General features: G+C 34.2%; 108 protein-coding genes and 1 pseudogene (1 of these 109 running past the window's edge). 64 read left to right on the forward strand and 45 right to left on the reverse strand.

The features are described 5' to 3' along the window. The 6 genes from F0460_RS05015 to F0460_RS16145 all read right to left on the reverse strand — a co-directional run. The coding region (locus F0460_RS05015) for a hypothetical protein (protein ID WP_190304098.1) at positions 1-2108 on the reverse strand (2108 nt) is incomplete at its 3' end. Positions 2109-2377: 269 nt separating this feature from the next. Then, the gene (locus F0460_RS05020; protein ID WP_150010902.1) at positions 2378-3133 is read right to left on the reverse strand and encodes an SDR family oxidoreductase; all 756 of its coding nucleotides are present in this window, start codon (positions 3131-3133) and stop codon (positions 2378-2380) included. Positions 3134-4339: 1206 nt separating this feature from the next. Continuing rightward, entirely contained in the window at positions 4340-4531 is a 192-nt protein-coding gene (locus tag F0460_RS05025) for a cold-shock protein (protein ID WP_150010904.1), read from the reverse strand. Positions 4532-4560: 29 nt separating this feature from the next. After that, the gene (locus F0460_RS05030) at positions 4561-4986 is read right to left on the reverse strand and encodes a cold-shock protein (protein WP_150010906.1); all 426 of its coding nucleotides are present in this window, start codon (positions 4984-4986) and stop codon (positions 4561-4563) included. A gap of 29 nt (positions 4987-5015) precedes the next feature. After that, on the reverse strand, positions 5016-6128 hold the full coding sequence (locus F0460_RS05035) for a DEAD/DEAH box helicase (protein ID WP_150011412.1): 1113 nt from the start codon (positions 6126-6128) through the stop codon (positions 5016-5018). Positions 6129-6202: 74 nt separating this feature from the next. After that, positions 6203-6340 carry a hypothetical protein gene (locus F0460_RS16145; protein ID WP_190304099.1) on the reverse strand — a complete coding sequence of 46 codons (138 nt, stop codon included), beginning with the start codon at positions 6338-6340 and terminating at the stop codon, positions 6203-6205. 502 nt (positions 6341-6842) lie between these two features. On the opposite strand from F0460_RS16145, the gene F0460_RS16355 reads away from it, so the two are divergent. Continuing rightward, positions 6843-6971, forward strand: a complete 129-nt coding sequence (locus tag F0460_RS16355) for a hypothetical protein (RefSeq protein WP_262714205.1) — start codon at positions 6843-6845, stop codon at positions 6969-6971. A gap of 181 nt (positions 6972-7152) precedes the next feature. Here the strand turns inward: F0460_RS16355 and F0460_RS16150 are convergent, their stop codons facing one another. The 3 genes from F0460_RS16150 to F0460_RS05045 form a co-directional block, all read right to left on the reverse strand. After that, entirely contained in the window at positions 7153-7314 is a 162-nt protein-coding gene (locus F0460_RS16150; protein ID WP_190304100.1) for a hypothetical protein, read from the reverse strand. Then, positions 7307-7513 carry a hypothetical protein gene (locus F0460_RS05040; protein ID WP_150010908.1) on the reverse strand — a complete coding sequence of 69 codons (207 nt, stop codon included), beginning with the start codon at positions 7511-7513 and terminating at the stop codon, positions 7307-7309. Before F0460_RS05040 ends, F0460_RS16150 begins: the two co-directional genes overlap by 8 nt. Positions 7514-7797: 284 nt before the next feature. Continuing rightward, positions 7798-8004: a CsbD family protein gene (locus tag F0460_RS05045; RefSeq protein ID WP_150010910.1), complete on the reverse strand. Its 207-nt coding sequence runs from the start codon at positions 8002-8004 to the stop codon at positions 7798-7800. A gap of 470 nt (positions 8005-8474) precedes the next feature. On the opposite strand from F0460_RS05045, the gene F0460_RS05050 reads away from it, so the two are divergent. Genes F0460_RS05050 through F0460_RS05060 form a run of 3 tightly spaced genes read left to right on the forward strand, consistent with a single transcriptional unit; the run spans position 8475 to position 11628 of the window. Next, complete coding sequence (locus F0460_RS05050) at positions 8475-8897, forward strand: Fur family transcriptional regulator (protein WP_150010912.1); 423 nt, start codon at positions 8475-8477, stop codon at positions 8895-8897. Positions 8898-8955: 58 nt separating this feature from the next. Further along, positions 8956-9657, forward strand: a complete 702-nt coding sequence (locus F0460_RS05055) for a transglutaminase-like domain-containing protein (protein ID WP_150010914.1) — start codon at positions 8956-8958, stop codon at positions 9655-9657. A gap of 21 nt (positions 9658-9678) precedes the next feature. Beyond that, positions 9679-11628, forward strand: a complete 1950-nt coding sequence (locus tag F0460_RS05060) for a heavy metal translocating P-type ATPase (RefSeq protein WP_150010916.1) — start codon at positions 9679-9681, stop codon at positions 11626-11628. 435 nt (positions 11629-12063) lie between these two features. Here the strand turns inward: F0460_RS05060 and dnaN are convergent, their stop codons facing one another. The 5 genes from dnaN to F0460_RS05085 all read right to left on the reverse strand — a co-directional run bounded on the left by dnaN (position 12064) and on the right by F0460_RS05085 (position 16807). Then, entirely contained in the window at positions 12064-13182 is a 1119-nt protein-coding gene (gene dnaN, locus F0460_RS05065) for a DNA polymerase III subunit beta (RefSeq protein WP_150010918.1), read from the reverse strand. A gap of 84 nt (positions 13183-13266) precedes the next feature. Next, positions 13267-14946, reverse strand: a complete 1680-nt coding sequence (gene gldG / locus F0460_RS05070; protein ID WP_150010920.1) for a gliding motility-associated ABC transporter substrate-binding protein GldG — start codon at positions 14944-14946, stop codon at positions 13267-13269. Continuing rightward, on the reverse strand, positions 14946-15671 hold the full coding sequence (gene gldF / locus F0460_RS05075; RefSeq protein WP_150010922.1) for a gliding motility-associated ABC transporter permease subunit GldF: 726 nt from the start codon (positions 15669-15671) through the stop codon (positions 14946-14948). Before gldF ends, gldG begins: the two co-directional genes overlap by 1 nt. Before the next feature lies 1 nt (position 15672). Further along, entirely contained in the window at positions 15673-15969 is a 297-nt protein-coding gene (locus F0460_RS05080) for a putative quinol monooxygenase (RefSeq protein ID WP_150010924.1), read from the reverse strand. Between the two features lie 13 nt (positions 15970-15982). Continuing rightward, on the reverse strand, positions 15983-16807 hold the full coding sequence (locus tag F0460_RS05085; RefSeq protein WP_150010926.1) for an SAM hydrolase/SAM-dependent halogenase family protein: 825 nt from the start codon (positions 16805-16807) through the stop codon (positions 15983-15985). Between the two features lie 87 nt (positions 16808-16894). On the opposite strand from F0460_RS05085, the gene F0460_RS05090 reads away from it, so the two are divergent. Then, positions 16895-17902 (forward strand): PhoH family protein, encoded by a 1008-nt coding sequence (locus tag F0460_RS05090; protein ID WP_150010928.1) that lies wholly within the window; start codon positions 16895-16897, stop codon positions 17900-17902. Here the strand turns inward: F0460_RS05090 and F0460_RS05095 are convergent. Both F0460_RS05095 and ytxJ read right to left on the reverse strand, forming a co-directional pair. Beyond that, on the reverse strand, positions 17899-18219 hold the full coding sequence (locus F0460_RS05095; protein WP_150010930.1) for a hypothetical protein: 321 nt from the start codon (positions 18217-18219) through the stop codon (positions 17899-17901). The two genes, F0460_RS05090 and F0460_RS05095, sit on opposite strands and share 4 nt — an antisense overlap. A 38-nt stretch (positions 18220-18257) precedes the next feature. Next, positions 18258-18608: a bacillithiol system redox-active protein YtxJ gene (ytxJ, locus tag F0460_RS05100; RefSeq protein ID WP_397361830.1), complete on the reverse strand. Its 351-nt coding sequence runs from the start codon at positions 18606-18608 to the stop codon at positions 18258-18260. A gap of 183 nt (positions 18609-18791) precedes the next feature. On the opposite strand from ytxJ, the gene clpB reads away from it, so the two are divergent. Both clpB and F0460_RS05110 read left to right on the forward strand, forming a co-directional pair. Continuing rightward, the gene (gene clpB, locus F0460_RS05105; protein WP_150010934.1) at positions 18792-21377 is read left to right on the forward strand and encodes an ATP-dependent chaperone ClpB; all 2586 of its coding nucleotides are present in this window, start codon (positions 18792-18794) and stop codon (positions 21375-21377) included. Between the two features lie 91 nt (positions 21378-21468). Beyond that, positions 21469-21732 carry a putative signal transducing protein gene (locus F0460_RS05110; protein WP_150010936.1) on the forward strand — a complete coding sequence of 88 codons (264 nt, stop codon included), beginning with the start codon at positions 21469-21471 and terminating at the stop codon, positions 21730-21732. A 37-nt stretch (positions 21733-21769) separates the two neighbouring features. Here F0460_RS05110 and ettA read toward each other — a convergent pair whose 3' ends face one another. Next, positions 21770-23458: an energy-dependent translational throttle protein EttA gene (gene ettA / locus F0460_RS05115; protein ID WP_150010938.1), complete on the reverse strand. Its 1689-nt coding sequence runs from the start codon at positions 23456-23458 to the stop codon at positions 21770-21772. Between the two features lie 119 nt (positions 23459-23577). Between ettA and F0460_RS05120 the strand changes: the two genes are divergently transcribed. The 4 genes from F0460_RS05120 (at position 23578) to F0460_RS05135 (ending at position 26708) form a co-directional block, all read left to right on the forward strand. Further along, entirely contained in the window at positions 23578-23790 is a 213-nt protein-coding gene (locus tag F0460_RS05120) for a hypothetical protein (protein WP_150010940.1), read from the forward strand. Between the two features lie 127 nt (positions 23791-23917). Continuing rightward, positions 23918-24883, forward strand: a complete 966-nt coding sequence (locus F0460_RS05125) for a glycosyltransferase family 2 protein (protein ID WP_150010942.1) — start codon at positions 23918-23920, stop codon at positions 24881-24883. Positions 24884-24885: 2 nt separating this feature from the next. Next, entirely contained in the window at positions 24886-25950 is a 1065-nt protein-coding gene (locus tag F0460_RS05130; RefSeq protein WP_223810766.1) for a glycosyltransferase family 9 protein, read from the forward strand. A 5-nt stretch (positions 25951-25955) separates the two neighbouring features. Further along, positions 25956-26708 carry a glycosyltransferase family 2 protein gene (locus F0460_RS05135; RefSeq protein ID WP_150010944.1) on the forward strand — a complete coding sequence of 251 codons (753 nt, stop codon included), beginning with the start codon at positions 25956-25958 and terminating at the stop codon, positions 26706-26708. Positions 26709-26715: 7 nt separating this feature from the next. Here the strand turns inward: F0460_RS05135 and F0460_RS05140 are convergent, their stop codons facing one another. Both F0460_RS05140 and F0460_RS05145 read right to left on the reverse strand, forming a co-directional pair. Beyond that, entirely contained in the window at positions 26716-27480 is a 765-nt protein-coding gene (locus F0460_RS05140; protein ID WP_150010946.1) for a lipopolysaccharide kinase InaA family protein, read from the reverse strand. Between the two features lies 1 nt (position 27481). After that, positions 27482-28267, reverse strand: a complete 786-nt coding sequence (locus F0460_RS05145; protein ID WP_150010948.1) for a glycosyltransferase family 2 protein — start codon at positions 28265-28267, stop codon at positions 27482-27484. Positions 28268-28361: 94 nt separating this feature from the next. Between F0460_RS05145 and F0460_RS05150 the strand changes: the two genes are divergently transcribed. From F0460_RS05150 to F0460_RS05175, 6 genes are all read left to right on the forward strand, one after another. After that, the gene (locus F0460_RS05150; protein ID WP_150010950.1) at positions 28362-29288 is read left to right on the forward strand and encodes a glycosyltransferase family 2 protein; all 927 of its coding nucleotides are present in this window, start codon (positions 28362-28364) and stop codon (positions 29286-29288) included. 5 nt (positions 29289-29293) lie between these two features. Further along, complete coding sequence (locus F0460_RS05155) at positions 29294-30265, forward strand: hypothetical protein (RefSeq protein WP_150010952.1); 972 nt, start codon at positions 29294-29296, stop codon at positions 30263-30265. Next, entirely contained in the window at positions 30258-31307 is a 1050-nt protein-coding gene (locus tag F0460_RS05160) for a glycosyltransferase (protein WP_150010954.1), read from the forward strand. Before F0460_RS05155 ends, F0460_RS05160 begins: the two co-directional genes overlap by 8 nt. After that, entirely contained in the window at positions 31291-32808 is a 1518-nt protein-coding gene (locus F0460_RS05165) for a hypothetical protein (protein ID WP_150010956.1), read from the forward strand. The genes F0460_RS05160 and F0460_RS05165 overlap by 17 nt, the downstream gene beginning before the upstream one ends. Before the next feature lie 74 nt (positions 32809-32882). Next, positions 32883-36554 (forward strand): phosphoribosylformylglycinamidine synthase, encoded by a 3672-nt coding sequence (gene purL / locus F0460_RS05170; protein WP_150010958.1) that lies wholly within the window; start codon positions 32883-32885, stop codon positions 36552-36554. 49 nt (positions 36555-36603) lie between these two features. Beyond that, positions 36604-37638 carry a hypothetical protein gene (locus tag F0460_RS05175; RefSeq protein ID WP_150010960.1) on the forward strand — a complete coding sequence of 345 codons (1035 nt, stop codon included), beginning with the start codon at positions 36604-36606 and terminating at the stop codon, positions 37636-37638. 34 nt (positions 37639-37672) lie between these two features. Here the strand turns inward: F0460_RS05175 and F0460_RS05180 are convergent, their stop codons facing one another. After that, positions 37673-38302 carry a peroxiredoxin gene (locus F0460_RS05180; protein ID WP_150010962.1) on the reverse strand — a complete coding sequence of 210 codons (630 nt, stop codon included), beginning with the start codon at positions 38300-38302 and terminating at the stop codon, positions 37673-37675. Between the two features lie 114 nt (positions 38303-38416). On the opposite strand from F0460_RS05180, the gene F0460_RS05185 reads away from it, so the two are divergent. After that, complete coding sequence (locus F0460_RS05185) at positions 38417-38836, forward strand: RrF2 family transcriptional regulator (protein ID WP_150010964.1); 420 nt, start codon at positions 38417-38419, stop codon at positions 38834-38836. 32 nt (positions 38837-38868) lie between these two features. Here F0460_RS05185 and F0460_RS05190 read toward each other — a convergent pair whose 3' ends face one another. Beyond that, a complete protein-coding gene (locus F0460_RS05190; RefSeq protein WP_223810767.1) occupies positions 38869-40098 on the reverse strand; it encodes a PQQ-dependent sugar dehydrogenase in 1230 nt (409 codons plus the stop codon). Between the two features lie 226 nt (positions 40099-40324). Here F0460_RS05190 and fabV point away from each other — a divergent pair, with 226 nt between their 5' ends. Together fabV and F0460_RS05200 are read left to right on the forward strand one after the other, a co-directional pair. Next, the gene (gene fabV / locus F0460_RS05195) at positions 40325-41521 is read left to right on the forward strand and encodes an enoyl-ACP reductase FabV (RefSeq protein WP_150010966.1); all 1197 of its coding nucleotides are present in this window, start codon (positions 40325-40327) and stop codon (positions 41519-41521) included. A 458-nt stretch (positions 41522-41979) separates the two neighbouring features. Continuing rightward, complete coding sequence (locus F0460_RS05200) at positions 41980-43179, forward strand: DUF445 domain-containing protein (RefSeq protein ID WP_223810768.1); 1200 nt, start codon at positions 41980-41982, stop codon at positions 43177-43179. Between the two features lie 105 nt (positions 43180-43284). Here the strand turns inward: F0460_RS05200 and F0460_RS05205 are convergent. The 7 genes and pseudogenes from F0460_RS05205 to F0460_RS05235 form a co-directional block, all read right to left on the reverse strand. Next, positions 43285-44662 (reverse strand): annotated as a pseudogene (locus F0460_RS05205) (nucleoside permease). A gap of 60 nt (positions 44663-44722) precedes the next feature. Then, positions 44723-45415, reverse strand: coding sequence for a (d)CMP kinase (gene cmk / locus F0460_RS05210; protein ID WP_150010970.1), 693 nt, complete (start codon positions 45413-45415; stop codon positions 44723-44725). Between the two features lie 26 nt (positions 45416-45441). Further along, a complete protein-coding gene (gene porQ, locus F0460_RS05215) occupies positions 45442-46452 on the reverse strand; it encodes a type IX secretion system protein PorQ (RefSeq protein ID WP_150010972.1) in 1011 nt (336 codons plus the stop codon). Between the two features lie 659 nt (positions 46453-47111). Next, positions 47112-49577 carry an endopeptidase La gene (gene lon, locus F0460_RS05220; RefSeq protein WP_150010974.1) on the reverse strand — a complete coding sequence of 822 codons (2466 nt, stop codon included), beginning with the start codon at positions 49575-49577 and terminating at the stop codon, positions 47112-47114. Between the two features lie 143 nt (positions 49578-49720). Next, positions 49721-50293 carry a hypothetical protein gene (locus F0460_RS05225; RefSeq protein ID WP_150010976.1) on the reverse strand — a complete coding sequence of 191 codons (573 nt, stop codon included), beginning with the start codon at positions 50291-50293 and terminating at the stop codon, positions 49721-49723. A 105-nt stretch (positions 50294-50398) separates the two neighbouring features. Beyond that, positions 50399-51706: an MFS transporter gene (locus tag F0460_RS05230; RefSeq protein ID WP_150010978.1), complete on the reverse strand. Its 1308-nt coding sequence runs from the start codon at positions 51704-51706 to the stop codon at positions 50399-50401. A 46-nt stretch (positions 51707-51752) separates the two neighbouring features. Then, positions 51753-52559, reverse strand: coding sequence for a M48 family metallopeptidase (locus F0460_RS05235; RefSeq protein WP_150010980.1), 807 nt, complete (start codon positions 52557-52559; stop codon positions 51753-51755). An 87-nt stretch (positions 52560-52646) separates the two neighbouring features. On the opposite strand from F0460_RS05235, the gene F0460_RS05240 reads away from it, so the two are divergent. Beyond that, complete coding sequence (locus tag F0460_RS05240) at positions 52647-53501, forward strand: alpha/beta hydrolase (RefSeq protein WP_150010982.1); 855 nt, start codon at positions 52647-52649, stop codon at positions 53499-53501. 82 nt (positions 53502-53583) lie between these two features. Continuing rightward, positions 53584-53967, forward strand: coding sequence for a peptide-methionine (R)-S-oxide reductase MsrB (gene msrB / locus F0460_RS05245; RefSeq protein WP_223810778.1), 384 nt, complete (start codon positions 53584-53586; stop codon positions 53965-53967). Here the strand turns inward: msrB and F0460_RS05250 are convergent. Further along, a complete protein-coding gene (locus F0460_RS05250; protein WP_150010986.1) occupies positions 53964-54692 on the reverse strand; it encodes a biotin--[acetyl-CoA-carboxylase] ligase in 729 nt (242 codons plus the stop codon). The genes msrB and F0460_RS05250 overlap by 4 nt on opposite strands. A gap of 85 nt (positions 54693-54777) precedes the next feature. On the opposite strand from F0460_RS05250, the gene rsfS reads away from it, so the two are divergent. The 7 genes from rsfS to F0460_RS05285 all read left to right on the forward strand — a co-directional run bounded on the left by rsfS (position 54778) and on the right by F0460_RS05285 (position 60296). Beyond that, on the forward strand, positions 54778-55158 hold the full coding sequence (rsfS, locus tag F0460_RS05255; RefSeq protein WP_091520163.1) for a ribosome silencing factor: 381 nt from the start codon (positions 54778-54780) through the stop codon (positions 55156-55158). 7 nt (positions 55159-55165) lie between these two features. Continuing rightward, complete coding sequence (gene ftsH / locus F0460_RS05260) at positions 55166-57109, forward strand: ATP-dependent zinc metalloprotease FtsH (protein WP_150010988.1); 1944 nt, start codon at positions 55166-55168, stop codon at positions 57107-57109. Positions 57110-57217: 108 nt separating this feature from the next. Continuing rightward, positions 57218-57817 (forward strand): LUD domain-containing protein, encoded by a 600-nt coding sequence (locus F0460_RS05265; RefSeq protein ID WP_150010990.1) that lies wholly within the window; start codon positions 57218-57220, stop codon positions 57815-57817. 3 nt (positions 57818-57820) lie between these two features. Then, complete coding sequence (locus F0460_RS05270; protein ID WP_150010992.1) at positions 57821-58615, forward strand: phosphatidate cytidylyltransferase; 795 nt, start codon at positions 57821-57823, stop codon at positions 58613-58615. Beyond that, positions 58615-59268, forward strand: coding sequence for a phosphatidylserine decarboxylase family protein (locus F0460_RS05275; RefSeq protein ID WP_150010994.1), 654 nt, complete (start codon positions 58615-58617; stop codon positions 59266-59268). Before F0460_RS05270 ends, F0460_RS05275 begins: the two co-directional genes overlap by 1 nt. Further along, positions 59269-59526 (forward strand): acyl-CoA-binding protein, encoded by a 258-nt coding sequence (locus tag F0460_RS05280; RefSeq protein WP_150010996.1) that lies wholly within the window; start codon positions 59269-59271, stop codon positions 59524-59526. A 5-nt stretch (positions 59527-59531) separates the two neighbouring features. Then, positions 59532-60296 (forward strand): superoxide dismutase, encoded by a 765-nt coding sequence (locus F0460_RS05285; protein WP_150010998.1) that lies wholly within the window; start codon positions 59532-59534, stop codon positions 60294-60296. A 36-nt stretch (positions 60297-60332) separates the two neighbouring features. Here F0460_RS05285 and F0460_RS05290 read toward each other — a convergent pair whose 3' ends face one another. The 7 genes from F0460_RS05290 to ccoS all read right to left on the reverse strand — a co-directional run bounded on the left by F0460_RS05290 (position 60333) and on the right by ccoS (position 66559). Beyond that, positions 60333-61031, reverse strand: coding sequence for a sulfite exporter TauE/SafE family protein (locus F0460_RS05290; RefSeq protein WP_223810769.1), 699 nt, complete (start codon positions 61029-61031; stop codon positions 60333-60335). After that, positions 61031-61477 carry a FixH family protein gene (locus F0460_RS05295; RefSeq protein WP_150011002.1) on the reverse strand — a complete coding sequence of 149 codons (447 nt, stop codon included), beginning with the start codon at positions 61475-61477 and terminating at the stop codon, positions 61031-61033. The genes F0460_RS05290 and F0460_RS05295 overlap by 1 nt, the downstream gene beginning before the upstream one ends. 33 nt (positions 61478-61510) lie before the next feature. Next, on the reverse strand, positions 61511-62929 hold the full coding sequence (ccoG, locus tag F0460_RS05300) for a cytochrome c oxidase accessory protein CcoG (RefSeq protein ID WP_150011004.1): 1419 nt from the start codon (positions 62927-62929) through the stop codon (positions 61511-61513). A gap of 104 nt (positions 62930-63033) precedes the next feature. Continuing rightward, positions 63034-63975: a cbb3-type cytochrome c oxidase N-terminal domain-containing protein gene (locus F0460_RS05305; protein ID WP_150011006.1), complete on the reverse strand. Its 942-nt coding sequence runs from the start codon at positions 63973-63975 to the stop codon at positions 63034-63036. Positions 63976-63977: 2 nt separating this feature from the next. After that, the gene (locus F0460_RS05310) at positions 63978-64181 is read right to left on the reverse strand and encodes a CcoQ/FixQ family Cbb3-type cytochrome c oxidase assembly chaperone (RefSeq protein WP_150011008.1); all 204 of its coding nucleotides are present in this window, start codon (positions 64179-64181) and stop codon (positions 63978-63980) included. A 5-nt stretch (positions 64182-64186) separates the two neighbouring features. Further along, positions 64187-66370, reverse strand: coding sequence for a cytochrome-c oxidase, cbb3-type subunit I (gene ccoN / locus F0460_RS05315; RefSeq protein WP_150011010.1), 2184 nt, complete (start codon positions 66368-66370; stop codon positions 64187-64189). Positions 66371-66379: 9 nt separating this feature from the next. Continuing rightward, a complete protein-coding gene (gene ccoS / locus F0460_RS05320) occupies positions 66380-66559 on the reverse strand; it encodes a cbb3-type cytochrome oxidase assembly protein CcoS (RefSeq protein WP_091520213.1) in 180 nt (59 codons plus the stop codon). A gap of 569 nt (positions 66560-67128) precedes the next feature. Here ccoS and F0460_RS05325 point away from each other — a divergent pair. From F0460_RS05325 to F0460_RS05460, 28 genes are all read left to right on the forward strand, one after another. Continuing rightward, positions 67129-68076: an alpha/beta fold hydrolase gene (locus F0460_RS05325; RefSeq protein ID WP_150011012.1), complete on the forward strand. Its 948-nt coding sequence runs from the start codon at positions 67129-67131 to the stop codon at positions 68074-68076. After that, complete coding sequence (gene thrA, locus F0460_RS05330) at positions 68073-70478, forward strand: bifunctional aspartate kinase/homoserine dehydrogenase I (protein WP_150011014.1); 2406 nt, start codon at positions 68073-68075, stop codon at positions 70476-70478. The genes F0460_RS05325 and thrA overlap by 4 nt, the downstream gene beginning before the upstream one ends. Before the next feature lie 2 nt (positions 70479-70480). Continuing rightward, positions 70481-71638 (forward strand): trans-sulfuration enzyme family protein, encoded by a 1158-nt coding sequence (locus F0460_RS05335; protein ID WP_150011016.1) that lies wholly within the window; start codon positions 70481-70483, stop codon positions 71636-71638. Next, positions 71638-75345, forward strand: coding sequence for a methionine synthase (gene metH / locus F0460_RS05340; RefSeq protein ID WP_150011017.1), 3708 nt, complete (start codon positions 71638-71640; stop codon positions 75343-75345). Before F0460_RS05335 ends, metH begins: the two co-directional genes overlap by 1 nt. A 122-nt stretch (positions 75346-75467) precedes the next feature. Next, complete coding sequence (gene metF, locus F0460_RS05345; protein ID WP_150011019.1) at positions 75468-76424, forward strand: methylenetetrahydrofolate reductase [NAD(P)H]; 957 nt, start codon at positions 75468-75470, stop codon at positions 76422-76424. Between the two features lie 76 nt (positions 76425-76500). Next, complete coding sequence (locus tag F0460_RS05350) at positions 76501-77064, forward strand: Crp/Fnr family transcriptional regulator (protein WP_150011021.1); 564 nt, start codon at positions 76501-76503, stop codon at positions 77062-77064. Between the two features lie 87 nt (positions 77065-77151). Next, a complete protein-coding gene (locus F0460_RS05355; protein WP_150011023.1) occupies positions 77152-77406 on the forward strand; it encodes a SemiSWEET transporter in 255 nt (84 codons plus the stop codon). A 77-nt stretch (positions 77407-77483) separates the two neighbouring features. Then, on the forward strand, positions 77484-77654 hold the full coding sequence (locus F0460_RS05360; protein WP_091520241.1) for a phosphatidate cytidylyltransferase: 171 nt from the start codon (positions 77484-77486) through the stop codon (positions 77652-77654). A gap of 122 nt (positions 77655-77776) precedes the next feature. After that, positions 77777-78787, forward strand: a complete 1011-nt coding sequence (locus tag F0460_RS05365; protein ID WP_150011025.1) for a ligase-associated DNA damage response exonuclease — start codon at positions 77777-77779, stop codon at positions 78785-78787. Then, on the forward strand, positions 78784-80364 hold the full coding sequence (locus tag F0460_RS05370; RefSeq protein WP_150011027.1) for an ATP-dependent DNA ligase: 1581 nt from the start codon (positions 78784-78786) through the stop codon (positions 80362-80364). Before F0460_RS05365 ends, F0460_RS05370 begins: the two co-directional genes overlap by 4 nt. Positions 80365-80366: 2 nt before the next feature. Continuing rightward, entirely contained in the window at positions 80367-82820 is a 2454-nt protein-coding gene (locus F0460_RS05375) for a ligase-associated DNA damage response DEXH box helicase (protein WP_150011029.1), read from the forward strand. Then, complete coding sequence (pdeM, locus tag F0460_RS05380) at positions 82817-83470, forward strand: ligase-associated DNA damage response endonuclease PdeM (RefSeq protein WP_150011031.1); 654 nt, start codon at positions 82817-82819, stop codon at positions 83468-83470. The genes F0460_RS05375 and pdeM overlap by 4 nt, the downstream gene beginning before the upstream one ends. Before the next feature lie 114 nt (positions 83471-83584). Continuing rightward, on the forward strand, positions 83585-84310 hold the full coding sequence (locus F0460_RS05385) for a carboxypeptidase-like regulatory domain-containing protein (RefSeq protein ID WP_190304101.1): 726 nt from the start codon (positions 83585-83587) through the stop codon (positions 84308-84310). Between the two features lie 16 nt (positions 84311-84326). Next, complete coding sequence (locus F0460_RS05390) at positions 84327-85070, forward strand: hypothetical protein (RefSeq protein WP_150011035.1); 744 nt, start codon at positions 84327-84329, stop codon at positions 85068-85070. Positions 85071-85097: 27 nt separating this feature from the next. After that, positions 85098-86021: a hypothetical protein gene (locus F0460_RS05395; protein WP_150011037.1), complete on the forward strand. Its 924-nt coding sequence runs from the start codon at positions 85098-85100 to the stop codon at positions 86019-86021. A gap of 3 nt (positions 86022-86024) precedes the next feature. Beyond that, positions 86025-86570, forward strand: coding sequence for a hypothetical protein (locus tag F0460_RS05400; RefSeq protein WP_150011039.1), 546 nt, complete (start codon positions 86025-86027; stop codon positions 86568-86570). Positions 86571-86575: 5 nt separating this feature from the next. After that, a complete protein-coding gene (locus F0460_RS05405) occupies positions 86576-87223 on the forward strand; it encodes a hypothetical protein (protein ID WP_150011041.1) in 648 nt (215 codons plus the stop codon). Then, positions 87220-88299: a hypothetical protein gene (locus tag F0460_RS05410; protein ID WP_150011043.1), complete on the forward strand. Its 1080-nt coding sequence runs from the start codon at positions 87220-87222 to the stop codon at positions 88297-88299. The genes F0460_RS05405 and F0460_RS05410 overlap by 4 nt, the downstream gene beginning before the upstream one ends. A 26-nt stretch (positions 88300-88325) precedes the next feature. Next, the gene (locus F0460_RS05415) at positions 88326-89072 is read left to right on the forward strand and encodes a hypothetical protein (RefSeq protein ID WP_150011045.1); all 747 of its coding nucleotides are present in this window, start codon (positions 88326-88328) and stop codon (positions 89070-89072) included. A gap of 32 nt (positions 89073-89104) precedes the next feature. Beyond that, positions 89105-89788, forward strand: coding sequence for a hypothetical protein (locus tag F0460_RS05420; protein WP_150011047.1), 684 nt, complete (start codon positions 89105-89107; stop codon positions 89786-89788). 17 nt (positions 89789-89805) lie between these two features. Further along, complete coding sequence (locus F0460_RS05425; RefSeq protein WP_150011049.1) at positions 89806-90402, forward strand: hypothetical protein; 597 nt, start codon at positions 89806-89808, stop codon at positions 90400-90402. 3 nt (positions 90403-90405) lie between these two features. Next, complete coding sequence (locus F0460_RS05430; RefSeq protein ID WP_150011051.1) at positions 90406-91851, forward strand: hypothetical protein; 1446 nt, start codon at positions 90406-90408, stop codon at positions 91849-91851. 7 nt (positions 91852-91858) lie between these two features. Then, positions 91859-92152: a hypothetical protein gene (locus F0460_RS05435; RefSeq protein ID WP_150011053.1), complete on the forward strand. Its 294-nt coding sequence runs from the start codon at positions 91859-91861 to the stop codon at positions 92150-92152. A gap of 454 nt (positions 92153-92606) precedes the next feature. Beyond that, positions 92607-93098: a hypothetical protein gene (locus F0460_RS05440; protein WP_150011055.1), complete on the forward strand. Its 492-nt coding sequence runs from the start codon at positions 92607-92609 to the stop codon at positions 93096-93098. A gap of 1 nt (position 93099) precedes the next feature. After that, positions 93100-93432, forward strand: coding sequence for a hypothetical protein (locus F0460_RS05445; RefSeq protein ID WP_150011057.1), 333 nt, complete (start codon positions 93100-93102; stop codon positions 93430-93432). A gap of 18 nt (positions 93433-93450) precedes the next feature. Beyond that, the gene (locus F0460_RS05450) at positions 93451-94719 is read left to right on the forward strand and encodes a hypothetical protein (protein ID WP_150011059.1); all 1269 of its coding nucleotides are present in this window, start codon (positions 93451-93453) and stop codon (positions 94717-94719) included. 20 nt (positions 94720-94739) lie between these two features. Beyond that, entirely contained in the window at positions 94740-95702 is a 963-nt protein-coding gene (locus tag F0460_RS05455) for a hypothetical protein (protein WP_150011061.1), read from the forward strand. Beyond that, the gene (locus tag F0460_RS05460; RefSeq protein ID WP_150011063.1) at positions 95692-96288 is read left to right on the forward strand and encodes a hypothetical protein; all 597 of its coding nucleotides are present in this window, start codon (positions 95692-95694) and stop codon (positions 96286-96288) included. Before F0460_RS05455 ends, F0460_RS05460 begins: the two co-directional genes overlap by 11 nt. A 72-nt stretch (positions 96289-96360) precedes the next feature. Here the strand turns inward: F0460_RS05460 and F0460_RS05465 are convergent, their stop codons facing one another. The 4 genes from F0460_RS05465 to F0460_RS05480 form a co-directional block, all read right to left on the reverse strand. After that, positions 96361-97791, reverse strand: coding sequence for a sigma-54-dependent transcriptional regulator (locus F0460_RS05465; protein ID WP_150011065.1), 1431 nt, complete (start codon positions 97789-97791; stop codon positions 96361-96363). A gap of 201 nt (positions 97792-97992) precedes the next feature. Next, on the reverse strand, positions 97993-100326 hold the full coding sequence (gene tamL / locus F0460_RS05470) for a translocation and assembly module lipoprotein TamL (RefSeq protein WP_150011067.1): 2334 nt from the start codon (positions 100324-100326) through the stop codon (positions 97993-97995). After that, a complete protein-coding gene (locus F0460_RS05475) occupies positions 100298-105328 on the reverse strand; it encodes a translocation/assembly module TamB domain-containing protein (protein WP_223810770.1) in 5031 nt (1676 codons plus the stop codon). Before F0460_RS05475 ends, tamL begins: the two co-directional genes overlap by 29 nt. A 185-nt stretch (positions 105329-105513) precedes the next feature. Further along, positions 105514-106710, reverse strand: a complete 1197-nt coding sequence (locus F0460_RS05480) for an aminotransferase class I/II-fold pyridoxal phosphate-dependent enzyme (RefSeq protein WP_150011069.1) — start codon at positions 106708-106710, stop codon at positions 105514-105516. A 152-nt stretch (positions 106711-106862) separates the two neighbouring features. Between F0460_RS05480 and F0460_RS05485 the strand changes: the two genes are divergently transcribed. After that, positions 106863-107324 carry an Lrp/AsnC family transcriptional regulator gene (locus F0460_RS05485; RefSeq protein ID WP_150011071.1) on the forward strand — a complete coding sequence of 154 codons (462 nt, stop codon included), beginning with the start codon at positions 106863-106865 and terminating at the stop codon, positions 107322-107324. A 9-nt stretch (positions 107325-107333) separates the two neighbouring features. Here the strand turns inward: F0460_RS05485 and F0460_RS05490 are convergent, their stop codons facing one another. The 4 genes from F0460_RS05490 to F0460_RS05505 all read right to left on the reverse strand — a co-directional run bounded on the left by F0460_RS05490 (position 107334) and on the right by F0460_RS05505 (position 110468). After that, the gene (locus F0460_RS05490) at positions 107334-108275 is read right to left on the reverse strand and encodes a site-specific tyrosine recombinase (protein WP_397361833.1); all 942 of its coding nucleotides are present in this window, start codon (positions 108273-108275) and stop codon (positions 107334-107336) included. Then, a complete protein-coding gene (locus F0460_RS05495) occupies positions 108268-108867 on the reverse strand; it encodes a porin family protein (RefSeq protein ID WP_150011075.1) in 600 nt (199 codons plus the stop codon). Before F0460_RS05495 ends, F0460_RS05490 begins: the two co-directional genes overlap by 8 nt. 45 nt (positions 108868-108912) lie before the next feature. Beyond that, positions 108913-109716, reverse strand: a complete 804-nt coding sequence (locus tag F0460_RS05500; protein WP_150011077.1) for a porin family protein — start codon at positions 109714-109716, stop codon at positions 108913-108915. Between the two features lie 98 nt (positions 109717-109814). Then, on the reverse strand, positions 109815-110468 hold the full coding sequence (locus F0460_RS05505; RefSeq protein ID WP_150011079.1) for an outer membrane beta-barrel protein: 654 nt from the start codon (positions 110466-110468) through the stop codon (positions 109815-109817). A 219-nt stretch (positions 110469-110687) separates the two neighbouring features. Here F0460_RS05505 and aroQ point away from each other — a divergent pair, with 219 nt between their 5' ends. The 4 genes from aroQ (at position 110688) to F0460_RS05525 (ending at position 112414) form a co-directional block, all read left to right on the forward strand. Further along, on the forward strand, positions 110688-111107 hold the full coding sequence (gene aroQ / locus F0460_RS05510) for a type II 3-dehydroquinate dehydratase (RefSeq protein WP_150011081.1): 420 nt from the start codon (positions 110688-110690) through the stop codon (positions 111105-111107). A 122-nt stretch (positions 111108-111229) separates the two neighbouring features. Beyond that, positions 111230-111580, forward strand: coding sequence for a TM2 domain-containing protein (locus F0460_RS05515; protein ID WP_150011083.1), 351 nt, complete (start codon positions 111230-111232; stop codon positions 111578-111580). Then, on the forward strand, positions 111570-111986 hold the full coding sequence (locus tag F0460_RS05520) for a DUF2752 domain-containing protein (protein WP_223810771.1): 417 nt from the start codon (positions 111570-111572) through the stop codon (positions 111984-111986). The genes F0460_RS05515 and F0460_RS05520 overlap by 11 nt, the downstream gene beginning before the upstream one ends. Beyond that, positions 111983-112414, forward strand: a complete 432-nt coding sequence (locus F0460_RS05525) for a hypothetical protein (protein WP_150011085.1) — start codon at positions 111983-111985, stop codon at positions 112412-112414. The genes F0460_RS05520 and F0460_RS05525 overlap by 4 nt, the downstream gene beginning before the upstream one ends. A 43-nt stretch (positions 112415-112457) precedes the next feature. Here F0460_RS05525 and proS read toward each other — a convergent pair whose 3' ends face one another. Beyond that, positions 112458-113936 carry a proline--tRNA ligase gene (gene proS / locus F0460_RS05530; RefSeq protein ID WP_150011087.1) on the reverse strand — a complete coding sequence of 493 codons (1479 nt, stop codon included), beginning with the start codon at positions 113934-113936 and terminating at the stop codon, positions 112458-112460. A gap of 99 nt (positions 113937-114035) precedes the next feature. Between proS and F0460_RS05535 the strand changes: the two genes are divergently transcribed. Together F0460_RS05535 and F0460_RS05540 are read left to right on the forward strand one after the other, a co-directional pair. Continuing rightward, complete coding sequence (locus F0460_RS05535; RefSeq protein ID WP_150011089.1) at positions 114036-114932, forward strand: hypothetical protein; 897 nt, start codon at positions 114036-114038, stop codon at positions 114930-114932. Between the two features lie 36 nt (positions 114933-114968). Continuing rightward, positions 114969-115343, forward strand: the beginning of a protein-coding gene (locus tag F0460_RS05540; protein WP_150011091.1) for an OmpP1/FadL family transporter. It continues 1155 nt past the right edge of the window; 375 of the gene's 1530 nt are visible here — the first part of the coding sequence; the start codon lies at positions 114969-114971; the stop codon falls past the right edge of the window.

The raw sequence follows: 115343 nt of genomic DNA on the forward strand, positions 1-115343 counted from the left end.
CCTGCTGCATTGGTGATCAACATAGAGTTGGCTGCGCCTTCTTTGATCGATACTTGGTATGGATCGATTGCTGTGCCGCTTCCTGTTACATCGATAAAGTCACTGCCGCCAATGGTGATCGCTTCGTTTGCTACATTGGTTAAGTATTCTTCAAAGCTTGAGTAAGTGTCTCCGTTTACTGTGATCGCTTCGTTTACAATATCGTTATAGATGCTCTCGAACTGGTTTACTACCGCTGCCGGTACGTCAATGATTGTTGGTACGCCTGCTTCGTTTGTATAGGTATAGGTTCCGTCTCCGTTGTTAACCAACGTGGTTACAGTCTCATTTGCTTTTACAATCGTTGATAAGCTTGCCCATTCTACATCGCCTGCTGCATTGGTGATCAGCATTGAATTCGCTGCACCTTCTGCTATTGATACTACATATGGACTTGCTGCTGTTCCTGCTCCCGTTACCGTGATGAACTCGCTGCCACCAATGGTGATCGCTTCGTTTGCTACATGAGTTAAGTATTCTTCAAAGCTTGTGTAAGTGTCGCCGTTGATGGTGATCGCTTCGTTTACAATATCGTTATAGATGCTCTCGAACTGGTTTACTACTGCTGCTGGTACGTCAATGATTGTCGGTACGCCTGCTTCGTTTGTATAGGTATAGGTTCCGTCGTTGTTGTTAACCAAAGTGGTTACCGTTTCGTTTGCTTTTACAATGGTTGATAAGCTTGCCCATTCTACATCGCCTGCTGCATTGGTGATCAACATAGAGTTGGCTGCGCCTTCTTTGATCGATACTTGGTATGGATCGATTGCTGTGCCGCTTCCCGTTACATCGATAAAGTCACTGCCGCCAATGGTGATCGCTTCGTTTGCTACATTGGTTAAGTATTCTTCAAAGCTTGTGTAAGTGTCTCCGTTTACTGTGATCGCTTCGTTTACAATATCGTTATAGATGCTCTCGAACTGGTTTACTACCGCTGCCGGTACGTCAATGATTGTTGGTACGCCTGCTTCGTTTGTATAGGTATAGGTTCCGTCTCCGTTGTTAACCAACGTGGTTACAGTCTCATTTGCTTTTACAATCGTTGATAAGCTTGCCCATTCTACATCGCCTGCTGCATTGGTGATCAGCATTGAATTCGCTGCACCTTCTGCTATTGATACTTGGTATGGATCGGCTGCTGTGCCGCTTCCCGTTACATCGATGAAGTCACTGCCGCCAATGGTGATCGCTTCGTTTGCTACATGAGTTAAGTATTCTTCAAAGCTTGTGTAAGTATCACCGTTTACTGTGATCGCTTCGTTTACAATATCGTTGTAGATGCTCTCGAACTGGTTCACTACTGATGCTGGTACATCGATATTGGTGATCGTTCCGTCTTCGCTGGTATACGTATAAGTTCCGTTGCCGTTGTCTGCAAGGGTCGTTACCGTTTCGTTCGCTTTTACAATATCCTGCATGTTGATTACATGTGTAGCTCCTGATTGGTCTACATACGTAAATTGTGTTCCATCGTAATAAACATTCCCGCCCACATAAGTATCGCCCAATACCTCGATCAACTCGTTTAATACGTTGACATCACCTAAAATAGTTTCTATATTATTAATGACATTATCGGTAGCATCAATTATAATAGTATCTCCGGCTTCGTTTGTGAAAGTATAAGTCCCGTCAGGGTTTTTAACTACCGATGTCGGGATATTTATTGACGACAAAGGTATAGAAACGGTATTACCATCACTGTCTGTCAGTACTAAATCTGTTCCAACTACTGTTAAACTTTGATTGGTTGTGTTTTTATCTAATGCTACAACATCGGCATCGTTAACAATACGCATCCATCTGTCATCATACCAATAGTAATAACCTGGTGTAACATCGTTTTGAGTATTTGTGTTAAATACTAACAAACTGTTAACGTTACCATTCTGGATGGTTGACGCGTCTACTGAACTGGTTAACCCCACTCGTGGAATTAAAATACCTTTATTGTTGGATACAACATCCAATTGTGTTGACTGGTTTGGAGTTAAAGTTCCTATACCAACCTGACTATAAGACTGTAAGCCTACTAATAATAAAGATACCGAAAGTAATTTTTTATTCATAGCATTATTCCATTTAGTTAATTATTATCATTTTCTAAAATGTTAAATTAATCTAAAATCAAGAGGTACAAATAGCAAGAATTTGCTATTTTTTTGATCTATTCTATAAAATAGATATAAACGAAGAATACTAAGTTTTATAAAATGTTATCATCCTGAAATTTAATGAAAGATCTATTTTTTTAAGTCCAATTTTTATAACTAAAAAGCTGGTTGGATCAAATCCAACCAGCTTTTACAACTTTTAACTACATTAAACCTAATAAAAATTATCTTGTTGTATACCCGCCATTAGCAAAGATTGTCTGACCAGTAATCCACCAACCATCTGTCACCAAAAATTCTACTAATGGAGCTATATCCTTAATATCGGTCAGTCCACCCAAAGCCGAAGCTGATTTATGATAAGCTACAGCATCATCTGATTCCTGTCCATAAAAAAATGGTGTATCCATAGGACCCGGAGCTACTGCTGTTACAGAGATACCTCTTTCTCCAAATTCCTTTGAAGCTGCTCTTGTGAAGTGCTCTACAGGTGCTTTCATACCAGCATATGTTGAATACAATCCGGTGTACGCAGCCAATAGTGAGGTTAAAATTGTGCAGATTTTACCATTTTTATTAACTTTTTTACCTGCTTCCTGAAGAAAGAAATAAGCCGCTTTTGAGTTTACATCTGACATAGTATCATATTCTTCTTCTGTAGTATCAACAAAAGGTTTTTTCAATACCATACCAACAGTATTTATAGCAATATCAATTCCACCAAATTTAGATATAGTCATATCAAAAAACTTTGACACATTAGCTACTTTTGTTAGATCGCCCTGAAACAAAAATGCCTCTGCTCCCATTGCTTGAACATCTGCCAAAGTTTTTTCACTTTCTGCTTTTGAACCTTCACTGTTATAATGAATAGCTAATTTGGCACCTTTAGCAGCAAAATTTCTGCTTAATAGCGCTCCCAAATTCTTACCACCTCCAGCAATAAGAACTACTTTACCTTTTAAATCGTTGTTTCTCATAATAAATTTCTTTCTAAATATGTGTTTACTAAAAAAATGTAAACAGTTGTTATAAAGTAAATTTATCAAACAATTACTCTTAATCAATAGCAACATTTTGCTATATTTAATGCTTAAATATTATATCTATAACTTACACTAATTCCAGCAACATGCAATAAAAGTTCCTCTTTAATAGCATTTTGTACGTCTTTCTGTGATTCTGCATTACTTTTCATAATGAAAGATATTTCTAAGAAAACTAAATTGTTATTTACACATAAAGTTTGAGTCTTATTTTATCAAAACTGGTATATAGTAGTAAAATAAATTACAAAATTATATCAGTATCAATTTATATTAAAAATAAACTTACTATCATTTTGCTAATTCTTTTTCAGGTTAAACAGAAACTATCAACATTTTGCTTACGATTAATAATTTCCATTAAAGTTTAAATACGAATCAATCGCAATAAAACCATAATACAGGCTTCTTTTTTGGATAAGAGCTTGAAATTCTGTATCTTTGACAAAATGCTTCATTGAACATGAATTTCAAGCAAATTATTTAAATCTTTACCCCACTCTATTTTTATATTAGAGCATATTACGTTTAGATTTTCATCATTATACCATCATTTGTTTTGTTTAATCTCAACAAGAATAAGAGATAACATCAGAACAAGATATAATCAAAAGTCTTTATTAAGAAAAAACTTATCGAAAGCAGGTCTGTGTTTAATTTTTACGCAGAATCCTGATATTACTTAGGATAAGTTTTATACTATCCAGAAAGCAGTTCAATGATTTGCATAACTAATTCAATTAAATATTAATTTAAAAACAAACGTTATGACAGACAGAAAAAAAATAAATGATCGGTTATTAGCTGTATTATTAATTATCATAGGTGGCGCATCGATAATAATTTATACCAACAGCTTTTTAATCAGTTAAAAAATCTATTAAATATATTGTGCCCATACTTTCAAAGAAAGTTAAAATATAGCATACAACAGTAAATGCACTCGTTTTTATTTAGATAAGGTGGCTACAGAAAGGTCTGTTCCACCTTATTTTTTTATTCTTAAAAACCATTAAGTTATCCACACGATATTTCATAGTTAGTGGATCTTTGTAATTAAAAAAACAACTATATTTTTAGCAATAAAAAAAGGTATACAATTACTTGTATACCCCTATTTTTTTAACAAACAGATTGTTGTTATTTTCTTTTAACGTTAACCGCCATAAGACCTTTTTGTCCGCGTTCGATATCAAATGTTACTTCGTCATTCTCACGTACTTCATCCAATAATCCTGAATTATGTACAAATACATCTTCGTTACCATTTGTTTGCGAAATAAAACCAAATCCTTTAGTTTCATTGAAAAATTTAACTGTGCCTTCTTGCATCTTGTTATTTATTTAAATTAATTATTCTGTTATTTTTTAACTTCAATTGCCTGATATCCTCTCGGTGTCAGTTCTTTTTTATAGCTCACTTTATTGTGCTTTTCAATCGTTTGGCTAAGCTGTCCTACATGGAAAAAAACATTTTCTCCACTTCCGTCTTCTGTAATAAAACCAAAGCCTTTTTCGCTAAGATAGGTTACTATTCCGGTAAAATCATCATTATGACGTGCTGCCGATTCCTGTGCCTTTTTTGCTCTAGCCAAATCTGCATCTCTGTTTTGAAGATGCGGTGGCACTTCTGTAAAGTGTCCGTTTACATCAACATAAACAATCATATCGTCAAGGGTTTTGCCTTTATTGTTATTGTCTTTTCGATCTTCCCTTCTTAACTGCTTGTCCTTTAATTTCTTTATTTTTTTCTTGGTATATTCTTTCTTTGTAAAAGATTCTGCCATGTTGTATCGTTTAAATTAATAATTGAGCTTTATTGTACTGCAACCGACATATTAAAGCCTATAAGTTTCTGTATATTGATCAGTTCCTTTTTTTCTTCGTGGTCGCAAAATGAAACTGCGGTTCCTTCATAACCTGCACGTCCGGTTCTACCTATTCTGTGCACGTACGTTTCGGGTACGTTAGGCAGTTCATAGTTTACCACATGTGGCAGTTCGTCTATATCGATTCCCCTTGCGGCAATATCAGTAGCTATAAGAACCCGTATTTTTGAATTTTTAAAATCGTCCAACGCCCTTTGTCTGGCATTTTGTGATTTATTACCATGTATTGCAGCAGCATGAATACCTGATTTAAGCAGGTTTTTTACGAGCTTGTCTGCACCGTGTTTTGTTCTTGCAAAAACCAATGACCGATTAATGGTCTGATCATCTAGAATATGAACAAGCAGATCGAACTTATCATTCTTTTCAACAAAATATACCGATTGTTTTACCGTTTCTGCTGTTGATGATACCGGTGTAACGTTTATTTCTTTCGGGTTGTTAAGTATTGAATGTGCAAACTTTCTTATTTCCTGTGGCATAGTAGCCGAGAAAAACAGTGTTTGTCTTTTTGCTGGAACTTTAGCAAGGATTTTTTTAACATCGTTTACAAAGCCCATATCCAACATACGGTCGGCTTCGTCAAGTACCAATATTTCAATATGTGACAATTTAATACAGCCTTGTGACACTAGATCTAAAAGTCTGCCCGGAGTTGCTATCAATATATCCACACCTCTGTTTAGTGCAGCTACCTGTTTTCCCTGCGGCACACCGCCAAAAATTGCCAGATGTTTTAGGTTTAGAAACATTCCGTAGGTCTTGAAATTTTCGCTTATCTGTACTGCCAGTTCCCTAGTTGGTGTAAGTATCAAGGTACGGATACCTTTCACTGTTTCTTTATTTTTATCTAACAACTGTAAAACTGGTATGGCAAACGATGCCGTTTTTCCTGTTCCGGTCTGTGCGCAACCAATTACATCGTTTCCGTTAAGTATGTGTGGTATGGTTTGATGCTGTATTTCGGTTGCCTTTGTATATCCGGCTTCTGTAACTGCCTTCATAATAGGCGGTATAATGTTTAATTCTTTAAAATTCATAATGATATGTACCGGAATACCGGTTTCATTTCGATTTTCCCAACTGCCGTATGCGGTCAAAATTATCGGATTTGCTAAAAAAGCAGTTCCTCTTTTACAACAGTAAACAGCGGTTTACGGTTAAGTACATACTTTTTTAATGCGTCACTACTATAATGACTGCTGTTGGTTTGCAAATTCCTTATATGAAGCGCACCGCTACGTGTCTGCATTTTTTAAATCCCGTAAAGCTTTTTTTAATCAGCTTAATGGATAACAGGAAATGTGCAATGATTTTACTGTTGATATTTTACCTGTGGGAAAACTATAAATCTTGTATGTGCTTTCTTAAAGACACATTTCAGATTTGCCAATGAAATCTTTTTAAAAATAAAAGTGGCAACTGAGGAAAGTCAAGACTGAGAGAGAAAAATTGATGGTTAAACTTTTTCAGAAGAGGCAAAAACAAAAGCCTGTTAATAAATTCTTTACAAAGATATAAAAATATTTTAATATTTATACTTTTTTTAATTAAAATTATTAAATATTTATTTTCAAAAACTATATTTTTTGATTTTATTATAACAACATCACTCACATACTCTGATATCGCAAGTAATCTTACATGCTTTTTTAATAAGTAGCAACGATATAGTTTAAACGATATCAAGCATTAAATAAAAAAGAACCTGCAAAACGCGTAATTTCCATTTAATAATGGGTATCTTTACAAATATGACCGATTTAATTAAATATACACTGCTTTTTGCAGGCACCGCTGTTGGAGTTATTGTACTTGCAATAACTGTACAAGAGTTTATAGGATTTTACTACACTGCAAAAGCGAACACTCGCAAAAAATAAATTTTTAAAAGCAGCCTAAAGCTAAACGCTATCATCTACACCTCAATTGTTTTATGTAGCGATGCTACAAAATTTCTGGCTGAACTATTTTCAATAACCTTTTCTTTGAGGAGATTTTGTTTTCTTAAAATTGCAGATAACAAAAAACACCATTTTTCAGGTGCTTTATTTTAAGTTCCGATTAAAGAACTTCGGGACTTAACTGTTCTGTAAGTACGTTGTCGTACACACTTTTTACGTTTCTGTTCAAGAAATGTATCATTGCTATGATTAAAAGCGGTGCTAAAATCGCTATAACCACAAGAATAAATCTGTCTGTTTTACCTATATGCACGCTAAACATATCTAACCTTAAAAGGATTGAATGCACTGACCCACTCTATATTACTCTCTCGATCGTTAGAGTCGTACCATTGGCTGGTAACGATATCAAAATAAGACAAAACGGTCAAATACATATTATTTAATTTTCTGTTTACCATGTACAGACCCGATTCCTGTGGCCGGCATTCGGGATAGGTAAGCCATCTTACTACTTTCATAATTTTATCATTTAAAGATTTAAAAAACTTTTTAAGTAGTTTCTATTGCATTTTATAAGTTATACAAGGTAGTGATAATAAACCGCTTTAGATGCAAAAACACCAAATGATTAAAAATAAAACACCTACCCAACCGGGCAGGTGAAATTTAAATAAAACAAAGATGTTTTTAAAGGTACGCTATTAAATCTGATAATACTCTTTTTTAAAGTTTATAAAAAAAGCGGACAGTTGTCCGCTTTTAATCAATTATTCATAATATTCTTTTAATAGTAAACCAAACTCTATTTCTGATGTTTGTTAATTATATCAATAACTTCTGATCTTTTTTTGTTGATACGTGTTTCAATACGGTTCAACAATTCGTTTCCTTTACCTGCTTCAAATTTTAAATCGTCGTCTGTCAATTGTGAAAACTGTTCTTTTAACTTTTTTGACGATGCATCCCAATTTGTAGTTTTGAAACCTTCTTGCTTTGGATTGTTTTCCATGGTAAATTATTTTGTCACAGCTTAAATGCTGATATGTAAATGTAGGCATACATAAGTGCAATAATCACAATAGCGAATTAATTGAAAATCATTAAAATACAAATTTAATATATATCATTAACAGCTGTTGTACCTTTTCAAAGTTTGACAGTGTTTTTCAAAAATATGAACTAATGTACAGTATCCATCTCGTGCATATTAAAGAATGAAAGTCCCAAATAAATGTTCCATGTGTAAATAATTAATGAATTTAAGATAATAAAAGCGAAAATCGAGAGTTATCTCCATATTAAAAATAAGTCATCAATCATTTTACAACAACATAGTAATTAAATGAAAAATCTAAACCAACAATAAAGTCACTTAACGAGATTCCGCATGATACCCATGTGGTAATAAAAGGAGCCTTTTTTATAAATGCCAAACTTACCAATTCGGGTGACGGGCATGCACACTAAAATTGTTTCAACATGAAAAAAGATACAGAAAAAAAACTTCTAGATAAAAAAACCACACCTACAAGCATGCGTATTCTGGTTTTTGACTTTTTAGAACAACAGCAGACCGCAATGTCCTTATCTGAAATAGAACATCATTTTTACAAGGCTGACAGGGTTACCATTTACAGAACCTTAAAAACTTTTGAAGAAAATGGAATTGTTCACAGTATTCAGGAAAACAACACTACAAAATACATGTTGTGCCACGATGGATGCGATCAGGAGACACACAAAGACAGACATCTGCATTTTTATTGTAAGATGTGTAAAAAAACGACCTGTAAGGAGGATTTTATAATTCCGAAAAGTGAGAGACTGGAATACCGTATCGATGAAATACGTTTTTTTGCAAAAGGCATTTGTGAAAACTGTATGAAAGAAAGTTTGCAATAGCATTGCACGTACGTCCTGCTTAAATTTGTTGTAATAATAAAATTAAGTAACAACTGTCATGAAAAACTATCTGAAAGAAACACAGCTACTAGATTACAGCGACAAAAGCATACAGAAACTTATTGAACAAAAACAATGGAAAAAATTGGAAGTTGTCGATCGAATTAAAAGTATTTACAATTTTGTAAGAGACGAAATTAAGTTTGGATACAATACGGCTGATGATATTGCTGCTTCCGAAATCTTGAAAAACGGCTTTGGACAATGCAACACTAAAGCAACGTTGTTAATGACCTTGTTGCGAGCTGTTGAGATTCCTAACCGTATTCATGGTTTTACAATTGATAAAGCATTGCAAAAAGGAGCGATTACAGGAATTTGGTATATACTATCGCCACAAAATATCTTGCACAGTTGGGTTGAAGTTTTGGTTAACAAACAATGGTATTTTATGGAGGGTGTAATTTTAGATAAAGTATATCTGGGTAAACTTCAGCAAGAAAACCCCGAATGTAAAACTACTTTTTGTGGTTTTGGAGTTTACACAGATAATTTTCAAAACCCTGCAATAGATTGGAGTTTAAACAATACATTTATTCAGGACAAAGGCATTAATCAAGATTTTGGTGTATTTGATACTCCCGATGAATTTTACAGAAAGCATCAACAAAAATTGAATGCTTTTAAAAGATTTGTTTTTAAAAACTTCGTCCGGCATATAATGAACAGTAATGTGGAAAGAATCAGAAATTCAAAGTAATGTAATTTAAAATACAAATTTATGAAAGATACACAGCACAATCATCAGCATACAAAACATCATGATCATGATCACGATCACAACGGACATGATCACAGCGCAAATGAAGGAAGTTCTTTTAAACTTTTTTTACCGGCAGTAATTTCATTTGTATTATTAATTCTGGCAATTTCTTTTGATAATTGGTTTCCGCAATCCTGGTTTACAGGTTGGGTCAGAATTGTTTGGTATCTTGTTGCCTATGCACCTGTTGGTTTTCCTGTAATTAAAGAAGCATTTGAAAGCATCCCTAAAAGCGATGTGTTTTCAGAATTTTTATTAATGGGCATTGCTACCATCGGAGCATTTGCCATTGGCGAATATCCCGAAGCTGTTGCCGTAATGTTGTTTTACGCCGTTGGCGAAGTTTTTCAAACATTAGCCGTAACAAGAGCAAAAGCCAGTATAAAAACCTTGCTTGACCAAAGACCTGATGAAGTAACAATTTTAGAAAACAACCAACCTAAAACCGTAAAAGCTGAAAGCGGAAATATCGGAAATATCATTCAATTAAAACCCGGAGAAAAATTGGGTTTAGATGGCGAATTATTATCAGAAATAGCCTCATTCAACACCGCTGCATTAACCGGAGAAAGCAAACCCGACACCAAAACAAAAGGCGAAACTGTTTTAGCAGGAATGATAAATTTAAACACCGTAGCACAAGTAAAAGTAACCACGGCATATACAGATAGTAAGCTATCAAAGATTTTGGAATTGGTTCAAAACGCCACCGCACAAAAAGCACCAACAGAATTATTCATCAGAAAATTTGCAAAAATTTACACCCCGATTGTGGTGTTGTTAGCAATTGCCATTTGCCTCTTGCCTTTTGCTTTTGTTGAAAATTACGAGTTCAAAACTTGGCTATACCGAGCATTGGTTTTCCTTGTTATTTCTTGTCCGTGCGCTTTGGTTATCAGTATTCCTTTAGGATATTTTGGTGGAATTGGTGCAGCATCTAAAAATGGAATTTTATTCAAAGGAAGTAACTTTTTAGATGTAATTGCAGGTATTCAGAATGTTGTGATGGATAAAACCGGAACGATGACCGAAGGCGTTTTCAAAGTGCAGGAAGTTAATTTGAAACCTGAATTGAATAAAGACGAAATTCTAAAATTAGTCAATGCTTTGGAAAGCCAGAGTACGCATCCTGTTGCCACAGCCATTCATCAATATGTAGGAGAAATTAACAATTCTATAAAATTAGAAAACACAGAAGAAATAGCAGGTCACGGTTTAAAAGCTATCGTAAACGGAAAAGAATTATTGGTAGGGAATTTCAAACTGATGAACAAGTTCAATATCAGTTATGATTTAGACCCAAGTACGATTGTTTATACTTTAATCGCCATTGCTTATGATGGAAAATTTGCAGGTTACATTACCATTGCCGACAGCATTAAAGAAGATGCACAAATTACGATTGACAAACTAAAAGCATTCGGTGTAAAAACCACCATGCTGAGTGGAGATAAAAGCACCGTGGTAAAATTTGTTGCCGATAAATTGGGAATTAATAATGCCTTTGGCGATTTATTGCCGGAAGATAAAGTTAATAAAGTAAAAGAATTGAAAGCCAAAAACGAAACCGTTGCTTTTGTTGGCGATGGCGTGAATGATGCGCCGGTAGTGGCTTTGAGCGATGTAGGGATTGCAATGGGCGGTTTAGGAAGTGATGCCACTATTGAAACTGCGGATGTTGTAATTCAGGATGATAAGCCAAGCAAAATCCCAATGGCAATAAACATCGGGAAGCAAACTAAGAAAATAGTTTGGCAGAATATCATTTTAGCATTTGTAGTAAAAGGGATTGTGCTTATTTTGGGAGCAGGTGGTTTAGCCACAATGTGGGAAGCTGTTTTTGCAGACGTAGGTGTGGCATTATTGTCCATTTTAAATGCGGTGAGGATTCAGAGGATGAAATTTTAAATAATCCAGATGAAGAGCAAACAACAGAGCGAAAACAATAAGAAGTATAAGACTATTTTTATTGTTGCTGGTGCTTTGATTATGAACTTTTTCTCGAAAACCGCACATTAAAGGAAATAGATTCTCTTCAAGATTCGCTAAAATTTACCAAAGTAGCTTTTCAATTAACTCTTTGGATGTTTTCGAAAAACACCTACAAACAAAACAATAAAAAGATAATAAAGAATAGTGCTTTTCTTAAAAATATATTGTATAGCTATGATAAATTTAATAAAAAAGAAGCTATTCACATTATCATCTATAATATAAAAGCCATTAAGAAATATATTATTTTACTGAAATTATTTTACTGAAATTATTTCTCTTTTCACAATAGAAATGCATATTTTTACACTTATAAAGCAAAAAGTGGGTTAATCCCCACTTTTTTATTTCTTAATTATTCAACATTACCGGCATAACAAGCATTGTTACTGTTTCGCCTTCGTCTAAACCATCGATTGGAGTTAAAATTCCGGCGCGGTTTGGTAACGACATTTCAAGTTGTATTTCGTCTGACTGTAAGTTGGTTAACATTTCACTTAAAAAGCGAGAGTTAAAACCAATCTGCATATCATCGCCTTTATAATCACACGTCAAACGTTCGTCTGCCTTGTTTGAATAGTCGATATCTTCAGCAGAAATGTTCAATTCTGTTCCTGCAATTTTTAAACGAATCTGGTGCGTTGTTTTGTTAGCGTAAATAGCCACACGACGAACCGAGCTTAAAAACTGCGTACGAGAAATAATCAGCTTGTTTGGATTTTCTTTTGGAATTACCGCTTCGTAATTAGGGTATTTTCCATCGATCAATCTACAGATCAACGTATAATTATCAAAACTAAACATTGCATTAGAATCATTGTATTCAATAGAAACCGCTGCGTCAGATGTTGCCAAAATATTCTTTAAAATGTTCAAAGGTTTTTTAGGCATGATAAAGTTTGCTTCTGCAGAACTTGTAACATCGGTTCTTGAATATTTAACCAATTTATGCGCATCGGTAGCAACAAAAATTACTCCTGTTGGTGCAAACTGAAAATAAACACCCGACATTACCGGACGTAAATCATCGTTACCGGCAGCAAAAATAGTTTTACTTATTGCGGTGTGCAATATTTCGGCTCCAATTTCAGCTTTCGACGGATCTTCTAACATTTCTGCTTTCGGAAACTCGTCGCCAGGTAAATATGCTAAAACGTATTTTCCTAAATCTGAACTAATTTCAATAGTACTGTTGTCTTTCACTGTGAAAGTTAACGGTTGTTCAGGGAACGTTTTTAGGGTTTCTAATAACAAACGTGCCGGAACTGCAATAGATCCTTCACTTGTTGATTCAATCTCTAAAGTAGCCGTCATGGTTGTTTCCAAATCCGATGCCGATACTTTTAATTGATTTTGATCAAGTTCAAATAAGAAATTATCAAGAATATGTAAGGTGTTGTTACTGTTGATAACGCTTCCTAAAACTTGTAATTGTTTCAATAGATACGAGCTCGATACAATAAATTTCATCCGTTTATTTTATTAATGCCTATGTTGGCAGGTTTCTACAAATATATTTCTTTTAAAGCGAAAAATAAAACTTTATTTTAGCAACTATTTTGTGTATTTCTTTTTGCGTAAAAAAGTAAAAACAAATCCGAAAACAGCCAATACAGCTAATGGTAAAACCACAATTATTATTTGAATGTAGTTGTAATCGGTATACACTTTTTCTTTGTCAAGCAACGCTAATTTCACCTGTTTGGTTCTTAAATTAATCAAGCCGTTATCATCTAACAGATAATTTACAGCGTTTACCAAGAACTCTTTGTTTCCGTACAAGGTGTTTGTCCATTTATCGTAACCTAATTCCATTGGTTGAGAATCCTGATCCAGCTGGTTTTTAACGATATCACCATCAGAAATTACAATCATCTTTGTCGGTTTTCCTTCTGTAAGATAATTATCAGTTTTAAAAGGAACGATTCTGTTTTTAAAGACCGATGTAAAATTCCCTTCTAACAAAACTGCCAGCGGAAACGATTGTGTTTTTATGGTTTTAGGATCGATTTTTTCTTGAATGGTTTTCGATAAACTTACGATACTTGGCGTTCCGACCTTAACAGAATAAGGCGATGACGACAATAATACCGTTTTCTTGATGTTGTTTTTCAACGTATCGATACTGTTTGCAAAATCGAATTTTACCACATCGATATTATTTACGATTGGATGTGCTGAAGAACCAACAACATACGGCGCAAATTTCCAATTGAAGGTTTCATAAACGGTTTCACTGCCTTGCTGGCCAACTGCCAGTTTTATTGGCGATCCCATTTCGTCTTTAACCAAATCGGGATTTACACGCACACCGTATTTAAACAGCATTTCGCCTAAACTTTGATCTTTCGGGTACACCAGCATTTCGCTTGTAGCATTGTACAAACTGTCCATATCTGCCTGAACCTGATCCAACATCCAGATTGATTTTCCGCCGTTCATTACAAACTGATCCAACACCTGAATTTGATTTTCACTGAACTCTTTTGTAGGCTTGGCAATAATCGCTAAATCGTATGCCTGTAAATCTTTTAAGGTTTTCTGCGGATTTGTCGCAACGCTGTCTAACGTAAAAGGTGCTATGAAATAACTGTCTTTTAAGGTTCGAAGAAAATCGGCAATGTACACATCATCTGGTTGGCCTATTCCTTTAATAATCGCGATTTTTTTAGATTTTTCGGTATTAACCTTATGAATTGCTTCGGTTATTGCATATTCTAAATGCTGAACAGACGATGCAATTTTATCTTCGGTTGTAGCTGTCATGGCATTTTTAAGCAACTGAATTTTTGCTCTTTTTTCGCCTTTTGTAGCAACTGCCCACGGAAAAACCATTTCTTGCGACTGCTTGCCTTTATCGTTTACAGAAATATTGATCGGTTTCATTCCATTTGCAAAAAGATTTTCAGCCATTTTCCCGGCTTCGTTTTCAGCTGATAACGGATCAACAAACAAAAAGTTAACGTTGCTATTGTAGGCGTTGAATTCTTCTAACAACTGCTTGCTTTCGGTTTGCAGTTTGCGTAATTCGGCAGGGAAATTTCCTTCTAAATAAACATCAATAAAAATTGGCTCGGTTAAGTTGCCTAGCACATTTTTAGTAGCTTCTGAAAGCGTATATCTTTTATCTGAAGTTAGATCAAACCTTTGAAAAATAAAACTTCCTGCAATATTCAAAACAATTAATACTGCTGCAATGCCTAAAAACGATTGTATACTTTTTTGCTTTTTCATTATTTACGAACGTTTTTTAGGTTAAACACAGTTGCCATTAAAAAGAAAGCGGTTACCGAAATAAAGTAGATCAAATCTCGGGTATCAATAACACCGCGACTTATACTTTTAAAATGATAGCTTATTCCTAATTTTTCTATTAATGTTGCAGATGATTTGAACAATTCTGCTAATTGATCGAACCCTAAATAAAGTACAAAACAGATTATTACCGCTAAAATAAACGCCACAATTTGATTGTCTGACAACGACGAGCAGAAAATTCCGATGCTTGTGTAAGCTGCAATTAAGAACATCAGTCCTAAATAAGAACCTAATGTGCTGCCTAAATCCATATTTCCTGCAGGCATTCCGTACGGGTTTAAAATAATAATGTATAAAACCGTTGGTAAAATTGCCAGCACAACCAGTAAAAAGGCGCCTAAAAACTTGCCGATAACAATTTGGTTTAAACTTAATGGCTTTGTTACCAATAGTTCAATGGTTCCTTGTTTACGCTCGTCTGAAATACTTTTCATAGTAATTGCAGGAATCAGCAAAAGCAAAACCAAAGGTGCCAATTGAAAAAACGGACTTAAATCGTTATAACCGCTTTGTAAAATGTTGTACTGCCCGTCTACAATCCAAAGGAAAATTCCATTTAAAATTAAAAACACGGCAATAACCAGATAACCTGTTAACGAACCAAAAAACGATTTGATTTCTCGTAGTAAAATAGCTTTCATATTATGGTAACGATACTAATTTATCAACACTCCACGCTTCGGGCTTATCATTAAAAAGCGCTTTTGTAAATGCCCAAACATCTTTAAAAAGATCAGAATTTCGGTAGTTTTCTAGATCCGTTTCTTCGTTCCAAATAGAATACGTGAAAAAGATACTCGGGTTGCTTTTGTCTTGATAAATTTCTAAAAAATTGTTCCCCGGAAAATTTCTGATATTCATTTTAACACCGTGAAAGTGTTGTAAAAACATCGGAATTTTCTCTTCGTGAAAACTCATTTTAACTATTCTAATAAACATATTTTAAATTTATTTATTCGGTAAATTCTATAATAACAGTGTCGCGGTACGATACACCAAAAAGGGTTTTCGCATTTCCTACATTCTCATAATCGGACTTATAAATCGACATTTGTAAAAAATCTAAATCATTAAATATAAACAACATATCGCCTTCATATTCACGCAACGTTTTACTGTCTGTATTAAAATCGGCATAATACTCGTTAATCTTTGTAATACGGTATCTAACCGCATTAATAACGTATTTTCGTCCATTCCTAATGCGTTCAAACAAATCTTTAGAAATATTAGTAACGGCATTTCCGTAATGATCTATATAAATAACAGATCCTCTAATCGAATTTTCGTCATCGGCAACTTTCGGACGCAATTCCACTAAAAGCTCACAATCGTTATAATTAATTTTAGTACCCAAACTGCTGCAAGGTACATTATTAAAAAGTTGTTTTGCAATGTGGGTGTATAAAGAAACGGTATCGTTGCATGAATTCGGAATATTTAAATCTACAATTTCCGTTTCGTCATCGGCAGTTGCCAATAAAGTAATAGCTCCGTTGTTTGCCGTTAAAAAAAAGTGATCGTTAAATTTTGTAAGCAGAAATGATGTTTGATCGAACATTTCAGCTTCAACCAAAACCATGTGCAAACTGCCTTTCGGAAAATTATTGTACGCCCCAAACAACACATAACTTGCATTGGCAATGTTATATAAATCTATACAGTGCGAAATATCAATTATTTGCACCAACGGCAATTCGGTCATTATTTTACCTTTTACCGATGCAACAAAATGATCCTTAATACCGTAATCTGTTGTTAGCGTAATAATTGACATTAATATTTTTTGTTAGTGTTTTTTAATATTTTTTGTTACATTTGATATAATACAAAACTAATTTTTTTTAATTAAATCTAATAGCTTTTGAACGAAAGAATAATAGAATTAGAGCATATTACTCCAAAAGATTTTTGGGGTGCGCAGGATATACATTTAGAGGTAATTAAAAAACTGTATCCAAAATTAAAAATTGTGGCTCGTGGAACTACCATGAAGATTTACGGTGAGGCTGAAATTTTAGACCAGTTTCAAACGCGTTTTGATCGAATTTTAAAGTACTACGAAAAATACAGCCAACTGAACGAAAATATTATCGAAAGATTGATTTTAGACGATGTTCCGCAAAGAATGGATAAATCTGATGAAATTCTGGTACACGGTTTAGGCGGAAAGCTAATTAAGGCAACCACACCTAATCAGCAGAAAATGGTCGATTTGGTTTTTAAAAACGATATGGTTTTCGCTGTTGGTCCCGCAGGAACTGGTAAAACTTACACCGGTGTTGCATTAGCCGTGAAAGCTTTAAAGGAAAAACAGGTTAAGCGTATTATTTTAACCCGACCTGCAGTTGAAGCCGGAGAAAATCTAGGTTTTTTACCAGGCGATATGAAAGAAAAGTTAGATCCGTACATGCAACCGTTATACGATGCATTGCGCGATATGTTGCCACCAACCACGTTAGAAGATTATTTGTTAAAAGGAATCATTCAGATTGCGCCTTTGGCATTTATGCGTGGACGTACACTTGATAATGCTTTTGTAATTTTAGACGAAGCACAAAATACCACCCATTCACAAATGAAGATGTTTTTAACACGTATGGGTAAAAATGCTAAATTTATTATTACGGGCGATCCGGGTCAGGTTGATTTACCGCGAAAAGTAACATCGGGCTTGCGCGAAGCTCTACGTATTTTAGAAGGTGTAGAAGGTATTGGCTTTGTATTTTTAGATGATAAAGATATTGTACGTCACCGATTAGTTAAGAAAATTGTGGAAGCCTACAAAATTGTAGAAACAGCAAACGAATTTGCATCGCATCAAAATTATTATCATAATAACAATCAAAATACAGAAAATGCGACGAGTTAGTCGGATTTTTTGTTTGTTATTTTTAATATCCAATATAATAATGACAAAAGAAAAACTATTAAAAATGGTAAACTTAATTGATAATAATATATAATGAACAGAGTTTCTATATCATAAATTTCTCCTTTAAATTTAAAATATCCTAAATTAAATATCCCACCAAACAATAATCCAATAAAAGATGATAAAACAGATAAGAAAAAAACAATAGTAAAATATTTATATGCAGCTGATTTTTTCAAAATTAAATAAGAAATAAAAACTGGAATTAAAAAACTAACTAACAAAAAAGTTCCTATTATTAAAAATCCATTCATATCTTTTCTAACCAATAAAACTATTATATCTCAAAAAATTAAACAAACTCTTTCAACACATTCGCATCAATACTTTCATGTGATTCATTATAAACCACTTTACCATCTTTAATCAACAAAATTTGTGGTGATTGATGCGTAATTCTAAAATCATCTGCAATTTCATTAGAAATACTCCGGTAATCAATTAAATCTAAATAATACGCATCAATTACATCATGCAGTAAAAAATCATTTTCAAAATTCTTTAACGCCATTTTACTGATAATGCAACGCGTACTGTGTTTAAAAATCAACTGTAATTTATTGTGTGATGCTTCTTTTATCTCTTCAATTTGATTGCTGTTTTCTAAAACCTTCCAATTCATTTTTGTAAATTTAGTATTCAAATATACGTCAAAATTTCATATCCTTTTACATCGAAACTTACAACAAAGTGTCATTTTGGCATTATTTCATTCTGTTAAAATTTAAAATTAAGACATTTTGACATATTTTAATCTTTGGAATATCATTTGAAAATACTCTATCATCAAACAAAATAAACAACAAAGAACAAAAACATAAAGATTATGAACTTAAATAATTTTACAATAAAATCGCAAGAAGTACTGCAACAGGCTCAAGTTCTGGTACAGACCTTTGGTCAGCAACAAATAGAAAACGAGCATCTTTTAAAAGCAATTTTAGAGGTTGATGAAAACGTAACGCCTTTTATTCTGAAGAAAGTCGGTGTAAATATCGATCAGTTAAAATCGCAGAACGATCAAATCATTGAATCGTTCCCAAGAGTTGAAGGTGCGCAGATAGATTTATCGCGATTAGCAGGAAATGCGTTGAACGAAGCACAGGTTATCGCCAAAAAAATGAACGATGAATATGTATCGATCGAACATTTGTTTCTGGCAATTTTTAAATCAAACAGTAAAATTGCATCATTTCTAAAAACCAGCGGAGCAACCGAAAAACAAATCGAAACTGCAATTAATGAACTACGAAAAGGCGAACGCGTAACATCGGCATCGGCAGAAGAAACTTACAATTCACTGAATAAATATGCCAAAAACTTAAACGATTTGGCGAACAGCGGAAAATTGGATCCTGTAATTGGGCGTGATGAAGAAATTCGCCGTGTTTTACAAATTTTAACCCGAAGATCTAAAAATAATCCAATGTTAATTGGCGAGCCGGGTGTTGGTAAAACCGCAATTGCCGAAGGTTTGGCACACAGAATTGTTCAGGGCGATGTACCTGAAAACCTGAAAGACAAATTGGTTTTTTCGTTAGATATGGGCGCGTTGATTGCCGGCGCAAAGTACAAAGGCGAATTTGAAGAACGATTGAAATCGGTTGTGAAAGAAGTAACATCGTCTGAAGGAAATATTATTCTTTTTATCGATGAAATTCATACGCTTGTTGGTGCCGGTGGTGGCGAAGGAGCTATGGATGCGGCTAATATTTTAAAACCAGCTTTGGCTCGTGGCGAATTAAGAGCAATTGGCGCGACAACTTTAGACGAGTATCAAAAATATTTCGAGAAAGATAAAGCGTTAGAACGTCGTTTTCAAAAGGTTATTATAGAAGAACCCGATACCGAAAGTGCGATTTCTATTCTGCGTGGTATCAAAGAAAAGTATGAAACACACCACAAAGTTCGTATTAAAGACGAAGCAATTATTGGTGCGGTTGAACTTTCGCAACGCTATATTTCGAACAGATTTTTACCAGACAAAGCGATCGATTTAATGGATGAAGCGGCATCGAAAATCAGAATGGAGATCAATTCAAAACCAGAAGAATTAGATGTTTTAGACAGAAAAATCATGCAGTTGGAAATTGAAATTGAAGCGATTAAGCGTGAAAATGACGAAGCAAAATTGAAAGCTTTGGGGATTGATCTGGCAAATTTAAAAGAAGATCGAAATCAGATTTTTTCTAAATGGAAATCAGAAAAAGATGTGGTTGACAATATTCAGAATGCCAAATTAGAAATCGAAGAATACAAATTAGAAGCAGAACGCGCCGAGCGTAATGGAGATTATGGTAAAGTTGCCGAAATTCGTTACGGAAAAATTCAGGATGCAGAAAATCGCTTGGCTGAATATCAAAAACAGTTAGATGAAAATCAAAAAGGACCTTCGCTGATTAAAGAAGAGGTTACTTATGAGGATATTGCCGAAGTTGTTGCAAAGTGGACAGGTGTTCCGGTGACAAAAATGTTGCAGACCGATCGTGAAAAGCTGTTGAATTTAGAAAATGAATTACATAAGCGAGTTGTTGGTCAGGAAGAAGCAATCGAAGCCATTTCAGACGCCGTTCGCAGAAGTCGTTCGGGATTGCAAGATCCTAAAAAGCCAATCGGATCGTTCTTGTTTCTTGGAACAACCGGTGTTGGTAAAACCGAGCTGGCAAAAGCGTTGGCTGAATATTTGTTCGATGACGAAAACGCCATGACTCGAATTGATATGAGCGAATATTCTGAACGCCACAGTGTGAGTCGTTTGGTTGGTGCGCCTCCTGGATATGTGGGTTACGATGAAGGCGGTCAGTTGACAGAAGCGGTTAGAAGAAGACCTTATTCGGTTATTTTATTAGATGAAATTGAAAAAGCCCATCCCGATACTTTCAACGTACTGTTGCAGGTTTTAGATGAAGGTAGATTAACAGATAACAAAGGTCGTTTGGCAGATTTTAAAAACACCATTATTATTATGACATCGAACATGGGAAGCCATATTATTCAGGAACAGTTCGATAAAAATCCTGTTGAAGAAGCTACTGAAAATGCTAAAACCGAAGTTTTGAATCAATTAAAAACAATGGTTCGCCCGGAATTTTTAAACCGTATTGATGAAATCATCATGTTTACGCCACTTACTAAAGGTAACATTGAACAAATTGTATCGTTCCAGTTAAAAAGCGTGTTTAAAATGTTGGCGCAACAACATATTACTATGGATGCAACGCCTGAAGCTATTAACTATTTAGCTAAAAAAGGATTTGATCCGCATTTTGGTGCCCGTCCGGTAAAACGTGTGATACAGCGCGAAGTTTTAAATCAACTTTCAAAAGAAATTCTTTCGGGATCTATTAAAACCGACAGTATTATTCTTCTTGATAGTTTTGAAGATAAATTGGTTTTTAGAAACCAAGACTAACAACAACACAACAATAAAGCGTCTTAAAATATTTTAAGACGCTTTTATATTTTTATTTAATCAATTTTCGTAAATTGGAAATAAAAAAATTATGGAACAAAGACATGTAGAAATTTTTGCCGGAAGCGCAATTATGGCAATGGCTGTAAAGCATACGTTAGATGGAAACAATATTTCGTATGTAGAACGAAATGATATAGATTCTGCAATTACAGCCGGATTTGGATCTGCCGATAAAGCTGTACACATTTTTGTGTTAGAAGACGACGAAGAGAAAGCGCGTTACGCTTTAGTTGAATCAAATTTTGACGATATTGACGAAGTTGGCGATTTAATAGACGAAAACGAAGAATAAAAAAAAGCTGTTCAAATGAACAGCTTTTTGATTTTAATTAGCGAACTAATTTTTTGTATTTGATACGCGTTGGTGCTACATCACCTAAACGTTTTTTACGGTTTTCTTCGTATTCAGAGAAAGATCCTTCAAAGAAATAAACTTCAGAATCGCCTTCAAAAGCTAAAATATGTGTACAAACACGGTCTAAAAACCAACGATCGTGCGAAATAATTACAGCACAACCTGCAAAGTTTTCCAAACCTTCTTCTAACGCTCGTAACGTATTAATATCCAAATCATTGGTAGGCTCATCTAACAACAAAACGTTACCCTCTTCTTTCAAAGTCATTGCCAAGTGCAAACGGTTACGTTCACCACCCGATAAGGTTGAAACTTTTTTATTTTGATCAGATCCTGCAAAGTTAAAGCGCGATAAATAAGCACGCGCATTTACTTGACGACCGCCCATCATGATTAATTCCTGACCTTCAGCAAAATTCTCATAAATTGATTTTTCTGTATCGATATTTTTATGTGATTGATCTACATAAGCAATTTTTACGGTATCACCTACCACGAATTCGCCGGCATCAGCTTTTTGCTCATCCATAATCATACGGAAAATGGTAGATTTACCAGCACCATTTGGTCCAATAATACCTACAATACCTGCTTGTGGCAATGTGAAGTTTAAATTGTCGTACAAAATTTTATCGCCGAATGCTTTAGCAACACTTTTAGCTTCAATAACATTGGTACCTAAACGCGGTCCATTCGGAATGTAGATTTCCAATTGTTCTTCTAACTGTTTTTGATCTTCATTCAACAATCGGTCGTAATTCTGTAAACGTGCCTTTTGCTTTGTTTGACGACCTTTTGCTCCTTGACGAACCCAATCTAATTCGCGTTCAAGCGTTTTTCTACGTTTTGATGCTGTTTTTTCCTCCTGCTCTAAGCGTTTTGCTTTTTGATCTAACCAAGAAGAATAGTTTCCTTTCCACGGAATACCTTCTCCCCTGTCTAATTCTAAAATCCATCCGGCAACATTATCCAAGAAATAACGGTCGTGCGTTACGGCGATAATTGTTCCTTTATATTGTTGTAAATGTTGTTCTAACCAATGAACCGATTCGGCATCTAAGTGGTTGGTAGGCTCATCTAACAACAACACATCTGGCTCTTGCAACAACAAACGGCACAGAGCAACACGGCGACGTTCACCGCCCGAAAGCACAGAAATTGGTGTATCTGGTTCTGGACAACGAAGTGCATCCATAGCAACTTCTAATTTATTATCTAATTCCCACCCGCCTACTGCATCAATTTTATCTTGTAAATCTGCCTGGCGATCCATCAATTTCTGCATTTTATCTGCATCTTCATAAACCTCTGGCAAACCAAACATATCGTTAATTTTGTTGAACTCGTCTAAAATAGCAACAACTTCTGCCATTCCTTCGCGAACGACTTCAATCACCGTTTTGGTTTCATCTAACTGCGGTTCCTGCTCTAAATAACCAACCGTGTAACCCGGTGCAAAAACCACATCGCCTTGATAATTTTTATCGGCACCTGCAATAATTTTAAGCAAAGATGATTTTCCTGAACCATTTAAACCTAAAATTCCAATTTTAGCTCCGTAAAAAAAGCTTAAATAAATATCTTTAAGCACTGTTTTGTTTGTCGATGAGTAAGTTTTACTCACTTTCGACATTGAAAAGATTACTTTTTTATCGTCTGACATAATTATTTTTTAGTATATTTTTAGATACACATCAAAAATACCACTTAAAATTGTATTAATAAAAATTTATTTGATTGCAGATAAAAATCTGTTTTGTATTTTTGAATAAAAATAGAAATATGGAATTTACAGAGAACTTTAGAAAATCGAATAATTTTAGAATTATCGGTCAAATGCTTTATATAACAGATGCAAATGGTCATGAATTGGAACTTTTTGTTGGTGAAGAAATTGAAGCTGCAAGATGGAGCGATGAAGGCAGATTGCTTGTTGTACTGAAAAGCGGAGCAGTTAGATCGTACGAAAACGAGATTAACTATATTAAAATCTAACATTTATAAATGTTGTGTTTTTAAAATTAGAATTAAAATTTTGCCAATACACCAAAATGTATTGGCTTTATTTAATTTTGCAAACAATACTAATTAGCGAAATGCGCTAAAAAAGAATAATTTATTTATGGATGTTTCTATTATCATTGTAAACTACAATTCATGGGTTGTTTTAAGCAATTGTATTGAAAGTATTTTAAATTTAAATACAGCTTTAAGTACCGAAATAATTGTTGTTGATAATAACTCTACAAATGACTTATTTTTACAGTATCAGCAAAAATTTCCAACTGTAAAATGGATCTCAAATTCCGGAAATAATGGTTTTGCAAATGGTTGCAATTTAGGTGCTGCGAATGCTAACGGAGACTATCTCTTCTTTTTAAATCCAGACACCAAACTAAATAAAGGCGTTTTAGAGCATTTTACTGCAATTTACCACAAAGAAAATATCGGAATTTTATCTTGTTTGCAAACAAATAGTAAGGATTCGTTTCATAAATACAATTTATTATTTCCAAACTCATTGCGAATTTTTGGTATATTGCGAAGTTTAGAACGAGTTTTTAAAAAGAAACAATTAACTGAACATTTTAAAGAAACAGCTACAAGAAGTTATCCCGATTGGATTTCAGGTTCGGCAATATTTATATCGAAAGATAATTTTGATTTGATAAATAAATGGAACGAAGATTATTGGATGTATTTTGAAGATGTTGATTTATGCAAAAAAGCTCAAGACAATAATTTACCGTGTGTTATAACGAAAGAAGTTTCGCTTTTTCACTTACATGGTGGCGCATCAAGAGTAAATCCGAAAACAAAAGCCATAACAAAGTCCGAAGTAATAAAATCGCGGCATATTTATATTTCAAATCATTTTTCGACTGCAAGTCAGCAATGGCTTCATCCTTTATTAATGACAAATAATATGTTTACTGTTAGTATTTTTGCAATTTTGTCATTTCCTTTATTCTTTTTAAAGAAACTAAAAGTTAATAGATACAAATTTTTAGAACTTTACAGTTACTATCAAACAGCACTAAAACACAAAACTTGGTTAAGTTACCGATCAACAAATTTTAAATTCTAATAATGAAGAAGATTCTTGTAATACAGCAAAAAATGATCGGCGATGTGTTGGTTTCTTCTATTATTTGCGAAAATTTAGCCATAGAATTTCCAAATGCTCAAATCGATTATTTAATTTACGATACCACGTATCCGGTACTTTTAAACAATCATTCTAATTACAACATTATTCATTTTACCAGCAAACAACGCGATTCTAAAATTGAACTATTAAAGTTTACTGCTAAAATCAGAAAAGAAAAATACGATATTGTAATAGACAGTTACTCTAAATTAGAAAGTTGGATTATTACAGGATTTTCAGGAGCAAAAACTCGAATTTCGTTCGATAAAAAATACATAAACGCTATTTATACACACGTTGTTGAACGCCACAACAAGCCAAAAACAAATTTAGGTTTAACGATAGAGCAAAGGTTAGAACTTTTAAAACCATTGGGAATTTTAACTCCTAAAGTTTTAAAACCTACATTAGTTGTAAGTGAAAACGAAAAACAACAAGCGATTACACTTTTAGAAAAGCATAATATCGATAAAAGCATTCCTTTGGCAATGATAAGCTTATTAGGAAGTAGCGAATCTAAAACCTATCCATTGGAATATATGGCACAAATTATTGATGAAATTATTGCCTACAAACCAATAAATCTGCTGTTTAATTATATCCCCAATCAAATAAACGAAGCCAAGAAAATTTACGAGCTTTGCAAACCCGAAACTCAAAAGCATATTTATTTTGATGTAATAGGAAAATCGTTACGAGATTTTATCGGATTAATGAATGTGTGCGATTTTATAATTGGAAATGACGGCGGTGCAATTAACATGGCGAAAGCACTAAACAAACCTGCTTTTACAATATTTTCGCCGGTTATTGATAAATTAGGTTGGAATAGTTTTGAAGACGGCATCAACTATATTTCTGTGCATTTGAAAGATTACAAGCCGAATCTTTTTGAAAATTTATCAATTAAAGATATTAAAATTAAAAATGAACAGCTATATTTAGAACTTGATCCAAAGTTGTTTAAACCCTTATTAATGCATTTCTTAAAACATAATGCATAAACACTATGAATATCAACACTAAAATTTCTGCGTTAATAATTACGAAAAATGAGGCGCATAATATTGTAGAATTAATAGAGAATTTAACTTTTGTTGATGAAATTATTATTGTTGATTCTTTCAGTACTGATGCTACCGAAGAATTAGCAACAAAATTTGATCGAGTAAAGTTTTATAAACATAAATTCGAAAATTATGCATCACAAAGAAATATTGCTTTAGGATATGCAACAAACTCTTGGATTTTATTTTTAGATGCCGACGAACGTCTTACTCCAGCATTATCTGCAGAAATTCAAGAAACATTAAAAAAACCTACTGCCGACGCTTACTTTTTTTACAGAACATATTATTACAAGAATAAACCAATGCACTTTACAGGCTTGCAAGCCGATAAAAACATACGGTTGTTTAAAAAAGAAGTTGGTACTTACACCGGTTTGGTTCACGAGAAATTAATGGTAGAAGGAAAGATTTCATCCCTTAAAAACAAGCTTATCCACTATTCTTTTCATGATTATAAAAGTTACAAAGAAAAATTAAAAAACTACGGAAAATTAAAAGCTAAAGAAAAATTCAGTAAAGGAGAAAAATACAATATCTTTAAACATTACGGACACTCAACTTATTGTTTTTTAAACCGTTATTTATTTAGATTAGGTTTTTTAGACGGAAAAAAAGGGGCTGTTGTAAGCTATCTTATGGCATATTCTATTTGGGAACGTTATACCGAAATTAAGCGTTTACGCAAGAAATAAACCGTTATTATCTCCAGAATTTGTAGCGTTTTTTCAACATTTGCTTTCTGTGAAATTTCATTTGAAATTCGCTGGTTAAATTCCATAATAAATTAAAGATTTCTTGTTCACTTTTTTGGTTGTACAATTTCGCATATTCGTTTGCCATAACAGCAATCATTTCTTTTTTAGGCGTTAACCGGCGTAAATTATACATGCGTTGTTCAAACGACATTTGCGTATGAAACTGCATTCTGTTTAAATCGACCAAATAAAACGAATATGAATTATCTGAATTGATTTTTATCAGTGTATTTCCTGGCGAATGATCTTTAAACTCTACTCCTGCTTCATGTAATTTGTAGCAAAAAACAGTAAAAGCACGTAAAATCTCCTCATGATTTTCTAAATCAGGATTTTGAACTAAATCTCTGTACGTGTATTCTGTAACAATATGTTCGCAAACGTAAAAGCTTTTTCCTAAACCAATTCTATCACTATATTCGGCAAATGCAATGGGTTGCGGCGTTCCAATATCGCTATTTAATAATCGCAAAGCATAATTATAAGAACGTTTAGCTTTTGAATCTCGAATAAATCTATAAACAAACGAGTTTAGCAAATTAGGCTTTTTAAAAGCTTTAATATTCAGCAATTGATCGTTTAACGGGAAAATCTTAATGGTATTTCGGCTTCCTTTAACCAAAAGCGTTCCTTGTTCATTAAAATGCGTAAGTAAAGTTTCTATATCTTTTTTTTGATCGATAAACTGCGGCTGTACAACTAACTTCATTTTACAAATATTGCGAAATTCCTTTTTCTGTTCGTATAATTTTTTCTTGAATTGATTTATGCTGAATTAAATCGTTTTCTTTTAACTGATCGCGTGGATTTTCGGTATGATAAATATGATATACAATTCCAACATAACGCAATCTCTTTGCTAAAACGCCTTTATTTCCCAATCGAATAACCAAGTCACTATCTTCTCTACCCCAACCTTCAAAACTTTCATTGTAACCGTTAATCGCAATAAAATCTTCTCTCCAAAATGATACGTTGCATCCACGGAAATTCGACGAAAAACCTTCGTGCGGTTTATACATTTTAGACAATAATTTGTTGTGAATGGTTCTTGATTTCTTCTTTAAATTTTTAGAAAAGAAATTGAATTTTGTTTTCTGTTCATTAAAAATCCCCGGCAACGCTTCTTTAGTAATCGTAGCTCGTGTTCCGTATAAATAAACGTTTTTTCGAACATTTTCTTTATGATCTGCAATAAATTTTGGATGCATGATACAATCTCCATCGATCTGAATAATATAATCGCACGAGCTTTCAGCAACGGCTTTATTCAAAATAATGGCTTTGCGAAAACCTTTATCTTCCTGCCAAACATGAATTACCTTAAATGTACTTTTCTGAATAAAATTATCGATAAGCTTTTTGGTTTCTTCGGTAGATCCGTCATCGGCAATCAACACTTCATCAGGCATTTCTGTTTGTTCAAAAATACTTTTAAAGATAAGTTCTAAAGCTTGCGGCCAGTTGTAGGTTGATATTAGTAAAGCTGTTTTCATTAATTACAAATAATGGTACAAATATATATTATAAGATATTTAAAGTAGGTATAACTTACTTTTTTCTTTATTTTTACTTCGAAATTAAAGATAGATGTTAAAAATAGCCGTTATAATTATTAATTACAACTCTAGCGAGTACACTATTAATTGTATTAAAAGCATTTTACAAAAAACAGATGATAGCTTTAACTATAAGGCTTATATCGTAGATAATAATTCGGAAAAAGAAGATTATTACCATTTACAAAATTATTTAAACCAGAATGTTAACAGTAAAATTTCGTTACACAGAAGCAACATTAATAAGGGGTTTGGTGGCGGAAATATGTTTGGATTACAGTTTGCAGAACCATCAGAATTTGTCGCATTTGTAAATAATGATACCTTGTTTTTAAATGACTGTTTACAAATTTTGTATGATTTTATAAAAAACAAAACAAGTGTAGCTATTGTTGGCGGACAAAGTTTTGATGATAAGAATAATGAAATTATATCTTTTGATCATTATGCAAGTACAATCAGACAAATTTTTGGAAGAAGGTTTTTAGAAAGATTGAATTCTGAAAAATATCCTGTTAGAAAAAAAAACTATCAAACGCCAATGAAAGTTAACACCGTATCGGGAAGTTTTATGCTTATCGACAGAAAAATCTTTAACGAAATTGGCGGTTTTGACGAAAATTTATTTCTTTATTATGAAGAAACAGATGTTTGTCTGCGTTTAAGAAAACTGAATAAAGATTGTTACATAGTGCCACAAGCAAAATATTTGCACTATCATGGTGCAAGTACCGAACGCAGCATTAAAATAAAAAAAGAACTTAAAATTTCGTTGGTTTACTTGGTTCAAAAGCATTACGGATTAATTAGTAAAAAAATACTTTTATTATATTTATTTATAACCAGTTTTTTTTCAAGCATAATAAAACCTAAAAAGTGGACGTTTTTTAATTTGTATCTTCAAGGTGCACCGCTTACCAAATCATTAAAAACACAACAAAAAATAACCGAATTATAATTTTTATGAACATAACTATTGTAGCTTTTGATTTATGGGGCTTTAATAAAAAAATTGTCGATCATTTAATTAAGCAAGGACATGAAGTTACTTTTTTAGATCTCAATGCTATTAACTACATATATAAAAGTAAATGGCAACGCGCTGGTAATTTTTTAAACAAAGTGTTTTTTGGGAAAAACATAAAAAAAGATTACCGCAACAAAACTTTAATTAAAAGGATTAGCGAGTTACCAAAACAAGATTATGTTTTAATTGTAAATCCTAACCAATTTAGAAATGATATAAGGTTATTATTAAGGAATAAAACAACAAATTTTATTGCTTATAATTACGATTCTTTGGCAAGAATACCTTTGCCGGAAAATCATAACGAGTTATTTGATAAAATCTTCTCATTTGATATTGAAGATGTACAAAAAAACTCTTATTTAACATTACTTACAAATTTTATATATTTAGATAAATTACCATATTTACAAATTCAAAATAAAGCTTTTATGATTTTATCAAAATCATACGAACGAGAAGTTTTATTAAGTAGAATTGCTAATATCTTCGATAAAAAAGGGATTTATAATTATGAATTTATTGTTGCGAACCCTGCAACTAAAAAAGTGAATAAAAGAATTCATTTAACAGAAAAGCATATTAAGTTAGATATTGTTATAGATAAAATGAAAAATGCTGAAATTTTAATTGATTTAGTTAGACCTAATCAAACCGGTTTAAGTTTTAGGATTTTTGAGGCAATGGCTTTACAAAAGAAGATTATTACAAATAACCAGACTATAAAAAAATACGATTTTTACAATTCAAATAACATTTTAGTTATAAACAACCAAGTTGATGATATTGCTGATGAGTTTCTAACCAAACCGTATGAGGAAATTCCTGAAAAAATATACTATAAATACACATTAGAAAACTTTATAAACACTTTATTTCCTAATTTAAAGAAAAAAAACAATGCCTAAAACAAAAATCTATATTATTTGTCCTGAAATTAAGGTTCCAACTGGGGGAGTAAAACAATTATATAAATTAGCAGAGTTATTATCAGGTGAAAACTATGATGTTTTTTTAACTCATGGAAAAAAGAATTTTAAAAATAACTGGTTTTCAGCAAAAGTTCAATTCGCATATTTTCCAAATCTTTTTTATAAAATTTATAAATTAACTCGTAAGAATAAAAGAAAATATATTTTTAAGGATTTCTTTAAAGAACTTTTTATGGATAAATCGCTACCAGAAAAAGATTCTATTCTGATATTTCCTGAAGTATGGGGAGCAAATATACATACATTAACTCCTAATAAATATATAGTTTACAACCAAAACTGCTATTATACATTTAATTTATTTCCTTTTTTAAATAATGTTATAGAACATTCCTATGACAACACTAATTTTTTGGGTTTTTTAACTGTGTCTCAAGATTCTAAAGAATATTTGAATTTAGCATTCCCAAATCAGAAAACAGAGCCTATTTGTTTAGGTTTAAATCCTTCATTTTCATTTAGTAGCAATAAAGAAAAAATTATTGCTTTTATGCCAAGAAAACTAAAAGAAGATTTTAATCAAATCCATCAAATACTTGTAAACAACCCTCACTTTAAAGATTGGAAATGGCAACCTATTGATAATTGTACAGAAGATGAAGTTGCCACTATATTACAAAAAAGCGCTATTTTTTTAAGTTTTAATTATAATGAAGGCTTTGGTTTGCCTCCTGTTGAAGCAATGGCATGCGGTTGTTATGTTATTGGATATGCAGGAAATGCAGGAAAAGAGTACTTCTTGAGTGAATTTTCAACTATTGTAGCAGATAGAAATATAATAGAATATACGAAAGTACTTTTAGATAAAGTAATAACCTTTAATGAAAATCCGTTATCTTTAATTAATTTAGGAAAAGAAGCCTCAGTGTATGTTCACAAAACATACAATTTAGCACATGAAAAGCAATCAACACTTAATGCTGTAAATAATATATTAAAAAATGAAATTCCTATATAACATACTCCTTATTGTCTGCTTGGTAAGTCTGGCTTCGTGTCGTGACGATTTTAATTTTGAACCGGCTACTGGTTCGGAACTAACTTTTTCTAAAGACACCGTTTATTTAGACACTATTTTTTCGAATATCGGATCAAGCACTTACAATTTAAAGGTTTACAACAACAGTAACAAAGACATTAAAATACCTTCGATTAGATTGGGTAAAGGCGATAATTCCAATTTCCGATTAATGGTTGATGGAATGCCAGGAAAAAGCTTCGAAAACATCGAACTTTTGGCTAAAGACAGTATGTTTATTTTTGTTGAAACTACGGTTGATATTAAGCAACAAACCAACGGAAAAGAGTTTTTATATACCGATGAAATTCTTTTTCAAGCAGGCAATAATCAGCAAAAAGTGAACTTGGTAACTTTGGTTAAAGATGCTGTTTTTCTGTATCCGCAGAAATTTCAAGACGGTTCTTACGAAAGTATCACAATAAACGATGATAAAATTTATGGTTTCTTTTTAGATGAAAATGATGCTACAAATGGCAACGAATTAGAATGGAATAACGACAAACCTTACGTTATTTATGGCTATGCCGCTGTTCCACCTAATAAAACCTTGAATATTTCTACAGGAACCGAAATTCATTTCCACAGAAATTCAGCCTTGGTTTCGTTCCCAACATCAACCATAAATGCACAAGGATCAATCGAAACTCCAATTTTATTTCAAGGCGATCGTTTAGAACCAAGTTTTGAAAATACTCCAGGACAATGGTCAGGGATTTTAATCGGTCAGAACAGTAATCTAAACATAAAAAATGCAATCATTAAAAATGCCGTTAACGGATTGTTGATCAATGCTAATAATGGAACGGCTTCGTTAGAAAATCTTCAAATATATAATTGTGAGGAAGCGGCACTTTTATTGGCTACTGCGAAAGTAACGGGAAGTAATATCGTAACAAATAATTGCGGTGTAGCAGGCTTGGTTATTGCAAATGGCGGAACGTACGATTTTACTCATTGTACGTTTGCTAACTTCTGGAGCCGACAAAATCAAACGGCTGTTATAATGAATAATGGCGACGGAACGAATGCTTTTGCTTTAAATGCACACTTTAAAAATAGTATTATTTATGGTAACGCAAGCGAATCATTATTGATGGTTCCGGCAAATAAAGAGACAAATTTCACCTTTAAGTTTGAATATTCGTTAGTTAAATTTCAAAATTCAGGTAACAGGTTTGATACTACCAGTTTCCCTTATAATTTTAGCAATACAGCCAATTTCAATAATTGTTTACTTGCTAAAAATTTCAGCGATCATCAGCCATATTTTTTAAATACCTCTAAAAACGAACTGATGATTACCGATAAAGCTACGTCATTAATAAATTACGGAAATCCGTTTTTTGCACAACAGGCAGCTCAAGATTTATTGGGAAAAAGCAGGTTAGCATCGGCAGATTTGGGAGCTTACCAACACGTAAGTTCTTCGGCAGATTAAATTGCTAATATGAATTTTTAGTAGTATTTTTGTTCTTTATTTTCAATCAACACAACACAACAAATCTTTTAACGATGATTCAATTTTTTGAAAATGCGTCTGGTACGGTTTACGCTGTACAAACTTCAATTCCTTTAAACACAGAAGATGTAGCTAAACTAAATTGGCTGTTTGGAAATGCTACACAAATAGAAACACCTTCAATAACACAAAATTTAGTTGGTCCGCGTGCCGCAATGATTACTCCTTGGAGTACAAATGCAGTAGAAATTACGCAGAATATGGGCATTAACGGAATTATCCGTATTGAAGAATTTCAAAAAGCACAAGAAGATTTCAGCGATTTCGATCCGATGATTTCTCAAAAATACAATTCTTTAACGCAAGACATGTTCACGGTTAATATCGACCCTCAACCTGTTTTAGAAATTGAAGATATTGCTGCTTACAACAAACAAGAAGGTTTGGCATTAAGCAATGAAGAAGTTGATTATTTAAACAATGTTTCGGTTAAAATCAGAAGAAAATTGACCGATTCTGAAGTTTTTGGATTTTCACAGGTAAATTCAGAACACTGTCGTCACAAAATTTTCAATGGAACTTTTGTAATCGATGGTGTTGAACAACCAACTTCGTTATTCAAATTAATTAAAAGTACATCTGAAACCAATCCAAACGGAATTGTTTCGGCATATAAAGATAACGTGGCTTTTGTAAAAGGTCCACGCGTAACGCAATTTGCTCCGAATTCTGCCGATAAGCCTGATTTCTACACAGAAAAAGACTTTGATTCGGTAATTTCATTAAAAGCAGAAACGCACAACTTCCCTACTACGGTTGAACCATTTAACGGTGCAGCAACAGGTTCGGGTGGTGAAATTCGCGACCGTTTGGCAGGTGGTCAAGGTTCGTTACCATTAGCAGGAACAGCGATTTACATGACATCTTATTCTCGTTTGGTTGACGATCGTGAGTGGGAAAACGGCATGAAAGAACGCAATTGGTTGTACCAAACTCCAATGGATATTTTAATTAAAGCATCAAACGGAGCTTCAGATTTTGGAAACAAATTCGGTCAGCCTTTAATTACCGGTTCTGTTTTAACGTTTGAACACGAAGAAAACAACCGCAAAATTGGTTACGATAAAGTAATTATGCAAGCAGGCGGTATTGGTTACGGAAAAGAAAATCAAGCAAAAAAACACGAGCCTAAAGAAGGTGATCAAATTGTAATATTAGGTGGTGAAAACTACCGTATTGGTATGGGTGGTGCAGCAGTTTCGTCTGCAGATACAGGTGCTTTTGGATCTGGTATCGAATTAAATGCTATTCAACGTTCTAACCCTGAAATGCAAAAACGTGCTGCGAATGCGGTACGTGGTATGGTAGAAGCCGATATTAATCCAATTGTTTCTATTCACGATCACGGTGCAGGCGGACACTTAAACTGTTTGTCAGAATTGGTAGAAAACACCGGTGGTTTGATCGATTTAGATAAATTACCAGTTGGTGATCCTACACTATCGGCAAAAGAAATCATTGGTAACGAATCTCAAGAACGCATGGGATTGGTTATCGGTAAAAACGATATTGATACATTAAAACGTGTTGCAGACCGCGAGCGTTCGCCAATGTACAATGTGGGTGAAGTTACAAACAACCACCGTTTTACTTTTGAATCGGCTACAAACGGAGCAAAACCAATGGATTTTGCTTTAGAAGATATGTTTGGTTCATCGCCAAAAACAATTATGAACGATGAAACCGTTGTTTACAATTACGGAGAATTACAATACGAAAAAGAAGAAGTTTATAACTACTTAAATCAAGTTTTACAGTTAGAATCTGTTGCTTGTAAAGACTGGTTAACCAATAAAGTTGACCGTTGTGTTGGTGGTAAAGTTGCTAAACAGCAGTGTGTTGGTACGTTACAGTTACCTTTGAACAATGTGGGTGTTATGGCACTTGATTTTAAAGGAAAAGAAGGTATTGCAACAACTGTAGGGCACTCGCCTATTACTGCCTTGGTTGATCCGGTTGCGGGAAGTAGAAATGCCATTGGTGAAGCTTTATCGAACATTATTTTTGCACCGATAAAAGACGGTTTAAGCGGAATTTCATTATCTGCAAACTGGATGTGGGCTTGTAACAACAAAGGTGAAGATGCACGTTTGTATCAAGCTGTAAAAGGTTGCTCAGATTTTGCCATTGAATTAGGAATAAATATTCCAACAGGAAAAGATTCTCTTTCAATGAAACAGAAATACCCTGAAGGCGATGTTATTGCTCCTGGAACGGTAATTATTTCAGCAGCAGGAAACTGTTCAGATATTAAAAAAGTAGTTGAGCCGGTTTTATCAAAAGGTGCAGGATCAATTTATTATATTAACTTATCTAAAGATAAACTTAAACTTGGCGGATCGGCTTTTGCACAGATTTTAAACAAAATCGGTAACGATGTTCCAACAATAACAGATGCTGCTTATTTCAAAAAAGCATTCAATACTATTCAAGATTTAATCAACGATAATCAAATTGCTGCAGGTCACGATGTTGGTTCGGGCGGTTTAATTACCACTTTGTTAGAAATGTGTTTTGCAGGCTACAATTTAGATGCAGATATTGATTTAACAGGTTTGAACGAACCTGATATGATTAAAGCCTTGTTCAACGAAAACATTGCAGTTGTTTTACAGGCACAGAACGATGTGGCTTTTGAAAACAAAATGTCGTTAAACGGTATTGAATTTGTCAAAATTGGAGTTCCTTCTGAAGGACATGATTTAAAAGTATTCTTTGGTAAAGAATTATACAATTTCAACATCAACGAATTACGTGATACTTGGTTCATTACATCGTACTATTTAGATAAAAAACAGTCTAAAAACGGAATGGCGCGCGAGCGTTTAATGAACTACAAAAAACAACCTTTACAGTTTAATTTCCCTTTCCATTTCAATGGAGCAAAACCTGTGATCGATCCTGCTGTTGCTAAACCAAAAGCTGCGATTATCCGTGAAAAAGGATCAAATTCTGAAAGAGAAATGGCTAACGCCATGTTTTTAGCTGGTTTTGATGTAAAAGACGTTCACATGACCGATTTAATTTCGGGCCGTGAAACATTAGAAGATATTCAGTTTATTGGTGCTGTTGGTGGCTTTTCGAATTCAGATGTTTTAGGTTCGGCAAAAGGTTGGGCTGGTGCATTTATGTACAACGAAAAAGCAAATACGGCGTTAAAGAATTTCTTTGCACGTCCTGATACCATGTCGGTTGGTATTTGTAATGGTTGTCAGTTGTTTATGGAATTAGAATTGATCAATCCTGATCATGAAGTGCATGGAAAAATGCATCATAACACCTCACAAAAACACGAATCTAACTTCGTTTCGGTAAAAGTTCAACAAAATAATTCAATTATGTTGTCAACTTTGGCAGGAACTACTTTAGGAGTTTGGATTTCGCATGGTGAAGGTAAATTCAACTTACCAAACAGTGAAAACCAATACAACATTGTGGCGAAATATGCGTACGATGCGTATCCTGCAAATCCGAATGGATCTAACTATAATACTGCAATGATGTGTGATGCATCGGGAAGACACTTGGTAACAATGCCGCATATAGAGCGTTCTGTTTTTCCTTGGAACTGGGCGAATTACCCGGCAGGAAGAAAAGACGAAGTTTCTCCGTGGGTTGAAGCTTTTGTTAATGCACGTAAATGGTGCGATACAAACAAAAAATAACATAAAAGCACCTAATTTTAGGTGCTTTTATTCATTTAAAGAATAATTTATGAAAAATATCATTATAAAAACCGTTTGTATTGTTGGTTTAATTTCGATCGTTTCTTGTAAAAAAGAAAGTAATCAAACAGATACATCTACGAATGATACCCTTATTCAATTTAAAGAGATTCCTTTTGATATTGATGATCAGCACAACGAATTGTATTTTGTAAACAACAAACAAGTTACATTATTTGCTTCAACAGATACCATAAAAAGTCAGATTAAAACAATAGAAAATTCGCCTTCACAACGAATTTTCCTAGTGAATGAATCAGATGAATTCTGTGAAGTTAATTACTTTTTGTACGGAAATAATCCTTTAAGCTACAACGGATTTGTAAAGAAAAAACACTTTAAGATGAAAGATGAATTTTCTCTGGAATCTGTAGATTTAAACGCTATTCGATACAGTAATTTAAACGGTATTTATGACGATCAATCAAAATCATTTGAAAAATACGGTACAGTAAAGTTAATCAGCAAGCAAAGTTATCTCCAAAATAGACGAAAGGGAAATGCTACTTTTATTTTCTCGACACAGAATATCGAAACTAATAGTCAAATAGGCGTTTATTCTTTTAGAACAAATTCTGGCGAACAAGTTGAAATTCCTATTAAAAATATAGATGAAGAAACCGGTCAGGAAAGTATCGTAACATCATTAGGCTTCTCTCCCGTTTTGCAATCGTATGTTTTCAGAGTTAATGAGGGTAATGAAACTTTATATTCTTTCTACAGCAAACGAAATGCACAAGAAGAAGTTCAATATAAAAGTACGTTGCCGGTTTACAATAAAGAATCGCAACAATTTGCAGAATTAACGAATGATAATGATGTGGGTTGTTTACTTATAATTTCAGGCTTGGATAACAACTTCCGTTTCAAAGAGAAGCTTCTGGCAAACTTTGTAAATTTTAAAATTGTACCAAATACTTTATATTGGATCAATGAAAAAAGTGTAATTGTTGAAGCTTTTCACACGAACCAAACAGACGATGCATCAAAATCTGAATATCTTTTGATAGAATTTAATTTATAAAAAAACACCTTGATTTTATCAAGGTGTTTTTCGTTTATGGTTGTTTTACGTAACGTAAATAGGGTTTTACTATTTTTACTTCGCCAAAAAGTTCTTGTGCTTTTGCTGTATCAACAGCAGGTGTAACAATACAATCATCGCCATTTTTCCAATTAGCTGGCGTTGCTAATTTATGCTGATCTGTTAACTGTAGACTATCAATAACTCGAATAATTTCATTAAAATTTCTGCCTGTACTTGCCGGATAAGTAATTGTCAGTCGGATTTTTTTAGCAGGATCGATCACAAAAACGCTTCTAACCGTTACGGTTTCGCTTGAATTTGGATGGATCATATCATACAATCCTGCCACATTTTTGTCTTCATCTGCAATAATAGGAAACTGTACAGAAACTTCCTGCGTTTCGTTGATATCTTCAATCCATTTATTGTGACTTTCAACTCCATCTACACTAATTGCAATTGGTTTTACATTACGCTTGGCAAATTCTTCTTTCAACGCTGCTGTTCTTCCTAATTCTGTAGTACAAACAGGTGTAAAATCTGCCGGATGACTGAACAAAACGCCCCAACTATCGCCTAAATAATCATATAAATTTAATATTCCCAAACTGGTATCAGCTGTAAAGTCGGGTGCTACATCTCCTAATCTTAATGACATAATCTATCTTTTTAATTAATCTTCACAAAAATAATAAACATTAATCAATCTTCACTAAAATTATAAAGTTTAATACTAATAAATTATTGTTAATTTTGTAAACAGACAATTTTGTATATGCTATCACAAAAATCGAAATATGCTTTAAAAGCTTTAGGTTACCTTGCAAAGAATCAGGCAGGCGGTCCCGTGCTTATGAGTACCATTTCTAAAGAGAAAAAAATTCCGCAGGCTTTTTTAGAAAATATTTTTCATGAACTGAAAAAAGCAGGTTTTTTAACAAGTCACAGAGGCCGATTTGGTGGTTACACATTGTCTGACGATCCAAGTAAAACAAGGGTTTCATCAATTATTCGAGTTGTAAACGGACCGTTGGCTATGTTGCCTTGTGTAAGTTTAAATTTTTATGCAACTTGTGATGATTGCTGCGAAGAAACCTGTGGGTTACGTGGTATTTTTCAGGATGCGCGCGATGCGCTGTTGCAAGTTTTAGAAAACAGATACCTTTCGGATATTATGGATAAGGATATAGAATAAAAAAGCAATCTTCACAGATTGCTTTTTTATATTTAATTTTTACTGATTCTGTAAATTTTACCGCTATCGGTAACCGCGTAAAGTGATTGATTTTGGTGCGATGCCAATACATCACGAAAACGTTCGTTCTTATCAGCAAGTAAACGCTCCTCGCCCGCGACTTTATTGTTTTTAATTACCAAACGAATAATATGCTGACCGCTTAAAGCACCCACAAACAGATTATGTTGCCATTCTGGAATTGCATTTCCGGTGTAAAAATCCATTCCGCTTGGCGATACCGACGGATCCCAATAATAAACGGGTTGTTCCATTCCCTCTTTTTGTGTAATTCCCTCGCCTATTTTGTTTCCGTTATATTCCAAACCATACGAAATAACCGGCCAACCGTAATTTTTGCCTGGTTCAATAAAATTAATTTCATCTCCACCTTTGGCTCCAAATTCCGATTCCCACAATTGTTTTGTAACAGGATGAAACGCCAAACCTTGCGGATTTCTGTGTCCGTACGAATATATTTCTGGTTTAGCATTGGCTGTTGAAATAAATGGATTACCCGAAACCGGTTGCCCATTTTTGGTAATTCGTACAATTTTACCCAAAGCTTTATCTAATTGTTGTGCTTGCGGACGTGTAGCTAAATCAGATCGTTCACCAGTGGTTGCATATAAATTTCCGGCATCATCAAAAGCTAAACGGCTACCGTAATGCAAACTTCCGTTGTAAGAAGGCTCAGCTCTGTAAATTACCGTCGGATTTTCAATCAATTTTTCATCTGAAGACAATTTTCCTTTTGCAATTGATGTTAGATTTCCGTTGCCGAATGTTTCAGAAAACGACCAATAAATCATTCTGTTCGATGCAAAATCAGGATCCAACGCAACGTCTAACATTCCGCCTTGTCCACCGGTATCAACCGCAGGAAATCCTAAAACTTCGGTCATCATTGTTCCGATTTCAGAAAAAATCTTCATGGAGCCACCTTTTTGGGTTACTAACAAATTGTTATTTGGCATTGCAACAATTGCCCACGGACTAACTAAATCTGTAGCGATAACATCAATTTTAAGATTGGTTGTTGTTTTTACACTTCCAATACGGGTTTGTCCTTCAAAAGCGGACTTATAATTGGTGTTTGGCTGCTGTGTTTCAACCGGATCACCCAACGGAACCGTTTCTTCGGGTTTGGTAGAATTGTCATCGTTGCAAGAGAAAATTCCAAGCAACATAAAAACGGGAATAAAACTAAAATTTCTTTTCATAGCGCAAATATTTATAATTATTCAAACCTAAAGTTACAAAAAATGCAATAAAATATTAATTTATAATGAGATTGTGTTGTTAAAAATGATTTATCTAATGAAAAAAGCAATGAATTCGAATCATAAAATCAATCAATAACGTCAGAAAATATAATTTTAAAATAAGATATAAATAGTTAAATTTGATGTTTAAAACAAGATTCAAAATAAATTAAAATATAGCAAAATGATTATTAAACCAAGAACAAGAGGTTTTATTTGTTTAACATCGCACCCAGACGGAACGGCGGTTAACATTAAAAATCAAATTGATTATGTTAAATCACAAGGCGAAATTAAAAACGGACCAAAGAAAGTTTTAGTAATTGGTGCTTCAACCGGTTTTGGAATTTCTTCGCGTATAGCTGCGGCTTTTGGTTCGGGTGCTGCAACAATTGGTGTTTTCTTTGAAAAACCAGCTGCCGAAGGCAAACCAGGAACTGCAGGTTGGTATAATTCTGCTGCTTTTGAAAAAGAAGCTCAAAATGCTGGATTATATGCAAAATCGATCAATGGGGATGCGTTTTCTGATGAAATTAAACAGCAAACCATAGAATTGATTAAGAAAGATTTAGGAACGGTTGATTTAATTGTGTACAGTTTGGCATCGCCTCGCAGAACGCATCCAAAAACAGGTGTTGCGTACGCATCGGTTTTAAAACCAATCGGACAGACATTTTCTAACAAAACTGTTGATTTTCACACAGGTATTGTTTCAGATATCACTATAAATCCTATTGAAAGTCAGGAAGATATCGATAATACTATTGCTGTAATGGGCGGTGAAGATTGGAAATTCTGGATGGAAGACCTACAAAAAGCCGGAGTTTTAGCTGATGGAGTTAAAACGGTTGCTTATTCGTACATTGGACCAGAATTAACCTTCCCTATTTACCGTAACGGAACAATTGGTCAAGCGAAAAACGATTTAGAAGCTACGGCATCGACAATAAAAACTATTTTAAGCGATGTTAACGGCGAAGCTTATGTTTCTGTCAACAAAGCTTTGGTAACGCAATCTAGCTCTGCAATTCCTGTGGTGCCACTTTACATTTCGCTTTTGTATAAAGTAATGAAAGAAAAAGGTATTCATGAAGGAACAATCGAGCAAATGTACCGTTTATTCAATGACCGATTATATACTGCTGATGGAACGATTCCGTTAGATGCTGAAGGCAGAATTAGAATTGATGATTGGGAAATGCGCGAAGATGTTCAGCAGGAAGTTGACAAATTATGGAAAGAAGCAACAACCGAGAATTTAGGACAGATTTCGGATATTGAAGGATACAGAAATGACTTCTTTAATTTATTTGGATTTAATTTTGGTTCTATAGATTATGAAGCTGAAGCTGATGAACAAGTTAACGTTCCAAGTATCTAAAATAATTTAAAACTATATTTAAAATCGCACTAAATATTTTAGTGCGATTTTTTTGTTTCATAAAAAAACTAAATTTTATTTTTTGAAATAATAATATTAAAAATATTTAAAAAAAAATCAAAAATTAACATATAAATAAAATCTATTTTAAAATATAATAAATTGATTATCACATAATAAAATAACTTTATTTAAACATAAAATTTAATACATAAATTTAAAATTGTTTACAAATAATTATAATGATTAATATTTTATTTTAGATATTGAAACAATTAAAACAAACGATAAAAAGATATAAATACTATGTTGTTTCTAAAAATTGAAAAATAAATCAAGTGGTAAATTAAGTATTTTGTAAAAAAATTAATTTGAAAATTAACTCAAAAAATCGTAGCTTCATTAAAATATAAATCATGAACGATCAGCTAAAAAAAAGTCAACTAAAAAAACATAAAATGCTAGCAACAGGCTTGTTTATACTTATGGCAGTTGTTTATGTTTTAATGTTGTATCTTTTAAAAAACAATCCGCAAGAGTGGATGGAATATGTTCGAGCGTTTTCAGAGGCCGGAATGGTTGGTGCATTGGCAGACTGGTTTGCAGTTACAGCTTTGTTTAAATATCCGTTAGGCATAAAAATTCCGCATACAAACCTTATTACAAACAATAAAGATTCGTTAGGTGAAAATTTGGGGAACTTTGTCAGCACAAATTTCCTGACTCCGGATACTATTCGTCCGTACATCAATAAACTATCAATCAGTGAATATTTAAATGACTGGCTTTCTAAAGACAAAAATCAACAGCTTATTTATAACGAATGCAGTAAAATTATTCAACGAATAATAAGCAATCTGGATGATGAATCTATCGCTGAATTTTTAGCAACTAAAGGTTTTGAACTTACAAGTGAAATTAGATTAGAAAAATTAGCAGCGACTTCCCTACTCTACCTTTTGGAACAGAATGAGCACGATCGTTTGTTGAACATTATTTTGCCACAGGCACAGCATTATGTTGGAAATAACCGGGAATTGATTTATAACAAAGTCGTTGAGAAGCAACCAATATTAGGTTTGATCGGCGGAAAATCAGTTACAAATCAATTGATTTCGGGCATTACTACATTTTTAGAAGAAATTGAAAAGAATCCAAATCATGATATTAGGAAATCGGTTACTTTAAAACTGTATCAGGTGGTGGAAGATTTAAACGAAAAAGACGATTGGCATGATAAGTTCGATCAAATTAAAGAAGAATTCATTACAAAAGAAAAATTGTACGAATACACGAAAGATATCTGGCTGCGACTGAAAGAAGATATGCTGGAGAAATTGAGTGACCGAAATGCTACATTTAATCAGTACATAAAACAGAACATTCAGCAAATGATCGTGAGTTTTAGAGAAGATCAAACAATGCAAGAAAATATCGACAAATATGCTCGACAGTACGTTTATAAAATGGTTTTGAAAAACAGCAGCGAGGTTGGAAAAATCATTACAAATACGGTTCAAAAATGGGACGGAACCGAATTAAGCGAAAAAATGGAATTGGAAGTTGGCAAAGATTTACAATACATTCGCATAAACGGGACGTTAGTTGGCGGACTTGTAGGTTTGCTTATTTATACTTTGACGCATTTATTTTTATAAATCCTACATTCAAGTTCAAAAATAATGAGATTCCGGATCAAGTCCAGAATGACAGAATTGCGAATTACTTAATACTAAAAACGGAAACTTAAAGTTTCCGTTTTTTTATATATTTTTAATTTCGTTAGGATCGTGCTTGTGTTTAAAAAACAACGCAAACAAAATAGCAACTATAAAAGAATAAGCCGCAAATGTAAGCCAGATACCTTGCCAATCTTTCACGAAAACTTCGTTGCTTAAGAAAGACTCCGTTTTCAGCAATATTTACTCTAAAAGAATCTTTTAAAATGGTTAAAAATGTCGGATTATCTGCTGTTGTATTTAGTTCTGTAGCTAAATCTGTAGCCGATGTAAACGATTTTGTAAAATATTTATCAATCACCCATCCGGCAACGTTGCTTCCTATTACTGCTCCAAAACCATTGGTCATCATCATAAATAATCCTTGTGCCGATGAACGAATTTTAGCATTTGTATTGGTTTCAACAAACAACGATCCCGAAATATTAAAGAAATCAAACGCCATTCCGTAAACAATACAAGAGAAAAGGATCATCCACAAACCAGTTGCAGGATCTCCGTAAGCAAATAACGCAAATCGTAAAACCCAAGCCAGCATTGAAATAAGCATTACTTTTTTAATTCCGTATCGTTTCAAGAAAAACGGAATTGCCAAAATAAACAACGTTTCAGATATTTGAGAAACCGACATGATTATGGTAGAATATTTCACTACAACCGAATCTGCATACTTTGGAAAATGCTTGAATTCATCTATAAAAACATCGCCATACGCATTGGTCAATTGTAATGCGCCACCCAAAAACATTGAAAATATAAAGAACAATGCCATTTTGTAATTTCCGAACAATTTAAAGGCATTCAAGCCTAACTGTTCTGTTAAAGGGGCATTTTTATCGATTAATCGCTGTGGCGGACATTTAGGCAAGGTGAACGCATACAAACCCAATAATACCGCAGAAACTCCGGCAATATAAAACTGACCTGCAGTTGCTTTGTTTCCCGTTAGGTTCACCAACCACATGGCTGCAATAAAACCAACTGTTCCCCAAACACGTACCGGCGGAAAATCTTTAATAACATCGAACCCTTTATTTTTTAAAATGGTGTACGATATAGAATTGTTCAACGCAATTGTGGGCATGTAAAAACACATTGCCAAAAGCATCACATAGAAAAAAGAAGATGGATTATCTACCTGCGGAAGATAAAACAACACCAAACCATATAAAATATGAAGCAAACCATACAACCGTTCGGCATTTATCCAACGATCGGCAATAATTCCGGTAAGTGTAGGCACAAAAATAGATGCAATACCCATGGTTCCAAAAACGGCTCCGAATTGGGTTCCATCCCACTGTTTATCACCAAACCAATAATTACCAATTGTTATTAACCAGGCTCCCCAAACAAAAAATTGTAGAAAATTCATGGCTATTAGTTTCGATTTTATGCCCATTTGTATCGTTTTAATAAAAAAAGTGTGTAAAAGTATTAATTTTTAACGGTAAGAAAAAGTCTAAACAGCATTTATGGCTTTGTGAGCCATATCTAAAATCATTTGGAACTGTTGTTCTTTGTTCAGGTTTGAATTATCGATCATTACTGCATTTTCAGCAACAATTAAAGGAGAATCTTCTCGAGAAGAATCAATTTTGTCACGCTCAACAACATTTTTCAGAACCTCATCAAAAGTAATATTTGGTGATTTTTCCTGCATTTCTAAAAATCTGCGTTCTGCTCTGATTTCAGCGGAAGCTGTCATAAAGATTTTTAATTCAGCATCAGGAAAAACAACGGTTCCAATATCACGACCATCCATTACAACACCTTTATCAATGCCGTATTTTTTTTGCTGCTGAACCAATTTTGTTCTAATTGCAGAAACTTCGGCAATTTTACTTACAAAGTTCGATACTTCAATCGATCTTATTTTATCTTCCACATTTTCATCGTTCAGATAAATTTCGGCAAAACCCAAATCTTCATTAAACTTAAACGATAAAAAAACATGATTTAAATTTGCAACCAATTGGTCGGCATAAAAAGAATCAGAAGAAATAAAACCTTGCTGCATGGCAAACAAGGTTACGGCACGGTACATAGCACCGGTATCGATATAAATATAATTTAAGGCTTTTGCCAGCTGTTTTGCCAGCGTGCTTTTTCCGGTTGATGAATGACCATCAATAGCTATGGTTATTTTTTTCAAGACAATTTATTTTATCTGCAAAAATATTACAGTTTAACCGATAAGCCAAACAAATTGGTGTTTCCTGCCAATGTAAAGCGGTTGTATGCGTATTCTATTCTAAAACGTTTCACTTGTAAGCCAAAACCTGCGGTAAAACCTGCAAAACTGCGTTGTTCTACCAGCTTCATTTCTTCGCCGTTTTTAAAGTTGTATCCTAAACGAATGTTGAAGTTTTTTTCTGGAAACAACTCGATACCAACCACTACGTGTCGCATAAGATTGTTACCAAAACCAACTTTTTCTTCGGTTACATTATTTTCAAGATCGACTTGCGAACGATTTGGATTTGAGAAAGATATATCCCATTTCTGAAGATTATCTAACGTTAAATGCCAACGAATAGGCACATTTTCCAATAATTTACTGAAACCTAAAACAACTTCGAACGGTAAACTTTCACGCGTATCTTCGTAGCTTGACAATTGTCCGCCTAAATTTTTAAAAGTTAAACCTGCTGCCCAACCCGTTTCTTTATCGTTGTACAAACCACCGATATCTGCTGCAACAGCAAACGAATTATAGCTTTCTAATGTCGATGAAATGGCTTTGATGTTTGCCCCGACAGAAAAATTGGTATCTTGAAAAGGATGTGCATAACCAACTGAAACAGCGATATCGTTACCCGAAAAAGATCCGGTTGTGATACCGTTTTCATCATATCCATCCATAGATCCGTAATTTAAAAAGGTAACGCCTACATGAAAGTTACGCCCGTTTTTAAATTTGTGTGCATAAGCTGCCGATCCCAAACTTGTATCGCCGTAATATCTACCAAAATTTACTGCCAGCATGTTGTTCATTTCGTCGTTTAACGATGCCGGATTGTATAGTACCTGATTTACTTCGTTACCCGTTATGGTTACGTTGCTGCCACCTAATGCAGCTTGTTTGGGCGATGTTGGCATTTGTAAAAACTGATAAGCGTTTTTACCGCCTACCTGCGCAGTTGCGGTTGTTAGTGTTATTAAAGAAACTAATGTTAATAGTTTACGCATGTTTAGTTGAATTACATGAAAACGAATATATAACTTTATAACGACAGAATAAAAAAATTGGTATGTTTTCGTGCGGAAATTTCTTAAAAAATACCTTATAACTTTATTTATATAATTTAATTTTGCCTTACTAAAGTTAGTTTGTAATCTTTATCTTTTAAAAATTCAATGTTCAACAGTTTATAAACTGTTTCTAATCGATTATCGTAGAAAATTTTAAGATAAGTATTTTCTTTTTCATTAATGATTTTCAATTTATGTGGTAGATTTTTCGGTCGCGTAAAAGAATTCATAAAAAACTACCATCTCTATAACCTCCCATACCTTGATAAAAATAATTAGATGAGGAAAAACTCCATCTAATTATTTTTTGATCTTCAGGAATTTTATGTCTGAAGAAAACTAAAGTATCATTTTCAAGATACATATCTTCTTTATTTTTTGCTATCCATCTAATATCTCTTGGCTTTTCTAATTTGAAGAGTAATTTAAATTTTTGCTTTAACTCTTTCTCATGCTGACCGAAACATATTATTGGTAGTAAAAAGAATATAATTATGACTTAGCTTTTCATTATAGAGTTTCATTTTGAAAAATAAAAATAACAAAAAAAGCCAATACATTTCTGTACTGGCTTTTGGAATCAATTTATATTTCAATTAAGCTTCTTTTATAGTAAGCTCTTTTGCGTTTTTAACTTTTTGATTTGTCAATGCTAGATCAATAACTTCGGTCATTTTATCAACATAATGAAACGTTAAGCCCGTTAAATATTCCGGTTTTATCTGATCGATATCACGTTTATTATCTTTACAAAGAATAATTTCCTTGATGTTCGCGCGTTTTGCAGCCAATATTTTTTCTTTGATACCACCAACCGGAAGCACTTTTCCACGTAAGGTAATTTCACCCGTCATTGCTACATTTTTCTTGATTTTACGTTGGGTAAAACTCGAAACCATTGATGTTAACATGGCAATACCCGCCGACGGACCGTCTTTTGGTGTTGCACCTTCTGGTACGTGAACGTGAATTTTGTATTTATCGAACACTTTGACATCAATGCCAAACAAATTACTGTTCGATTTAATGTATTCCAACGCAATCGTAGCCGATTCTTTCATTACATTACCCAGATTTCCGGTCATTGTAAGCGTTCCTTTTCCTTCAGAAAGTATCGATTCTATAAACAAAATATCTCCACCAACGCGTGTCCAAGCCAAACCTGTAACCACACCGGCAACATCGTTACTTTCATATTTATCATAATCGTATTTAGGCGCGCCCAAAATTTTAATGATATCTTCTTCGGTCAGTTTTTCGTTGAATTCTTCTTCTAAAACAATCGATTTTGCGATATTACGTACAATCGTTGCAACTTCTTTATCTAACCTACGCACACCCGATTCACGCGTGTATTTGGTAACGATAAATTCCATTACTTTTTTAGAAATACTGATTATTTTTGCATCTAAACCGTGTTCCTTCAATTGTTTTGGAAGCAAATGCTGTCTTAAAATCTCGGTTTTTTCTTCAATGGTATAACCGTTCATTTCAATAACTTCCATACGATCCAGCAACGCAGGCTGAATTGTATTTAAGCTGTTTGATGTGGCAATGAACATTACTTTTGAAAGATCAAAACCTAATTCCACAAAATTATCATAGAATTCTTTATTTTGTTCTGGATCTAAAACTTCTAACATTGCACTTGACGGATCGCCTTGATTACTACTTGAAAGTTTATCGATTTCATCTAAAACAAACACCGGATTGGATGTTTTTGCCTTTTTGATCGATTGAATGATTCGCCCCGGCATAGCTCCGATATAGGTTTTACGGTGTCCACGAATTTCGGCTTCGTCACGCAAACCGCCTAACGAAATACGAACATATTCGCGACCCAATGCTTTTGCAACCGATTTTCCGATAGATGTTTTACCAACACCCGGCGGACCATACAAACACAAAATTGGCGATTTCATATCGTTTCGAAGTTTTAAAACTGCCATGTGTTCAATCACACGACGCTTAACATCTTCTAACCCGTAATGATCTTTATCTAAAATCTTTTTGGCGTTTTTAAGATCGAATTTATCTTTTGTATATTCGTTCCAAGGCAATTCCAACAAAAGTTCCAGGTAATTTCTTTGGATCGAAAACTCTGCAACCTGCGGATTCATACGCTGCATTTTGCTCAATTCCTTATCAAAATGCTCCTTGATTTTAGTATCCCACTTTTTAGATTTCGCTTTTGTACGCATTTCTTCAAATTCCTGCTCATGCGAAACGCCACCCAATTCTTCCTGAATGGTTTTTATTTGCTGATGTAGAAAATATTCTTTTTGCTGCTGATCTAAATCTATACGGACTTTGGTTTGAATATCGTTCTTTAAATTCAATTTCTGAAGTTCGGTATTCATTCTGCGAAGAGTTTCCAACGCGCGTTCCTTTAGATCATTTTTCTCTAAAAGTGCTTGTTTATCTGCAACATCAAGATTCAGGTTTGATGAAACAAAGTTTACCAAAAACGAATCGCTTTCGATGTTTTTAAGTGCAAAAGCAGCTTCTGAAGGAATATTCGGATTTTCGCGAACAATTTCCTGTGCTGTTTCTTTAATTGTTTCGATAATTGTTTTGAACTCTAAATCGTTTGCATCTGGCTTCGCATCTTCAGCTTCAACAACTTTTGCCTTTAAATACGGATCTTCTTGAATAATTTCATCAATTGCAAAACGCTTTTTACCTTGTAAGATTACGGTAATGTTACCATCTGGCAATTTAAGAGTCTTTAAAATCTTTGCTACGGTACCAAATCGGTATACATCATTTCCGCCAGGAACCTCAACTTCTTCGTTAAGCTGTGCAACAACCCCGATTGTTTTATTTCCTTCTAATGCTTCGTTAATTAATTTGATAGATTTGTCGCGACCTGCCGTAATAGGAATTACAACACCTGGAAACAAGACCATGTTGCGTAAAGGTAATATACTAAGTTCAGTAGGAATTTCTTCTTTGTTCATTGCCTCTTCGTCTTCTTGAGAAAACAACGGAATAAATTCTGCATTTGAATCTAAATCTTGAAGTGACAAATTGTCTAATGATATGATTTTTTCGTGTGACATAAATATTTTATAAGTCAAAATGTCATTATAAAAGATAAATAACATTTTAAAACATTAAGTTCGTATGTATTTTTAACTAAGGACTTAATGTTTCAATATTTATGCCAATAAAAAACGCCTTACAATTGTAAGGCGTTTTGATATTAATAAGTTATATAATTGAAATTTCCTTTTGAAATTCTTTGCGGTTCTAATTGCACTTCTTCATCCGGGAATAAAATATATTCAAAATTTCCATGCATGTATTTGGCTGTCCCATTAATTTCAGTAATGTTACCGTAACCAGCATTTTGATTTTCTTCAGCATTAATGGTAGAATACTCAACCCATACTTTCTCTAAAACTCCTTCATCATCTGGTATCAATTCCTGAACCATTAAAGTAGCAGAACTCATAAAGTTACTTGGATTATCAATACTTAAAACCGTTGGAAAATTACCGACTACTAAGCTACTAAACTGAATATGGAAGTGAGCCGGTTTATAACGTATTTCCGGATTTGAAGTATCTTCTTGATTAATTAAAGATAAACGTGCATCAATTGACATGCCACCTCCAACAAAACCAACAGTTACTTTATCAGTTACAACTGTTTCTTTAGCGTTTAAATCAAAACTAAAAATAGGTTTTCCTGGTAAACTATCATCCTTTACTTTTTCATCTATAGTTTCTGTTTCACATGATGCAAATCCAGCCGATAAAACTACTGATGCCAAAATATATTTTAATTTTCTCATAAGATTTAGTAAGAATGTTAAATTTATCCAAATATAAAATTATTTTTTTTACATATGAAAGTATTTGTAAAAATATTATTCATTTTAACTAATAACTTCTTTTTTTGCCGTTCTTATCAACAAAACAATTCCTATTGCAAAAAATACGACTAAAAATAAAATAGCATTTTGCATTTTGCCTGTAATTTGAGCTATTACCCCATAAATAAGCATTCCTATTACGATTCCTATTTTTTCGGTTACATCATAAAAACTAAAAAATGAAGTGGTATCTGTGGTTTCGGGCAGTAATTTTGAGTAAGTTGATCTTGAAAGCGACTGAATTCCACCCATTACCAAACCAACCATTGCTGCAACTATATAAAAACTGGTAGGTTTTACCACAAAATACGCACATATACAGATAAAAATCCAAGTGGTATTTATTACAATTAAGGCATTAATGTTTCCTATTCTTTTTGATAATTTCGAGGTAAGAATCGCTCCAACAACTGCAATTAGCTGAATAAGAAGAATACTTACTATTAACCCTATTTGTCGCTGATCATCATTTTCCCATTGAACTTCTTTCTCTCCAAAATATGCAGCAATAATCATTACGGTTTGTACTGCCATGCTGTACACGAAAAAAGCGCCTAAATATCCTTTTAAAACGGGATATTGTTTTAATTCTTTAAAAATTCGTTTTAATTCTCTGAAACCTGAAAAGAACGCTTGTGTACTGATCTTTTTTGAATTTCTGAAATTCGGTAACAATCTGTAAGAAATCTGACTGAAGCCCAACCACCAAATTCCGACCAAAACGAACGAGAATTTCATTGCCTGCATAGGTCCGTCGAAACCGAAAAGTTCACTTTTCATAACCATTGCAAGGTTTATCAACAGTAAAATTACAGAACCAATGTATCCTAACGAATATCCTTTTGCAGAAACCGCATCTTGTTGTTCAGGATATGCAATATCGGGCAGATAAGAATTGTAGAAAACCAGACTTCCCCAGAAACCAATTAACGCCATCATATAAAAAAACAGACTTATATATAGGTTGTTTAAATCGAAAAAGTAAAGCATCATACAGGAAATAGATCCTACGAAACAAAACAATTTCAAGAAAAACTTTTTGTTACCTAAATAATCGGCAACACCTGATAAAAGTGGTGATATAAAAGCTATTATTAAAAAACCAATAGCGGTTACATAACTTATAATTGATTCGCTTGGAGTTTCGATACCGAAAAACGAAGCAGATTCTTTATCTTCTAACCTAAACAAGGAGCCATAAAATAGCGGGAAAATAGAAGATGAGATTACCAAGGCATACACAGAATTTGCCCAATCGTAAAAAGCCCATGCGTTAAGAACTTTTTTTTCGCCTTTTATATGTGTTTTCATAAAGAAGAAATAAAAAGGCAGTTTTACAACCGCCTTTTAAATGAAGTTAATATTTCTTTCCAAATTTAGCAGCTTCTGCCTTTGCTTCTGGAATTAATTTTTGAATATCTGCAATACGCGTTTTATCGCTCGGGTGTGTGCTTAACAATTCCGGAGTTTTACTACCGCCTTGAGCTGACATTCTTTGCCAGAACGAAATAGCGTTGTCTGGATTATATCCTGCAATTGCCATTAACATTAATCCTAAACGATCTGCTTCTGATTCATCTCCTCTACCGTATGCCAACATTGCTAAGTTTGATCCGGTTCCGTATAATAAACCTAATCCTTGCTGAACTGCCGCCGAACTACCAGATGTTGCTGCACCTAAACCTTGTGCTACACCTGCTTGAATCAAAGCTTTATCCATACGTTTACGGCTGTGACTTAACAAAGCATGTGCAACTTCGTGACCCATAACTGTTGCCAAACCTGCTTCGTCTTTAGTTACAGGCATAATTCCTGTAAAAACGGCGATTTTTCCGCCTGGCATACACCACGCATTGATTTCTTTGCCTTGAATCAACTTATATTCCCATTTATAGCTGGCAATTTGATCTTTAAACCCTTTCGATGTCATCCATTTTACTGCGGCATCTTTAATTTTTGCTCCAACATTCTGCACTTTTGTAGCATCCGCAGTTCCTGTAACAACTTTATTCTCCTTTAAAAAGGTAGTATATTGTTGATAAGCCGCCGGAATTAACTGTTCGTTTTCATTTGTTAAAGCCAATCCTTTCTTTCCCGTTAATGGGTTGGTAGCACACGCCAGCACTAAAGCTGCCACGCTGCATAATACTAATACTTTTTTCATAGCTAAATAATTTAATCTTTAAATTTTTCTAAAATTATAAAATATTCCAAACAATACCTTTTAACTTTGTTTACAAAATTAAAAAATATGGCACAAAAACAAGAAAAAGTTTTAGAAGTTCCACGTTATATTAAAAACACATCGAAGGTTTTACAAACATTAAACAAAAATATGGCAGCTGCGTTTGCCTTAAAATTGTTTGAAACACCTATTAAATACAAAATGCCTAAGCGCGAACAGAAAATGTACGAGGTTTCGCATAAATCGAAATTAACCTTACCTGAAAGCGGTAAAGAGATTGTGGTTTACGAAAATAAATTCGGACCTAAAAAAGTATTGTTGGTTCATGGTTGGAATGGTCGCGGCACACAATTGGTATCTATTGCAAAAGCTTTTAAGGAATTAAATTATACCATAATAAGTTTTGATGCTCCCGGACATGGTAAAAGCACAAAAACCGCAGCGAATATGAAACATTTTATTGAAGCTATTTTTGAATTGGATAAAAAGTACAACGGTTTCGATGTTATGATTGGTCATTCATTAGGTGGTATGAGCGTGATTAACTTTTTAGGTAGAGGTTTGCAAACAGACAAAGCAGTAATTATTGGCAGTGGAAACACCACGAAAGCAATTACCGAAGATTTTTTGGGAACCATTGGAATGAACAAAAAATTAACGCCGATATTAATTAATTTGTTCGAAAGAAAATACAACGACAAAATGACCAATTACGATGTTGCCGATCAAGCTTTAAAAGTAAGCGTTCCCGTTTTAATCATTCATGATAAAAATGATAAAGACGTGCCTTTTACGGCTGCCGAAGCAATTTCAAAAAACCTGCAAAACAACGAATTATTAATAACAACAGGATTAGGACACAGAAAAATTTTAGGAGATGAGAAAGTTATTGAAAAAATCGTACAGTTCGTTACCAGTTAAAATATTTTGGATATTTTTATGTGTACAATTTATAAGCTGTAAAGAGCACAACGCCAATGCACAAACCCAAACAACAAAAACTATGACAGAGAAAGATTGGAAAGAAAAACTAACGCCCGAAGAATATTACATTTTACGCGAAAAAGGAACCGAAAGACCTTTTAGTGGTAAATACAATGATTTTTTTGAAAAAGGATCTTACGTTTGTGCCGCTTGTGGAAACAAACTTTTTAATTCGGATGCAAAATTTGATTCTTCATGCGGTTGGCCATCATTTGATCAGGCTATTGAAGGATCGGTTATTTACACAAAAGACACCACGCACGGAATGGTAAGAACCGAAGTTACCTGTGCAAAATGTGACGGACATTTAGGTCATGTTTTTGATGACGGTCCAAAAGATACTACCGGAGAACGTTACTGCATGAATTCTGTTTCTATAAAATTTGTTCCCGAGAATAATTAATACATCAATTTAATATCTTTTAGATTATAACAGTGTAAATCGTCATTTTCAAGCTGTAAAACCAGCTGACCATGACGATTTACTTCTTTTATAATCCCGTTGAATAATTGTCCGTCTTTACTTTCAAAAGTACTTACTACATCTTTTCTAAATAAATGGTTGTGATAGTAATTCCATTCTTTATCAGCTTTAGCTTCTAAATCATTCAAACTTTCCTTGATATGATCAACTATTACAGTTAATAATTGCAAACGATCTGGCATGATATCATACTTTTTAAAAATAGACGATGCTTGTGGAAATCCATCAAAATTTGTTTGTTCGCAATTAATTCCAATTCCTATTACCGAACTTACACTGCCATTGGCATGAATGTTATTTTCAATTAAAATGCCCGATATCTTCTTGTTGTATGACAAAATGTCGTTAGGCCATTTTACATAAATATTCGTTAAATTTAAAGAAATCAAAGCCTTTAATACAGCATTTGCAACCACAACGTTCAGTGTAAACAGATTATCATCCGTTGTTATTTTTTCTTTCAAATAGACACTAAATGTAAGGTTTTTAGCATCTTCGGTAACCCAAACACTTCCCATTTGTCCTTTTCCCTGCAATTGCACATCGGCCCAAACAACTGTAAAATCAGTTAAATCGGTATCGGCAGCAAGCTTCTTTAAAAAATCGTTTGTAGAAGATGTGGCATTGAGTTTGATTAAATACATTATAAATACTATCTTTAGGACAAAATTAATTTATAAGACAATACAATTTAATAAATTTGCAATAATTAAAGTACAAAATATTTACATGAGCGAAAACAAAAAAAACAATGAGGCTTTATTGGCCTTAATTATTGAAGGAATAGAAAACGTAAAAGGAGAAAATATTACCATTTTAGACTTAAGAGCCATAGAAAATACTGCCTGTGATTATTTTGTGATATGCGACGGAAATTCTAACACACAGGTTAACGCCATTTCAGGAGCAGTTCAACGCACCGTATCAAAAGAGCTTAAAGACAAGCCTTGGCATGTTGAAGGAACCGAACAGGCAAACTGGGTTTTAATGGACTACATTAACATTGTGGTGCATATCTTCCAAAAAGAAACCCGCGAATATTATAACATTGAAGACCTTTGGGGCGATGCTAAAATTACCCAGGTAACTTCAAACCAACCAACACAGTAACCATTTTATGAAAAATCCCGTAAATAATAAGCCCAAGTACAACCCTTGGATGCTTTATGGTGGCATAATATTTATACTCTTTGCTATTTCTCTTACAACAGGAGGTGGCAGTTTTGGAGGAGATACAACCATAGGTCTTTCTAAATTTTACCAGTATTTAGATAATAGTCAGGTAGAAAAGGTTGTTTTTAGCAACTCGTCTGCACAGGTTTTCTTGAATGAAACGGCAAAAAAAACTGCAGAACATCAAAAAGAAAGCAAGCCTACTTTGTTAAGTTCTATGTCAACAGGTCCTGATTATGTGGTAGAAATTGCCAATAAAGATCTATTCGAAGAAAAATTAGTTCAGGCATCAAGTGAAGGAAAGTTAAAAGAATTTACAACCGAAAAGGAAAGCAACTGGGGTAGTATCCTTTTATCATTATTACCAATCATATTAATTCCGGTAGTTTGGATTTTTATGATGAGAAGAATGAGCGGCGGAACCGGTGGCGGTGGCGGTGGTCAGATTTTTTCGATAGGAAAATCAAGAGCCCGTTTATTTGACGAAAAGAATGATAACCGAGTAACTTTTAACGATGTTGCCGGATTGGTTGGTGCAAAAGAAGAAATTCAGGAAATTGTTGAATTTTTAAAGAATCCTGAAAAATATACATCAATTGGTGGTAAAATTCCAAAAGGTGCTTTATTAGTTGGTCCTCCGGGAACAGGTAAAACCTTATTAGCAAAAGCAGTAGCTGGTGAAGCGCAAGTGCCGTTTTTCTCTTTATCAGGTTCAGATTTTGTTGAAATGTTTGTAGGTGTTGGTGCATCTCGTGTTCGTGATTTGTTTAAACAAGCAAAAGAAAAATCGCCTGCCATTATTTTTATCGATGAGATCGATGCAATTGGTAGAGCTCGTGGGAAATCGAATTTTTCAGGATCGAACGATGAACGTGAAAATACACTGAACCAATTACTTACCGAAATGGATGGTTTTGGTACAAACACAAACGTTATTGTTTTGGCAGCAACAAACCGCGCCGAAATTCTGGATAAAGCCTTAATGCGTGCCGGACGTTTTGACAGACAAATTTATGTAGATCTGCCAGACGTTAACGAACGTAAAGAGATATTTGTAGTTCACCTAAAGAAAATTAAAAAAGTAGACAACTTGGACATTGATTTTCTTGCAAGACAAACACCAGGATTTTCGGGTGCAGATATTGCCAACGTTTGTAACGAAGCTGCTTTAACTGCTGCACGTAAAGGTAAAACCGAAGTTGATAAACAAGATTTTTTAGATGCTGTTGACCGTATTGTTGGCGGATTAGAAAAGAAAAACAAAATTATTACACCAGAAGAAAAATATGCAATTGCGATACACGAAGCTGGTCATGCAACCGTTTCTTGGTTAACAGAACACGCTGCGCCGCTGGTTAAAGTAACTATTGTTCCTCGTGGTATGAGTTTAGGTGCCGCTTGGTATCTGCCAGAAGAACGTCAAATTGTGCGTACAGAGCAAATGCTAGACGAAATGTGCGCAACAATGGGCGGTAGAGCTGCAGAGAAAGTTATTTTCGATAAAATTTCAACCGGTGCTTTAAGCGATCTTGAAAAAGTGAACAAACAAGCACGTGCAATGGTTACCATTTACGGTTTGAATGATTCGTTAGGAAACATAACCTTTTACGATTCATCGGGTCAAAGCGAATACAATTTCTCAAAACCTTATTCAGAAGAAACTGCGAAATTAATCGATAAAGAAATTTCAGGTTTAATTGAAGGCCAGTACCAAAGAGCAATTACTTTATTGACAGAAAATAAAGATAAATTAATTCAACTGGCTGACTTACTTTGTGAAAAAGAAGTTATATTTAGAGAAGATTTAGAAGATATTTTTGGAAAACGTGCCTTTAATAACAAAAATGTTATTGATGTTACAACTGAAAACGAGTCTGAAGTTATTTAAAACGAACACTTTAGCATACAGCACAAAAACTTGGTTTAACCTACTGTTAAACCAAGTTTTTTTTTATCTTTGAATATATATAATGCCAATTTATATTTAAAATTGCCAATGAACATATTTAAAAAATTTTTAAGCAGTTTTTCTTCACCTCGTCAAGATAATAATGATGAGGAAAGCAAGTATCTGCCTGAAAAAGAAACACCTGTCGACGAACAGTTTACACATAACTTTAAGGTAAACGGCGGCAAGTTTTTATATTGTGAAAATGAAGAGGAATTAGATGAGAACTTTATAAGCATTTTACAGGAAAACGATTGGTTTGAAACTGAAGCTTTAACGTTTGAAAAAGGACTTCAACACTTTTTATCTGATAATAAACTAAATTATAAAAATCCGAGTAATCCTATATTTTTATTAACAAGCTGCGAAAGTTTAATTGCACAAGACGGATCTATACTGTTTTCGTCAAAGCAACTGTTTCATTACAAACCAAACGAATTGCCAAAAAATATTATTGTTGTAGCAAAAGCAAGCCAGATTACGCGTTCAAAAAGCGATGGTTTGCGTAATATAAAAATAAGGTATGCCAACGAAATACCTACAAACATTACAACAATGCAGCATTTTAAAGAAAGTAAAAACGACGATTTTTTACAATACGGCATTCAGGCTAAAAACTTTTACCTGCTGTTATTAGAAGATTTTTAAACTATGAGTGAAGTTGTAAAGCGTACCCTGTCGGGAATTTTATACATTGCACTATTAGTTGGTGCAATTTTATTTTCAAAAGATACATTCCTTTCTCTTTTTGCGTTCTTTTTTATTGTGGCAGTTTATGAATTTTGTCAGCTTTATCATATTAATAAAATATTGGGTTATATTTGGTCGATCATTTTGGCATCTTCTTTTATTTTTGTAGATAATCTGCCAATTAACAGCATTTATCTAATTGTTCTGCCATTTAGTATCTTTCTAATTATTGATCTTTTACAGAACAAAGCATCCTCAAAACCAACAAATTTTCAAAAATATCTGCATTTAACAGGTTATGTGGTGCTACCGTTTTTAATTATTACACAATTACCTTATTCAAATCAAAGCTACACTCCCCTGCTGTTATTAAGTATTTTTATAATGATATGGTGTAACGACACTTTTGCTTATATTTGTGGCAAGCTTTTGGGAAAACACAAGCTTTACGAAAAAATATCACCAAAAAAGACTATCGAAGGTTTTATAGGCGGATTAATTTTCACACAGATTGCCGCATTTATCATCTTTAAATATACAGATATACAGGCATCGCTGCCGTTTTGGATGTTAATTGGTTTAGGGATAAGTGTTATTGGAACCATTGGTGATCTGGTTGAATCCAAGTACAAACGCCAAGCTGGCATTAAAGACAGCGGATCAATCATGCCCGGACACGGCGGTATTTTAGACCGGTTAGACAGTATTTTGTTTGCTGCACCGTTTTTATTTTTAATTTATAAAATTGTTATATAATGTTTCATAAAGAAGGCGCTAAAATTATTTTATTCTCACTTTTAATTGCAGTTTCAATTATATTGGGGGTTGAATATTTAATTTCAATTCCTTGGGTGGTAAAAGTGGTACAGATAGTTACTTTATTATTTTTGGTAATTGTACTTCAGTTTTTTAGAAATCCAAAAAGAACATTAGACGATATTGCCGATCATTTAATATTGGCTCCTGTTGATGGAAAAGTAGTTGTAATTGAAGAGGTTTACGAACCTGAATATTTTAAAGACAAACGTTTAATGGTATCCATTTTTATGTCGCCAATAAATGTTCACGTAACTCGTTACGCTTTAAACGGAATGGTAAAATATAGTAAATATCATCCGGGAAAATATTTGGTAGCTTGGCATCCAAAAGCAAGCGAAGAAAACGAACGTACTACGGTTGTTATAGACAATCCTGTTTATGGCGAAGTAATGTACAGACAAATTGCCGGTGCATTGGCTAAACGAATTGTAAATTACGCTAAAGTGGGTCACAGAGTTAATCAGGGTGAAGACGCCGGATTTATTAAATTTGGTTCACGTGTTGATTTGTATCTTCCGCTTGGAACCAACGTAAATGTGGTGCTTAACCAAAAGGCTCGCGGAAACAAAACGGTAATCGCCAATAAATAAATGACACAAACCGATCTGTTATTTAAAGAAGCTTTCGAAAAAGCATCTTCCACCCCTATTGTTTTACCGCCCGATGTGCGTTTGCGTTTATATGCCTATTACAAACAGGCAACTTTAGATTACACGCATAATTTTGTTTATCATGAAGTTGATCTAATTCGTGGATTTAAATTCAATGCATGGAAACAAGTAGCACATTTAACACAAGAAGAAGCCAAAATTTTGTATATTGAACTTGTAAACTCATTAAAGCTATAAATTGTATGAAAAAAAACATTTTATTACTAACTGCAGTTACTTCTTTTTTACTGTTCAGTTGTAAAAATAAAGAAGAAATGACCGAAGTGCAAGTGCCAAGCGCAACTGCAAAAGATTCGATACCTGCAAAAGGCGACCCAAAATCGGTTGTTGCAAACCAAGGAGCTTTTCAAATGAAAGGTTTAAATTATGGTTACAACGATTTAGAACCATATATGGACGGACAAACGGTTGAAACGCATTATGGCAAACACCATTTAGGCTATTGCAACAAATTGAACGATGCAGTTAAAGGAACACCTTTAGAAACAATGTCTATTGAAGAGATTTTAAAAGGGATGGATCTTAAAAACAGCGCATTAAGAAACAATGCTGGCGGATACTACAACCACAACATTTTCTGGGAAATTTTAGGACCAAAAGCAGGTGGACGCCCAACAGGAAAAGTAGCCGAATTGATCAATAAAGATTTTGGAAGTTTCGATCAGTTTAAAACACAATTCAGCGATGCCGCTAAAGGAGTATTTGGATCTGGTTGGGTTTGGTTGGTTTATCAGAATGATGGTACGTTGAAAATTACCACATCGATCAATCAAGATAATCCGTTAATGCCAAATGCTGAAGTTAAAGGATATCCTTTAATGAATATTGATGTTTGGGAACATGCTTATTACTTAAAGTATAAAAACGAACGACCTAAATATATTGAAAACTTCTGGCAGTTAGTAGACTGGAGTAAAGTTGAATACAGATTGTCGTTAATCAAATAAAACAAAAAAGAGATTCTTAATGAATCTCTTTTTTTATTAAAAACATTGTGGATTTCCTGAAATGAATAGTTGTAAACTCGATGGAGATAAATACGGAATATCTAAATCCAAGCCTCTTACAATCAATAAACATCCTGTAAAGAATAGAAATATTGGAACAGCTTTTTGCAATTTGTTTTTAAAGTTTCTGTTTACCCAATTTCCCATCCAAACTAAAAGCGTTAGTAAAGGAATTGTTCCTAAACCGTACCAAAACATAAACAAACCACCATATAAACTACCTTGCGTTGCGGTTGCACCAAACAATGCCATATAAATCATGGCACATGGTAGTAACCCATTCAACATTCCCATAACAACGAACGATGCAAGTGTTTTTTTGCGGATGTATGTGCCAAAGCTATTTTTAAACTTTAAATACCATTTTGAATTGGAACTTAAAACAACGTTTTGAAGTCTTTTTTCTTTAAAAAACAAAACTCCGATTATTAAAAGAACTCCCAATATAATGGAAACATTTTGCTGTAAACCTGCAATAAACAAGCCTTTGCCTAATGTTCCGAAAATGATTCCCAATAAAACGTAAACGCTTATTCTGCCTAAATGATACAGTAAAATAGTTGCTGTTTTCTTTGTTGTGTTAAATTGATGCACGGGTAACGCCAAAGCAATTGGTCCGCACATTGCTACACAGTGCATGCTTCCAAATAACCCCAACAACAATGGTATAATCATTATAAAACCAAGGTTTGCTGTTTTAAATAAGCGGTGTTATGGTGTGTAAAATCAAGTGTAATATCCCAACGACCATCTACCAAGCGAGATTTAGGTATAAGCATGTGATTTGAAGACAATTCCAAAGGAATTGTTTGATCAAAAGCCTGATTAGATGGTCTGTATAGGGATACTGTTCCTTTTATATCGGCAGCATTAAAATCTTCAGGAAAATAAATATCGATACCTTTTTCCGAAATTTCAAAACGCAATTTTTTATCTAATTCATTTGCGTTTTCCTGCTTTAATCTGTTTCCGTTAATTTCTGTTTCTTTCTGATAATATTGCTCTGTTACCAGTTCATTATCATAGCATGCATCTAATTGCACACGAATTACATACTGCAGTATAAATACCATAAATGCTATGATACCTATCACGATTCCTGTTCCCCAATTAAATTTCATTTGTTCTAGTTTTAGTTTTTCTTTCTTTTCTTTCTAATTAAAACTTCGCGGTCCTAAAAAGTTGGTTTTTGTGTGATTTATCAATTCATCGTTATTATAAATTTCTAACTGAACTTCGGTTTTATCACTTTTTAATAATGCCTGCGGAATCTCGATAAACAATGTTCCCTGCACTACTTCTTCTTTTGGAATTTTGATCGATTTTTTACCAACCAATTCCAATTTTCCTTGCGGATGTATCAGTTTAATAGATACATTATCGTAATCTCGAGCTGTTTTGTTGACAATTTTATAGGTGTAAACATTACTTATGTTTTCGCCTTTATGTTCGAACAACTGCCCTGGCAAACGCAATACCTTCGCTTCAACTTCGCTTCGTAAGAACAACAATCCGGTTAAAATTCCCACCAATATTAACAATACGGCAGAATAACCTTTCATACGAGCTGTGAATACGAATTTTTCTTTTTTGGCGATTTCATCTTCTGATGCATATCTGATCAAACCTTTTGGCAGATTTACAGATTCCATCATGAAATCACAAGCATCGATACAAGCAGTACAGTTTACACATTCTAACTGCGTACCGTTACGGATATCGATTCCCGTTGGACAAACCTGCACGCATTGCGAACAATCGATACAATCACCGACTCCTTTTTCTGATCTGTCTTCGTTTTTTCTGAATTTGGCTCTGCCTTTTTCTGCTTCACCACGCTTGTAATCATAAGCAACAACCAGTGATTTTTCATCAAGTAAAACACCTTGTAATCTACCATAAGGACATGCGATGATACAAACCTGTTCGCGAAACCATGCAAAGACAAAATAGAAAACAGCTGTGAATATTACCAAGGAAATCAATGTTGATACATTAGTAAATGGTCCGTTTTTGATCATTCCCAAAACCTGATCAGATCCTATTAAATATGCCAGAAAAACGTTTGCGATTATAAACGATACAATAAAAAAGATGAACCATTTTAAACCTTTCTTTCTTATTTTCTCGGCATTCCACTTTTGTTTGTCTAATTGTATCTGTGCACCTCTGTCTCCTTCGATCCAATATTCGATCCTTCTAAAAACCATTTCCAAAAAGATTGTCTGCGGACAGATCCATCCGCAAAAAATCCTTCCAAAAACAACCGTAAAAAGTGCCACAAAAACCACAACGATAATAATTGCAATTACCACTATGTAAAAATCTTGTGGCCAGAACGTAAAACTGAATATTGAAAATTTGCGTTCTAAAACATTAAATAAAAACAGCTGGTTACCGTTAATTTTTATAAATGGCGATGCCAAAAGTATAACCAGCAGTAAATAACTTATTATTTTGCGCAGATCGTAAAATTTACCTGACGGCTTTTTGGGATATACCCAAATTCTTTTTCCTTCTTCGTCAACAGTACCTAATCTGTCTCTAAAGCTGTTATTTTCATCATTAATCATTACCTACTTAATTTAAATTAGTTTTAAAATAACCACAGCCCTTGATTGTGAAGAGCTGTGGAAGAAAAATAAAACTAAAACTCTCCAAATGATTATGGAAATTACTATGCGTCTGGTGCACTTGCTTGCGGTGCTACCAAACTATCGTTTTTAACGGGTGCCGCTCCTGCCGATGCTGCAACCTTATCGCCTTCTGGTGCTTTACCATCGGCTGGGTTTTTACCTTGTAACGATAAAATATAACTTGCTACTTTTTGAATATCGCTTGGTTTAATTTGCTGTTTCCAAGCAACCATTCCTTTACCGTCACGACCACCTTCCATAATGGTATTGAAAATTTCTTTTACATCGCCACCTAAAATCCAATATTCATCAGTTAAATTTGGTCCGATACCACCACCACCATCGGCACGGTGACACGCCACACAGTTTGCATCGAAAATAGCTTTTCCGGCACTAATATCTCCAGCATCAGTCAATAAAACCACTTTGTCTGCTGTAAGTAAATCGGGAGCCGTTTTCTTGTACTCTTCGATTTCTTTCTGGGCGATCATCATGTCTTTTTCAAGTTCTTGAATCTGATTATCGCCTCCGAACAAATGGTACTTACCAATGTAAATCACTCCAAAAATTACGGTTGCGTAAAAAAGATACACCCACCATGGCGGTAAATCGTTATCTAATTCTTTAATACCGTCGTAATCATGTTCTAACTCAATTTCTTTTTCATTTTCTAAACCATGAGTTTTGGTTAGTTTTTGCAGAAGATTTTTAACAAACGGCAATTGCGAAATTGGTGTATTATCTAATGCTTCTTTCTGTGCGCGTTCTTCCGGCGTCATAAGTTGATTGATGATGTTATTTGATGCACTTGCTACAATTTCGAGTGCAATAATCACCAATAAAATCAATCCTAAAAGCAACATAACAGACGGATAGGCTATCATGGCAGGTTTGTCGCCCGAGTCTATGAAATATTCCAAAAGACCGTAACAGGTAAAGAATATTAGCGGAACGCGGACATATACAGGGAAAAATCTTTTCATAACTATAAATTCATATTGGTTTGACCTTCGTTTTCGTCGGCATTTTGCAACGGCAACTTACTTAATTCGTTCAATGAACTTTTTTTGTAGGTAAACACCCAGATAATTAAGACCGTGAAGAACAAAAAGAAGATAAGCAAGGCGATAATAGGATAAATTTCAATTCCAGAAATGGTATCCATATTGTGTTTTATAAACTTCAACATAACCTTTATTTTTTATCTTTAACCTTAATATCAGTTCCCAAACGCTGTAAATACGCAATTAAAGCAGTGATTTCTCTTTCGCTCATCGGAACAAATTTTTCTCCGTTTGCTTCGGCAGCTTTTTTACTTGCTTCGTACGATTTTACAAAATCAGGATCGCTCTTTAAGTTTTCTTCTATTTTTTGCGACTGAATTTGGATCGATTTTTTAGCATTCGCAATTTCTTCATCTGTGTAAGGAACTCCCAATTTTTGCATTACGCGCATTTTGTTTTCTACTTCAGAAAGATTCATCGCTTCGTTATCAAACAACCATTTGTAGCCCGGCATGATTGATCCTGGTGAGGTACTTTGTGGATCGTACATGTGATTGAAATGCCAGTTGTCTGAATATTTGGCTCCTAAACGGTGTAAATCGGGTCCGGTACGTTTTGATCCCCATAAAAACGGATAATCATACACATATTCTCCGGATTTTGAATATTCGCCGTAACGTTCTACTTCACTTCTGAATGGTCGGACCATTTGCGAGTGACAGTTTACACAGCCTTCACGAATATAAAGATCACGACCTTCTAACTCTAACGGTGTATATGGTTTTACGCTTGATATGGTTTGTATGTTAGAATCTACTACCAATGTTGGTACAATCTGAATAATTCCACCTATAAGAATAGCTATTGTTGCTAAAATGGTTAATTGAATTGGTTTACGTTCTAACCATGCGTGGAATCTTTCACCGCGAACACGTTTTGGAGAAATCTGTGACAATGCTGGAGCTTCTGCCAATTCGTCTTCTACTTTAGGTGCAGCAGTCATTGTTCTGTAAATATTGTAAACAAGAACCAGAATACCAATTAAATAAAGCGATCCACCTACAGCACGCATGGCGTACATTGGCATAATAGCCGTTACGGTTTCTAAAAAGTTACCATATTTTAATGTTCCGTCTGGGTTAAACTGTTTCCACATCATGTGCTGGCTGAAACCTGCTACATATAAAGGAATAGTATAAAGTATAATACCTAAAGTACCGATCCAGAAATGGAAGTTTGCCAGTTTTTTAGAATATAATTCTGTTTTTGCAATTCTTGGCAGTAACCAATACATAATTGCAAATGCCATAAATCCGTTCCAAGCCAATGCACCAACGTGCACGTGCGCTACGATCCAATCGGTGTAATGGGCAATTGCGTTTACGTTTTTCAAAGAAAGCATTGGTCCTTCAAAAGTAGCCATACCATAACCGGTAATTGCCACCACGAAGAATTTTAATACAGGCTCTGTTCTAACTTTATCCCAAGCACCACGAAGTGTTAACAATCCGTTGATCATACCACCCCAAGACGGTGCAATAAGCATTACAGAAAATACTACTCCTAAATTTTGTGCCCATTCTGGAAGTGCCGTGTACAACAAGTGGTGTGGACCTGCCCAGATATATAAAAAGATTAACGACCAAAAGTGAATGATTGACAAGCGATACGAATAAACCGGACGATTGGCAATTTTTGGTAAAAAGTAATACATTAATCCTAAAAACGGTGTTGTTAAGAAAAATGCTACTGCATTATGACCGTACCACCATTGCACCAAAGCATCTTGCACTCCTGCGTAAACCGAATACGATTTCCACATGTTCACAGGTAGTTCAATATTATTAAAAATGTGTAAAACAGCTACCGTAACAAACGTTGCAAGGTAAAACCAGATAGCAACATACAGGTGGCGTTCTCTACGTTTAATAATGGTCATAATCATGTTAATACCAAAAACAACCCAAACAAGCGTAATCGCAATATCAATTGGCCATTCTAATTCGGCATATTCTTTAGACGATGTATAACCTAAAGGCAGTGTAATAGCTGCTGCCACAATAATAAGCTGCCATCCCCAGAAGTTGATGTTACTTAAAAGATCGCTGTACATTCTGGCTTTTAGCAAACGTTGCAATGAATAATAAACGCCCGCAAAAATGGTATTACCAACAAATGCAAAAATAACCGCATTGGTGTGTAAAGGACGGAGCCTACCGAAACTTAACCACGGAATATTGTCTGTGATGTTCGGAAATATAAACATAATTGCTAAAAGCAACCCTACAAGCATACCTACAACTCCAAAAAGTATCGCGGCATACAGGAACTTCTTAACAATTTTGTTATCGTAATAAAATTGTTGCACTTCCATAAATAATAATTAATTTGATTGTTTTTGTTTTTTTCCTTTTTTTTCTTTGATCTCATCGTCGAACAGCATTCTCACCGACGGTGTATACTGATCATCGAATTGGCCGCTTTTAACTGATTTTATGAAGAGGGTCAGAAAAACGGCTGCTACAAATATGCTAATGCATATTAAAATGTAAATTACGCCCATACCTTAAATCTTTGTACAAAACTATAATTGGCAGATTAAATAAAATATGATAAATGTCAGTTTGCAGTTTTAATTTTAAGATTTATTTATTAATCTAGATTAAGTTCTTAATAGCAACATCTTACTAAATTTGAAACTTATTAGGTCTTTATTTTTAATATTTTCGAAAGACACCGGCTTTTCAGTTGGTGTCTTTTTTATTTGGATATATTTTTTTGACACTTCTCTCCTACTCAATCATATTTTTTTCATTCTAATTTTTAAATAGAAAACAAAACAGTTTTCATCAATTTAAATCAAGCGTAAAAAAATATTCTGAATTAAATCAATTATAAAGAATATAAATCATTAAACTGTTTCTTTTAAACTATATATTTAGATTATTTTTCTAACAAAACACTTGTTTTTAGAAAATATATAATTACATTTGCTACGTTAAAAAATAACAATGACAACAACTAACCTTTATAAAATGGACATGTTTATGATGATGCGTAAAGCGTCGCAATAAACTATACCTTAAACCCAATTTGTTTAATCCTTTAGGTATAGCCCTGAAGGATTTTTTTATGGAATTTATCATGATCAAAAAAATAATACCAAAACAGTTTACCCATCATTTTGCCGATAAAGATTGCGAAATCAGTTATCAGTGGATTTGTACTAGTAATGAACCGAAACCAACGCTTGTTATTCTTCATGCGTTAACAGGAAACAGCACGGTTACTGGCGAAAATGGTTGGTGGAAAGAATTGATTGGAGCATCAAAAGTGATTGATACCACGAAATACAACATTCTGTCAATCGATACTTTAGGAAACGGATACACTACCAATACGCACGAAAAGATTCATTCAATAGAAAAAATAAGCGTTAACGATATTGCAAAAATCAATTTGTGGTTATTGAACGGTTTAGAGTTGAAAAAAGATATTTCAATTATCGGTGGAAGTTTAGGCGGATCAATTGCTTGGGAAATGTGGAAAGAAAATCCTGATTTGTTTGATAAGTTGATAAGTATTGGCGCGAATCCGTTTGAAAATCATTGGATTAGAGCAATTACTTTTTTACAGAACGATCTTTTACAGAACGATAATGGATACGAAAAAGCACGAATGTGGTCGATGCTTTTTTACAGAAATGCTTTAGGAATCAATGATAAATTTAAAAACAACAATCAAACAATAGAAAATTGGTTGATGTATCACGGAGATTCCTTAAAAAAACGCTTTTCTAAAAAATCGTATCAAATTATGAATCATTTGTTAGGATCCATAGGAAAAGGATCTGATAAAGATCAATATCTGAAAGCATCTCAAAAAAGCAACACGAAAATTATTGTCGTTAGTATTTCATCGGACTGGTTGTTTCATCCGCAACATCAGACAGAATGGGCAAATGACCTATCAAAAACATACAAAAACGTAACGCATCACTCATTAGAATCAACACACGGACACGATGCCTTTTTAATAGAATTTAAAAAATTAGAAGAAATATTAGCACCTTATTTATGAGCAAAGTATTAAAATTCGGAGGAAAATCACTGGCAAGTCTGCATACAAACAAAAACTTGCTAAATATCATAGCCAATTATTTAGAAACATCATCGTTAATCATCGTTGTTTCTGCCATTGGCAACACAACCGATTTGTTATTGGAATTACTTGAAAAAGCAAAAGCAAACAAACCTTATGCAGATCATTTACAAGAACTTAAAGCATTAAATTTTTATCCACAAATAAATACCGAAGAGCATTTTAAGTTGATAGAAAACATTTTGCAAGGCGTTTCATTAATTCAAGATTACAGCCCAAAAGTGCAGGATTTACTGTTGGCTCAAGGCGAATTAATCAGTTCAAAAGTAGTCACGCAATTACTTTTAAATCACGGTTTAAAGGCAACTTTTGTGAACAGCACACAATTAATTAAAACCGATGCTTATTTTACCGCAGCAAATGTAAATGAAACATTGACCGAGTTAGCTGTTCAAACAGAATTTGAAAAATTAGCTGACAAAAAATTGATTGTTTTAGGCGGATTTATTGGCAGTACCGCAGAAAATGAAGTTACTACTTTAGGCAGAAACGGCAGTAATTTAACGGCTGCTTTAATTGCAAATTACACACAAGCTGAAGAATTTTTAAACTTTACACATGTTGATGGTATTTACACGGCAAATCCGGAATGGGTTGCTTCTGCTAAACGAATTGAACATTTAAATTACAGCGAAGCGAATGAATTGGCGACTTTCGGAGCATCTATTCTGCATGCAAAAACTATTGTTCCGTTGATTGAAAAGAAAATTCCTTTACGAATATTGAATACCTTAAACCCTGAAAGCACTGGAACATTAATTTCTGCCGAACCAACACCAAACGGAGTTAAGTCGTTAACGGTTCTTCAAAATGTTGCCTTGATAAATTTTCATGGTAAAGGTTTGTTTGGAAAAGTGGGTGTCGATGCTCGAATTTTTAATGCGTTGGCAAAAAACAACATCAGCGTAAGTGTTATTTCTCAAGGTTCATCTGAACGCGGATTAGGATTTGTCGTAAATGATTCAGAAGCAGCTTCGGCAAAAGAAATTTTAGAATACGAATTTCAACAGGATTTTTACACGAAAGATGTCGAAAACATCAGCATTAACAACAATATCGCCGTAGTTTCAATCATTGGGCAAGATTTAAAATCGTTTCACAAACCTTACAGTGCCTTGGTAAAAAACGGCATTGTTCCTATCCTTTTCAACAATTCGGTTTCGGGAAAAAACATTAGTTTGGTGATCGAAAAAGCACAATTTAAAAAAGCATTGCACGTAATTCATGGTCAAATTTTCGGAGTAAATAAAACGGTAAATATTGCCATTGTTGGTAAAGGAACTGTGGGCAGTGTGTTGATTGATCAAATTATTGCATCGAAAAATCAGATTGCCGAACGTAAAAATATCGATTTAAACATTTTTGCAATTGCCAACTCGCATTCGGTTTACTTCAGCACAAACGGTTTCAATACAGATTGGCAAGATCAATTCCAAACACCGCAAACAAATTCGCTGTCTTCTATTATTGAATATGCAAAAGAACATCATTTAGAAAATTTAATTTTAATTGATAACACCGCTGCAGAATCCCTTCCAAATCGTTATAATGATTTTATTAATAATGGATTTGATATTGTTTCATCGAACAAAATTGCAAATACTCTTTCGTTTGAATTTTATAAAAATTTGCGTGAGAATTTAAAGAAAAATCAGAAACAATATTTATACGAAACCAATGTTGGTGCGGGGTTACCTTTAATTGATAATATAAAATTATTGCATTTATCGGGCGAAAATATTACCAAAATAAAAGGTGTTTTTTCGGGAACGTTGAGTTACATTTTTAATCTTTTTTCGGTAGAAAACAAGCCGTTTTCTGAAGTTTTAAGAGCAGCGATTGAAAAAGGATTTACCGAACCTGATCCTCGTGATGATCTATCGGGAACCGATGTTGCCCGTAAATTGTTGATTCTTGCACGCGAGCTAGATTTAGAAAATGAACTACAAGATATATCTATTCAAAATTTGATCCCTTCTGAATTTCAATCATTAACCGTTCAAGAATTTTTAGCACAATTAAGCGGTTTAAATAATCATTACGATGATTTAAAACAGCAGCTAAAATCGAATGAAGTTTTACGTTACGTTGGCGAATTATCGGGTGATTTACAACAACAAAAAGGCGTTTTAGAAACCAAATTGATAAAAGTAGATAAAAATTCTGCTTTGGGGCAATTATCTGGATCTGACAGTATTTTCGAGATTTACACAGAATCTTACGGCGACAGACCAATCATTATTCAAGGAGCCGGAGCCGGAGCACATGTTACGGCACGAGGAGTTTTTGGAGATATTTTACGTTTAGCAGAAAAAAAATAGTCATGAAAAAAGAAACATTAGCAATAAGAAATCAAACCGAACGCACGCAATATTTAGAACATAGCACACCGTTATTTTTAACATCGAGCTTTGTATTTGAAGATGCAGAAGACATTCGTGCATCGTTCGCAGAAGAAAAAGACCGAAACATTTATTCGCGCTTTAGCAACCCGAATGTATCAGAATTTATAGAAAAAATGGTATTGCTGGAAAATGCCGAAGACGGTGTTGGCTTTGCAACCGGAATGGCAGCGGTTTACAATACGTTGGTAACCTTTTTAAACAGTGGCGATCACATTGTTTCGGCAAGCAGCGTTTTTGGTTCAACACACACGTTGTTTACCAAATATCTCCCAAAATGGAATATTGAAACTACGTATTTCAACATCAGCGAACCTGAAACTATTGAATCTAAAATACAGTCGAACACCAAAATATTGTTTGTTGAAACACCTACAAATCCTGGAGTTGAAATAATTGATCTGGAATTTTTGGGCGATTTGGCAAAAAAACACAATCTTTTATTAATTGTTGATAATACGTTTGCAACGCCAATCATTCAGAACCCGATTGATTTCGGTGCGCATTTGGTTATTCATTCGGCTACAAAATTAATAGATGGACAAGGAAGAGCATTAGGTGGTGTAACCGTTGGATCAAAAGAACTGATCCGCGAAATTTATCTATTTTCTCGCAACACAGGTCCGTCATTAGCGCCTTTCAACGCATGGATTTTCTCTAAAAGTTTGGAAACATTGTCAATAAGAGTAGAAAAACATAGTGAAAACGCACTGAAAGTAGCTCAGTTTTTAGAAAGTCATCCCGCTGTTTCCAGTGTAAAATATCCTTTTTTACCATCGCATCCACAATACCAAATCGCTAAAAAACAAATGAAATTGGGTGGAAACATTATCGCTTTTGAATTAAACGGAGGAAAAGATCCAGGCAAAAAGTTTATCGATTCTATAAAACTGTTTTCCATTTCGGCAAACTTGGGCGATACACGAACAATTGTCACGCATCCGGCAACCTCAACACACAGTAAATTAAACGCAACCGAACTTGCCGAAGCCAATTTAACCGAAGGCTTGATACGCATTTCGGTTGGTTTAGAACATATCGACGATATTATTACCGAACTAAATACCGCCTTTTTATAATGAAAACGCTCTGTAAAAAAACGTCTATTTCAGAAATAATAAAGCACCGAACTTTAGTGCTCGATGGCGCTATGGGAACCATGTTGCAGGCGTATCAGTTTACCGAAGAAGATTTTCGAGGCACGCAGTTTCAAAATTTTCAGCATCCGTTAAAAGGCAATAACGATTTACTGTCGATCACGCAACCCGAAGCGGTTAAAGAAGTTCACAGAAAATATTTGCAGGCAGGTGCCGATATTCTGGAAACCAACACGTTTTCATCAACAACCATTGGTATGGCAGATTATTATCTGGAAGATTATGTGTACCAGTTGAACTATCAGTCAGCAAAAATTGCCCGAGAAGTTTGTGACGAGTTTGATATTATTACGCCAGACAAACCGCGTTTTGTTGCAGGATCAATCGGTCCTACGAATCGTACGGCATCTATGTCGCCCGATGTGAACAATCCCGGTTATCGCGCCATTACGTTCGAAGATTTACGTGTGGCTTATAAACAGCAGGTTGAAGCGCTAATTGATGGTGGTTGCGATTTGCTTTTGGTTGAAACTATTTTTGATACTTTGAATGCAAAAGCGGCTTTATTTGCTATTGAAGAAGTAAAAATCGAACGAAATATCGATATTCCAATCATGGTTTCCGGAACGATTACCGATGCTTCAGGCAGAACGTTATCAGGACAAACAGTTGATTCTTTTTTAATTTCGATTTCGCACATTCCGTTATTAAGTATCGGTTTCAATTGTGCTTTGGGAGCCGAACAGTTAAAACCTTATTTAAAGCAGTTGGCACAACATACATCGGTAAATATTTCGGCGCATCCAAATGCCGGTTTGCCGAATGCTTTTGGCGAATACGATCAGTCACCCGAAGAAATGCAACATTTAATCGCCGATTTTTTAAAGGAAGATCTGGTACAGATTATTGGTGGTTGTTGTGGAACAAATCCTGATCACATTCGTTTAATTGCCGATGCCGTTACGCAGTACAACGCTCTAAAAAATAATGTTAAAATCGATGAAGTAAAACCTCAACCGATTTTAACGCTTTCTGGTTTAGAACCGCTTTTTGTTACAAAAGAATCGAATTTTATTAATATCGGTGAACGTACCAACGTAACCGGTTCACGAAAATTCCTTCGATTGATTAAAGAAGAAAAGTTTGACGAAGCTTTAGATATTGCCCGAGTACAAGTTGAAAACGGTGCACAGATCATCGACATCAACATGGATGAAGGCATGTTAGACGGCAAAGAAGCAATGGTTAATTTTTTAAACTTAATTGCTTCAGAACCTGATATTGCCCGAGTTCCAATAATGATCGACAGTTCAAAATGGGAAATCATTGAAGCTGGCTTGCAAACCATTCAAGGTAAAGGTATCGTAAATTCCATCAGTTTAAAAGAAGGCGAAGAGCTTTTTATTCACCACGCAAATTTAGTTAAACGTTACGGAGCCGCAGTTGTGGTAATGGCGTTTGATGAAGCTGGTCAGGCAGATACCTATCAAAGGCGAATCGATATATGTAAAAGATCGTATGACATTCTGGTTCATCAAGTTGGTTTTCCTCCGCAAGACATTATTTTTGATCCGAATATATTTCCCGTCGCTACAGGAATGGAAGAGCACAACAACAACGCATTGGATTTCTTTCGGGCAACAAAATGGATTCGTGAAAACCTGCCGTATGCAAATGTTTCGGGCGGTGTAAGTAATGTTTCGTTTTCTTTTAGAGGAAATGATCGTGTACGTGAAGCAATGCATGCAGCATTTTTGTATCACGCGGTTCAACATGGTATGAATATGGGAATTGTAAATCCGGAATTATTGGAAATCTACGATGAAGTAAACCCGGATTTGTTGGTTTTTGTTGAAGATGTGCTTTTAAATCGAAAAAGTGATGCGACTGAACGATTACTTGATTTTGCCGAACATTTAAAAGGCGAAACCAAATTTAAAGAGGAAAAGGTTTTAGAATGGCGATCGCACGCTTTACAAGAACGTATTACACATGCTTTGGTTAAAGGCGTTGAAGAATTTATTACTACCGATGTAGAAGAAGCTAGACAAACTGTTGATCGACCTATTCAGGTGATTGAACAACATTTAATGAACGGAATGAACATTGTAGGCGATTTGTTCGGATCGGGAAAAATGTTTTTGCCGCAGGTTGTAAAATCGGCTCGTGTAATGAAAAAAGCGGTGGCTTATCTGCTGCCTTTTATCGAAGAGGAAAAACTGAAAAACGGAGTAACAAATAATTCATCGGCTGGTAAAGTTTTAATGGCGACTGTTCGTGGCGATGTACACGATATTGGTAAAAATATTGTTGCGGTGGTTTTGGCTTGTAACAATTTCGAAATTATAGATTTAGGTGTAATGGTTCCGCCCGAAAAAATTATTGAAACCGCCATTAGAGAACAGGTCGATGTAATTGGTTTAAGCGGATTAATCACTCCGTCATTAGATGAAATGGTTTATTTGGCTAAAGAATTAGAAAAAATTGGCGTTAAAATTCCGGTAATGATTGGTGGTGCCACAACATCTCGAGCTCACACTGCCGTAAAAATTGCGCCTGAGTATACGCAGACTGTTGTTCATGTAAATGATGCATCGCGCGCTGTAACAGTGATTAACAATTTATTACAGCCCGATAAAAACAAAATTTATAAAGAAGACATTCGTGCCGAATATGAAAAATTACGTTATGATTTTTTACATCGTGCGCGAGATAAAAAATATTTGTCGATTGCCGATGCCCGTAAGAATAAATACAAAATAGATTGGGATTCGCAACATATTACCAAACCTAATTTTCTTGGTAAAAAGCAAGTCAGTGTAGAATTATCGGAATTGGTTTCATATATAGATTGGACTCCGTTTTTTAGATCTTGGCAGTTGTTTGGTAAATATCCTGATATTTTTAACGACGATATTGTAGGCGAACAATCAACTATTTTGTTTGCAGAAGCACAGGAAATGTTGACAAAGATTGTTTCAGAAAAATGGTTTGAAGCTAAAGGAATCATCGGAATTTACAAAGCCAATCAAGTAAACGATGATGATGTTGAATTGGTCGATGAAAATGATAAAACCATCGCAACTTTGCTAACTCTTCGTCAGCAGGCGCATAAATCAGGCAGTGTACCAAATATTGCCTTGGCAGATTTTATTGCACCAAAATCATCAGGGATAAACGATTATGTTGGTTTGTTCTGTGTAAGTACCGGTTTTGGCGTTGAAGAAAAAGCCAAAGATTATGAAAACGCTCAAGACGATTATAATTCTATCATGGTTAAAGCATTGGGCGATCGTTTGGCAGAGGCTTTTGCGGAATATCTCCATGAGAAAGTCCGTAAGGAAATTTGGGGATATTCGGTTTCGGAACAATTAACCAATGACGATTTAATTAAAGAATCGTATGAAGGTATTCGTCCGGCGCCGGGTTATCCGGCGTGTCCCGATCATTTGGAGAAAAACACCATTTGGGATGTTTTAAATGTTGCCGATGAAATTGGCGTAACATTAACCGAAAGTTTAGCAATGTGGCCGGCATCGTCTGTTTCGGGATATTATTTTGGTAATAAAGAAGCGAAATATTTTGGCGTGGGAAAAATTAAAAACGATCAGGTGGAAGATTATGCCCGCAGACGAAATATCAGTTTTGAGGAAGCTGCCAAATGGCTCGGACCAAATATAAATGAATAACAAATTTAAGCACTAATAACCATTTGCGTTAGGGATTGAAGTGAAAAGCCTTTTGTGAAGAATGAACAAAAGCTTGTAGCAAAAAGCCCGACCCGAAAGGGTAACGCCCAAATAATTATAAAATGAAAGTTACCGAACATATACAGAATGCCGACGGAAAAGCATTGTTTTCGTTTGAAATTTTACCGCCTTTGAAAGGGCAAAATATTCAATGTATTTTTGACACGATTGATCCGTTAATGGAGTTTAATCCGCCGTTTATTGATGTTACTTATCATCGCGAAGAATACACGTACAAAGATGCTGGGAACGGTTTGTTGGAGAAAAAAATCGTAAAAAAACGTCCGGGAACGGTTGGAATTTGTGCTGCCATTCAGAACAAATATAAAGTTGATGCCGTACCGCATATTTTGTGTGGCGGTTTTACGAAAGAAGATACCGAGAATTTTTTGATTGATTTGGATTTTTTAGGAATTGATAATGTAGTTGCTTTGCGTGGCGATGCGGTTAAAAGTGAAATTTATTTTAAGGCTGAAAAAAACGGGCACAGATATGCATCGGAACTGGTTACGCAGATTTCGGAACTGAACAATGGTATTTATTTAGATGATGAATTAGAAAATTCGCACACAACCAATTTTTGCATTGGTGTTGGTGCGTATCCGGAAAAACACATGGAAGCTCCGAATTTTGACAGTGATCTACAGTTTTTAAAACAAAAAATTGATAAAGGTGCCGATTATATTGTTACGCAGATGTTTTTTGATAATGCCAAGTTTTTTGATTTTGTGGATAAATGCAGAAAAGCAGGTATTGAGGTTCCGATTATTCCCGGTTTGAAACCGTTAACAAGTAAAGGTCAGTTAAATATGATTCCGCATCGTTTTAAAGTGGATTTACCTGATGCTTTGGTTATTGAAATTTTAAAAGCAAAAGATAACGATGCTGTAAAACAAATTGGGATTGAATGGTGCATTCAGCAAAGTAAAGAGATTATTGCAGCGGGAATTCCTATTGTACATTATTATTCTATGGGAAAATCGGATACTGTTAAAAGGGTAGCGAAAGAGGTTTTTTAGAGTTGAGGTAAGAAAAGATTCATTGTATAATTCAAAAACCATATATTTATAAAACATAAAACACAGATTTTAATCAATGGATATTGATCTAATTTTAAACAAGATACATTCGCTTCCGGAAGATTCTTTAAAAGTATTGAAAAGTTACATTACCGAAGTTTCGTACACCAAAGGTCGTATTTTGCTTGATACCAAAACGGTTGAAAAAAACATTTACTTTATAAAAAAAGGAATTGTAAGAGCTTTTGCACGTACTCCTGATAACGATATTACTTTTTGGATTGGTCGTGAAGGCGAAACTATTTTATCTATGAAAAGTTATGTTGCCCATGAAAAAGGGTATGAAACCATTGAACTTTTAGAAGATGGAGATCTGTATCAGCTTAATACAGTCGATCTAAATTTGCTTTACGAAAAAGACATTCATATTGCCAATTGGGGCAGAAAATTTGCAGAACAGGAATTACTTAAAACCGAAGAACGATTAATATCCCGACAATTTAAAACAGCATCAGAACACTACAAAACACTTTTGACAGAAAATCCCGATTTAATTCGACGTGTACAGTTGGGTTATATTGCATCGTATTTAGGCATTACTCAAGTAAGTTTAAGCAGGATTAGAGCCGAAATTAAATAACAACCTCTTTATAAATGCCCTGATTTCTTTTAAGATCAAATCCGATAATTATTGCTATATTTAAGAAAGTAAAATTCTTTTTAATAAATGGAAACAGTTATAGGAACAATTGCCGGTATACTAACATCTGTATCCATGATACCGCAACTAATTAAGGTGTTAAAAGAAAAAGATGTAGAAAACCTTTCGTGGGGAATGATCGCCGTTTTACTAATCGGTGTTTCGCTATGGGTAGTTTACGGAATTATGAAAAATGAATTGCCCATTATTCTCTCCAACGGATTTTCAGTTTTAGTAAATACAATTCTGCTGATCTATTACTTTAAATATAAAAATCAGTAGCATGAAAATGTTAGCAATCATACTGCTTTTTCAGTTTTTTTCGTTAACTTTAATACAGATTATAAAAAATTAAGACTATGAAAAAGTATTTTTTATTCAGCTGTACCATTCTAACTTCATTACTATTAACAAGTTGTAGTGCAGTAGAAACTATTTTTAAAGCCGGTATGTGGTGGGCTTTTATTTTGATATTTCTTGGAATTGGATTAGTCCTTTGGATTTTTTCTAAAATGAGAAATAAAAATTAAAATTATTACATTACCAAGATGCGGATTTTTCTATTTACAGATAACCGCATCTTTTCTTCCCTTATAAAAACATTCAGAACACCATTTTTTTAGTTTTAATTTGATAGTAAGCAAACCACAAAATGCAAATATTAAATTTTACAGACAAAGGTATTTACTGCATTCCGGGTAAGTTTTATATCGATCCTTGGAAACCCGTAGACTATGCGTTGATAACGCACGGTCATGCCGATCATGCGCGTTGGGGAATGAAAAAATACTTGTGTCATCACCTCACAGTTCCCATTCTTCACATTCGCATTGGTGCAGATATTCAAGTTCAGGGCATTGGCTACAACGAACCCATCAACATAAATGGTGTAAAAGTGTCGTTTCACCCGGCGGGTCATATTATTGGCTCGGCACAGATACGAATGGAATACAAAGGAAAAGTTGTAGTTGTCTCAGGCGATTATAAATTACAAAACGACGGACTTTCGACTGTTTTTGAACCTGTTAAATGCCACGAATTTGTTACCGAAAGTACTTTTGGATTGCCAATTTACAAATGGGCATCAACTGAAAAATTGAATGAATCCATGCAAAACTGGGTGCTTCACAATCAGGAAATTGGTAAGACATCTGTTTTTGTAGGATATTCTTTAGGCAAGGCACAACGTATTTTGAATGCTGTTAGTAGCATCGCTCCTATTTACACACATTATTCCATAACCAAATTGAATCAGGCGTATGAAAACGCAGGAATTCAACTGCCACATTATGAATCGCTCGATTTCAGAGAATCTGTTCAACATGTAAATAAAGGTATTGTCATTGTTCCGCCATCGCTTGTGGACACCAATGTTTTAAAGAAAATTCCGAATATGGTTTACGCAATTTGTTCTGGATGGATGCAGGTTCGCGGTGCAAGAAGGTGGCGCAGTGCCGATGCTGGTTTTGCAGTAAGCGATCATGCAGATTGGGACGACCTTTTAAAAGCCGTTAAAGAAACAAATGCAGAAAAAGTGTATGTTACCCACGGACAAACTGCCGTATTTGCCAAATATTTGAACGAAAACGGAATTGAAGGCGTTGAACTGCATACTGCTTTTGGAAATGACGAAGAAGACGAATCTACACCCGAAAGCCTATGAAAGCATTTTCACAACTGATCAATTCGTTAGACAGCACCAATAAAAATCTGCAAAAAATCGCGGCAATTGAACTGTTTATTAATACGGCAAGCAACGAAGATAAATTGTGGTTTCTATCGCTTTTCACAGGCAAACGCCCAAAACGAAGCGTGACCACCAAGCTTTTAAAACAGTGGGTTTTAGAGGAAACGCGTCTACCCGAATGGTTGTTTGCAGAAAGTTACGCGGCTGTTGGCGATTTAGGCGAAACCATTGCGTTGTTATTGCCCGATAACGAACATCCTTCTGAAAAATCACTTTCTGAATGGATGAACGAAATTCTTGCCTTAAAAGATAAATCCGAAGAAGAAAAAAGAACTTATGTTGTTAACAGTTGGAAAGCCCTAAACACAACCGAACGTTTTATTTTCAACAAGTTGTTGGGCGGAAGTTTTCGTTTGGGTGTGTCGGCAAAAACGGTTATTAATGCTTTTGCAAAACACTTTGATTTGGAAGCAGCTACCGTAACCCACAGTATTATGGGCGATTGGGATCGAAAAGAAGTCGATTTTGAAGGTTTGATAAAAGGAAATTATACCGAAATCAATAAAAGCAAGCCCTACCCTTTTTGCTTGGCGTATGCATTAGATAAAGATTTGATTGATTTAGGATCGATCGATGATTGGCAGATCGAATATAAATGGGACGGAATTCGTGCGCAAGTTATCAAGCGTGAAGGCGAATTTTTTATTTGGTCGCGTGGTGAAGAATTAATTACGGCTCAATTTCCCGAAATCGAAAAAGCGTTGATTGATTTTCCTGATGATTTTGTGATCGATGGTGAATTACTCGTTGTTAAAAATAATGAAGTGTATAATTTCAGCGAACTTCAAAAACGGTTAAACAGAAAAAATCTGCCTAAAAAAATGCTCGAAGAACTTCCGGTATCGCTTTATATTTATGATGTTTTAGAATGGAAAAGTGAAGATATTCGAACAAAACCACTTTCGTATCGAAGATCAATTTTAGAAGATCAATTTAATATTGATACAAATCAATCGTTGCATTTATCGCCCGTTATCAAAGAAATCGATTGGATAAAACTACCCGAAATTCGCAGCAATGCACGTTTAATAAACAGCGAAGGTTTAATGTTGAAAAACGTTACTTCGCCTTACCATACCGGAAGAAAACGGGGCGACTGGTGGAAATGGAAAACCGATCCTTTAACCATTGATGCTGTGCTTATTTACGCTCAAAAAGGCAGTGGTCGCCGTAGCGGTTATTATACCGATTATACGTTTGCCGTTAAAAGTGGTGACGCGCTGGTTAGCATTGCCAAGGCTTATTCGGGCTTAACAGATAAAGAAATTCAAGAAGTCAGCAAATTCGTAAACAAAAACGCAATAGAGAAATTTGGACCAGTACGAACGGTAAAACCCGAATTGGTTTTCGAAATTGCTTTTGAAGGAATTGGTTACAGTAGTCGACATAAATCTGGCGTTGCATTGCGTTTCCCAAGAATTTTGCGTTGGCGTAAAGACAAAACCGTTGCCGACATTGACACGATTGACGAAGTTAAAAAACTGATTACCTGATTATGAAGAATTTAAAAACATCCGAAGGTTATCAGATCATAAATAATTGGATGACCGCCGACCAAAAAGTTCCTTTTGAATTTCAAGAGCGAACCTGGAATTACTATCACAAAGGTTACAGCGGCATGGTGGTTGCACCAACGGGTTTTGGCAAAACATTTTCGGTTTTTCTTGGGGTGGTCATCAATTACATCAATCAGTACCAAAAAATGCAGTCGGGTTTAAAACTTTTGTGGGTTACCCCTATCCGATCGCTTGCAAAAGATCTGGCGCGCGCCATGCAGGAAGCCGTTGACAGCATAGGAATTGACTGGGTTGTTGAAGTTCGTAACGGCGATACCGATCCCAAACAAAAAGCAAGGCAAACCAAGCAAATGCCCGATGTGCTTATTGTAACGCCCGAAAGTCTGCATTTGTTGCTGGCACAAAAAAGTTGCGATAAATTCTTTAAAAATCTGCAATGTATCGCTGTTGACGAGTGGCACGAATTAATGGGAAACAAGCGCGGTGTATTGGTTGAACTGGCTTTAGGATATCTTAAAAATAACGTATCAAACCTTAAAATTTGGGGAATTACAGCTACAATTGGCAATATTGATGAGGCAATGGAAGTTTTGCTTCCTAACGTATCGAAAAAAATCAAAATTGTATCGAAAGAAAAAAAGCAGATCGAAATTATTCCGGTTTATCCCGATAAAGTTGATGTATTGCCGTGGGCTGGTCATTTGGGTGGAACGTTGGCAGATAAAGTTGCCGAAATTATTTCATCGAGCCGATCTACTTTGGTTTTTACAAATACACGAAGTCAGAGTGAACTATGGTATCAGTTGCTTTTAAATGCCGATCCCGATTTGGCGGGTCAGTTGGCACTGCATCACGGTTCTATAGATCATGCGTTACGACAATGGATTGAAAACGCGTTGAGCAGCGGTCAGTTAAAAGCGGTTGTTTGTACTTCGTCTTTAGATTTGGGTGTCGATTTTAAACCCGTTGATACCGTGGTACAAATTGGTTCAAGCAAAGGAATTGCCCGTTTTTTACAACGCGCCGGCAGAAGTGGGCATTCGCCTTACGAAACATCGAAAATTTATTTTGTTCCCACACATACTTTGGAATTGTTGGAAGTTGCCGCACTTAAAGATGCCTATAAAAATAAAGTCGTAGAAAAACGAGATCCCATGGTGCTTACTTATGATGTGCTTGTTCAGTTTATGGTTACCATTGCGTTGGGCGGAGGTTTTAAATCGAACGAACTTTTTCCGATCATTCAGCAAACACATGCTTTCAAGTATTTGCAGGAAGAAGATTGGAACTGGTGTTTAGCATTTATTTCCAAAGGCGGAAAACTAGGCGAAAATTATGAAGAATTTCATCGGGTTGATGTGAATGATGACGGAGTTTACGAAGTTAAAAAACGACGGATTGGCATGCTTCATCGTTTAAATATCGGCGTAATTGTTAGCGATGCCATGTTGCGGGTAAAATATACTTCGGGCGGATACATTGGCATGGTTGAAGAATATTTTTTGACAAAACTTAAAGTGGGCGATAAATTTATTTTGGCAGGAAGAGTTTTGGAATACGTACGTATGAAAGAATTAACCGTTTACGTTCGCAACAGTTCGGGCAAGGCAATTACCCCAAGTTGGTTAGGCGGCAGATTGCCTTTAAGTGCCGATTTAAGCCTGTTTTTACGTCAAAAATTATCAGAAGCTGCAACGAATCAATCAAAAAGTAAAGAAATTCAGTTTTTAAATCCGCTATTAAATTATCAACAAACTCATTCTGCACTGCCGTTACACAACGAACTTTTGGTTGAACAGTTTCACACGCGCGAAGGTTATCATTTGTTTATGTATCCGTTAGAAGGGCGTTTGGTGCACGAAGTTATGGCGACCGTTATTGCGTACAGAATCAGTAAGCGATTTCCGATTAGTTTTTCGATCGCAATGAACGATTATGGTTTTGAATTGTTTTCTGATCAGCCAATACCTGTCGATCTGGAATTTCTTACCGAATTATTTCAGTTAGATCATTTAATGGACGATGTGGTTGCAAGTATCAATGCTGCCGAAATGGCTTTGCATAAATTCCGAGATATTGCGGTTATTGCGGGCATGGTAATACAGACATTTCCGGGTAAACAGCGAAACAATAAATCGCTTCAGGCATCATCGAGCATCATTTTTAAAGTTTTGGAAGAATTTGAACCATCGCATCTTTTGGTTCGTCAGGCTTATAACGAAGTTTTTAATCAACAACTGCAGGAAGTCCGTTTGGTTGATGCCTTCAAACGCATTGCATCAAACAAAATTGTCCTTAAATTTACAGACCGATACACGCCGTTGAGCTTCCCGATAAAAGTAGATAGTTTAAGGCAATCGCTTTCTAGTGAAGACCTTACAACGCGCATTAATCGAATGATTGAACGAAATTTAAAGAAACGTAAAAAATGAATCTGATTGAACAACCAGTTTTTTTTGCCGGTAACGATTTGCTGTTGAACAACCAGCGAAGTATTTATTGGCAGGCACAAAACGCCTTGATTTTTTCGGATCTGCATTCGGGTAAAAGTGCGCATTTTAGAAAACACGGCATGGCAATCCCCTCTTATCTGCATTATAGCGATTTAGAGCGTTTGCAATTTTTAATTCAACATTATCAACCTAAACAAATCATTATTGTAGGCGATTTAATACATGCTGCCAACAACAAAGAAGTGATTGATTTAAAAAGAATAACCTCTACTTTTTCTTCTACAGATTTTCATTTGATAAAAGGAAACCACGACCGTATTTCAGAAAAATTAATCAAAGATTTAGGAATTGCTTCGGTAACAGAAAATTTAGTAATTGATACAATTCAGTTTGTGCATGAACCAAGTTTGAACGATAACTTACCAACCATTTCAGGACATATCCATCCTGGAATACAAATTCCTTTGTTAAAAAACAGTCGAAAAAAATTGCCATGTTTTGTATTACAATCCTCACAAATTATATTACCCGCTTTCAGCAAATTGACAGGTTTAGATACTACAAAAACCATCACAGATGCAACCTATTACAGTTTTCATGAAGAGGGATTTTTTAAGATAAAATATTAATTCAACACAGCTAAAAATTCTACACAGCTGTAAAACAAGTACTACAAATCTTTTCAATAACATCTTGTATTTTAGATGTTTGTTTTAATGGTATTTATTAAAATTGTTTTAAACATGAAAAGAGATTATATTGTATCGATCGAAAATCCTTGTGAAAAAATTGTGTGGGCTAACATGCAACAATCCGCAAGTGGGAAATTCTGTGATTTATGTTCCAAAAACGTAGTTGATTTCTCTGTACTTTCTGATGCGGAAATCATTAAGATCATAGAAAACCCTTCAAGAGATATTTGTGCTAAAATGTCCACTTTACAAACAAACCGATTGTTAAATAATCAATCAGAAAGAAAAAACTTCCACTTAAGCAAAACAATTACAACGTTGTTAGTTGTTGGATCTGTCAAGGGCACTTTCGCATCTGAACAAAATCTAACAAAACAAGATCAAATAGTTGTAAACAGCAACTTTTATTCTATTCAAAAATTTCCCGATAAAGCTGCAACAGATAGCTTAAAGAAAACTATTTCGGGTAGTATTATAAATGAAAATACAGACGAAACCTTAGACTATGAATATGTTTTTATAGAAGGCACCATTATTAGTGCTGTAACAGATACTTTAGGAAATTTTACGTTAAACGTACCCGATGATTTTACAGCGAATGAAATTGTTCTTGTGCTTAAAGCAACCGGTTGGGAAAGCGATACACGAGCTATTGTTTATAGAAAAGATTTACCAATAAGCAATCTTATCATTAAAAAAGAAAGTCCTATTGTGGGCGAATATATTATTAAAATTAAGAGAAAGTGGTGGCAGTTATGGAAAAAGAAATATTATTAATGATTGATTTTATAGTATGAAAAAAGTTATATTCCTTACTTGTTTATTGTTTTTCTCGCTACAAGTACTGGCACAAAAAACTCAAGAAGAACTTCTTATTGAATCTTTTCTAGAACTAAATTCAGTAGAAACAAGCGAAGATGAAAGTGAGTTAAATAGTGCTGTTCAAAAATTCGATACTCAATTAATTTATACGCTTGAGAATGATGAGATTAGATCTTTTAAAAATTTTGAAAATGGATTAGACAGTCTTTACACCGATTTTACCTTTAAAGAATCCGGAGATTACGAACTTTTTACTTTAAGAAACGGATTCGATCGCTGGAATTATATTCTGAAAGATAAAAAAGTAATCCTGAAAGAGTTGAAAACCTTTGATTATTATGATCAAATTCATCCATTAGACAACGATGAATTTCTATTGATAAAACGTATGGACGAAATGTCATTTACTTGTTGCGAGGTTTATATTTATCAAAGCAAAGCAAAGTTGACTGCCAGAAAAGCGCTATCGGTTTGTTCTTGGACTAATGTAGACAACAGCCGAACTGGAGAAAAAGACCCTGAAACAGGGCTTTACACAATTGAAGGCGGAATGGAATACCTAAAGCCTTTAGAAATACGGTTTGATACAAAGAGAAAAATAATCTCGTATAGCTTTTTAAGTCAAATTAATGGAAAAACGATCACTAGAAAAGCCAAATACAAAAACGGAACTTTTAAAATAAAAAGCTACGACGCCAGAACTTTTGATGAATAACTATTTTGAATTTAAAAACATAAACAAATGAAAATAAAAACATTACTTTTTTCCTTAATACTTCTACCGTTTTTAGGAAATGCACAAAATACAAACCTACGCAAAGCCATTTTAAAGAGTGACCTGATTGTTTCAATCAACGATTATCGGATGGATACCGTTCGCATTAACGATTATACTTCAAAGGTTTTCATTCATTTCGATAAAATCAAAAAGGGAAATTCTTGGATTTATAAAAACAATTTAGGTTCTGTAACAAAAAAATTATCACTTTGGAAATTGGTCGATGGCGAAGATTTTTATTCTTATTTAATTACAGATGGCGGCTTATGTGCAGGAAAAGTGCTTGAACATGGAAAAGTGTATTCTGATTTATTCTTTATTAAAAAAGAAAAAAGCGAATATAAAATCGTGTTGCATTTTCAAAGTTTAGAATGGGAACAATTGCAAAAAATGGAACAGCAAATTAAATCTCTGTCATCCATCGAAAAAATTAAAAACGAAAACGAACGCTACACAAAAACTTTAGATTGGTTTATAGAAAATGGATTGATGCCCGATAACGATTTTGTTGATTATTACAAAGAAAAACAATTGATAAAAGACAGTATCATTTACTCCGAAAGTCAATATGTAAAGGCTTTACAAGAGTTTCAAAACGGAAAAGAAGAACTTTTGCCAATGCTTCGTAGTAAATATTTTAATGAAGTAAAAACCTATTATCTGCAAAAAATGGAAGATATTCTGAAAATAGATAAACCCCAATGGAATGATTATTATGACTTTACCAACGCTTTTCAAAGTATTATTAATGATGAATTAGAGTACGATTCTACAGATTATCTTCTTTACAGTTCACTGACTTCAGATAAATTTGATGAGTATGATAAAAGAAGAATTATGAAGCACTTAATTGAAGTTTTTAAAGATTGGGAATTAGAAAACAACTAAACTATGCAACTATCAAAATTTAATACAAGATTAATTCAGATTTTTCTTATATTTTCCATTCTGTTTTTTTGCGGATTTGGGTACATGTTAATTACAAAAGAAGTAATTCCTGCGCTAAAGAATAATGATTCTCCGCAATTTGAAAACACATCAGTTTCATACAGCATTTCGGAAATAAGAATCTATAAAAACGAACATTTCGTAGAAAACAGCCTTGACGTTTCGCATCAATACTGGTTTTCTGTGAATGCTGTTGATGATAAAATCAGCTATGCGTCTTCACAAAATTCTGAAAGTATTTTAAAAGCTCCGTTTGTATCAAAATTCGGGATAGACGAAACCCCGAAAATTCCGCAAGAGAAAAGCAATGGTCAGTTTTATTTGGCTTATGTAAAAAACGGCAAAGAATTATCGCGTTTTCCCGCTTTTAGTTTTACAGATTATCTTCCTAATGAAATAAAAAACAGTTCTTTTGGTAAACAAGTAGAAGTAAAACAAAACTCAACCGACGGAAAAATGATGGTGTATATGGTTTTAAATTTTGAATAGTAGCCATGGATAAATTAACACAAAAATTACTAAAAACTTTTCTTATTTCGGGAAATGCGTTTTTTGCACTTCTTGGAATTACATTCATTGCCGTTCAAATATGGCCTGTAATCTGGGACGAATGGAATGCGTACAAAAAAGGAGATGACCTAACTTCTGCAAAAATCACCAATATCAGAATATTAAAAAACGATTATTATAGTCAAACTTTTATTGATTCTCTTGAAGAAAAATCTTTGGATTTATGGCATGAAGAACGAGCCAAAAACGACATGCTTTCACCCAACGGAGCCGGAGATTATCATCTGGAAACGGCTAATGATGAGTATAAATTACAGTTCATCAATCAAAAAGACACCTTGGTTTATGCCGAGTTCGAGCGTAGTTTTAATCCCTACACAAATAAACCTTTAACATCTACAGGAAATAATTATTATTCTGAATTGCCTTTTCCAAAAGATATTATTAACGATAAATTGCAATTGGTTTTAAAGAAAAAAGACAGTGTATTTGCTATTTTTGAACCTTTTGTTTTACAAGAAAATTTAAAAATAGGCAAAGGTTTTGAAGGTAGAAAAAACAAAGAAATAAAACTAAAATCGACCAACGGAAAATTAATTGTTTATGTTGAATTTGAATTAAATAACCAATGAAAAAAATAGCATTATTAATCCTACTTTTTTGCTTCCAAAATATTTTTGCGCAAGTAGTACAAGACAGCTTAATAAAAATTGATGCTAATAACGTGTTATATAAACCTTTAGTTGTGGATAATACTATTTGGAAACATCCTGATATGAGTGGCGTTATGGACAGTATTCAAAAAAATGGAATGCTATATAAACTTTCTTATCGAACAGGTTTTGTAGAATTGACAAAGAAGAAAATAAAGGAAGACAAAAGTACTGAAGTCGATACGGTTTTTGTTGCCAATTTTTTTACCTTAAGCATGGCTAATGGTGGAGGCATTTATGGTAGTGGAAAAATGAAATTTATTAGTGATAATCTTTATTTCACAGTAGATGCAGGTCAAGGATTTGGTGGTAAAGTGCGGGGACTTTTCAAATGGAATCATCAAACAAATAAAGTTACCAATTTTATTTTTGCAGATGAATTTTATAATGATGAGAAAAAAAAATTAGAGAAAAAATTTAAACTAAAAACAAAGCAAATTACTACGTTCAACCCTGCAAATACTGTGCTTTTAGACCAACTTAAATATCATTTGGATTTATGGGAAGAAAGAGAAAAGACTAAAGAAAACACTTCTTTATATGATAGAAAAAGATATAAAAGTGAACTCAAAGAATATAATTTTTTAAAGAAACATTTGGAAGAACCTTATTATCTATATGATAAAAAAACTGAATACAGCCTTCAGGAAAAAAACATTTTCAAATCGGATAACCAGCACAAAGAAGACACGTTAATATTTTCAAATGATTATATGTATCGTGAAGTTGATACATTATTACTGGAAAATGCCGATGAACACATTAACAAAGTCCTGAACAAATTCGGAAAACATCAAAAATACAATGTAAAAGTTTTGGATTATTTTGTTACACACAGAACTGGTTTTAATGGAATTTATTTCTTCTATAAAGAAAATGAATCTGCAGAAGTTAAAGTTATTCGGTACGATATTCATTACAAAGCTTGGCTTATGAGTAATTATGCTGAAATTGAATCAAAAGAAAAACAATTATGGTTTAAAAGTTCTGAATAAGATTTTCAAATAATAAAACACAAACGATGAAAAAAATATCATTATTAATCCTATTTTTCTGTACTCAAAATTTTGTTTGGGCTCAAAAAAAACTCAATGCAGATGATTGGGTAAAAATACTTTCGGGAAAAATTGAAACGTATCAAGCGTACAACATCAAAACCATAAAACTGCATAACAACGGAAAAATCATCAAACAAATTGATTACAATTCTGCCACATACAAACTCACTGCAAATGGCGAAAAAGATACCGTAACTTATGTTTTTGATAGAGAAAACCGTTTGGTTAATGCCAATTTTCCTGAAACTTGCTACACTTTCAATTATCTTGGAAATAATAAAAAAGTAAATTATTTTCAGTTGAAAAGAAACGAAGACACGTTGCAACAAACGCGAACCATTAGTTATCCTTATCCCGAAAAACCAAAAATTGAATGGTTTGAAATGGTCTCAAAATCCAAAAAGAACGGCAAAATAATTTCTTCCTCTTCAGAAAAATACATCATCAATCCAAAAGACAGTTTGTGGAGCTATCACGAAAGCAAAGAGAACCAAAATTTTTCCCGAAAATATGACAATGGCGGAACTTCTCAATTAAAATATACTTCTGAAAAAAATTACTATTCTGATTCTATCTATGTACGTCCCAATGGAATTCGTTTTGCTAAAAACGAGATTGCAGAAGATGATAAACTGTACAGACATATTTATGTGGGCGATAGTTTGTACACCTATCATTTTAAATCAGGAATATTAAATCAGGAATATTAAATCGAAAAAGGGTAAGTTTTGGAAATTATCTGATGAATGAATCAAATTACAATCCAGAAACAGGAACGTTGTTGGAAACCTTTAGTCATACCTATTATCCAGAAAAAGAATATGGCGGATTAATTCTTTGGAAAACCGAGCATCAAAATTTTCAAACCAAAAAAACCAAAATAATTTATCCCAATAAAAAGAAATATAAACTTAAAGATACTATTTTGGTTGAACGAAAAAAGTTGAACTTGAGATTAAATCTTTTTAGAAAACGACAAAAACCTTTAGAATGTGGAACAGTGAGAGGATGTGGTGTTCACGCTTATGAGATTAGAAGAATCCTGCCTTATTATCTTTACAACATTGGTTCAACTTCTATTTTGGCAGATAATTATTTTTTAACTCGAAATTTTGATAGTTACATATTAGAATATAGTTTTCCAGATAACGATGTTCCACAAAATTGCATCCAAGCAGAATTATTTTTTGAAGATTTTAAAAAATCTACATTTTCCGACGTTTGTAAAACGGGGAAAGTTCCGCGAGATTTTCAAAATGAATTAATTAAAATTACAAAAAAATGGTACAGCAGAAAAGACACGTACAAAGGTTTTAAAGTAGAAATTATTACCCAAGACAACAAAAAATTTGAATGCAAACCAATCGAATATTTAGACCAAGTTCATTTACCAATTGATGTTTTCAGCTATCGTGGGGATTATTAATTTTAAATTAAATCATAATGAAAAAAATATCATTAATATTCGTGATTATATTTCTTGCAACTCAAACCAGTTTTGCACAAAAGCTTATTAAAGACATCGACTTTGATGGTAAAAAAGATACGGTATATTTAGACAATACAGAGTTTAGGATTATTTGCCAATTGTCAACACAAAATTTCAAAAAAATTAAAAGTAAGCAAATCGAAATATTAAATGAAATGTCAGGAATTGTAGAGGCTAAAAATGGATTTGCTTTTTTTAATGATTGGATGCGTGCAGGATACAAAAATCAGTTTCGTTACAATAAAAAAACAAAAAAAATACAATTAATAGGTATGAGTCGGTATGAGTTTGGAAATGTAGTAGGAAATGGAAGTGGAGAATCAAGCGTAAATCTTTTGACCAACGATTATATTGGTAATTGGAATTATTTTGATGACTTGGCTAATAATGAAGAAGGCGAATTAGTGAAAATTCCGACAATTAAAACAAAAATGAAATTTAAAGGAATTAATCTGGAAAATTTTGAGGAAAACACCTATTTCGGTTTCGCAGATAGATGTTCAGAGCTATACTATCAACAGAAAGAAAAAATGCAGAAAAAAAGAAATTAAAATATGAAAAAAGTATGCTTATTGTTAACAGTATTATTTTGTATAACAACTGTTTCAGCACAGAAAAAACCGGTAAAAAAATCAAAACCAAAAACAGTTCTACATAAAATACCGCCACCGCCAAAAGTTGAAAAAGCAGATTCTGAAATAATTTATTTAGACAATGTGCCCGATATTAGCAATGCACCACCACCAATGATGTATGAATCGCCCGAAGTGAGAAAGTTTGATAGCGAACGCATCTGTACCAATTGTGACACTGTTGTTTTAGAAGCCGGCAAACCGCATATTGTTGTGTATGATGTAAAATATATGGCGGACAGTCAAAGTAAAACCTATCATGAACAACCTACAGAAAATGAATTTCAAAACAGTTATTTCGGTTTTGGCGAACTCGTAAAACGCGAATGGGACGAATTGTGTAGAAATTTTTCTGAAAACGATGTAATGCATCATCAAGTGTATAGAAACACGTTTATAAAAATTCAAAATTCAACCCAAGAAACCATTAATTTGTTAGATCGTCAGGATCGACATGAAGGCTATTTGTATTGGAGCGGAAAGACTACTAACAAGATATTTAACGATAAAAAAATGGTTCTTACTACCGAAAAAATATCTAAAATTCGGGGCGATGGAAAAACTTCGTCATATTATCAAGCCTTTAAGCAAGACAGTTTAATGGTAGAACGTAAAATGAAAACAAAATTTGCCAATGAAAATGTGCTAAAAAACATCAATACGCTTTTATTAAAAGAAATTATAGATGATTATGCGTTGCCTTTACAGTTTTTGAATATTAAAAACGTAAAAAGCATTACATTAAATACTGGTTCAGACACAAAAATCACCTTTACTTTTAATACTTTAGGGCAATTAACCGATTTTAAAGGTCATGATAATGACGATATTAAAGTTAATTATGAAAACAATTTACCCATAAGTATAACTGATGAAGGCAGACCAGACAAAAATTTTTATTTTCAAAACAATACCGTTACCATAAAAAACAGTTACGATATGGAAACTTATGAGCTTATGGGCAATCTGTTTCTTGTAAAAGATCGATTTGTAATTGATGAAAGAAATTATGAAAACAAGGATATAAACCCCAAAACAATCTATAAAATTACGTCAAAAAACAACGAAGCGTGTGAGGAAATAATTTATAAAGAATCTAATGACGTTTACACCACATGTTACAGCAACAATTTTTGGCAACTGCCTTTAACTATTACCAATAAGTTTCCAAAAGGAGAACGAATTTATAAATTCTATTTGAACGAAAATAACCAGTTAATTGCCGAGGGTAGCAACGAATATAAAACCGAACGAATTATCTATAAGATTGAAAACAACATTTTAAAATCGATCCAATTTTATCAGGAAAGAGATAACGTAGGTAAATATGGCGATGAAGTTTTGGTTGATTATGAATTTTATAAATAGCCTAAAAATGAAGAAACTATATACACTTATTTTTATAATGACCTTTCTTTTTCAGTATTGTAAACAAAAAAATAATCTTGAAAAATCAGTTTGGAAATTTTGTGGGGATGTTGGTACTTTTAGTGATGTTTTAGATTTTAGAAAAGATTATTCTTCTATAAAAAACGACAGCATTTATATTAATTGGTATAAAAAAGATTCGCTTATTGGTACAATCTACAAAATAGAATATTATTACGGCGAACGCAGATTATACATAAAAGATTTAAAAGGAAACGTTGGAAGGTATTGCGAACAATAAAAATGAAAATTATTGAAACCTAAATTAAGCATTATGTATAATTTTTGGAAAAAAAGTCTTTATGTAAATATGTTCTTTGTGTTGCTTTACTTCGCAATGATATATTGGGATATTTATGTGAAAAAGGTAATTCATCTATTGGCAATATTATTTTTTTGTCTCCACTAATATGCTGTCTCTTTTTAGTTGTACAAATTATTGTTTTTATCATCAGAATATTCAAAAAAGAAAATAACAAATATTCTTTTAGGTCAATTATAATGACTTTGTTTTTAATATTCATTCAATACGCAGTTCTTTTTATTATTACCGGCTCGGGTGGAGATATGTAAAATGATCTGATTTTAACAATTACAGGAAGACATAAATTATGAATAAAAAAACAATCTTAAGAATTTATCTTTTTATATCAGCTTTAATAATTCTTAACAGCTGTTTATATGCTTTTGCAAAAATGAGTTTTACAGGATATTGGAGCGATCGCATTTTATTCTGGATTTGGATTGCTGTAACACCTTTTATAATTATTTTATATTGGAAAAAACTCGTTACAAAGCTATATTTCGGCTTTTTGATTCTATGTTTAATTTTAAGCATTTTACCTATGGGAATTCTTTTTTTTGGAATAATACTTTCGGGAACTGGTAGCGGAAGATTAAATCATTTTAACCTTGAAAACAATATTCGTATACAAACTGTTGCATATGGTGTTATGGGCAGACCACGAGTTCAAATTGTAAAAGACGGTTTTTTGTTTGATAAAATTAAACTGGAAGATCAAGATGAAATTGAAAAGAATGACAGCACTTGGCTGGAAGTGCGTGATGCCATAAATGCCCAATTAGTCAAAGAAACCGACACAAGTATTACAGTAAAATATTTTTTTGAAAACGATACTTTACAAACTGTTCATGAATTTCAAGAAAAAACTTCGTTAAACTATTAAAATGAAAAAAATAATCGCCCTATTATTATCAATAATTACTATAATTATTTGTAGCTGGCTTATTCTTAAGAATATAGACTATTTAGATATTGCATCAAACAAAACCGATTGGTATACAATGGATTCAAAACGAAAAATAGATGAACGAATTGATATTGATTTTTTTGAGAAACAAATACTTAAAGATAGAATTTACCAAAGTAGAAACAACTCTAGAATACAATCTAATATGGCTTTTGAAACTCAAGTTTTTGCATTTATAATAATTATTGTTCAGTTAGTTTTATTGGTTTTTATAATTATGATGCCAAGCAAATTAAAAAATCTTGTCTAAACTTATCAATACAAATCGATGAACATTTTTAACAACAAATTACTTTTAGCAACCACCGTATTTTTATACGTGAATTTGGTGTTTTCACAACATAAAAATATTGACACCTTGCAATTGGTTATTCCAAAAGATTATTTAGAAGCTTTTACCTATAAAGTTGAAATAGCAGAATACAATGCTTATTTTTATAATGAAGTTATTTTGGCAAGTGGATCTTACAAAATTCGCAACAAAAGTCAAGAAGCAGATTTTATTATAGAAAACAACCTTATTTCGGGGACAGTTACAACCTATGAAAACTTTAAAAAAGGTCAGCACAAAGAAGGCGACAATTTTAAAACCGAGTATAAATTAAATAAATCTTTGGTTACAGAATACACAATGTTTGCCGATGATAAATTATTTTTAAAAGCTTATCGTAAAGACAATCAAATATTTGGAAAAGAATTTCACAAAACCGGAGAAGTACAAAATGAATCTCAATTATCTGTAGCTCCAGATAAAACGTATGGTTTATCGATTACAAAAAGTTATGACAGAGATGGAAAAATCTATCAAATAAATGATGAAATTACAGAAACTTACACTCAATTTTATCCGAACGGAAAGAAAAAAAGCGTAATGGGAAAAACTGAAACCACTTATTACGATGAAAACGAAGTAATTACAAGAAAAGCTAATTTTAAGGTACCTCCTTTTTACGATGATGAATTTGTAAACGGACGGCTCCATTCTCGTTCTTACAAAAATGACGAAAACGAAGAAGTAAAAGAATTTTTTAAAAACGGTGTATTAGAAAGAAAGGAAATCACAAAAATCATTAACGGAGAACAAATTACTTTCGTATATGACAAATCGGGGAAGTTAATCGACAAATATCCTTATCAAATTGAAAATCAAAAAATATTAGGAACCATTTCTGGAGGAAAAACAGTTGCAACTGCAGTAGAAAATCAAGCTCCGCTTACGGAAATAGCAATAGAAGCCGAAATTATTTCTGCAAATTTTTCGGGTGGAAATGAAGCTTATAGAAAATTTATAACTGATAATTTTGACACTTCTGCAACCGAAAGCGATGGCTTAATTAAACTTGAACTTGATTTAACTATTGATGCAGACGGAACCGCTTCTTTGGAAAACAAGCAACAAAAAATTTATTCAGATAAATATTTAGCAGATGAAATGAACCGTGTTTTAAAGAAATCACCAAAATGGAATCCTGCAACACAAAACGGAATTCCTGTAAAATCTTCAGTAAGATTTCCTGTAAAAATCAATATTCAATAATTAAGCTAATTAGTTTTAAGATGAAAGTAAAATTCGCAATCATTTTTTTAGCAATGATTCTTACTAAAGAAATCAAAGCACAAACCATTCAAGATATTTCAGGAGCTTACACTTTACGTGGCGGAAATCATTATTTAAAACACGATCAAACTTTTGTGATTATAGGTTATGCAACGCTTATTACGGGTAAATGGGAGCTTAAAGAAAAAGGTTTTGTACTGTTTACTCCCGATCGTCCCAAAGAAAAATTTACACTTTACGGCAGACACATTAAAAACATTGGCGACAGTGTAAAAATAATGCTCTCAAACGGATTTTATGATGATGAAACGCTGCTACATTTTGGCGAACTTCAAAAACCTGTTCCTGAGCTAAAAAGAATTTTCAAACCGGGTCACCGCCATATATCGTTTCCGTACGTTTATACCACAAAAGCAAATTCTAAATTTGTTTCTTTCAGCTATTTTTCTTACGGTGATAAAACTACTAAAACTCCGGAAATTTACACTTTTGCAAACACAGAAAACTATAACGATTTTATTGGATTTTATTTTGAAGATAAACATCAATACAAACCGTTTTACTATCAGTTTAAAAATGGAAAACTATATTACGATGAGGATTCTTTCAGTGAAAAAGAAGATTTGGAAGCTACTTTACAAGAAAATTCTAATGAATTATCAGATCTTATCAACAATTTAAATCATCTTGATTTTTCTCCACAACAACTATTTTATACCCCATTATACAACGAATTTAATGGTGATGAGGAAGAATTCAACTTGAATTTTGAGTTTAATAAAGATAAAAATGCCTGGATTAATAAGTTGAATTATGTTGACAACGAAGAAAATTCTAAAGATTACGATTACAATACCATCAACATTCTTTACGAATATCAACAATTAAATGATTTCACAAAACAGAAAAGCGCTATAAAAATTGATCAAAAACCTATCTTTATTTCAAATTATGAAGATTGATTTTCGTACCAAAGAAACCAAATTAATTACCTTTTATTTAATTATTTCTGCTTTAATGATTCTTAATCTTTGCCTTTTCGTTTCGGCTAGAATGAGTTTCGCTGGTTATTGGTCAGATCGTATTTTGTTTTGGATCTGGGTTTTTACTACTCCTTTTATTATCATTCTTTGCTGGAAGAAACTTTTTACAAAAATCTATTTCGGATTACTTGTGATGGGCTTAATTTTAAGTTTTCTACCTATGGCGGTTCCATTTTTCGCTATTTTCTTATCTGCTAGTGGTGAAGGAAGAATTAATCATTTTAATCTTGACAACAATATGCGTATACAAATTGTAAATTATGGAATTTTAGGCAGGCCTCGCGTACAAGTTGTTAAAGATAATTTCTTATTTGATCAGATAAAATATGAAGATCAAGATGAAATTCAAAAGAATGACAGCACCTTGTTTGAACTTCGCGATGCTAAAAATGTTATTTTAATCAACGAAACTGCCAACAGTATTACAGTAAAGTACGTCTTTGAAAACGATACACTAATACGACGCGTAAGTTTGCAGGAGAAAACTCATTTAGGATTAGATTAAATTTAAAATAATAAAACAATTACTTTATAAAAAACGGGCATAAGCCCGTTTTTTATCTAATCTTATAACTATTTACAATTCAATATCGTACAACTTTAATTTATTGTATAAAGTTTTTCTATCGATACCCAATATATGAGCTGCTTTTGTTTTGTTGTATTTTGCTTTTTCCAACGCCACACGGATCAACTGCTCTTCATTTGTAGACGAATATAGTTTTAAATCTTCTCGCAGTAAGGTTGCATTTTCATTACCGTTTGCCGACGCAAACACTGGATTATTGACTTCGATATTCTTTAACACATTGTCTTGAAACATTTCTGCAGGCAATACATTTTTCTCGATAAGGTTTGAACTGCTCAAAAGCACCGCACGTTTAATAATATTGCGCATTTCACGAAGGTTACCCGGCCATTCGTAACTTAAAAATACTTCGGTTACCTCATCAGACAATCCTTCTACGTTACGTTCTAATTCAGAATTTGATTGTGCTATAAAGAATTCTGCAAATTCCAACACATCTTTTCCGCGTTCGTTCAATCGAGGTGCCTGAATTGAAAACTCGTTTAATCTATGATATAAATCTTCACGGAAATCGCCTTCACGAACCGCTTTTTGTAAATCTTCATTGGTTGCAGCAATAATTCGGATATCTACATCGACTTCTTTACTGCTTCCCACCGGTTTTACCTTGCGTTCCTGCAAAGCTCTTAATAACTGAACTTGGACATCGTACGTTAAATTTCCAACTTCGTCCAAGAAAATAGTACCGCCGTTAGCTGCTTCAAAATGACCAATCTTATCGGTAACAGCACCAGTAAACGATCCTTTAACGTGACCAAAAAACTCACTTGCCGCCAAATCTTTAGGTATCGCACCGCAATCAACCGCCACGTAAGGCATGTTTTCGCGCTTGCTTAATTTGTGAATTGAATAAGCAATATTTTCTTTCCCCGTTCCACTGTCGCCAATGATAAGAACCGAGATGTTTGTTGGTGCCACCACATTAATAAAATCGTACAATTCTTTTGATTTTGCACTTCTTCCCTTAATAAAATGGCTTCCTGTATAGGCATTTTTTAACGGTCGTGTTTCTTTTTTATCACTTTCAGCAGAAGTATTTACAACAGTAGACGTTTTAACACCTTCGGTAAGCGCTTTGTGAATGGTGTGCAGAATTTCGTCTGAATTAATGGGTTTTGAAACATAGTCAAAAGCACCCATTTTCATTACGTTTACTGCGGTTTTAATATCGGTATAACCCGTCATCAGGATTACCTGAATAGCTGGATTTACTTCTTTAATATACTTTAGTATTTCGATACCGTCGCTGTCGGGCAAACGAACGTCGGTTAAAACAAGATCAAGCTGCTGATCGTTTAAAATTGTAGTAGCTTCTTTAAATGAAAATGCATTAAAAACTTCAAAACCTTTTTTGGTAAGAAACGTTTTCATCATTAAACAAAAAGAAACATCGTCTTCTATTATTAAAATTTTTTTCATTCTAAAGCTCAATAATTCGTATTAGGTCTTAAATAAGGATTTTGGAAAGTTACAAAATAATTATTTAACAACTATATTTTTAACTTAATTTGAATGAAGTGCCAGTATATAACATATTTACACGATTAATAATTTTAACATTTGAATTACCAATGTATGAAACCAGCATAAAAGTTTTAGAAACTAACGAAAAATCCTACATTAAAAAGGATACCCTATGGCAATGTTGAGCATTAAATTATCACGACGCCACTGTCTGTCTTTAAAATTGATTTCGTTGAAAGCCCAGCGATCTCCATCAGGATAATACGGGATACGGAATGGAATAGATAAATCAAGACGAAGTATCAGGATACTGAAATCAAGACGTAATCCCAAACCACCACCAACTGCAATTTCCTTAAGAAAGTCGCCACTTATTTTACCTCCGGGGCGACTTTTTTCTTCATTGAACAACCAAACGTTTCCGGCATCAACAAAAGCTGCTACGTTTAAAAAGCTCACCAATTTTTTACGATACTCTATATTTGCTTCTAACTTGATATCTCCTGCCTGATCATGGAAAAAAGAAGAACCGGATGTACGCGGATCATAACTTCCGGGTCCCAAAGTACGTGCGCGGAATGCACGTATACTGTTACTACCACCCACAAAAAATTGTTTTACAAACGGCATGTAAACCGAATTTCCGTACGGATATGCCACACCTCCAATAAAACGAGTTGCGATTTGCGATGTTTCATCCAGCTTTAAATAATATCTGAAGTCGTGCTCTGTTTTTACATATTGACTGTAAGGAACTCCTAAAATAGTTTTAGCATCAGTAATATTATTAATTGAATCTGTTTTAGCATTTGCGCCCGATATCAATCCCGTTAAATTAGCAGAAAGATCCAGCAACCCCTTGTAATAAAAGGTATGCTTTTTAGGAAGCATGGTATTTGTATAAGTGTAGTTATAAACCGGACCAAAAATCAACTGTTTTTCTGTAACACGCTTTAAAGCAGGATTTTTTATTTTTTCTTCTTCAAATTTAGCTGTTTCGTTTTCCGGCGTTACATACGTAACCTCTATTAGCTTTAAGTCGTGTTCACGCAGGGCATTTTCTTTCCATAAATAACCAAACGACGCATTAAAATTGTGCAACGTGTACAATTGTGTTCGGTTTTGAAATTCGTACCCCAACTCTACCCTTGTTCGCGGTACAAAAGCACTTGAAGATTCAAATTTAAAAGGTGCAATGATTCGCGGCCAGGTTAAGCTGAACTTACTACCTACACGGTAAATATTGTTGGAATCTTTATTGCCGCCCAATTGAAAATCGATCGCCGTATACAAAGTAGCCGCAAAAATTTCGGCTCCCCTTAAAAAGTTCCGGTGACGCCAGTTAAAGTTTACCTCACCACCTACATAACTTGCCGAGTTAGATTTTCCCAAAGTTTCCAAACGCAGCGATTTGAATTCATGAGGAGTAAGATAATAATAAGCATCAAACTTGTTTGCCAAGGAATCGGACAATACAAACTGATTTTTCACAAACTTAAATGTTCCTAGATTTATAAGTCTGCTTAATGTAAGGTTGTGGTTGGATCTGTTGTACAAATCGCCCGATTTAAAATACAATGCACGATCATAAATCTGCGGACGGAATTTTTCCTTCGGATCAATAATATAACTGTTTTCTTTCCACAAAATGGTATCAACATCTGCACGAACCAGTCCCCTTCTGTTTCTTGTATTGCGCAGGTTGTAATCAGAAAAAATATAAATCTTATCAATAGTAAACTGTTTGCGCGCTAGTTCAGGTGTATTGTTTTTGATTTTTACATTCAGGTCTACCTTGTGTTTAACCTCGGTACTGTCGACCTGAATGATCAGATTATCGGGATCAAAATAATAAAAACCGTTTTCTTTTAACGAAGCATCAATACGCTCGCGTTCAGTTTTTATCACATCTAAATTAAAAGGCTCGTTAACCTTTAACAATGTTTTTGCAACCGTTTTATTGATTTCTTTTGATAGAACGGTACTGTCTGTTGGGAACGTAACCTTATTGATAAGATACTGCGTTCGCGGCGATACATTGTATTTTATTTTTACCCTTTTGTTTTTAGGCAGTGTATCGTAACTGGCTGTAATGTTGAAATATCCCCTATTTTCACCGGTATTTTCGATCAGATCCAAATTAAAAGGAATATCCACATCGCTTAAATGCACCGGCTTTTCACCTACCTTGTACTTTAACCAATATTTGAATCCGCTTTCTTTTTTAGGTTCGCTTACTCTGTTATACACATACAATTTAGGACGCAGCCCTAAAAGCGTTGAATTTGGCTTGGGCGTAAGCGATCCTTCCAACTCTTTTTTAAGTTCGTTCTTTTGCGATTTAGATAACGAATCGCTGATGATATTTATTGATGCACCCGTGTACAAATAATCGCCTTTGGGAACAAATTTTGTATTGCTGCAACCTACCAAAAACAGTGCTGTTGCAGCAAAAAATGCTTTATTTAGTTGTTGTGGTAGTCTGCTCATTCTGTATAGTTCTTTGTGTTTTTCTAAATTCTCTGTTACGTTTGCGGCGGCGCAGTAAATCTTTAAATTCGGTATAATCAAGCGTAATTACAAAACCAACGCCTGTTTCTATAATCTGTCCTTGTAAAGCAACCTGATACTCGTTTTTACGGTAAGCTTTCAACATGTATCTGCCGTCTTTAGACAACAAGTATTCTACCTGAATATCACCGGCTATGTTGGTCATTTCCTCGTTCTGACGCTCGGTCCCTTCCAATCCGAAGTTACTGCCCACACTTACTTTTAAACGATCGTTCAATAGTGTTTTAGAAACCCCTACGTTTAAATCGGTTCTGTTTTCTCGGGTTCCTGTACTGTAATCGTCTGAAGATTCCAGATCGAAATTCAACTCGACACCTTCTACCAAATCAGCAGCAAGATTATTCAATTGTTCCGATAACATGCGGCTTACACTTTGACGTGCAACACTTTCGGCAGACATTCCGGTACTGCTTGCAAACGGATTTTCGCCAATGAAACGATTCAATAACAATAATGCAAAAACCTGCTTGTTCATTTCGGATTGTTCGGTTCGCAACTGATCTAATTTCGACTCTACCAAGGTTGTAACCTCTGTTGAAATACCCGGATTGTTTCCATCGATCTCAATATCAAACGTAAGAATCGGCTTCAGCAGTTCTCCCGACATCTTTAAAAAGGTGTTAAACGGAACGCGTTGTTTGAACAGATTTGCCTGATCGTCACCCTGAAGTTGCTGCTGCACCAAATCAAGCGGTGCAGCCTTGGTTTTATAAATTGCCGTAAGGTCTACATTTGCCTTGGTTGGTTCGCCTGTCCATGTAATAGAACTGCCTTTTTGAATTTCGAAACGACGTTTTAAAAGACTTACCGACATTTCATAAGCTCCTTCGTTCACCTCGTATCTACCCACAAGGGTTGTTTTACCTGATGGATCGATACCTCCGGTTAACTGTGCTTCACCCTGAAGTTTTATGAAATCTCCATTTGTTTTATCGATAATGATCGAAAGTTTGGCATCTTTCTTTAATTCGATATTCAAATTAACATCCAAACCTTTCAATGTTTCATCTAATTCGTCTTGTGGATCTTTTAATGTATCGTCTAATGCCAACTGATCCTGATCTACGAATTCAATAATTCCTTCACGTTCTTGCAACGCCGGGCTGGATTGTGGCAATACAAAGGTAAAATCGGTTTTATCGGTTACGGTAATCGTACCATCAATCTTTGGCAGGTTCATATCGCCTTTCACACCAATATTGGCATTGATTGCCATAACACCGTACAGAATCTGATTATCGGTTTTGGTTGAATTTACCACCTTAAAGTCGCGCGCCGAGATATTCAGTCCGAAAGCGAAATCGCGGTACGTTTTGGTTAGAACGTTTCCGTTAATTGTAAGTGCATTACCGTCTGTATCATTAATTTTAAAGGAATTGAATTCGATACCGCGCTGTGTAAACGCAATTTCATCGTTCATACTCTGAAAGGTGGTATTAAGCTGTGTAACGCCAAAACCGGCATCGTTAAACTTTAATTCTCCCAAAATACTCGGATTTGTCGTTGTACCCGAAACTTTTAAATTACCCGATATAAATCCTTTAGCATCGCGCAACTGGTTCATAGAAAAGCCCTGAATGCTGGTCATTTGCAGTGCCTGAATATCAACATTGGCATTAAAACTACCCGCAGCCGTATCGTAACTTCCTTTAAGTGCGAGATTGTTATCAAAACCGCTTAGCTTAACATCGGCATTGTACAAACTTGCCGATTCGTTGGCAACCTGCGCATCAATAGTTCCGATAGCATTACCAAAAACCTTTAAATCTTTCACGTTTAAATCGGCGGTCAGTCGCAAATCGGTCATTAAATCGCGTATCTGTGCTTCGCCATTGATTGTTCCTTCGGCAGGAAGTGAATCTTTACGAACAATCTCGGTTAACGTTTCTATTTTAAAATCCTGAAATTTAATATTAAGTGGTGCGGTTGGTATATCGCCTTCTGAATTCACCAAAATTGAACTTCCGCTGTTGCTTAACTGTAGGTTTTGCGCTACAATTCCCGTAGGATGCACGGTTAATTTGTTATCTGCAGAAACCGTCCAAGGATAGTAATTCAATACCAAACCGTCTTGTTTTAAAGTAAGATCGATGAGATCGTTTGTAGAAGCTACATTTCCGGCAATTTTGTACTGCACTTCATCTTCTTCGTTTTTAACCAACAGGTTGTAATCGATCACATCGTTCTTCACAAAACCATCGAGTACAATATTTGCCAATCTGAACTGTTCGCTATCCAGCTGATTCAGTGTTAAAGCGTAATTAAGACTTTCTTCGTCGTTACCTGCCGAAAGTTTGATATCATTTAGTTTGTAGGCACCGTATTCCAATTGTGGCAAACTACCGTACATGGTAATTTTACGCGTATCGGCATTGTAAGCTCCATACAGATTGATGGTTTGGAACAATGTAAGTTCCGGAACGAATTTACGGATCAGGTCATCGTTTTTGATCTTTCCACGGAAATCAAAAAACTGTGACGGAGTAATTGCAACCGGTTGTGCCGACTGTTTTTGAAAATGATAATACTGATTCACAGTACTTAACAGCGAAGAACTTATTTCGGTTAATTTATATTTTCCGGTGATAGATGCATCTACAATCTGTGAAGTCAGATCGATACTGTTGATGGTGTCGTTACTAACCGCCTTCATACTGATTTCGCTGATCGGATAAATTTCTTCGCCATCAGACAAAACAAAATCCTGCAAAAGCAGTTCGCCGTTCAATGCATCAGGATTCAAGGAAGAAAAATCGGCATTCAGCCTTCCTGCCAATGCCATTGGCGTAGCATAGAAACCCAATTTGTTTAAATCGACCTTGTAAACTGTCCCTTCTGTCTTCACGGTAGGAGCTTCGGCATTGTAAACTCCGCTTGCAACTAAATTCAGCTTTGCATTTTCATCATCGGAATTCAACGTGACATTATAGTTTCCGTTGTTCAAACCGCCTTTTAAGGCAATGCCACGGTAAGAATATCCTTTGAAATCGGCCTGCGTTACAAAAGCCTCGACTTCGGCATTGTTTTTTTCGAAATTAAAGCCCGTACCCTTAACTTTTGCATTGGCAGTTACCACGCCCAGCTCTTTATTTTTAAGCAATTTGCCCACATTGAAAGCAGCAAGTGATGCATTTAAATCGTATCGTTCGGCATTTTTAACTTTTTGATTGAATGTACCTGTAACTTTTGCGTTACCGAAAGAAGTTTGTATACCCATATCGGCATAAATATCATTCAAACTGCCTTTTAATTTACCTGAAAGCGATAGATTTTGTGGAATTTCAATGGTGTTCGGAATACTATTTTTTGGAGCTAATGCCGTAATCAGCTGTTTGTTTGCCGTAAGATCGTTTATTTTAAGGTTCATCCACAAATTATCGGTATCCAACGCATTTTTAATGGTTCCGACAGCATTTACGTTTAAATTACCCAATCCGCTCAACTTAAATTCCTGCACTAAAAGATCGTTGACAATACCTTTAACATTTATAGAAAGGTTAAGTACCGCATTGGGATACTTGTTGAACGGAACAGTATTTTTTAAGTTTGGCGCCAGCCACAGTATGTCTTTAAAACCAATTTTATTATCAGGCAGATTGGCTTCAATTGCTACATTTCCCAGATTGTTTGATAAATCATCGATAGAATTGTATTGCAGTTTTAAACTGCGCTGTAAAAAAGTCTGTGGCGTTTTCAGAGTTAGATTCTCCAAAAAGGTTTCGGTTTCGGTATATTTGAATTTTGTTGATAATTCTTCCAGCACAAAACCGCTGTTTTCGTTAAAGGCAACGTCTTTCAGTTCGCCCGAAACATTGGTTCCAACCAGTTGCACGTTTGTAAGCTTACCATTCAGTTTCTGAATATTAAGGTGGTTTGCATTAAAATTCTTGGTTTTATTTTCGCCTTTTCCGTTGTTGTACACTACGTTTACGTTATCTAAATCTGCCGATTGTAACAACATTTTTATAGGATCTGAAGCCGGAGCAACCGAATCTTTAGCCGTTTCTGCATTTACTGCCTGCGAAGCTTTTGAATCAGGTGTTAACAATACATCGACAAAAGCATCTTTGAATTTTAATGATTTTATGTTGAAGTCGGAATTTGGAAGATCGAGCTTACCAATTTTAGAACTCAATTCTTTAAAAACAATTTTAGCCCGGGTTGCCGAATTTTCATCATCGTACAGCACGTCAAAATCCTGAAGGTTCAAACTGTTGATGCCAATTTTCAAAGGATTGCTCTGCGAAAGCGAATCGACTGTTTCTTCCACGTTTTCAGCAACTTCCTGCAACATTCCCTGGTTAAAGGTCAGTTTTAATCCTTTGGCATCAATGTAATCAACCGCATAATTATTCGTTTCCAGATCAAAAGTCTTCACGATGGTTTTTAAATCGGTCAGCTTTAAGGCGATATCGTTTTTACTGTTTACATCTTTATATGAAACATTCAGATTTTGCAGGCTTATTTTATCAAGATCAATCAAAAAAGGTTTGCTTTCGGTATCTTCTTCCTTGGTAGCAAAAGCATCAATAATATAATTGAAGTTAAATGTACTATCGGCACGCTTAATCACGTTCGCATTCAGTCCGTCCAGCTCTACCGAAGTAAATTCCGCAGTATTATCCAATAACTTTGGAAGATTTAAAGCGATGTTCAAATGGTGTACATACAGCAAAGTATCTACATCCTGCCCTTGCAGAAAAAGATTTTCTATTTCGATTTTATTGGGAAAATGCACATAGATGCGGTCTAAAGCAACTTTAGTCTTGATCTTGTCTTCGAGATAGGTAACCAGCTTGTCTTTCACAAAATTTTGTACAGCAGGAAACTGCAACGAATATATTGCTGCCAGAATGATTACCAATAAAGAGGCTATAGTAATTAAAATATATTTAACTACTTTCCAAATCTTCTTTTTCAAACTCAATTTTTTTTTCTTTTCCTAACAAAAATATTTATAATTAATTGTAAAAGAAAGTATTTTGTAAGTTTATTATTCGTATTTACCTATAAAATAACGAATTATTTAATATTAAGCAGAAGATTATTTGTTAAATATTGTTATAGTAAAACAAAAACCGTTTCTCTTTAGAAACGGTTTTTAATTTATATTACATTAAGTTGTTTTAAACAGTCTTTCATTTGTTCGAAAGTTCGTTTAATATCGTTATCTAAACCTATAGAGAAACGGATCAATCCGTCTGATAATCCCATTTCTTTTTGTTCGTCGGCTGGAATTTCAGATGATGTTGAAGTTCCTGGTGCGCTGAACAATGTTTTGTAAAAACCAAGACTTACTGCCAAATAACCAATGTTACGTTCCTGCATTAATTCCATTACTGCGTTGGCTCTTTCTAATGATCCAACATCAATCGTTAACATTCCGCCAAAACCAAATTCGTTGTTGTACATTGATTTAAAAACCTTGTGTGATGGATGATTTTTTAAACCCGGATAAACCGTTTTAATTCCGATTTCATTAAAACCTTCTGCAAGATACAGCGCGTTTTCACTGTGCTGTTTCATTCGCAAATGCAACGTACGCATATTTTTCAAAATGCTTGCAGATCTAAAACTATCCATTGTAGAACCCAGCAACATACAAGCACCATTGTTTACATTTTTAAGATCGTTAATGAACTCGCTGCTAGCACAAACAACTCCGCCCACCGTATCGCTGCTTCCGTTGATGTATTTTGTTAAACTGTGAATCACAACATCGGCTCCCAGATTTGCCGGCGTAACACTTAAAGGCGAAAACGTATTATCTACCACCACCTTTATATCTTTCGTTTTTCCAATTTTAGAAATCGCGGGAATATCTGCCACTTCCAATAGCGGATTACTTACTGTTTCCAGATAAATAACTTTGGTATTTGGCTTTATAAGTGACTGTATTTTGTTTAAATCGGTAATATCCACAAAATCGATCTGAACACCAAACTGCGGTAAAAAATTCTTTAAAAACGCGTACGTTCCCCCATAGATAGTTCGACTTGCAATGATATGATCGTTTTGTTTGCACAACTGCATCAATGTTGCTGTGATTGCCCCCATCCCCGATGCGGTTACATTTGCCGATTCGGTATTTTCCAATTGTGCCAAAGCGGCACTTAAATATAGGTTTGACGGTGAACTGTGACGGCTGTACAGGTAGCATCCATCGGTATTTCCTTCAAAGGTATCGAACATACTTTTGGCAGAAAGAAAGGTATAGGTAGAAGAATCTGAAATAGACGGATTTACTCCACCAAATTCTCCAAAAAACTGTAAATCTTGAATTTTATCGGCTGGTTTAAACATGTTTTTATAACATAATTGATTAATAATTAAAAATACATTATCACTTTCATATCGTCAAAAAAAATATAATATATTAGATAATAAATCTATAAAATAATTATATTTGATTATTATTTAACTAATATTTTTACATATCGACTAAAAAATGAAACATGAAATTAGATCCTACAGACTATAAGATTATTGAGCTTTTGCAACAGAACTGTAAGCAAACAACAAAAGAAATGGCAGACCAACTAGGTCTTTCGACAACAGCGGTTTATGAACGTATAAAAAAATTGGAGAAACAAAATATCATAACCGATTATGTTGCCATTGTTAATAAGGATAAAATAAACCGGAGTTTTATGGCGATTGCGCACATAAAGATAAAATCGCATTCTAAAGACGCTATTTTAAGGTTCGAAAAAAAGGTGGATCAGATTCCTGAAGTTTTAGAATGTTTTCACGTGAGCGGTGAATACGATTACATTTTGAAAATCGGTGTACAGGATATGGAGGCTTATCGCGAGTTTATGTTATCGAAACTTACCACAATGGAAGAAGTTCAAAGCACACACAGTATGTTTGTAATTAAAGAGGTTAAAAACACGAAAACCTACAGTGTTTTGTAGTAAATAATATTACTTATTGTTCCAAGGGTGGAATTTTTCTACTTCTTGTTTTAATTTCTGTTTATCTAAATGCAGATACACTTCGGTAGTTGTGATAGATTCGTGCCCCAACATAAGTTGAATAGAACGCAGATCTGCTCCATTTTCAAGCAAATGTGTAGCAAAAGAATGACGCAACGTGTGCGGACTTACATTTTTAGTGAGTCCGGCAATTTTGGTAAGATCCTTTAATATGGTAAAAATCATTGCCCGGGTTAATTGTGCGCCTCTACGATTTAAAAACAAAATATCTTCAGCTTGTATCTTTTTCAAATGTGAACGACTTTGCTGTATATAGTTGTTGATTTTTTTCACAGCAGAAGATGCTATGGGAACAAAACGCTGTTTTGAGCCTTTACCCAGAACCTTTATAAAACCTTCATCAAAATACAGATCAGAGAGTTTTAAGCCTATTACTTCAGATACTCGCAAGCCACACGAATACATTGTTTCGATAATTGCATCGTTCCGTACACCTTCATCTTTAGTAAAATCGATTAAACTTTGCAGTAAATCAATTTCATCAACCGAAAGAACAACGGGTAATTTCCGAGTTTGCCGGGGTAATTCTATAAAAGTAACCGGATTGTTGTGTATTGCATTCTGTAAAATAAGAAAATTATAAAAATGATTCAAACTTGAAAGTATGCGTGCTTGAGTTGAAGCTGCAAGAAAATCGGCAACGAAATAGATAAAATTTCTAATATCGCTTTCTTCAACATGCAACATATCCACATCTGAACCCAAAAACTGTTGCAGCTTTTCCAGATCGTACAGATAATTTACAAGCGTATTTTCTGCAACTCCACGTTCTAACTTTAAATAATAGGTAAACTGTTCAATATAATTGTCCATAAAAAAACCACCATTAAATGGTGGTTTAAAAATACTATATTCTAAATTACTAATCAAATTTATAACCGATACCAACCTGTATCACATTATTTTTAATTGCATCGCCCGAACTGGTGTTGTTTCTGATATCAGATAATCCCAAATTGTAGCGCGCATTTACAAACATACCAACAGGTAAATCGTAAGCTAAACCAAATCCTAAACCAAAATCGGTAGATTTAAAGTCATCTTTGGTATCATCTTTAATCGAACTGTTTCCGCTTTCAATTTTTGCTTCAGATTTCACTAAAAATCCAACTTGTGGTCCTGCTTCAACAGAAAAACCGTCAACAATATAATACTTCGCCAAAATAGGAATATTGATATAATCGTTATTCCAAGTTGTTTTCACATCACCTAAGACGGGTACTGTGGTCGTATTTTTTGTTCCTTGTGCCGAATAAACAACTTCGGGCTGAATAGAGAACTTTTCGTTGAACTTAATTTCTGCAACAGCACCTACGTGAAAACCTGTTTTCATTTCGCTATTGTCTACTCCAGATAAATTTGCAAAGTTTACCCCTGCCTTTGGACCGAATTTTAACTGTTGTTGTGCGAATGCAGCTGTACATGTACCCAATACAAATGCTGCTAAAATTACTTTTTTCATAATACTTTCTATTTTTAAAAAGTATCATACCAAAAGTGTGCCAAATTAAAATTTATATCCTAACGAAAGTTGAACCGATGTATTAGTCATTGGTGCAAACTTTAAATTGTTATTCATATAATCAAGTTCTCGCTGCAATTCTGGACCTGCATCAGGAATAGTGAATTTTTGGTAGTCGTTGTCCTTTTTGTAAATATCTTGTAAGCCCATATAGTAACGAAAGTTAATAAACATTCCGCTTTCCATATAATATGAAAAACCACCTGTAATACCATAATCCATTTTTTCATAAAAATCATCTGGATCTTTGCTACGGTAACCTGCTTCAAAAACTGCTTTATCTAATTGTGAATATGATGCTACATATCGTGGATCTGTTAAATACAGATATTCACGTGCGGTATTGTATTTGTTAGCATCGAACTGCCCCGTTGCATCTAACATATAACCAATCTGTCCACCAAATTCAAGAGAAAAATTCTTACTTGGGTAATATTTAAATGTAAGTGGTAAGTACATATAGTGCATGGTAACGTTTTCTAATTTCTTAGTTTCAATTACTTTATCTGTAAGCATATCTATTTGATCGTACTCTGCACCTTTATATCCTTGTACGGAATATTGTAGTTCTGCCTGAAGAGCAAACTTTTTATAGAAAGATAAAGGAATCTCTATTGTTCCACCAATCTGCAACCCTGGCTTAAAATCTTGGGTGTTACCGCCTGTAAGTTTAGACATGTTTCCACCAACCTTTATACCGGTTTCAATTAAATTTCTGTGATTGCGTTGTGCGAAACTATTTGTTGTTAACAGTCCTAAAAAAGCGATTGACAGTAATATTTTCTTCATTAGTTTAGCTTTAAAAATATTTTAAGCCTTAAAGATATAAAAAAAGCCTTTCAAAAATGAAAGGCTCTTAAAATTTTATTAAAATTATTTTAAATTTCTTACAATTTAAATGTTAAACCGAATGTTGCAGCATCAAAAAAGTTATTAAAGTTGTTGATGTTAGCATAGAAATCAGTTGTAGCTTTTGAATTAGGGGCATCAGATTTTCCTGAATTAAATCCAATCAAGTTACTTAAAGCAAAGTTTACAGCAATTTTAGGCGTTACAAAGTAATTAAAACCTAAAGTTGCATTTACACCAAAATCGTTATACTTAGGTAATTCTCTATTAACTGTTACATCATCTGTTACAGTGATTGTTTCTCTTTTAGAAGAATCATAGCCAATTCCTAACTCAGCATAAGGTTGAAATCTTTTCATGTCTGCAATATAGTAACGACCAAATATTTCAAAACCAACAGTACTAAATCTTTCTTCTTCGTAATTGCCATTCACATCATTATAGTCTTCTACGTTAGAAGCACCTATGTTTAAACCTAAACCTACAGCAAATTTATCTGTTACAAAATAACCCGCTTTAGGTGTAAAGTTAAAGTTAGATCTTTTTATAGTTTCTGCTCTGTCATCTTGCGTGTTCGCTTGTAAACTACCTTCCAATAAAATGTCTCCTTGGTTAAAACCAAATGTTTGCTCTTGTGCTTGTGCAGCAGCTCCCGTTGCCAACACAGCTAATGATAATAAAATCTTTTTCATTTTCTTTTTATTTTTTTGTAGATCAAATTTACGAAATCAATAATTTACAGACCTATTATTTTAACAATTATTTAAAACAAAGATGTTAATTTCTTAAAGAAATCAATTGTTGATAATTGCAACGGATTAAACCTTAAACCTTTACAAAACAATAAACCTACCATTGCAACCATTAATATTTTTTTGATACTTTTACGTTAAAATTTAACACCTCAACTAATGAAAATAGCCATTATAAACGGACCAAACTTGAATTTGTTAGGAAAAAGAGAGCCTGAAGTATATGGCAACGAGACTTTTGAAGCATATTTTGAATTATTACAAAAGGAATTTAAAACAATCGATCTGATTTACTTTCAAAGCAATCATGAAGGTGACCTTATTGATAAAATTCACGAAGTAGGATTTGATTTTGACGGTATTGTTTTAAATGCAGGTGCTTACACCCATACTTCTATTGCTATTGCAGATGCTGTTAGCGCTGTTGAAACTCCCGTTATAGAAGTACATATAAGTAATGTGTTTAAAAGAGAACAATTCAGACATCAATCTTACATTTCGCCCGTTGCAAAAGGAACTATCGGCGGTTTCGGTTTACAATCGTATAAACTGGCGATATCCTATTTCCTTAACAAATAGCCAGCTTTTGTTTTTTTAACATATTTTTTTATTTTTGCAATTGATTGTTGGAGACCAGAAACCATTAAAAACGGAGCGATGCCGAAAAGCTATATGAGTAGGATACTGAAAAAAACATAATAATGGATACACAAAAAGTTGATATGTTCATAATGACTAACAGTAAATTCTTTGAAAGTCATCAACTGGGATATATCAAAGAAGAACTTTTAAAATTAGATGATTCTAAATGGACAATGGTTCAAATGCAACAATTTAAAGATCCAACAACCAGCCTTATTGTTTCATTAGTGGGCGGAGGATCTTTAGGAATTGATAGATTTATGATTGGCGATACTGGTATTGGCGTTGGTAAACTGTTAACTTGTGGTGGTCTTGGCATTTGGACAATAATTGATTTCTTTTTGATTATGGGTGCTACTAGAGAAAAAAACATGGAAAAACTTCAGCAAGTTTTCATGAATGCATATTAAAAAAAATAAGTTTTATTTTTTCTTAATTATAGCCTGCTTTGCGGGCTATATTTGGCTTTTTTACAATATAAACGCAGTTTCAAATACAAATTCGGGTATAGAAATCTGTCCATTTAAAAGAGTAACAACCTTACCTTGCCCATCCTGCGGATCAACCAGATCAGTAATTGCTTTAATAAGTGGAGATCTTCAAAAAGCATTATTAATAAATCCGTTAGGATTTTTAATTGCTGCGGTATTGCTTGTGCTTCCTTTTTGGTTATTGTATGATTTAATCTTAAAGAAAGAAACTTTTTTAAAGTTTTATAAAGATGCGGAACGATTTTTAAGAAAACCTAAAATAGCATTCTTATTCGTTTCGTTAGTTTTGATTAATTGGATTTGGAACATTATAAAGGATTTATGATTTTAAAAAGAGAATTCCCCTATACACCCGGTGAACATGAAGCCGAAAAAGCTTCAAACAGTTATTTAATGTCATTAGTAGCATTCGTTGCGGGGTTGCCATTCCCTATCATCAATTTAATTGCATCGGTAGTTTTTTATTTCAGCAATATAAAAGGAACTTATTTTGTTCGTTGGCATTGCATGCAGGCATTGCTTTCGCAATTTGTTGTATTCCTTATTAATAACATAGGTTTTTGGTGGACAATTTCCTTAATCTATAATAAAACCGGTGTAAATACTTATTTTGCAGTTTACATTTCTTTTGTTTTGATCTTTAACATTATAGAATTTGTTGCTACCATATATTCTGCAATTGAAACCCGAAAAGGAATACATATAGAATGGTGGGGTTACAATAAGTTAACCGATCGATTTTGTAAGCCTTAAATAAAAAAACTCCCAAATAAAATATTATTTGGGAGTCTTACTTTTAATATGCTTTTGCAAACATTACTCTTTTTGTAGAAGGTTTGCCTGTAAGTACACAAACACCATCTTCATCTGGTTGATCCATTGGAATACAGCGAATGGTTGCTTTTGTCAAATCTTTTATTTTTTCTTCGGTTTCTGGAGTTCCGTCCCAATGTGCCAATAAAAATCCGCCTCTGGTTTCCAAAACTTCTTTAAATTCTTCGAACGAATTTACTTGGGTAGTATGTTCTGCACGGTGATTAATTGCTTTTGTGAATAAATTTTCCTGAATATCATTTAATAGATTTTCAATATGATCAATCACAACGCTTTCTGCAACTACTTCTTTCGATAACAAATCGCGACGAGCTACTTCAAACGTTCCGTTTTCCAAATCTTTCGGACCAATGGCAATTCGCACCGGTACACCTTTCAACTCCCACTCGGCAAATTTAAAACCAGGTTTTTGGGTATCACGATCGTCGTATTTTACAGAAATTCCTTTCTTTTTAAACTCCGCAATCAATTCATCGGCTTTGTTTCCAATCTGTTGTAACTGTTCTTCATTTTTATAAATAGGAACAATCACTACCTGTATCGGAGCTAATTTTGGAGGAAGCACTAATCCGTTATCATCAGAATGCGTCATAATCAACGCACCCATTAATCGAGTTGAAACACCCCATGAGGTAGCCCAAACGTATTCTTGCCTACCTTCTTTATTGGTAAATTTTACATCGAATGCTTTTGCAAAATTCTGACCTAAAAAGTGCGATGTTCCTGCCTGTAACGCCTTACCATCTTGCATTAAAGCTTCAATAGTATAGGTCTCATCGGCACCGGCAAAACGCTCGGTTTCGGTTTTATATCCTTTAACAACAGGTATCGCCATGATGTTTTCAACCACATCAACATACACATCCTGCATTTGTTTAGCTTCTGTAATAGCTTCTGTTTTAGTAGCATGCGCCGTGTGTCCTTCCTGCCATAAAAATTCGGCAGTACGCAAGAACAAACGCGTACGCATTTCCCAACGCACCACATTTGCCCATTGGTTAATTAAAATCGGCAGGTCTCGATATGATTGGATCCAACCTTTATATGTACTCCAAATAATTGCTTCGGATGTTGGGCGAACGATTAATTCTTCTTCCAATTTTGCATCGGGATCAACCATTAATTTTCCCGGATTGTCAGGATCGTTCTTTAAACGGTAATGTGTTACAATGGCACATTCTTTTGCAAAACCTTCGGCATTTTTTTCTTCAGCTTCGAACAAACTTTTCGGTACAAACAAAGGGAAATACGCATTGCTGTGACCTGTTTCCTTAAAACGACGGTCTAATTCTCCTTGTAATTTTTCCCAAATGGCGTATCCGTAAGGTTTGATAACCATACAGCCACGAACTCCTGAATTTTCAGCCAAATCGGCTTTTACAACCAGTTCGTTATACCATTTTGAATAATCTTCCGATCTTGTAGTTAAATTCTTACTCATTTTTAGTATATTGGTATATATTTTGATTAGATAATATTAATACATTATTTTGTACAAATCTACTTAAATTTGTAATGTTCAACAATAAAAACTTTAAATATGCTACCTAATATCTTTAAGAGATCGAATTTAATACGTTTTTGCCTTGTAACATCTTCGGGACTGCTTCTTACGGCTTGTTCGGGCTTGAACCAAAAGCCTTACGATGTTGATGGAATTTACAACAACAGCAAGATTGTTGTTGAAGATACACATGAAAAAGGTACTTACTATCAAGAATATTTCAAGGAAAAATCGGAAGAAACCGATGCTTATTTTACCGATGTTGAAAATTATTCATCTAACTACAACGAAGCAAACGGCGGTTGGGGCGATGCTACTTCTGAAACGCAATTAGTTTACCATTATGACAACTGGGGCTGGGGTAACCCATATTGGGGTTGGAATAATTGGGGCTGGGGCATGGGATTTGGTTACGGCTTCGGTTTTGGCTGGGGCGGCGGCTGGGGCTATCCTTATTATGGCTGGGGTGGCGGCTGGGGTTATCCTTACTACGGCGGTGGCTGGGGTTGGGGTTACAACGGTTACCGAAACATTTCTAGAAGCAACAGTTACCGTTCGTTAACATCGCGGCAAATGGCTGGAGCAAACGGAAACCGTATGGTTGCCAACAATACCCGTAGTTTAAGAGGGTCGTCTTTAAACAGCAGCAGAAATCTGAATGCAACAAACAGAACTTTTGCCAGAGCGAATACTTCTTTAAACAGAATATCGACTAATCGGGAAATGATGCGTAGTACCAGAACTACCTCTTTTGACGATAATAGAACCATTAGAAACAACAGATTCAACACCAATACACGCACAAACACCAATACGCGTATGGAACGAAGCACAAGCAGACCAACCTACACCCCATCATCTAACACCAGAATGAATACAGGTGGCAGCATGGGCGGCGGAATGCGTTCTGGCGCCGGTGGCGGAAGAAGATAATTTACAACGACTATTATTAAGATTTAACGATACAGTATGAAAAAAATATATTTACCACTGCTTGCTGTTTGCGGATTTCTACAAACTCAAGCGCAAGAATTTAATCCTGCGGATGCTATTAGAATTGGAACACAACAAGTAAACGGATCGGCACGTTTTAATGCAATGGGTGGAGCCTTTGGAGCTTTAGGAGGCGATGTTTCAGCCTTACAGATCAACCCGGCGGGATCGGCATTGTTCAATTATAACAATTTCAGTTTTACAGGAAATGTTCAGATACAGAAAAATAATTCTCTTTTCAACGGATCATCATCTACCGCAAAAGAAAGTGATTTGAATTTGTCTAATTTCGGAGCCGTGTTTGTGATCGATTCTAAAAATCAAGATCAGGCACTTAAAAAAGTAACCATT

It is taken from the genome of Paenimyroides baculatum, from assembly GCF_008629655.1.
In the GTDB taxonomy this organism is placed as follows: domain Bacteria; phylum Bacteroidota; class Bacteroidia; order Flavobacteriales; family Flavobacteriaceae; genus Flavobacterium; species Flavobacterium baculatum.

Excerpts from the sequence above, each read along its gene's own strand:
- fabV (WP_150010966.1), top strand. The coding sequence starts at position 40,325 with ATGATTATTAAACCAAGAACAAGAGGTTTTATTTGTTTAACATCGCAC.
- F0460_RS05155 (WP_150010952.1), top strand. The coding sequence starts at position 29,294 with ATGAACATAACTATTGTAGCTTTTGATTTATGGGGCTTTAATAAAAAA.
- ccoS (WP_091520213.1), bottom strand. The coding sequence starts at position 66,559 with ATGGGCGTAATTTACATTTTAATATGCATTAGCATATTTGTAGCAGCC.
- ftsH (WP_150010988.1), top strand. The coding sequence starts at position 55,166 with ATGAAAAATCCCGTAAATAATAAGCCCAAGTACAACCCTTGGATGCTT.
- F0460_RS16145 (WP_190304099.1), bottom strand. The coding sequence starts at position 6,340 with ATGCAGACACGTAGCGGTGCGCTTCATATAAGGAATTTGCAAACCAAC.
- tamL (WP_150011067.1), bottom strand. The coding sequence starts at position 100,326 with ATGAGCAGACTACCACAACAACTAAATAAAGCATTTTTTGCTGCAACA.
- F0460_RS05535 (WP_150011089.1), top strand. The coding sequence starts at position 114,036 with ATGCTACCTAATATCTTTAAGAGATCGAATTTAATACGTTTTTGCCTT.
- F0460_RS05280 (WP_150010996.1), top strand. The coding sequence starts at position 59,269 with ATGACACAAACCGATCTGTTATTTAAAGAAGCTTTCGAAAAAGCATCT.
- F0460_RS05400 (WP_150011039.1), top strand. The coding sequence starts at position 86,025 with ATGCAACTATCAAAATTTAATACAAGATTAATTCAGATTTTTCTTATA.
- F0460_RS05480 (WP_150011069.1), bottom strand. The coding sequence starts at position 106,710 with ATGTTTAAACCAGCCGATAAAATTCAAGATTTACAGTTTTTTGGAGAA.
- ccoN (WP_150011010.1), bottom strand. The coding sequence starts at position 66,370 with ATGGAAGTGCAACAATTTTATTACGATAACAAAATTGTTAAGAAGTTC.
- F0460_RS05290 (WP_223810769.1), bottom strand. The coding sequence starts at position 61,031 with ATGATTATACCATTGTTGTTGGGGTTATTTGGAAGCATGCACTGTGTA.
- F0460_RS05415 (WP_150011045.1), top strand. The coding sequence starts at position 88,326 with ATGAAAAAAATATCATTATTAATCCTATTTTTCTGTACTCAAAATTTT.
- F0460_RS05020 (WP_150010902.1), bottom strand. The coding sequence starts at position 3,133 with ATGAGAAACAACGATTTAAAAGGTAAAGTAGTTCTTATTGCTGGAGGT.
- F0460_RS05390 (WP_150011035.1), top strand. The coding sequence starts at position 84,327 with ATGAAAAAAGTTATATTCCTTACTTGTTTATTGTTTTTCTCGCTACAA.
- F0460_RS05360 (WP_091520241.1), top strand. The coding sequence starts at position 77,484 with ATGAAAAAGTATTTTTTATTCAGCTGTACCATTCTAACTTCATTACTA.
- F0460_RS05040 (WP_150010908.1), bottom strand. The coding sequence starts at position 7,513 with ATGAAAGTAGTAAGATGGCTTACCTATCCCGAATGCCGGCCACAGGAA.
- F0460_RS05165 (WP_150010956.1), top strand. The coding sequence starts at position 31,291 with ATGAAATTCCTATATAACATACTCCTTATTGTCTGCTTGGTAAGTCTG.
- F0460_RS05460 (WP_150011063.1), top strand. The coding sequence starts at position 95,692 with ATGAAGATTGATTTTCGTACCAAAGAAACCAAATTAATTACCTTTTAT.
- F0460_RS05045 (WP_150010910.1), bottom strand. The coding sequence starts at position 8,004 with ATGGAAAACAATCCAAAGCAAGAAGGTTTCAAAACTACAAATTGGGAT.
- F0460_RS05450 (WP_150011059.1), top strand. The coding sequence starts at position 93,451 with ATGAACATTTTTAACAACAAATTACTTTTAGCAACCACCGTATTTTTA.
- ettA (WP_150010938.1), bottom strand. The coding sequence starts at position 23,458 with ATGTCAGACGATAAAAAAGTAATCTTTTCAATGTCGAAAGTGAGTAAA.
- F0460_RS05375 (WP_150011029.1), top strand. The coding sequence starts at position 80,367 with ATGAAGAATTTAAAAACATCCGAAGGTTATCAGATCATAAATAATTGG.
- purL (WP_150010958.1), top strand. The coding sequence starts at position 32,883 with ATGATTCAATTTTTTGAAAATGCGTCTGGTACGGTTTACGCTGTACAA.
- F0460_RS05505 (WP_150011079.1), bottom strand. The coding sequence starts at position 110,468 with ATGAAAAAGATTTTATTATCATTAGCTGTGTTGGCAACGGGAGCTGCT.
- F0460_RS05265 (WP_150010990.1), top strand. The coding sequence starts at position 57,218 with ATGAACATATTTAAAAAATTTTTAAGCAGTTTTTCTTCACCTCGTCAA.
- F0460_RS05185 (WP_150010964.1), top strand. The coding sequence starts at position 38,417 with ATGCTATCACAAAAATCGAAATATGCTTTAAAAGCTTTAGGTTACCTT.
- F0460_RS05435 (WP_150011053.1), top strand. The coding sequence starts at position 91,859 with ATGAAGAAACTATATACACTTATTTTTATAATGACCTTTCTTTTTCAG.
- msrB (WP_223810778.1), top strand. The coding sequence starts at position 53,584 with ATGACAGAGAAAGATTGGAAAGAAAAACTAACGCCCGAAGAATATTAC.
- proS (WP_150011087.1), bottom strand. The coding sequence starts at position 113,936 with ATGAGTAAGAATTTAACTACAAGATCGGAAGATTATTCAAAATGGTAT.
- F0460_RS05275 (WP_150010994.1), top strand. The coding sequence starts at position 58,615 with ATGTTTCATAAAGAAGGCGCTAAAATTATTTTATTCTCACTTTTAATT.
- aroQ (WP_150011081.1), top strand. The coding sequence starts at position 110,688 with ATGAAAATAGCCATTATAAACGGACCAAACTTGAATTTGTTAGGAAAA.
- lon (WP_150010974.1), bottom strand. The coding sequence starts at position 49,577 with ATGTCACACGAAAAAATCATATCATTAGACAATTTGTCACTTCAAGAT.
- F0460_RS05430 (WP_150011051.1), top strand. The coding sequence starts at position 90,406 with ATGAAAAAAGTATGCTTATTGTTAACAGTATTATTTTGTATAACAACT.
- porQ (WP_150010972.1), bottom strand. The coding sequence starts at position 46,452 with ATGCGTAAACTATTAACATTAGTTTCTTTAATAACACTAACAACCGCA.
- F0460_RS05355 (WP_150011023.1), top strand. The coding sequence starts at position 77,152 with ATGGAAACAGTTATAGGAACAATTGCCGGTATACTAACATCTGTATCC.
- F0460_RS05120 (WP_150010940.1), top strand. The coding sequence starts at position 23,578 with ATGGAATTTACAGAGAACTTTAGAAAATCGAATAATTTTAGAATTATC.
- ccoG (WP_150011004.1), bottom strand. The coding sequence starts at position 62,929 with ATGATTAATGATGAAAATAACAGCTTTAGAGACAGATTAGGTACTGTT.
- F0460_RS05455 (WP_150011061.1), top strand. The coding sequence starts at position 94,740 with ATGAAAGTAAAATTCGCAATCATTTTTTTAGCAATGATTCTTACTAAA.
- F0460_RS05495 (WP_150011075.1), bottom strand. The coding sequence starts at position 108,867 with ATGAAAAAAGTAATTTTAGCAGCATTTGTATTGGGTACATGTACAGCT.
- F0460_RS05055 (WP_150010914.1), top strand. The coding sequence starts at position 8,956 with ATGAAAAACTATCTGAAAGAAACACAGCTACTAGATTACAGCGACAAA.
- F0460_RS05235 (WP_150010980.1), bottom strand. The coding sequence starts at position 52,559 with ATGAAAAAAGTATTAGTATTATGCAGCGTGGCAGCTTTAGTGCTGGCG.
- F0460_RS05150 (WP_150010950.1), top strand. The coding sequence starts at position 28,362 with ATGTTAAAAATAGCCGTTATAATTATTAATTACAACTCTAGCGAGTAC.
- F0460_RS05175 (WP_150010960.1), top strand. The coding sequence starts at position 36,604 with ATGAAAAATATCATTATAAAAACCGTTTGTATTGTTGGTTTAATTTCG.
- F0460_RS05230 (WP_150010978.1), bottom strand. The coding sequence starts at position 51,706 with ATGAAAACACATATAAAAGGCGAAAAAAAAGTTCTTAACGCATGGGCT.
- F0460_RS05135 (WP_150010944.1), top strand. The coding sequence starts at position 25,956 with ATGAATATCAACACTAAAATTTCTGCGTTAATAATTACGAAAAATGAG.
- metF (WP_150011019.1), top strand. The coding sequence starts at position 75,468 with ATGAAAGTTACCGAACATATACAGAATGCCGACGGAAAAGCATTGTTT.
- F0460_RS16355 (WP_262714205.1), top strand. The coding sequence starts at position 6,843 with ATGACCGATTTAATTAAATATACACTGCTTTTTGCAGGCACCGCTGTT.
- F0460_RS05335 (WP_150011016.1), top strand. The coding sequence starts at position 70,481 with ATGAAAAAAGAAACATTAGCAATAAGAAATCAAACCGAACGCACGCAA.
- F0460_RS05250 (WP_150010986.1), bottom strand. The coding sequence starts at position 54,692 with ATGTATTTAATCAAACTCAATGCCACATCTTCTACAAACGATTTTTTA.
- metH (WP_150011017.1), top strand. The coding sequence starts at position 71,638 with ATGAAAACGCTCTGTAAAAAAACGTCTATTTCAGAAATAATAAAGCAC.
- pdeM (WP_150011031.1), top strand. The coding sequence starts at position 82,817 with ATGAATCTGATTGAACAACCAGTTTTTTTTGCCGGTAACGATTTGCTG.
- F0460_RS05110 (WP_150010936.1), top strand. The coding sequence starts at position 21,469 with ATGGAACAAAGACATGTAGAAATTTTTGCCGGAAGCGCAATTATGGCA.
- F0460_RS05515 (WP_150011083.1), top strand. The coding sequence starts at position 111,230 with ATGGATACACAAAAAGTTGATATGTTCATAATGACTAACAGTAAATTC.
- F0460_RS05145 (WP_150010948.1), bottom strand. The coding sequence starts at position 28,267 with ATGAAAACAGCTTTACTAATATCAACCTACAACTGGCCGCAAGCTTTA.
- F0460_RS05295 (WP_150011002.1), bottom strand. The coding sequence starts at position 61,477 with ATGAAATTTAATTGGGGAACAGGAATCGTGATAGGTATCATAGCATTT.
- thrA (WP_150011014.1), top strand. The coding sequence starts at position 68,073 with ATGAGCAAAGTATTAAAATTCGGAGGAAAATCACTGGCAAGTCTGCAT.
- gldF (WP_150010922.1), bottom strand. The coding sequence starts at position 15,671 with ATGAAAGCTATTTTACTACGAGAAATCAAATCGTTTTTTGGTTCGTTA.
- F0460_RS05190 (WP_223810767.1), bottom strand. The coding sequence starts at position 40,098 with ATGAAAAGAAATTTTAGTTTTATTCCCGTTTTTATGTTGCTTGGAATT.
- F0460_RS05085 (WP_150010926.1), bottom strand. The coding sequence starts at position 16,807 with ATGTCAATTATTACGCTAACAACAGATTACGGTATTAAGGATCATTTT.
- F0460_RS05425 (WP_150011049.1), top strand. The coding sequence starts at position 89,806 with ATGAAAAAAATATCATTAATATTCGTGATTATATTTCTTGCAACTCAA.
- F0460_RS05405 (WP_150011041.1), top strand. The coding sequence starts at position 86,576 with ATGGATAAATTAACACAAAAATTACTAAAAACTTTTCTTATTTCGGGA.
- F0460_RS05500 (WP_150011077.1), bottom strand. The coding sequence starts at position 109,716 with ATGAAGAAAATATTACTGTCAATCGCTTTTTTAGGACTGTTAACAACA.
- F0460_RS05485 (WP_150011071.1), top strand. The coding sequence starts at position 106,863 with ATGAAATTAGATCCTACAGACTATAAGATTATTGAGCTTTTGCAACAG.
- F0460_RS05130 (WP_223810766.1), top strand. The coding sequence starts at position 24,886 with ATGAAGAAGATTCTTGTAATACAGCAAAAAATGATCGGCGATGTGTTG.
- F0460_RS05520 (WP_223810771.1), top strand. The coding sequence starts at position 111,570 with ATGCATATTAAAAAAAATAAGTTTTATTTTTTCTTAATTATAGCCTGC.
- F0460_RS05370 (WP_150011027.1), top strand. The coding sequence starts at position 78,784 with ATGAAAGCATTTTCACAACTGATCAATTCGTTAGACAGCACCAATAAA.
- F0460_RS05025 (WP_150010904.1), bottom strand. The coding sequence starts at position 4,531 with ATGCAAGAAGGCACAGTTAAATTTTTCAATGAAACTAAAGGATTTGGT.
- F0460_RS05395 (WP_150011037.1), top strand. The coding sequence starts at position 85,098 with ATGAAAATAAAAACATTACTTTTTTCCTTAATACTTCTACCGTTTTTA.
- F0460_RS05095 (WP_150010930.1), bottom strand. The coding sequence starts at position 18,219 with ATGAATGGATTTTTAATAATAGGAACTTTTTTGTTAGTTAGTTTTTTA.
- F0460_RS05525 (WP_150011085.1), top strand. The coding sequence starts at position 111,983 with ATGATTTTAAAAAGAGAATTCCCCTATACACCCGGTGAACATGAAGCC.
- F0460_RS05060 (WP_150010916.1), top strand. The coding sequence starts at position 9,679 with ATGAAAGATACACAGCACAATCATCAGCATACAAAACATCATGATCAT.
- F0460_RS05270 (WP_150010992.1), top strand. The coding sequence starts at position 57,821 with ATGAGTGAAGTTGTAAAGCGTACCCTGTCGGGAATTTTATACATTGCA.
- F0460_RS05035 (WP_150011412.1), bottom strand. The coding sequence starts at position 6,128 with ATGAATTTTAAAGAATTAAACATTATACCGCCTATTATGAAGGCAGTT.
- F0460_RS05240 (WP_150010982.1), top strand. The coding sequence starts at position 52,647 with ATGGCACAAAAACAAGAAAAAGTTTTAGAAGTTCCACGTTATATTAAA.
- F0460_RS05030 (WP_150010906.1), bottom strand. The coding sequence starts at position 4,986 with ATGGCAGAATCTTTTACAAAGAAAGAATATACCAAGAAAAAAATAAAG.
- F0460_RS05310 (WP_150011008.1), bottom strand. The coding sequence starts at position 64,181 with ATGTTGAAGTTTATAAAACACAATATGGATACCATTTCTGGAATTGAA.
- rsfS (WP_091520163.1), top strand. The coding sequence starts at position 54,778 with ATGAGCGAAAACAAAAAAAACAATGAGGCTTTATTGGCCTTAATTATT.
- F0460_RS05350 (WP_150011021.1), top strand. The coding sequence starts at position 76,501 with ATGGATATTGATCTAATTTTAAACAAGATACATTCGCTTCCGGAAGAT.
- F0460_RS05125 (WP_150010942.1), top strand. The coding sequence starts at position 23,918 with ATGGATGTTTCTATTATCATTGTAAACTACAATTCATGGGTTGTTTTA.
- F0460_RS05420 (WP_150011047.1), top strand. The coding sequence starts at position 89,105 with ATGAATGAATCAAATTACAATCCAGAAACAGGAACGTTGTTGGAAACC.
- F0460_RS05385 (WP_190304101.1), top strand. The coding sequence starts at position 83,585 with ATGAAAAGAGATTATATTGTATCGATCGAAAATCCTTGTGAAAAAATT.
- F0460_RS05465 (WP_150011065.1), bottom strand. The coding sequence starts at position 97,791 with ATGAAAAAAATTTTAATAATAGAAGACGATGTTTCTTTTTGTTTAATG.
- F0460_RS05080 (WP_150010924.1), bottom strand. The coding sequence starts at position 15,969 with ATGTTTATTAGAATAGTTAAAATGAGTTTTCACGAAGAGAAAATTCCG.
- clpB (WP_150010934.1), top strand. The coding sequence starts at position 18,792 with ATGAACTTAAATAATTTTACAATAAAATCGCAAGAAGTACTGCAACAG.
- F0460_RS05160 (WP_150010954.1), top strand. The coding sequence starts at position 30,258 with ATGCCTAAAACAAAAATCTATATTATTTGTCCTGAAATTAAGGTTCCA.
- gldG (WP_150010920.1), bottom strand. The coding sequence starts at position 14,946 with ATGAAAAAGCAAAAAAGTATACAATCGTTTTTAGGCATTGCAGCAGTA.
- F0460_RS05325 (WP_150011012.1), top strand. The coding sequence starts at position 67,129 with ATGGAATTTATCATGATCAAAAAAATAATACCAAAACAGTTTACCCAT.
- dnaN (WP_150010918.1), bottom strand. The coding sequence starts at position 13,182 with ATGAAATTTATTGTATCGAGCTCGTATCTATTGAAACAATTACAAGTT.
- F0460_RS05140 (WP_150010946.1), bottom strand. The coding sequence starts at position 27,480 with ATGAAGTTAGTTGTACAGCCGCAGTTTATCGATCAAAAAAAAGATATA.
- F0460_RS05200 (WP_223810768.1), top strand. The coding sequence starts at position 41,980 with ATGCTAGCAACAGGCTTGTTTATACTTATGGCAGTTGTTTATGTTTTA.
- F0460_RS05440 (WP_150011055.1), top strand. The coding sequence starts at position 92,607 with ATGAGTTTTACAGGATATTGGAGCGATCGCATTTTATTCTGGATTTGG.
- F0460_RS05445 (WP_150011057.1), top strand. The coding sequence starts at position 93,100 with ATGAAAAAAATAATCGCCCTATTATTATCAATAATTACTATAATTATT.
- F0460_RS05410 (WP_150011043.1), top strand. The coding sequence starts at position 87,220 with ATGAAAAAAATAGCATTATTAATCCTACTTTTTTGCTTCCAAAATATT.
- F0460_RS05050 (WP_150010912.1), top strand. The coding sequence starts at position 8,475 with ATGAAAAAAGATACAGAAAAAAAACTTCTAGATAAAAAAACCACACCT.
- F0460_RS05365 (WP_150011025.1), top strand. The coding sequence starts at position 77,777 with ATGCAAATATTAAATTTTACAGACAAAGGTATTTACTGCATTCCGGGT.
- F0460_RS16150 (WP_190304100.1), bottom strand. The coding sequence starts at position 7,314 with ATGTTTAGCGTGCATATAGGTAAAACAGACAGATTTATTCTTGTGGTT.
- F0460_RS05305 (WP_150011006.1), bottom strand. The coding sequence starts at position 63,975 with ATGAAAAGATTTTTCCCTGTATATGTCCGCGTTCCGCTAATATTCTTT.
- F0460_RS05285 (WP_150010998.1), top strand. The coding sequence starts at position 59,532 with ATGAAAAAAAACATTTTATTACTAACTGCAGTTACTTCTTTTTTACTG.